Here is a 112928-nt window from a genome sequence, read left to right on the forward strand (position 1 = left end):
CGTGCGGCTGGTCAGCGTCCTGTCCGACGATCTCCAGCACGTCGGACAGGCCGCCTATGTGCGCGGGCTCGTTCAGAGCGCGGACGCGTAGCCCGGCAGGACCACGTCCTCGATCAGGGCGTTGCGCTCGTCGAACGGGACGAAGGCGCTCTTGAGGGCGTTCACCGTGACCGTGCGCAGGTCCTCGACGCTCCAGCCCGCCTGTTCGACCAGCAGGGACATCTCACGCGTCATCGTCGTGCCGGAGACGAGGCGGTTGTCGGTGTTGAGGGTGACGCGGAAGCCGAGGTCCTTGAGCGCGGTGATCGGGTGCTCGGCGATCGAGGTGGCGGCGCCGGTCTGGAGGTTGGAGGTCGGGCACATCTCCAGCGCGATCCGGCGGTCGCGCACCCAGGAGGCGAGCCGGCCGAGCTTGCCCGCCGCGAGGTCGGGGATGTCGTCGGTGATGCGCACCCCGTGGCCGATGCGCTGGGCGCCGCACACCTGGAGGGCCTGGTGGATGCTGGGCAGGCCGTGCGCCTCGCCTGCGTGGATGGTGAACGGCACGTTCTCGCGGCGCAGGTGCGCGAAGGCGTCGAGGTGGTCGGCGGGCGGGAACCCGTCCTCGGCGCCGGCGATGTCGAAGCCGACGACGCCCGCGTCCCGGAAGGCGACCGCGAGGTCGGCGGCCTCCCGGACCCGGTCGAACATCCGCATCCCGCACAGCAGGGTGCCGACGCGCACCGGCGTGCCCGCTGCCGCCGCCTTGGCCATGCCGGCCGCCAGTCCCTCCTGGACGCTCTCGACGACCTCGGCGAGGGTCAGCCCGCCGCCGGTCATCAGCTCGGGGGCGTAGCGCACCTCGCCGTAGACGACACCGTCGGCGGCGAGGTCGAGGACATACTCCTCGGCGGTGCGCAGCAGGCCCTCGCGGCTCTGCATGACGGCGAGGGTGTGCTCGAAGGTGGCGATGTAGCGCACCAGGTCACCGGAGTTGGCGGCCTCGTAGTACCAGGCGGCCAGCTCGTCGGGGTCGGTGGTGGGCAGGGTGTGGCCGACGCTCGCGGCCAGTTCCACGACGGTCGCGGGGCGCAGGCCGCCGTCGAGGTGGTCGTGGAGGACCGCCTTGGGGAGGCGGCGGAGAGTCCCGGCGTCTATGCGCGTAGATGACATGTGCGGTGGTTCCTCGGCAGGTCGGAGCACGAATGCGGGGCGGGGACGGATCAGGAGGCGGCGGGCTGGAGCAGGTCCCAGCGGTTGCCGTACAGGTCCTGGAAGACGGCGACCGAGCCGTAGGGCTCGTGCCGGGGCTCCTCCAGGAAGGTCACGCCCGCGCCGGTCATGCGGGCGTGGTCGCGGGCGAAGTCGTCGGTGTGCAGGAAGAACCCGACGCGCCCGCCCGTCTGGTCGCCGATCCGGGAGCGCTGGGCCTCGCCCTTGGCGCGGGCCAGCAGCAGCGCGGTGCCCTGCTGCCGGGCGGCGGGCTCGACGACGACCCAGCGGGAGCCGTCGGGCCGGGGCGTGTCCTCGGCGAGGCGGAAGCCGAGGGCGCCGGTGTAGAAGCGAATCGCCTCGTCGTAGTCGTCGACGACGAGGGCGACCAGGGCGATGCGTGTCATCGGCACCTTCCGGGGCGGGCGATTGACGGGAGAGGTTATACGTAAAACCCGCCGGACGCCAAGTCCCCGCTCAGAGGGCTCGGCGCCACGGCGGCGCGGGTCAGCCCGTGCGGGCCCCGTCGAGCCGTGCCAGGTCCTCCTCGGTCAGGCGCAGCGCGCCCGCGGCGACGTTCTCCGTGAGGTGACCCAGGTCGCCGGTGCCGGGGATGGCGAGGACGTGCGGGCCCTGGTGCAGGGTCCAGGCGATCCTCACCTGCGCGGGGCTCGCGCCGTGCGCCCGGGCGACCGCGCGGACCTCCTCCTCGTGGGCGGTGCCGGCGCCGCGCGGTCCGGCCTCGCCGGCGATGGCGTAGAACGGCACGAAGGCGACGCCCCGGGCGCGGCACTGGGCGAGGAGCGCGTCGGTGGCGGGGTCGTGGAAGCCGAGGCCGTACCGGTTCTGGACGCTCACCACCGGCGCGATGGCCTGGGCCTCGGTCAGGTGCCGGGGCTCCACGTCGGACAGGGCGAGGTGGCGGATCAGTCCCGCCTCGCGCAGCTCGGCCAGGGCGCCGAAGTGGTCGGCGATCGAGTCCTGCCGCATGCGGCGCAGGTACACGACGTCGAGGTGGTCGCGGCCGAGCTGGCGCAGGTTCTCCTCGACGTGGGCGCGCAGGTCCTCGGGGCGGGCCGAGGTGCCCCACTCCCCCGACCAGTCCCGGTACGGGCCGACCTTGGTGGCGACGACCAGGTCGTCGGCGTAGGGCGCCAGCGCGCTGTTGATCAGCTCGTTCGCGGAGCGCAGGGACGAGAAGTAGAAGGCGGCGGTGTCGATGTGGTTGACACCGAGTTCGACCGCCCGGCGCAGTACGGCGAGGGAGCGTTCGCGGTCGCTCGGGGTGCCGAGGTGGAAGGCGGCGCTGCCCGTCAGCCGCATCGCGCCGAAGCCGACGCGGCGGACGGGCAGGTCGCCGAGGTGCCAGGTGCCCGAGGACTCCGCGGTGATCGTTTCCGAGGTCATCGGCGGAGTTTCGCACACCCGTCGCGGGTCAGCAGTAGAGGTTGCCGCCCGGGGAGACGCCGAGCATCTGGCTGAACTGCTGGTACTTGGTGACGCGGCTCTGGACCTGGGCGGGGTTCTTGCCGTCGCACTCGACGGAGCCGTTGATGGAGCGGATGGTCTGGCCGAATCCGGCGCCGTTGACCATGGCGTTGTGCCCGGTCATGCTCCCGGGCCCGGACTGGGTGTTCCAGTACCACAGGGCGGTCTTCCAGGCGACGGCCGAGTCGTTCTGCACCAGCCAGGGGTTGCCCAGCAGGTTGATGCCGAGCGCGTCGCCCGCGGCCTTGTAGTTGTAGTTCCAGCTGAGCTGCATCGGACCGCGCCCGTAGTAGGCGTCTCCTCCGGCCGGGCAGCCGAAGGGCTGGTTCCAGTCGCAGTAGTGCGGGTAGTTGGCGGTGTTCTGCTCGACGATGTGCACCAACCCGCCGGTCTCGTGGCCGACGTTGGCGAGGAAGGCCGCGGCCTCCTGCTTCTTGGTGGTGTCGCTGCCGGTGTTCGCGAAGCCGGGGTAGGCGCTGAGCGCGGCGGTGAGGCCGCTGTAGGTGTAGAAGGAGTTTCTGCCCGGGAACATCTGGTTGAACTGGGCCTCGCTGACCACGAAGTTGCCGACCGGCGTCCCGGAGCCGCCGTCGCAGGCGTACGGGTCCCAGTACCAGGTGCTGATGAGCGGGTCGTAGCCCGGGTTGGCGTGCTCGGCGATGTAGGCCTTGCCGTCGGTGTAGCGGACGACGTCGCCGGCGTTGTAGTTCGCGTCGGCCGACCAGGCCGGGTAGCTCGAACACGCGGCGGCGGACGCCTCGGTGGCGGGCAGGAGCACGGGCACGGCGGCCGCGAGAGCGAGTGCGGTCACCACGGCGGATATACGGCGCCTCGACACAGGTCTGTCTCCTTCGGCGGAGCACGGCCGCTCCCGTACAAGGACAGAGCGGAGCAGAGCCTTGTGCGCACGTGCCGGTCGCCGGACCGGCCACGGCGTGGGGGCGGCCGTGGAGGGGGGTGTGAGGCACACTCAACCGCGTTGGTCTGTACCAGTCAAGGGTGTAGACCAGTCCAACTCGCCGGGTCGGGCGCCGGGTTGGCGTGGGCTACACGGAGACCGGCGACGGCGCCGCGTCGCGGTCGGCCGGGACACGTCCCGGGTGACGCCACAGGCCCCGGGCGGCGAGGCGCGGCAGGACGCCCTCGCCGAACCAGTACGCCTCCTCCAGGTGCGGATAGCCGGACAGGACGAACTCGTCGATGCCGAGGGCGTGGTACTCGGCGATTCGGTCCGCGACCTCGTCGTGGCTGCCGACCAGGGCGGTACCCGCGCCGCCGCGCACCAGACCGATGCCGGCCCACAGGTTGGGGTGGATCTCCAGGGCGTCGCGGGAGCCGCCGTGCAGGGCGAGCATGCGCCGCTGCCCCTCGGACTCGCTGTGGGCGAGGCCGGCCTGGACGGCCCGCACGGTGTCCGGGTCGAAGCCGTCGAGCAGCCGGTGCGCCTCGGCCCAGGCCTGCTCCGCGGTGTCCCGGGTGATGACGTGCAGCCGGATCCCGAAGCGCAGGGTACGGCCCTCCTTCGCGGCCGCCGCCCGCAGCCGGGCGATCTTGCCCGCGACCTGCTCGGGCGGCTCGCCCCAGGTGAGGTACACGTCGACGTGCCGGGCGGCGACCTCCACGGCGGCGGGCGAGGAGCCGCCGAAGTACACCTCGGGCACGGGATCGGGCACCCGGACGAGCTTCGCGTCCTCCACCCGGAGGTGCTCACCGCGCAGGTTCACCGTCCTGCTCTGCCACAACTCCCTTACGACGTGCAGGAATTCGCCGGTACGGCGGTAGCGGGCGTCCTTGTCAAGGAAGTCCCCGTAGGCCCGCTGCTCCCGGCTCTCGCCGCCCGTGACGACGTTGAGAAGGAGCCGTCCGCCGGTCTGCCGCTGGAACGTGGACGCCATCTGCGCGGCGAGCGTGGGTGAGACGAAGCCGGGGCGGAACGCGACCAGGAACTTCAGCCGCTCGGTCGCCTGGGACACCATGGCGGTGGTCAGCCACGCGTCCTCGCACCAGGCGCCGGTGGGGGTGAGCGCGGCGACGAAGCCGAGGTCCTCGGCGGCGCGGGCGATCTGGCTCAGATAGGCCACCGTCGGCGCCCGGTTGCGCCCGGAGTCGGTGGCCGGGGCACCGTGGCCGCCCCCGACGACGTCGCGGCTGTCGCCGTTGGTGGGCAGGAACCAGTGGAAGGTGAGGGTCGACACGGGGGCTCCGTTCGGGGGCGTGTACGCAGCGGGCCGGGCGGGCGGGGCCGCCGCGGGCTCACGCGGCACCCCGGGGCGCGTCGCGCGGGCTCAGCCGGCCGCGGCGAGCACGGGCGCCGCCACCCGGGCACCCAGGGCCGCCGAGAACTGGTCGACCACGTGCGCGAGGGCCTCGGCGGCCCCCGGGGCGACGGTGACCGTGCCGTCCTCGTGCGCCGTGATGTCCCGGTCCAGGGTGAACCAGCCCTGCACGATGTGCGCCGCGCCCATGGAGTTGAGCACGGGGCGGAGCGCGTAGTCGATGGCCAGGACATGGGCGGTGGAGCCGCCGGTGGCGAGCGGCAGCACCGTCTTGCCGGTGAGGGCGTACTGCGGGAGGAGGTCGAGGAGGGCCTTCAGGACACCGGAGTAGGACGCCTTGTAGACGGGGGTGCCGACGACGACGCCGTCGGCGCGGGCGAACAGTTCGGCGGCCTCGGTGATCGCGGGGTGCCTGAAGTCCGCGCCGAGCAGCGCCTCGGCGGGGACGGTGCGGACGTCGAGCGGGATCACCTCGTGGCCCTGCGCGGTCAGCCGGTCGTCGAGGTGGCGCAGCAGCCGGTTGGTGCGGGAGGCGGCGGAGGGACTCCCGGAGACGGACAGGACGGTGGCCATGGGCCCTCTTTTCGGGGAGGCGGGCGCGAGGGAATCCCCGGCGGAGTCTCCAGGCGGAGCGCGTCGACCGGGACATGGGAAGCACCGGGGCCAACAGGCCGGCGGGGCGGGGAGGGAGCGGCGGATCGGCGGGATCAGGCCGCGACGCGACAGGAGGCGCTGCAGACGCGCGCGAGGTCGACATGGCGTCGCCGCGTGAGGTCCGGTCGCGTTGTCATGCAAACGATCGTGGCAGCCGCCGCCGAGCACGGTCAAGGAGGACCGGACCGGTCTCATTCCGCGGCCCTGGAATTCACACGGGTGTGACAAACGGGCTCTGCCTCCTGCGGGGATCGCGCGACGGGAGATCCCACCCCGTCCACCTCTACACATAAGGAAGAAATAAGAGCAGAATGCACTTATGCGGCGCTACCGCACACCGCACCAGAAGCGGTCGGCCCTGCAAGTCAAAGGAGACGACTCATGGCCAACGTCTCGCACCCCCGAGGTGACATCACCAGCCACCCCGACGCTCCGGAAATGCAGGCGCGCTACGCGCGCATGCTCGGTGGTCGCGACGTGGCACTCGTGGACGGGCCGGTGTTCCTGCTCGGCCTCTACTGTGCCGTGTCCCCGTGGATACTCCACTTCACCACCAGCCAGCCCTCACTCGTGGCCCACAACCTGATCGTGGGCATCGCCATCGGTCTACTGGCCCTCGGATTCACCCGCGCCCCGGAACGCATGTACGGCCTCAGCTGGGCCATGTGCGCGATCGGCGTATGGATGATCATCTCGCCATGGATCGTCGGCTCGAGCCCGGACGCCGGCGTCATCTGGAACAACATCATCATCGGCGCGCTGGCCCTTGTGCTGGGCGTGGTCTGCGCCGGTACGGCGGCGCGGAGCGCCCCTCGCAAGCCCTAGAGACGCGGGAAGGAAGCGGCACGGGCCGGTCCGCACGCGCGGGCCGGTCCGCGCACGCTCCCTCGGTCCGCCGGCGGGCGGGGCCCGGCGGACTGGTCACGCCCACAGCGGGCAGACGTACTACTGCGGGGGTCTTGGCGAAGGCTTGGCAAAAGGGGTGGACATGGAGATCGACGGCATCATCAGTGCCATCGTCATCGGCATCGTCATCGGCGTTCTGGGGCGGCTCGTGGTTCCGGGCCGGCAGCGCATCGGCATCCTGTGGACGATCCTCGTCGGCATCGTGGCCGCGCTCATCGGATCGTGGGTCGCGTCGGCGTTCGACGTGGCCGACACCGACGGCGTCGACTGGATCGAGTGGCTCATCCAGATCGGCCTGGCCGGGGTCGGTGTGGCCGCGCTGGACCGGTCCCGCTCCCGCCCGCGCCGCTGAACGCACGCGCACCCGTCACCTGCTGCCGAGCCACGCCTCGTACCAGGTGACGGTCGACTCGACGGTGTCCGCCATCGGCGTCGAGGTCATCGCGAAGGTCCGCTCGAAGGCGGTGGAGTCCATGATCTGGGGCTCCGTGTGCTGGTAGAACATCTCCTCGTACTCGGCCATGAACCGCTCGTCGAACGGGCCGACGGCGCGGGGCCGTTCGAGGAGCACGACGTTCAGCGGACGGCCCACGCGCTTCTCGATCATCGTGTGGATCTCGCGCGTGCTGACGGCGGGCGCGGTGGGCAGGTGCCAGACGCGGCCGTCGCCCTCCTCGCGCTCACCGAGCGTCGCGAGCCCGGCCGCCACGTCCTGGATGTCGGTGTAGCTGTGCGGCAGCGTGATGTCGCCGAAGCCCAGCACCTCCCCGCCGGTGAGCGCGCCGGGGAAGACGGCCGCGCCCAGGGACGAGTTGAGGACACCGGGTCCGACGAAGTCGGCGCTGCGGCCGAGGACCACGCGGGACCGGCCCGACCGGTGGGACGCGAGGTAGCGCTCGTCCAGTTCGGCGCGCATCCGGCCCTTGCGGCTGGTCGCCTGCCAGGGGCTGTCCTCGGTCATCACCGCTCCCCCGGTCTTGCCATACGGGTAGAGCGTGTCGAGCACGACCAGGCGGGCGCCGCTCGCCTCGACGGCGGCCAGGACGGCCTCCTGGACGCGGGGCATCACCTCGACCTGGAGGTGGTAGGCGACGTTGACGCAGTGGTACACGACGGCGGCGCCGTCCATGGCGGCGCGGGCGCCCTCGGCCGTGCTCACGTCGGCGGCGAACCGCTCGACGCCCTCGATCACGGGGCCCTCGGCCCTGCGGTCCACGAGTCGGACGGGGTGGCCCCTGCGCACCAGCTCACGAGCGAGCGCGGTGCCGGCGGGGCCGGATCCCAGAACGGTGTGCGCGACGTACGGCTGCGGGGTGGCGGTGGACATGACGCTCTCCTCTTGTCTCGGTTTCCCTCCGCGTGCTGTCGACGCCAAGGGATTGGCTACTGTCATTCGCTTTAGTTAGAGACTGTAACGTGCGCGATTGGTGATAGCAAGAGACGGGCCGGTCGGGAGACATAGGCTGGACGGCGAGGACCACGTCGCGAGGAGGGCCCTACGCCATGGTCGTGAAGGACGCCGAACTGTCACACCTGCGCCGTTGTGTGGAGCTGGCGGCGGAGGCGCTGGAGGCGGGCGACGAGCCGTTCGGGTCGGTGCTGGTGGGCGGGGACGGCGCGGTGCTGGCCGAGGACCACAACCGGGTGGCCTCCGGCGACCGCACCCGTCACCCCGAGTTCGAGCTCGCCCGCTGGTCCGCCGCCCACCTGAGCCCCGAGGAGCGGGCCGCGGCCACGGTGTACACGTCCGGGGAGCACTGCCCGATGTGCGCGGCCGCCCATGCGTGGGTGGGCCTGGGCCGCATCGTGTACGTCGCGTCCTCGGAACAACTGGGCGGCTGGCTGACGGAGTTGGGCGTCCCGGCACCGCCGGTGCGGACGCTGGCGGTGCACGAGGTGGCGCCCGGCGTGACCGTGGAGGGTCCGGTGGCGCAACTCACCGAGGAGATCCACGCGTTGCACCGGCGTTTCCACCGGGGACGCGCCTGATCAGGGGTGCTGACCCCTCCGCGGGCCCCGGCCGCCCGCGGGTCAGCCCTGGGCGCCCGGTCGGAAGCGCCGGTAGAGGACGACTCCGCCCAGCACGAGTGCGGCGCCGCCGGCGAGGACGGGCAGGGTCTGGTCCGCCCCGGTGTGGGCGAGGGGCGCCGATTCCCGCGGCGCGGCGGCGTGCGGGGACGGTTCCGGCCCGGCGCGCTCCTCCTCGGGGACGGACGGCTTCGGCTCCGCGGGGGGCCGCACCGGCTCCGGGCGGTCGTCGGACGTGTTCGTCGACTCGTTGCCGACGGCCGGATTGCCGATGCCGACCACATTGACGCTGTTGCCGCTGACGTTCACCGGGAGGTGCACCGGCAACTGCACCCCGTTGCCGGAGAGCACGCCGGGCGAATCCTTTCCGCTTCCCTCGGCGACAGCACCGCCTGACGTGCCCGACGCACCGCCCGAGGACCCCGCAGCCTCCTTCTCGTGCGACGCACCCGTCGAGGCGCCCTCCTGCCCGGTGTTGGCGCAGCCGTTGCCCGCGGCCGGGTTGAGGAGCCCGACCACGTTCACGGTGTTGCCGCACACGTCGACCGGCACGTCCAGCGGGAGCTGGACGGTGTTGCCGGAGATCAGCCCGGGCGAACCGGCCGAGGAGCCGTCGGCGCCGGCACCGTCGGACGCGAACGCCGCGTACGCCGGCATGGTCACGGCCAGCGCGCCTGAGGCGGCGGCGGCGAGCACACCGTTTCGGGTAACCCTTCTCATGAGGTTCCCTGCCTTCCAGACATGGTCGCGGGCACTCGCCCGCACCGGTTAAAACGCGGGCGCACCATCCGAGTTATGGCTTATCGGCCTTTCACCCCATCGAGTGGGCGGTTCATCGAACAAGCGGTGCGGCCCCCGCACTCCCGCACCGACCCCCACCCGAGGGGCAACAGCGCCCGGAGGCGCCCGGCGCGGAGCCCGCTTATGGTGAGCGAGGGCGCCGACCACCGGTCCGCGACGGGGCGTCCTGGAGGCATCGATGCAGGCCAAGCTGTCGACTCCGCCCTCGGTCCGGCGCTGCGCGGTCACCGGAGCGCTCGGGCTGGCCCTGCTGGGTGCGGGGCTGCCCGCGGCGATCGCACGGGACACCGGGCCCGACCTGTCCCGATTTTACGACCAGAAGATCACATGGTCGGCGTGCGAGGGCATGGAGATGCCGAAGGACCTGCAGTGCGGAAAGGTCACCGTCCCCCTCGACTACGAGCGGCCCAAGGGAAAGACCCTCGACGTGGCCCTCGCCCGCTACCGGGCGACCGGCGACTCGCGGGGCTCGGTACTGCTGAACTTCGGCGGTCCCGGCGGTTCCGGTGTGGACGAACTCGCCGCCGGGGGTAAGGAGTTCATGCACCTCACCAACGGCTACGACGTGGTGACCTTCGATCCCCGGGGCGTCGGCCGCTCCTCCCCCGTCTCCTGCGGCCCGGCCACTCTGAAGATCATGGAGGCGACCGACGGGGACGAGGGGACGACCGACCCCGACGACGTGCTGAAGCGGCTGCGGGACGCGGCGGCCGAGTGCGCGAAGTACTCCGGACCGGTGCTGCCCCACATAGGCACGGTCGACGCCGCGCGCGACATGGACGTGATGCGCCGGGCCCTCGGCGACGGCCGGCTCAACTACCTGGGCTTCTCCTACGGAACCCGGCTGGGCGCGGTGTACGCCGCCCAGTTCCCGGACAAGGTCGGGCGGATGGTGCTGGACGGCGTGGACACGCTGACCGAACCGCTGACCGAGCAGGGACTGGCCGGGGCGCGGGGGCAGCAGACCGCGCTGGAGAACTTCCTCGACTGGTGCGTCGAGGACATCGCCTGCCCGTTCGGCCAGGACGCCCGGAGCGCCCGCGACCAGGTCGAGCGGCTCATCGCCTCCCTCGACTCCGACCCGGTGCCGTCGGCCTTCGGCGAGCCGTTCTCCGGGCAGGACATGGTCGGCGCCATCGGTCAGGCGCTGTACAGCCAGGAGCTGTGGCCCTCGCTGGAGCGGGCGCTCGCGCAGCTGCTCGATGACGGTGACACCCGCGGCCTCGAGGGCTTCTCGTCCGGTGGCGTCACCTTCCCCGTGCGCGAGCCGGTCGGTGGGCCGGTCCGTGAGCCGGTCCGTGAGCGGCTGCGTGCACCTGGCCGCGAGGACAAGGGCGCCGGACTGACCGACGAGGAGGACGTCCCCATGGACAACCTTCCGGCCGCCCTGATGGCGATCAACTGCGCGGACGACCCCGACCGCCCCACCGCCGCGCAGGTCACCGGGTCCCTGGACCGGCTGCGCGCACGGTACGAGGAGGCGTCGCCGGTCTTCGGCCGGTACCGGCTCACCCAGGTGCTCATGTGCTACGGCCGCCCCAAGGGCACCGACTACATCCGGGACGACGTGAAAAACCTCGACACCGCGAAGATGCTGCTCGTCGGCACCCGGGGCGACCCGGCCACGCCGTACCGCTGGACGACGGAGACGGCCGACCGGCTCGGTTCCTCCGCCGTGGTCCTGGACAACCGGGGCGAGGGACACACCGGCTACGCGTCCTCCGAGTGCGTGCACCGCAAGGTCGACGACTTCCTGCTGTACGGCTCCCTGCCGCCCGACGGCAGCTCGTGCGGCTCCGAGTCCGCCGGGGACGAGTCCGAGTGAGCGTCCGTCCATTCCGGATGCCCGATATGCCCGACATGGCCAACGGTTCTATCGTGCTGACATGGAGCACGATCTGAGTCCCGCCACCCTCGCCGAACTGCGGCGCCCCCGTCCGTATCCGGCCGTGTCCGTGCTGACGCCCACGCACCGCCGCGAACCGGACAACGCCCAGGACCGCGTCCGGCTGCGCAATGTGGTCGCCGCGGCCAAGAAACAGCTGGAGGACGATCCCGCGGTCACCCGCGAGCACCGTACGGAGGTGTCCCGCGAGCTCGACCGGGCCCTCGCCGAGGTCGACCTGACGTACGCCGAGGACGGCCTGGCGATCTTCGCCGCTCCCGGTGAGCACCAGGTCTGGACCCTCGCCCGTTCCGTGCCCGAGCGCGTGATCCTCTCGGACACCTTCCTGACCCGCAACCTCGTCGCCGCGCAGGCCGCCGAGCGGCCGTTCTGGGTCCTGTCCGTCGCCGCCGACCGCGTCAAGCTCTGGAGCGGCGGGGCCGGCCGGGTCGTCGAGGAACACCTCGGGGGCTTCCCGCTCGACCGGCCCGCGGAGGACTTCGACCCCGAACGCCAGGAACGGATCGGCGACGCGCCGAGCACCTTCCGGGACGAGGGGACCCGCAAGTTCCTGCGCGACGCCGACGCCGCGATGGGCAAGGTCCTGCGCGCGCACCCGCGGCCGCTGTACATCACCGGCCCCGAGCCCGCGCTGTCCCTGTTCGACGAGGCGGGCGCACTGGCCGCGGACGCGAGGCTCGTCCCGCACGGGGGGCTCGCGCACGGCACCGCAGAGGCGGTGTGGCAGGCGGTGCGGCCGGTGCTCGACGACGAGGCGCGCGGGTCCGTCGAGGCGCTGGCCAGGGAGCTGGACGCGGCCCGCGGACGCAAGGACTTCGCCGCCGGGGTCGACGAGCTGTGGGAGAGCGCCCGCACCGGCCGCGTCCGGCTGCTGGCCGTCGAGGAGAACTTCAAGGTGACGATGCGTGACGACGGCGACCACCTGGTCCCGGCGGACAGCGGCGACCTCGACGCCCGGGAGGACATCGTGGACGAGATCGTGGAGCAGTGCCTGGAGACCGGCGCCGAGGTCCGCTTCGTGCCGGACGGCGCGCTCGGGGAAGCGGACGGGATCGCGGGGGTGTTGCGGTACTGAGGGCCGACGCCGAACCCGGGCGCGCCCCGGGGGAACGCGCCCGGGGAGCGCTCCCCTCTTGACGAGCGTGAAAGCCTGTTCGCCGGACACGTACCCGCTGCTCGCGGGTGCGCGGCGGACGGCGAAGGAGTGGGCGGAGCGTGAGCGAACTTCTGGGTGTGGCGGTCCTGGGCGCCGGACACATGGGCGCCGACCATGTACGGCGCCTCGACCGGGTGGTGAGCGGCGCCCGGGTCGCCGCCGTGGCGGACCCGGACGCCGAGCGGGCCAAGGAGGCCGTGGGCGGGATCGGCGGGGTCGTCGTGCACACGGACGTCGAGGCCGCGCTGGACGCGCCGGGCGTCGAGGCCGTCCTGATCGCCTCGCCCGGCGAGGCCCACGAGGAGGCACTGCTCGCCACGTTCGCGCGGGGGCTCCCGGTCCTGTGCGAGAAGCCGATGGTGCCGGACTCCGCCGGCGCGCTGCGCGTGGTGGAGGCCGAGGCGCGCCTCGGCAGGAGGCTCGCGCAGATCGGGTTCATGCGGCGCTACGACGCCGAGTACCAGCGGCTGAAGTCCCTCCTGGACGGCGGGCGGCTGGGGCGCCCCCTGATGCTGCACTGCGTGCACCGCAACGTCTCCTCTCCGCCGCACTTCACCTCGGCGATGCTGGTCAACAGCTCCGTCTCGCACGAGATCGACGCGGCCCGCTGGCTGCTCGGGCAGGAGCTGTCCGCGGTGAGCGTGCTGCGGCCGCGGCCGTCGACGGGCGCGCCGACGGGCCTGCTCGATCCGCAGTTCGTGGTCTTCGAGACCGAGGGCGGCGCCCTGGTGGACGTGGAGATCTTCGTCAACTGCGGCTTCGGCTACGAGGTGCGCTGCGAGGCGGTCTGCGAGGCGGGCAGCGCCCGGATCGGCGAGGCGCACGGCGTGCTGGTGACGGCGGCGGGCGGCGCCCGGGAGGAGGTGCCGCAGGACTACCTCGTACGGTTCGCGGACGCCTACGACCGCCAGGTGCAGGCCTGGGTGGACGCCACCCGCGGGGGCCGGGTCACCGGTCCGGGCGCCTGGGACGGGTACGCCGCCTCCGCGGTCGCCGAGGCCGGGGTGCGGGCGCTGGAGACGGGCGCGCGGACACCCGTCGAACTGGCCCCTCGTCCGGCGCCGCACGACCCCGTATAGAACAAAGGTCCACCGAACACCAGGGCGACGACGCCCGCAGACCCGGTGCCCCCTCAAGTCCCGTAGGAAACCTACGACTTGCCCCGGGTACCGGGGGTGCCGAACACGTACCGGAGTCACTCCGGGAAGACTGTGGCATATGCCGGAAGCACCACCGTATCGTGTGTTGCCGAATCCCTTACGGGGCGTCGCGGGCTGTGCAACAGTCGTAACGGTCCTTCCGCCGGCCTCGGTTCCTTCCTGGTCGTACCGTCAGCACATCGGAGTGCGTCATGTCGTCCCATCTCTCCGCGGACCACCCGGCCGCCCGGCCTCCGGGGCACGGCTCGGTCGAGGCCCTCATATCGCAGACACGGCGGCTGCGGGGCGAAGTGGACGCGGTACGGCGGGACAGCCAGGACGACTCGACCGACCCCCGGGGACGCTGGCAGCGCGCTCTGTACGACCTGGCGCTGCATCAACTCACCGATCTCGACGCGCACTTGGCGCAGCTCCGGGACGGTCCCGCTCCCGCGCCCCGGCACGGTTCGCTGCTCAGCCGGGTCGGCAGCGCGGAGTGGAACCTGCTGACGGACGAGGCCGAGTGGTCCGGGGAGCTGTTCCGGATCCTGGGCCGCGACCCCGCGTCCGTCCCGCTCAGCCTCGACGAGCTCCCCTCCGTGGTGCTGACCGAGGACCGCCCGAAACTGACGTCGATGGTCACGGACTGCCTCGTCGACGCCCGTCCCATCGACGGCGAGTTCCGCGTCGTGCGCCCCGACGGCACCGTCCGCACGGTGCACATGATGGGTGAGCCGGTACTCGACGCCGACGGCAGCACCGCCTCGATGTGGGCGGTGCTGCGGGACGTCAGCGAACTGCGGCGCAGTCAGCGGGCGGTGAGCGACACCCAGGACTCGCTGCACAACCCTCCGCGGCCGGCGGACCCCGGGCAACGGCCGATGGCCGAACCGGAGGAGGCCGTGCCACCGCCCTGGCACGGCCTCCTCCGGTTCCCGCACCGGGGACGGCCGGGCCTGGACCTGGCCGCCGGGTACCTTCCGGCGGCCCCGACGGCCCCGACGATCCACGCGTCCGGGTACTTCGGCTGGTTCGACGCGTGTCCACTCGCCGACGACGAGACCCTGCTCGGCGTCGGCGACCTCCGCGATCCGGAGCCCGACGGGGCACACGGCCGAGCGGTGCTGATCGGCGCCCTGCGCGGCCTGGCCCTGGCGGGCACCCGGCCCACTCAACTCCAGGACCGGCTCACGGGGTTGCTCGAGGGCACCGCCCTGCCGCCGGTGCGCGACGCCGTGTACTGCGGTTACCGGCCGCTCACCCGGACCCTGACGTGGGCCCACGCCGGAAACCCCGTCCCGCTGCTGTTCCGCGGCGAGACGGGGCGTGCGCTGTCCGGGCAGGCCGAGCTGACCCTCGACGCCGGCGACCTGCTGCTCCTGCACACCGGCGCACTCGAACCGGCAGCGGTGGAACACCTCCTCTCACTGGCTCCCCGCCTGACCGGAGCGGGCTGCACGGCACAGGACGGCGTACGGACCGTGACGCGGCAGCTCGGTGGGTTTCCGCGGCAGGGGGATGCCTGCGTGCTGGTGGCGCGGGTGACGCCCTAGTCCTGCGGAGCGCGTCGCGCCCTAGGCCGGCGCGACGTCGCCGCCCCTTCCCTTCCCCCTGGGCGACCTGCTCTTGGGCAGCGCCAGTTTGATCTCTTCGCGCAGTTCCTGGATCTTCGGGTAGCCCGCGTACTCGGCGGTGAGCCGGTACATCTGGCGCAGCCGGTCCCAGGTCCGCTGGGAGGAGTTGGACCCCATCGACACCAGGGCCAGGCGTGCGTAGCGGTCCGCCTGTTCGGGGTCGTCGGCGATGAAACAGGCGGAGGCCATCGACAGATAGTCGAAGATCTTGGACCGCTGCCGCCCGTCGATCCTGAGTGCCAGGGCCTTGTCCGCGTAGTGCTGGGCGTGCGCGGCGGCCCCCGGTTCGAACTCGGCGAGCGTCCGGTAGGCCAGGGCCTGCATGCCGTACAGGTCCTCCTCCTTGAACGTCTGCATCCAGTCCGGCGGCGGCGCGTCGGCCTTGTCGGAGACGAAGAGGTCCTCGGCGCGTCCCAGGGTGCGGCGCATCGCCTGGCCCTTGCCCATGGAGGCCTGCGCCCAGGCCTCGATGGTGTAAAGCATGGCCTTGGTGCGCGGGAGCACCTGCTCACCGGAGCCGGACTGGGCGAGTTTCATCAGGTCCAGCGCCTCGTCGGGGCGGCCCAGGTGCACCATCTGACGGGCCGCCCGGGAGAGCGCCTCGCCCGCCCGGGGCCGGTCGCCGCCCTCGCGCGCGGCGTGGGCGGCGATGACGAAGTACTTCTGGGCCGTGGGTTCCAGGCCGACGTCGTGCGACATCCAGCCCGCGAGGACGGCCAGGTTGGCGGCGACGCCCCACAGGCGCCGCTGGAGATGGGGTGGGTGGTGGTAGGCGAGCATGCCGCCCACCTCGTTGAGCTGGCCCACCACGGCCTTGCGCTGGAGCCCGCCGCCGCGGGCGGCGTCCCAGGCGCGGAACACCTCGACCGAGCACTCCAGTTCGGCCACTTCCTCCGACCCCACGGGGGCGGCCTCGTAGCGGTCGAACCCGGCGGGGTCGGCGTGCAGGGGTTGGTGGAGGTCGGGGGCATCGGCCGCCAGGGCCGGGTCGGTGTGCAGCCAGTCGTGCATGGCGCTGCTGAGTGCGGAGCCCGCGGCGAGCGCGGCGCCCGCGCCCACCAAGCCGCGTCGGTTGAGCATGAGGTCCATTCCCGTGAATTCGGTGAGGACCGCCGCAGTCCGCTCGGGCGCCCACGGCACTCCGTCGGGATGCTCTTCGCTCCCGTCGCGTGGCCGTTTCCCCGCGCGCCCGTGCCGGACCAGACCGAGGTCCTCGATGGTCACGACACGGCCGAGACGCTCGGTGAACAGGGCAGCCAGCACCCGCGGCACCGGATCGCGCGGGATCTCTCCCATGTCGATCCACCGCCGCACCCGTGAGGTGTCGGTCGCCAGTTGGGGGTGGCCCATGGCCGCCGCCTGCCGGTTGACCAGCCTCGCGAGTTCGCCCTTGGACCAGCCGGCCAGGCCGAACAGGTCCGACAGACGGGTGTTGGGTTCTCCGCTCACGTCAAGCCCCCAGGTTCTCGGCTGAGTTGACAGTAGCCCCGTGCGGGTTGCCGGGCGACTATTCGCCACCGTTCGCCAGGGTGCGCCAGATGGTGTGCCACGGGCGGCCCGGTGTCAGGTAGACATGCGCCACCCCGACCCGGTCGCCGCGGGGGTACTCCCCAGGGTGACCCCCGGCGGCCGGTCGGGCGGCGCGACGGCTTTCGGAAGACGTGCCGCCTCCGGTCCCGAACGGACTGGACGGTCCGGCACCCCTCTTCAGACAGGCACAGCAGGCACACGAAGGGATCTGTCTCGCCCATGTACGCAGCATCGTCCTCCGTGTCCGCCCCGCAGCGCTCGCTGCACCCCCGCCCGGCGGCGGGTGGCGGCCCCTATCTCGCCCCCGCGCGTCCGGCGGCCCCGGTGCTCGGGGCCGGCAGGGCGCGGCTCGGCGCGGGGCCCGGCACACAGCCGCTCAGCGGGAGAATCGACCTGTCCGGCCCCCAGGGGGCCCAACTGCGCACGGCGATCGCCGCCGTGCACCGGATCTGCCCCGAGTTCTCCCCCGTGCAGGTACTGCGCCGCAGCGGGCGGTCCGTGCTCCTGGTCGGTACGACCGGGCGCAGTACGGCGGTGGCCAAGTGCTTAGTGGACCACTCCCCCGCCTGGGCGGAGCGGAGCCGGCACGAGATAGGGGCATACCGCTCGTTCGTCCGGCAGCGCCCTCCGGTGCGGGTGCCGAGACTGATCGCGGCGGATCCGGACAACGGCACTCTGGTCATCGAGCGGATGCCGGGACGGGTGGCGGCGCTCCAGCGGCACCCCGTGGAGGCCCCGCCGCGGGCGGACATCAGGGCGGCGCTCGGCGCGGTCTGCCGGCTGAACGCCTGGCGGCCGCCGGCCGGCACCTTCGAGGCCCCGTTGGACTACGCGGCCCGGATCTCCCGGTACCACGAGCTGGGGCTGCTCACCGACCGGGATCTCGGCGACCTGCAGAAGCTGCTGCACGGCATCGCCCACGCGGGCGGGCGCCAGGGCATGGGCCAGTTCTGTCACGGTGACGCGCTGCTGTCGAACGTCCTCATGTCCCCCTCCGGCCCGGTGCTCGTGGACTGGGAGCACGCGGGCTGGTATCTCCCGGGCTACGACCTGGCGACACTGTGGGCCGTCCTCGGCGACGCCCCGGTGGCCCGCCGCCAGATCAGCCAGATCGCCCAGTCGGCGGGCACCGCGGCGCGCGACGCGTTCCTGGTGAACCTGATGCTCGTACTGACCAGGGAGATCCGTACCTACGAAACGGCGCTGCAGCGCTCCATGCACGACACGGTCGCGGCACCGTCGGCGCCGGCCCAGCCGGGTGCCGCGCCGACCGGCGAGGAGCAGCGGCTGCTGCTGCGCCGGCTGCACGACGACTGTCAGATGGCCCGGCGGGCCGTGCGGGCGGCGGTCGGCACGCGCTGACACGAGAAGACGACGGTCCGCGGTGTGCCCCTCGGGGGGCGTGCCGCGGATTTCGTGTACTCAGGTCCGTGCAGGGGCCATTGGTGTACGCCACTGACGCCGTGCAGGCCCGTGCGCCGCCGCCGCGAAACTCGCCCGACCCCCTGCTGACGTGGGAAATCGCCGATGTGACGGCATGATTGACGGATCGTCGGACCGCCGGGTACGACTGACCCACGCCCGGCCCCGCACGCCCCGCCACGCCCGACCGTCTCAGGAGGCCGCTTTGCGAGGATCCCCCGTCGTGCCCGCCCTGGCCACCGCGGCACTGCTGCTGCCGTTGCTCGGCGCGGCACCGTCCGCCGCCGGGTCCTTGGGCGCACCGCCCGCCCCGGACCGCCTCCAGCGGGCGTTCGCCACCGCGGCGGCCGAGTACCACGTGCCGCAGAGCGTCCTGCTCGGCGTCGCCTACCTCCAGTCCCGCTGGGACGCGCACGGCGGCGCGCCGAGCGTGACCGGCGGCTACGGCCCGCTGCACCTCACCGACGCCCGCACGGCGCTGGCCGGGGCGTCGCACCACGGCGAGGGCTCCGAGGACCCGCGCGGGGACGACGCCCGCGCCCCGCTGCACCCCACGGGCACGGCCGCCGCACCGCCCGCCGAGCTGCCGGAGCGGCTGACCACGCTGCCGAAGGCCGCCGAGCTGACCGGGCTGAGCGCCGAGACGCTGCGCACCGATCCGGCCGCGAACGTGTCCGGCGGCGCCGCGCTGCTCGCCGCCGCGCAGCGGGAACTGGGCGAGCCGCTCAGTTCGGACCCGGCCGACTGGTATGCGGCGGTGGCCCGCTTCTCGGGCGCGGAGGACTCCGGGACGGCGGCGGCGTACGCGGACGACGTGTACGAGGTGATCCGCGCGGGTGAGCGGCGGACCACGGACGCCGGGCAGCGGGTCGCCCTGGCAGCCCGCCCGGGCGTGGCTCCCGACGTCTCGCAGCTCGAGGGCGCGGGCCTGCGCGCCTCCTCGGCCGCGGGCACCGAGTGCCCGAAGTCGGTGTCCTGCGAGTGGATCCCCGCGCCGTACGAGGAGTTCGGCGACGGCGACTACGGCAACCACGACCTGGCGACCAGGCCCGCCTCCCAGCGCATCCGCTACATCGTCGTGCACGACACGGAGGGCACCTGGAACGGGGTCCTCAACCTGGTCCAGGATCCCACCTACGTGTCCTGGAACTACACCCTGCGCTCCACCGACGGCCACATCGCCCAGCACGTGAAGGCGAAGGACGTCGCCTGGCACGCGGGCAACTGGTACGTCAACGCCAAGTCGATCGGCCTGGAGCACGAGGGATTCCTCGCGGAGCCCGACGCCTGGTACACGGAGGCGATGTACCGTTCGTCGGCGCGGCTGGTGAAGTACCTGGCCAAGAGGTACGACATCCCGCTGGACCGGCAGCACGTCCTCGGCCACGACAACGTCCCCGGGACCACGACGGCGACGATCCCGGGCATGCACACCGACCCGGGCCCGTACTGGGACTGGCGGCACTACTTCCAGCTGCTCGGCCGCCCCTTCCAGCCGACCGCCGGGAAGAAGTCCTCCCTGGTGACGATCCGCCCCGACTACGCCGCCAACCGCCCCGAGTACACCGGCTGCGAGACGGCGGGCGAGCCCTGTGCCACGCACGGCTCCAGCGAGGTGCGGCTGTACTCCGACCACGACGTGAACGCGCCGCTGATCAAGGACATCGGCCTCGGCACCACCCCCACGACCGGGGTGAACGACCTGTCGTCCCGGGTCTCCACGGGACAGCAGTACGCGGTGGCCGACAGGTGGGGCGACTGGACGGCCATCTGGTACCTGGGCCAGAAGGCGTGGTTCCACAACCCCGGAAAGAGCCCGGCCGCGGTACCCGCGTCGGGACGCGTGATCACTCCGAAGAAGGGCCTCGCGAGCGTCCCGGTGTACGGGCGCGCGTACCCGGAGAAGGCCGCCTACCCGGCGGACGTGCCCGCCCAGGCGGTGTCGCCGCTGCCGTACACGCTGCCCGCGGGGCAGAAGTACGTGGTCGGTGAGAAGGTGCCCGGCGAGTACTACTACGCGGTCACCTTCGACGAGGCGTCCCACCGGGTGGTGCGGGGCAAGGACCAGTACTACGAGATCCAGTACGGCCACCGGGTGGCGTACGTGCGCGCCGCCGACGTGACGGTCGCGACCGCGCGCTAGCCGCCGGGGGCGGGGGCCTCAGCCCTGCTGGAAAAGCTCCGCCGGGAGCGGCTTCAGCAGGGCGTACAGGTCGTCGGTGATGGGGCGGTCCCAGGCGGCGATGGTCACCAGGACGCCGTCGCTGCGGTCGAACTGCACGCAGGAGATCCTGCCCTCGGAGAGCTTGAGGCGCCGCACGATGAGCAGGTTGTCGCCCTGCATCACGGGGACGTCCTCGGCGCCGACGACCGTGATCTCCTCGTCGTTCTCCAGGGCGAGGAGCAGCTGGGCGACCTCGAAGGGGATCTCTCCCTCGGGGACCTCGCGGGCCGGGGAGCCGTCCGGCAGGTTGCCGATGATCATCGCGGGGCCGCGGCCGCCGAACAGGTCGTAGCGCAGGAAGACGCCCTGGCAGCTGCCGTCGGGCGCGGGCAACAGGCCGGCGCCCAGATTCCCGGGCCAGTCGCCCGGGTCCATGGCCAGGACGTCGAAGTCGGGCCCGGCGGGCGTGGCGCTGCGGCGGCGGAGGAACGACATGCCGCCATGGTACGTGGCCGAACCCCGCGAACGGCGTGCGGGCGGCCGCCCGGCCGGGCTACGCGGTCCGCTTGTGCCGCTCCTCGTGGCGGGCCACCCGGGCCCGGTTGCCGCAGGACGGTTTGCACCACTCCTGACGCGGGTGCTCCTTGAGGAAGTAGCGCACGCAGCGCGGTGCGTGGCAGGCCCGCAACCGCTGCCGGTCGGGCCCCGCGAGGAAGGCGATCACGGCGTGCGCGAGGGCTGCGGTGAGGTCGGTGCGCCCGCCGTGCGCGGGTGCGGCGCGTACGACGGGTTCGGCGGCCTCGGCCCAGGCCAGTACGGGGACCGTGGGGGTGCGGGCGGCCGCCTCGTTCAGGCGCCGCAGGGCCTCGGGGACGGGCAGCAGCCGGGCGGCGTCGGCGGGACTCGGCTCACCGGGGCGCACGGCGCGCGCGAAGAGGGCACGGGCGGCGGCCCGCACGTCCCGTACGGCGGCCAGGGCGGACGCGTCGGCGGTGAAGGCCTCGGCGTCCGGCACGGTGCCGGGGTGGGCCCGCACCCAGGCGGTGAGCCCGGCGGGGTGGGTCAGGTCGTCGGCGACCTGGCCGTGCCCGTCGTGCCGGACGGTCAGCGCGAGGTCGAGGGCGATCCGGGTGTCCCTGCTGGGCGAGTCCTGCATGGGGCCGATGATAGGCACGCCGGCCTGGGGACAGGGGTCACTCCTCCGGCGGGGCCGGTGGCACCACGGCGACCGGGGACGCCGCGTGCAGCAGGACGGCGTGGGTGACCGAGCCCATCATGCGGGCGGGGGCCAGCAGGCGCCGGCGGTGGCGGCCGACGACGACCAGTTCGGCGTCCCGGGAGGCCGCGACCAGGTGTCCGGCGGCGTCACCGGGTGCGACGTACGGCTCGGCCCGGACGTCGGGGTGGCGCTCGCGGTAGGGGGCGAGGAAGCCGTCGGCGAGGACCCGGGTCTCGCTCTCCAGGGAGACCTCGTCGATCACCGGGGGCACGATCTGGCCCGCGGCGGCCCAGGTCTGCACCGGCCACGGGTAGGCGGCGACCACCTGGAGGCGGGCGCCGCGCAGCTCGGCCTCGGTGAAGGCGAAGGTCAGCGTGGCCTCGTCGGGGCTGTCCACGTGCAGGCCGACCACCACCCGGGGGCCGGGTTCGGCCGGTGCCTGGCCGTGGACCTCGCGCCCGGGGCGGGGCACCACGACGACGGGGCACTCGGCGTCGCGGGCGGCGGCCATGCCGTTGGACCCGAGCAGCAGACCGGCGAAGCCGCCTCGGCCCCGGGAGCCGAGCACCAGCAGTTGGGCGTCGGCGCCCAGTTCCGGCAGCAGGGCGCCCGGTACGCCCTCCATGCCGACGTATTCCGTCTCCACCGCGAAGGCCCGCCCCTGGAGGTGTGCGCGGGCCTGGTCGAGGACCGGGTCCTCGCCGGTGTCGGGCGGGCCCGCGACCAGGACGTCGGTCTGCGCCCAGGCGGCGTACTGGCGCACGTGCACCACTCGCAGGGGTGCCTCGCGCCGGTGTGCGGTGTCGAGCGCCCAGTCCAGGGCGCGCAGGCCGTCGTCCGAACCGTCGACCGCCGCGATGACCGGCAGGGTGCTCATGGGTCCTCACCTCCGGAGTACGGACTTCCCCCCGGCTGCGGACGAAACACCCCGGTTCGGCCGGTCGGCTCACCCCACCCGGTGTCCTACGTGAGGTCGAACTCCCCTTCCCGCGCTCCCGACACGAACGCGCCCCATTCCGCCGGGGTGAAGATCAGGGAGTGGCTTTGTGGGCTGCCGCTGTTCCGCATGGCGATGAATCCCTCGACAAAGGCGATCTGGACATCTCCCAGGCCTCGGCTGCTGGACTGCCACTGCGCGTTGCTGAGGTCCAGCTCCGGCTTGTCCCAGCCCATGAGCGGGCGCTGTTGGGTGGTGCTCTCGGCCACGTCCGTGCTCCTCCCGATTTCGTCGTCCGCGGCCAGCCTAGCGATCGGGTCCGACCGCCGACAGGCCACGTGAGGGGTGCCTTCGGAAGAGATTCGAAGGAGATCGGTTCTGTCCGAGGAACGAGGCGACCCGCTCGGAGAACCACCGCGGCCCGTCCACCCACGGATAGTGCCCGGCACCCGGCTGAACGGCGACCTCGGCGTGCGGGAAGACGGCGGCGCAGCGGCGGGCGAGTTCCGGGCGGGGGCCGCCGTCGAGCTCACCGGCGAGGACGAGGACCCGGGCGGGGCAACGCGCGAGGGCGGCGCGGGTGGCGGCGGATCGAAGGCGCCCCGGGACAGGTAGACGTCACCGGCGTCGTCGTTGCTCTCGCTGTCGGCACGGGCGTCGTGCTCACGGGCCGCGTCGTCCCAGCGGCCGAAGAAGAACGGGGCGAACACGGGGTCGAAGGCGCCGGTCCCGTTCAGCCATGCCCGGAAGGGCCCGATGGCCTCTTCGAACCAGGGCTCGTCCTCGCGCAGGAGCGCCGCCCGGAGCCGGTCCTCGGCCGTCGCCGGCATGTCCAGTGCCCAGGGTGTGGCGGTGACCAGGACGAGCCGGGCCACGCGTGCCGGGTGGCGCGCGGCGTACAGCATGGCGAGGCTTCCCCCGGCGGAGTGCGCGAGCAGGTCCATCCGCTCGAGGCCGAGGTGCTCGCGCAGGGCCTCCACGTCGTCCACGAGCCGGTCGCAGCGGTAGGTCGCCGGGTCCGCGGGGACGGCGGATGCGCCGGTGCCGCGCAGGTCGAGGAGGATCAGCCTGCGGTGGTCCGCGAGGCCGCCGAGATCACCGAGGTAGGCGGAGGCGCGCATGGGCCCGCCCGGCAGGACGACCAGCGGGTCGCCGTCGCCCCGCACGTGGAGGGCGAGGCGGGTTCCGTCGTACGTGGTGAAGGGCTGCAGGGCGTTGATCCTCACCGGCCGCTGTCGTGCCCCGCAACGCGGTTGTCTGGTCAGGAGCCGGCGAAGCGGTCGCGCAGTTGCCTCTTGAGGATCTTCCCGCTGGCGTTGCGCGGCAGGGCGTCCACGAACAGCACCCGTTTGGGTGCTTTGAACGCGGTGAGGTTCTCGCGGGCGTGGGCGATCAGTTCGTCCTCCGTGACCTCGCCGCGCGGGACGACGACGGCCGTGACGGCCTCGATCCACCGCTCGTCGGGCAGTCCGATCACCGCCGCCTCGGCGACGGCGTCGTGGGTGTAGAGGGCGTCCTCGACCTGGCGGGAGGCGACCAGTACGCCGCCGGAGTTGATGACGTCCTTCACGCGGTCGACGATCGTGTAGTAGCCGTCCGCGTCCCGCACGGCGAGGTCGCCGGAGTGGAACCAGCCGTCGCGGAAGGCGGCTGCGGTCTCCTCGGGCTTGTCCCAGTAGCCCTCGCACAACTGCGGGGAGCGGTAGACGACTTCGCCGGGTGTGCCGTCGGGCACGTCCTTGCCGTCCTCGTCGACCACGCGCGCGTCGACGAACAGGACGGGCCGCCCGCAGGAGTCCATGCGGCCCTCGTGCTCGTCGGGGCCCAGGACGGTGGCGAGGGGGCCGATCTCGCTCTGGCCGAAGCAGTTGTAGAAGGCCAGCCCCGGCAGGCGTGCGCGCAGCCGCTCCAGGACCGGCACCGGCATGATCGACGCGCCGTAGTAGGCCTTGCGGAGGCCGCCGAGGTCGCGGGTGGCGAAGTCGGCGCGGTTCGCGAGGCCGATCCACACGGTCGGCGGGGCGAACAGGCTGTCCACGCGGCCCGCTTCGATCAGGTCGAAGAGCCGGTCGCCGTCCGGTGCGTCCAGGACGATGTTCGTCGCGCCGACGGCGAGGTAGGGCAGCAGGAAGACGTGGGTCTGCGCCGAGTGGTAGAGCGGGAGGGCGTGCACGGGGCGGTCGCCGGCGCCGAGGTCCAGGGCGGTGATGGCGCTCAGGTACTCGTGCACCAGCGCCCGGTGGGTCATCATCGCGCCCTTGGGCAGTGCGGTGGTGCCCGAGGTGTAGAGGAGCTGCACCAGGTCCTCGGCAGCGGGCGCGGGTCCGTCGTACGCGGGCGCCGCGGCGAGGCGGGCGAGGAGCGAGTCGTCGGCGTCGCGCAGCGGCAGGGTGCGGGTCCCGCCGGGGAGCCGGGCGGCGAGGTCGGGGTCGGCGAGGACCAGCGCGCTGCCGGACTGGCCGACGATGTAGGCGAGGTCGTCGCCGGTGAGGTTCTGGTTGACCGGCACGTGCACCAGGCCCGCGCGGGCGCAGGCCAGGAAGGCGATCAGGTAGGCGTCGCAGTTGTGGCCGTAGGCGCCGACCCGGTCGCCGGGGGACAGTCCCTCGGCCAGCAGGACGCTCGCCGCGCGGGAGACCGCGGTGTCGAGTTCCTCGTACGTCCAGGAGCGGTCGCGGTACTCCACCGCGACGCGTGCCGGGGTGCGTCGGGCGCTGCGCCGCAGCATCCCGTCAACGGTGCTGCCGGTACTGCCGTGTCCGGGCGTCATGACATGATCCTCGGCCGGTCGCCGGGGCGGGTCAAGCCGTGTGCGCCCGGTCCGCCGACTCCTCACGGCACTTCGCACGCCCCATTGACACAACCCGTCGCTGACAGGAAAGTTTCACTCCGCACGGCGATCAGGGAAAGATACTTTCAGCTTCGGTGGCGGGAGGCTCTTCGATGGCCGGACAGGCGACGAACGGATTCACACGGCGTCAACTGGGCGCCGGTGCCCTGGCGCTGGGCGGCGCCCTGGCCATCGCCCCGTTCGCGGCCGGGCCGGCCGAGGCGGTCGCCGACAAGGGCCGCCGCCCGACCCTCCGGCACGGCTCCGCCGAGCGCGCCGGGCTGCTCTCGGGCCATCTGCGCCAGCTCGTCACCGACGCCGAGGCGTTCCTCGGCCCGTCCCCCAAGCACCCGTGGTACGCGGGTGCCGTGCTGCTCGCCGGCCGGGGCGGCACGGTGGCGCTGCACGAGCCGATCGGCATGGCGGTGCGCTACCGGGCCTACGACGAGGCGACCGACACGGGTGTCGAGTTCCCGGCGGGGCAGCAGATCCCGATGGCCGAGGACACGGTGTTCGACCTCGCGTCGATCTCCAAGCTGTTCACCTCGATCCTCGCCGTGCAGCAGCTGGAGCGGGGCGCGCTGGAGCTGGAGACGCCGGTCGCCTCGTATCTGCCGGACTTCGGCCGGGCGGGCAAGCAAGACGTGACGGTCCGTCAGCTGCTGACGCACACCTCGGGGTTCCGGGCGTGGATCCCGCTGTACAGCGCGCCCACGTACGAGGAGAAGGTCCAGCTCGTCTACGACGAGGCGCCGGTCAGCGCTCCCGGCACGGCGTACCTGTACTCCGACCTGAACATGATCTCGCTCCAGCTGGTCCTGGAGAAGGTCACGGGCCGCGCCCTGGACGTCCTGCTGCGCGAGGAGATCACCGGACCGCTCGGCCTGGACCGCACCCGCTACAACCCGCCCGCCTCCTGGCGGCCCGGGATCGCGGCCACCGAGGACGCCCGGCTGCCCTGGTCCGGTCTGGACCGCGGTCTGGTGTGGGGCGAGGTGCACGACGAGAACGCGTTCAGTCTCGGCGGCGTCGCCGGTCACGCGGGGGTCTTCTCCACCGCGTGGGACCTCGCCGTACTCGGCCGCACACTGCTCAACGGCGGCTCCTACGGCCGCTCCCGCATCCTGCGGCCGGAGTCGGTGGAGCTGATGTTCACCGACTTCAACACCGACTTCCCGGGCGACGAGCACGGCCTGGGCTTCGAGCTGTACCAGCACTGGTACATGGGCGCGATGGCCACGCCGCGCACGGCCGGGCACACCGGCTTCACGGGTACCTCGCTGGTGCTCGACCCGACGACCGACTCGTTCCTCGTCGTCCTCGGCAACTCCGTCCATCCGGTGCGCGGTTGGCGTTCCGGCTCGGCGCCCCGGGTGGCGGCCGGCACCCAGCTGGCGCGGGCCGTGCCGGTCCGGCCCGCGCACGGGCGCACCGCGTGGTTCTCCGGGACGGCGAGTGCGGCCACGGCCACGCTGACTCTGCCCGCGCTGGACACCTCGGCCGGCCGGGCACGACTGCGCTGCGCGCTGTGGTGGGACACGGAACCCGGTTCGGACACCCTCGTCCTGGAGGCCACGACCGACGGCGGCGGCTCATGGCAGCCCGTCCCGTTCACCACCGTGCGGCGCGGCGAGGCGCCCCGGGAGCACCCGGCGGGCTCGGCCACCGGCTGGTCGGGACGCGTCTGGCACCGGCTCACGGCCGACCTACCGGCGACGCGCGGGCTCACCCTGCGTTGGCGGTACACGACCGACCAGCTCTACGTGGGCCGCGGGGCGTACGTCGACGGGCTGCGTGCGGAGGCGGCCGGCGACGTCCTGTTCCACGACGCGCGCCCGGCGGACGCGGCGCGCGTCGAGACGGCGGGGTGGACGGCGTCGGCGGACTAGAGCCCGGAGCCGTGCGGGTCAGCCGCCCGTCCGCTCCAGCACCGCCATCGCCGCGTTGTGTCCCGGCACCCCGCTCACCCCTCCCCCGCGCACGGCGCCCGCGCCGCACAGCAGGACGTTCGCCTGGCCGGTCTCCACGCCCCAGTGGCCGGTGTTCTCCTGCGCGTGGGGCCAGGACAGCTCGCGGTGGAAGATGTTCCCGCCGGGCAGGCGCAGATCGCGTTCGAGGTCGAGCGGCGACCTGGCCTCGATGCAGGGCCGCCCGTCGGCGTCGGTCGCCAGACACTGGGCGAGGGGCTCGGCCAGGTGGGCGTCGAGCTGGGCGAGGGTCGACTTCAGCAGTTCCTCGCGTACGGCGTCGTTGTTCCGGGCGAAGAGGCGGGCGGGCGTGTGCAGGCCGAACAGGGTGAGCGTGTGCATGCCCTTCGCGGCGAGGTCGGGGCCGAGGATCGTGGGGTCGGTCAGCGAGTGGCAGTAGATCTCGGAGGGCGGCGCGGCGGGCAGTTCACCGGCGGCCGCCGTGGTGTGCGCGGCGGCCAGTTGCTCGTAGCCCTCGGCGATGTGGAAGGTTCCGGCGAAGGCCTCGCGGGGGTCGGCCTCCGCATCGCGCAGCCGCGGGAGCCGGGTCAGCAGCATGTTCACCTTGAGCTGGGCTCCCTCCGCGGGCGGCGGGGGCGCCTCACCCGTGAGCGCCGCCAGTTCCCGCGGGGAGGCGTTCACCAGGACGTGGCGTGCGGCGGCGACGCCCTCGCCGTCGGCCGAACGGTAGGTGACCTCGGCCGTCCGCCCGTCCGCGTCGACGCGCAGCGCCTCGTGTCCGGTGGCGAGCACGGCGCCCGCGGCGCGGGCCGCGCCGGCCAGGGCGTCGGTGAGGGCGCCCATGCCGCCGACCGGTACGTCCCAGGCGCCGGTGCCGCCGCCGATCACGTGGTAGAGGAAGCAGCGGTTCTGGACCAGGGAGGGGTCGTGGGCGTCGGCGAAGGTGCCGATCAGCGCGTCGGTGAGGGCCACGCCCCGCACCAGGTCGTCGGCGAAGTGCTCCTCGATGGCGACGCCGACCGGTTCCTCGAACAGGGCCCGCCAGGCCGCCTCGTCGTCGACCCTGCGGCGCAGTTCCTCCCGGGTGGGCAGCGGTTCGGTGAGGGTCGGGAAGACCCGCTCGGCCACGTGGCCGGTCATGGCGTAGAAGCGCTGCCAGGCGGCGTACTCCCGCTCCGAGCCGGTGAGCCGGGCGAACGACTCCCGGGTCCGCCGCTCGCCCCCTCCGACGAGGAGCCCGGTGGGCCGCCCGTCCCGCTCGACGGGGGTGTACGAGGAGACGGTGCGGCCGCGTACCCGGAAGTCCAGGCCGAGGTCCCGCACGATCTTCTTGGGCAGCAGGCTGACCAGGTACGAGTAGCGCGACAGCCGTGCGTCGACCCCGGCGAACGGCCGCGTGGACACGGCCGCGCCGCCGGTGTGGTCCAGCCGTTCCAGCACCAGCACGGAGCGGCCGGCCCGGGCCAGGTAGGCGGCGGCGACCAGGCCGTTGTGGCCGCCGCCGACAATGACGGCGTCGTAGGTGCGCGAGGTGCTGGGCGGGGTCGTCATGGCTCTTGGTAACACGGCCCGTTCGGGGACGGCCAGCCCACCGACGGGCACCGTCGTCGGCGTGATCGGGCTGCGGTTGCCGAGCTCGACGCACCGAGCCGCCGGCGGGACGGCCGTCGTCGACGCAGCGACGGGACACGGCCGCCACCCCGCGACCCCGGCACGCACCCTGCCGCCCTCCTCGGGCACCGGCGGCCCGGCGCCCGTCCGGCGGGAGGCCACTCGCAGCCGGCGCCCGACTTCGGCGCGGTCGCCGGCGGGACGGCCGTCGTCGACGCAGCGACGGGACACGGCCGCCACCCCGCGACCCCGGCACTCACCCTGCCGCCCTCCTCGGGCACGGGCGGCCCGGCGCCCGTCCGGCGGGAGGCCACTCGCAGCCGGCGCCCGACTTCGGCGCGGTCGCCGGCGGGACGGCCGTCGTCGACGCAGTGACGGGACACGGCCGCCACCCCGCGACCCCGGCACTCACCCTGCCGACGTCCTCGGGAACCGACGGCCGGCGATCCACCGGCGGGAGGCCGCTCGCAGCCGGGGCCCGGCTTCGGCGCGGGCCTCACGGGCAGCGTGCCGCCGCCCCGCGCAGGGCCGCGACCCTGCGGTACAGCGCCGCGGCCTCGGCGGAGCGGCCGAGCTGTTCCAGGCAGTGGGCCTCGTCGTCGCGGCCTGCGAGGGTGTCGGGATGGTCGGGGCCCAGCACGCGTTCGCGGGCGGCGGCGACCCGGCGGTACTCGGTGAGGGCGGCGGACCAGCGGCCCAGCCAGCCCAGGGCGACGGCGACCTCGCGGCGGCTGGCCAGGGTGTCCGGGTGGTCGGGGCCCAGGACGCGTTCACGGACCGCGCACACCTCGTGGGCCTCGGCGAGGGCCTCGCCCCAGCGGCCCAGCCTGCCGAGGTTGACGCCCAGGCCGTGCCGGGCGCGCAGGGTCTCGGGGTGCTCGGGGCCCTGGGCGCGGGCACGGTCCTCGATCAGCTCCTCGTACACGGTCAGCGCCTCCGCGCAGCGGCCGAGGCGGCCCAGGCCGATGCCGATCTCGTAGCGGGCGGCGAGGGTGTCGGGATGGTCCGGGCCGAGCGCTCTGCCGCGGGCCGCGGCGACCTCCCGGTAGGTCGCCAGGGCTTCCTGCCAGCGGCCCAGCCGCCCGAGTTCGTAGGCGACCTCGTAGCGGGTGACGAGTGTGTCTGGGTGGTCGGGGCCGAGCACGCGGGCACGGGCGGCGGCCACCTCGCGGGCCATCCGGTGGGCGTCCTCGGTGCGGCCGAGCCGGCCGAGGTTGAAGGCGAGGTTGTGCCGGCAGCGCAGCGTGTCGGGATGGTCGGCGCCCATGGTGCGCTCGCGGGCGGTGAGGACCGCCGTGTAAACCTGGTGGGCGTCGGCGTGCCGGCCCAGCCGGCCCAGGGTGTAGGCCATCTCCTGGCGGACGGCGAGGGTGTCGGGGTGATCGGCGCCCAGCACCCGGATCCTGGCCTGGGCGACGTTCTTGTACGCGCGCAGCGCGTCGGCGGGGTGTCCGGCGCGGCCGAGGGTGATCGCGGCCTCGAAGCGGCTGGCGAGGGTGTCGGGGTGGTCGGGCCCGAGCAGGCGCCCGCGCTCGGCGGCCACCGCGCGGTGGATCTCGCCGGCCTCCTCCCAGCGGCCGAGCCGGCCCAGGCTCAGGCCCGCGTTGTGCCGTGCGGCCAGCCCGAGGAGCGCTTCGGGCGCCGGGTCGGACGGCCGTTCGCCCGGGCCGGGCGGGGCGACGGTCTGGTCGGCGGCGGTCTGGTCGGTGGCGGACCGGTCAGCCGCGGTCCGGTCGGCCGCCGTCCGGTCGGCGGCGGGACGCGGGATCCACTCGCCGGACAGACCCGCCGCGGGGTCCGGGGGCGTGGAGCGCAGGCCGGTGCCGGTCGCCTTGTGACCCGTGGTCATGCCGTGGGTCCAGGACGGCAGCGCGGCCCGGACCCCGGCCGGCCGGGGCGGCCGCGTCGGGGTCGGGATCGGGATCGGGGCCGCGACCAGGGCCGGCACATGCGCCGGCGCCGTACGCCCCGCGGTGATCCGGCGGCCCAGTTCACGGGCGTCGTCCGGGCGCTCCTCGGGCCGTTTGGCCAGCAGGTCCAGGATGATCCGGTTGAGGTATCCGGGCAGTTCGGCGCGGTGGGAGCGGGGTGGCTCGGGTGCGGTGTCACGGTGGCCGACGAGGATCGCCCAGGCGTCGTCGAGGTCGAACGGCGGGACGCCGGTGGCGATCTCGTAGAGCACGCAGCCCAGCGAGTACAGGTCGCTGCGCAGGTCGACCTCGTCGCCGCCGATCTGCTCCGGCGACATGTAGTGCGGGGTGCCCATGGCGATGCCGGTGCCGGTCAGGCGCGCGGTGAAGCCGACGTCGTGACCGAGGCGGGCGATGCCGAAGTCGCAGATCTTCACGGTGCCGTCGGCGGTCCGCACGATGTTGGCGGGCTTCAGGTCGCGGTGGACGATGCCCTGTTCGTGGGTGTACGCGAGCGCGGAGGCGACCTGTTCGGCGATGTCGACGACGTCGGGGACCGGCAGCGGATGGTGCTTGTTGGCCTCCAGGAGCCGGCTCAGGTCGCGCCCCTCCAACAGCTCCATGACCAGGAAGAGCACGCCGTCCCACTCGCCGAAGTCGTGCACGACGGTCACCCCGCGGTGCTGGAGCGCGGCGGCCACCCGGGCCTCGCGCCGGAATCTCTCCCGCAGGACGCGGGTGAAGGAGTGGTCGTGCTGCGTGCCCAGCGGTTTGAGGCACTTGACGGCGACGCGACGGCCCAGTGACTCGTCCTTCGCCCGCCACACCTCGCCCATGCCGCCGCGCCCGATCCTCTCGAGCAGCCGGTATCGGCCCTGGATCAGCGTGCTGTCCCCCATGACTTCGCCCCGCCCCCGTGGTTCAGTCCGCCCCGCCCTCCCCTGGCCGGTCCAGTATGGCGGCTTGTGCCCCGAGTTTGTATGGGGCCGGGCGGGCGGCCGGCCCGAGCCGTGCCACGGCGCGCAGGATGTGTTTGGGCGGCAGCTGCCAGCGCAGACGTGCGGGAACCGCGCGCAGCAGGGTGCCCGTGGCGCGCAGGCGCCGGGTGACGGTGGCGGGCGCGGGCGCCGGCCTGCCGTAGAGCTCGTGCGCGTACGGCGGTAGTGAGTCGTACGCAAGACGGGCGACCCGCCGCCACAGCAGCTCGCGCGCCGGGACCAGGAGGGGGTGCGTGGGCGGGCGGAGCAGGAAGTCGTCGACCTCGTGCGCCTCGTCCCCCGCGGCCAGCTCGGGCCGTACCCGGGCGAAGTAGGCGGCCAGCTCGGCCCGGTTCGCGGGTACGGAGCCGGCGTCGAGACCGACGAGGCGGGCGCTGTGCCGGTGCTCGGCCAGATAGCGGTCGGCGTGGGCGTTCGTGAGCGGGAAGCCGGAGCGGCGCAGGACGTGCAGGTAGGAGTCGATCTCGGCGCAGTGCACCCACAGCAGCAGCGCGGGTTCGTCGACGCCGTAGCGTTCCCCCGTGTCGGGGTCGGTCGCGCCGAGCATGCGGTGGATCTTCCGTACCCGGGCGCCGGCCCGCTCGGCGGCGTCGGTGGTGCCGTACGTCGTGGTGCCGACGAAGCTCGCGGTGCGCATCAGCCTCCCCCAGGCGTCGCGCCGGAAGTCGCTGTTCTGCATCACGCCGCGCACGGCGCGGGGGTGCAGGGCCTGGAGGTAGAGGGCGCGGACGCCGGCCACCCACATCATCGGGTCGCCATGAGCCTGCCAGGTCACGGAACCCGGGCCGAACAGCCCCGGATCACCGTCCGTCCGCGTCGCCGCCATAGGGGCAGGCTAACCCCGCTCGGGACCCGCTCCCAGGGCCTCAGCGCAGGGTGGCCAGGAACTCTCCGCAGGCGCGGGCGCAGTCGCGGCACGCCTTCGCGCTCTCCTCGGCGCCCGGGTGGTCGTCGAAGACGTGCGCGCTCTCCAGGCACACCTGGCGGCACCACTCCAGCTGGGCGCCGATGGAGGCCTCGTCCACCTGGTTCTGCTCGGACAGCACCCGACAGGTGGCGTCGCAGACCTCCGCGCACATGATGCCCCTGCGTCGTACGAGTTCCTGGTTCTCGGTCCCGTCCGGGTCCACGAGGCTCGCCCGCAGGGCGCAGGCCCGAGCGCACTCGGTGCACGCCTGTGCGCACGCGAAGCGGTCCTCGAGGAAGCGGAACAGTTCCTGCTGGGAAGTCGTCGTCGATGTCACACCGGTCGGGTTGCCGCTGGGGGCGGCCGCAAACCGCCGGCCCCGGCGTCTCCAGGGGTTCCGGGCGGCTTTCCCGTGCCGTTCTCCGGCAGGTTGGTGACGTGGGCCGGGGGTACCCGCGCTCCATGAACAACGCATGGATGGACCTGGCAGCGGGTTCCGGCGCACTCGGCGTCTGGCTGATCGTGGCGGCCGTCGTGGTGGTGGCCGTGCTGATCGGGGCGTTCGCGTTCGGCAGCCGGCAAAAGCGCCGTGAGCTGCCGCCGCCGCGTCCCGAGGAGCAGCCCCGCATGCCCGACGAGGGGCCCGTCGGCGAGGTTCGCGAGCAGCGGGAGCCCGACGAGATGCCCAAGAGCGACGACCGCACGCTGCCGCACGACCTCGGGCACCAGGGCAGCCGCACCGCCTCCGGGCAGGACCGGCCCCGCTGGGACGAGGGCAGCAGCGGCTCCTTCGGCAGCGGCGGGCCGGGCGGACGCTGACCCGGCCCGTGACACCCTGCCGATGCCCGGGCGCGGGGCAAGCCGAAGGGTGACCGTACCGGGGCGGAGAGTAGTTTCCGGCCCGGGCGGCGGGGAACCCATGCGCCGTGCTGTTGCAGAGGAGAAGGGCCCGCGCGGGTGCGCGGGCCCGCCACGCGGCCGAACACACCGTCAACTGGGCCGACGGGCGGCTCCCCGTCTCCGAGGGCGGGGGGCTGCTGCGCAAGGCCTTCCCCGAGCACTGGTCGTTCCTCCTGGGCGAGATCGCCCTGTACAGCTTCGTCGTGCTGCTGCTGACCGGGGTCTGGCTGACGCTGTTCTTCAAGCCCTCGATGACGGAGGTCGTCTACAACGGCTCGTACGAGCCCCTGCTGGGCGTGAGCATGTCGGAGGCCTACCGCTCGACGCTGGACATCAGTTTCGACGTGCGCGGCGGGCTGATGATCCGGCAGGTGCACCACTGGGCGTCCCTGGTGTTCCTTTCCGCCATCGGAGTGCATCTGCTGCGGATTTTCTTCACCGGGGCGTTCCGCCGACCGCGTGAGGTCAACTGGCTGATCGGTGTCACGCTGTTCGTGCTGGCCCTCGCCGAGGGCTTCGCCGGCTACTCGCTCCCCGACGACCTGCTGTCCGGGACGGGGCTGCGCATCGCGCAGGGGATCATGCTGTCCATCCCGGTCGTGGGGACGTACATCAGCATGTTCGTGTTCGGCGGGGAGTATCCCGGCGAAGACATCGTGCCGCGGCTGTACTCGCTGCACATCCTGCTGCTGCCCGGCCTGCTGCTGGCGCTGGTCACGCTCCATCTGATCCTGGTGTTCTACCTCAAGCACACCCAGTGGGCGGGCCGCGGCCGCACCAACCGCAACGCGGTGGGCAAGCCGCTGTTCCCGCAGTTCATGACGAACTCCACGGGCCTGTTCTTCATGGTCTTCGGCGTCTTGGCGGTGCTCGCGGCGGTGGCGCAGATCAACCCGATCTGGGCGTACGGCCCCTACCGTCCCGACGTCGTCTCCACGGGCTCGCAGCCGGACTGGTACGTCGGCTTCCTGGAGGGTTCGCTGCGGCTGATGCCCCCGTTCGAGACGGCGGTGGCGGGCCACACCGTCATGTGGAACGTGCTGCTGCCCGCCGTGGTGCTGCCGGGCGCGCTGTTCGCGGTGCTGTACGCCTACCCGTTCTTCGAGCGGTGGGTGACGGGCGACCACGAGGAACACCATCTGTGCGACCGGCCCCGGGACAAGCCCGTGCGGACCGGTTTCGGCGTCGCCGCGATCTGGTTCTACGGGGTGCTGCTGCTGGCCGGCGGCAACGACATCCTCGCCCACACCTTCCACGTGTCGCTGAACCTGCTCACGTGGGTGTTCCGGGTCTTGCTGGTGGCAGCGCCGCCGATCGCCTTCGCCGCGACCAAGCGGATCTGCCTGGCGCTCCAGGAGCGCGACCGCGAGCGCCTCACCGAGGGCGAGGAGACGGGCGAGGTGCGGCAGACCCTGGCGGGCGGCTATGCCGAGAGCCACGGGCCCCTCGACCCGGAGGAGCGGTACGTGCTGCTGGCCCGCAGGGAGCCCGAGCCGCTCGCGACCACCGCGAAGGAGGGCGACGCACCGCACGTGGGACGGCTGCGGGCGACGCTCAGCGAGTGGTACTACGGCGACCGGGTCGACGTCGAGGAGCCGGAGCCGGAGCCGGAGTCGACGCCGGAATTGCCGTCGACGTCGAAACCCGGGGCCTACTCGGGCGAGCCGGAGCGCTGAGTGCCCCGGTCGGCGTACTGGAAGACCAGGCCGCAGACTCCCATGGCCAGCAGGCCGAAGCCGATCAGTGCCAGCCACAGGCCGAAGACGATGCCGAACGCGAGTACCACGGCGGCCAGCGCGATGGTGATCGGCCAGGGGCTGTGCGGCGAGAAGAAGTCGAGCGGACCGGCGGTGTCGATGATCTCGCCGTCGCCGCGGTCCTGCGCCCGCAGGCCGCGCCTGCGGTACTGCACGCGCAGGAAGAACGCGACGAGCGAGGCCATGAGGAAGGCGATGGTGAGGGCGGCGGTGCCGGCGGGCTCACCCGACCACCAGCCGTAGAGAGCCGCCTCCGTGCCGAAGAAGACCGCCACACCGGTGAACAGACGGGATTCGGTCCTCACTGCACATGCCTCTGATCGTGTCGGCTGACGTCGGGATGGTGCAGGTCGAACGCCGGTGACTCGGAGCGGATCCGGGGCAGCGACGTGAAGTTGTGGCGCGGCGGCGGGCAACTGGTGGCCCATTCCAGGGAACGGCCGTAGCCCCAGGGGTCGTCCTGCTCGACCTTCTTCCCGTAGTGGTGGGTGTGCCACACGTTGTAGAGGAACGGCAGTGTGGACAGACCGAGCAGGAAGGCGCCGATGGAGCTGATGGTGTTGAGCGTGGTGAAGCCGTCCGCGGCCAGGTAGTCGGCGTAGCGCCGCGGCATGCCCTGCTCGCCGAGCCAGTGCTGGACGAGGAACGTGGTCTGGAAGCCGACGAAGAGCGTCCAGAAGTGGATCTTCCCGATGCGTTCGTCGAGCATCTTCCCGGTGAGCTTCGGCCACCAGAAGTAGAAGCCGGCGAACATCGCGAAGACGACCGTGCCGAACACCACGTAGTGCAGATGCGCGACGATGAAGTAGGAGTCCGTCAGGTGGAAGTCCAGCGGCGGGGAGGCGAGCAGGACCCCACTCAGGCCGCCGAGCAGGAACGTGACCAGGAAGCCGCACGACCACAGCATGGGAGTCTCGAAGGACAGCGAGCCGTGCAGCATCGTGCCGGTCCAGTTGAAGAACTTCACTCCCGTCGGTACGGCGATGAGGAACGACATGACGGAGAAGAAGGGGAGGAGTACGGCGCCCGTGGCGAACATGTGATGGGCCCACACCACCGCGGAGAGCATGGTGATGGCGATGGTGGCGCCGACCAGGCTGACGTAGCCGAAGACCGGTTTGCGGCTGAAGACCGGGATGATCTCGGTGACGATGCCGAAGAACGGCAGCGCGATGATGTACACCTCGGGATGGCCGAAGAACCAGAACAGGTGCTGCCACAGCAGCGCTCCGCCGTTCGCGGCGTCGAAGACATGCGCGCCGAACTTCCGGTCGGCCTCCAGCGCCAGCAGCGCGGCGGTGAGCACGGGGAAGGCGGGCAGCACCAGGATCGAGGTGAACAGCACGTTCCAGGTGAAGATCGGCATCCGGAACATGGTCATGCCGGGGGCGCGCAGGCACAGGACGGTGGTGATGAAGTTGACGGCGCTGAGCGTGGTCGACACGCCACTCAGCACCAGGCCCATGATCCACAGGTCACCGCCCGGGCCGGGGCTGAAGACCGCGCTGTTCAGGGGGGCGTAGGCGAACCAGCCGAACGAGGCCGCTCCGCCGGGGGTCAGGAAGCCCGCCGCCACCGTCAGACCGCCGAACAGGTACAACCAGTACGAGAGCGCGTTGAGCCGCGGGAACGCCAGGTCCGGGGCACCGATCTGCAACGGCATGACGGCGTTGGTGAACCCGGCGAACAGCGGGGTCGCGAACAGCAGCAGCATGATCGCGCCGTGCATGGTGAACAGCTGGTTGTACTGCTCGTTGCTGAACAACTGCAGCCCCGGGCGGGCGAGTTCACTGCGCATCAGTATGGCGAGGATGCCGCCGAAGAGGAAGAAGCCGAACGACGTCGCCAGGTAGAGATGCCCGATCACCTTGTGATCCGTCGTCGTGGCCCACCGCACCAGCGCCCGCCCCAGCGTGCGGTTGGTCCGCTGCCGGGCCGGCGTCCGGCCCTGCGGCTCGGTTCTTCTGTCCACCGCCATGCGGCGGAGGGTACCCAGGCGCCGACGGCTCGGGCGTACGGCCACGCCGGGGCCGGCGCCGTGCGGACGGCCGACTGGGCCACCTGGCGCACGCGGATGCGGACCGGACGGTGCCGGCCGCGCACCCGCGTGCGGGGCGTGCGGGGTTCGGGGTTACGGGGCGTCGAGCACGGTGCCGGTCAGCACCGGGCCCTGGGGCTCGCCCTCGTCGTCCAGGCTCCGCAGTCCGAGGTACTCGGTGGGTTCCGCGACCTCGTCGCCGATCGTGGGCACCGTCACCTCGGCGTCGGACATGCCGGGCGGGACGGTCGCCCCCAGCCAGAAGTAGTCCAGCCGGGAGAGCGGGACCTCCCCGTCGGGGACCTCCCCCGCGGTCTCCAGCAGCCAGTCGCGGTCGACGTCCATGGTGGACAGCTCGGGACGGGCGTCGTCGGGCACCACCACCAGCGTCGTGCCCAGCTCCACGTCGGCGGGCTCCGACAGTGAGACGCGCCAGCGCAGCGGCTGCCCCTCGGTGACCTCGTCGGCGACGGGCGTCACGCTGATCCGGGGCATCGGATCGTCGTTCTCGACCGTCACGCCGCCCAGGTAGGAGCCGACGACCGAGCCGTGCACCGCCTTCACCAGCACGTCGTGGGAGATGTCCCAGGCGTACCGCTCGTTGCCCGTCACCTTGACGGACACGTCGATGCCGGGGCTGCCGGGACCGACGGTGACCAGGCGGGTCTCGGCGTCCCCGGTGGCCGGGTCCGTGACGTACGTCCGGACCGTGCCGCTCTTCTTGCCAAAGACACGCACCGGCACGTGGTACGTGCGTACGCCCGAGTCGCCCTCCTTGACCGTCGCCCGGCCGACGTCGACACGGGTCAGCGGGGCCGGCCGCACCTCGGGCGTACCCGCCTGCCATGCGTAGGCGTCCATCAGCCATGCCTTGCCGGCGCGGGAACGCGGCGTCAGTTCCAGCGAAGCGACGCGGCGCAGGTCGACTCCGGCGCGGGCGGCGGCGGTGAGCGGTACGCGCAGCTCCTGCGCCCAGTAGGAGGCCGTGCGATCGCTGCCCGGCAGTCCGTCGGCGTGGACGGCGCCGAGGGTGGCACGCCTGCCGGCGGCGTCGGTGACGGAGACGTCGAGCCGGGTGCCGGTGCTGCCGGGCGGCACGATGACGCGCAGGGCGAGACTGCGCGCGCCCTTCAGGGAAACGGGTGCGCCGGGACGGACGCGGATCGCGGTGCCCGGTGCGGACCAGTCCAGGGCGATCGCGCTGCGGCCGGCCTCGCGTTCCGGTCCCCAGTACGCGAAGTGCGGTGAGGAACCGCGCGCGTCCTCGCCGAGGCAGGCGGTATCCGGGTCGGGGTCGATCGCGGAGCACAGGCGTCCGCCGGTCACCTTCACCCCGCCGTCGGGCAGGAGACCGGCGCCGCGGCCGGCGCCGACCGCGTGCGTCAGCACCCGGGCCGGGTCGGCCGAGGGGGCGCGCCGGCCCGTGCCGTCGATCAGCTCGCGCACCCGGTCGTCACCGGCGACGAACAGCCGGGCGGCGGCGGCGATGTAGGTCGCGCCGGCCCGGTGCTGCTGCCCGGCGGTGAGCCGGGTCGGGCTGCCCACGGAGCAGACCGGGTCGGGGTCCTCGGGGTCCTCCCAGAAGTCGTCGGAGGCGGGTGCCTGCGCGAGGCCCGGCGTCCACTCGCTGTTGAAGTAGTTGTGGTTCGCGCCCGTGACGTGGACCGCGCTGTGCAGCGCCCGGCCCCGGCTCACGCCGCGGGTGCCGTCGACGTACAACTGCCCCTGGAGGTCGGCGACATCGCCGTCACAGCCCGGCAGGATCGTCAGTGACGGCACGTCGGGCACCGGGTTCTGGCCGAAGGCGGTGGGGCCGACGAGCACGGTGCCGCGGATGTTCCAGCGGGTCCGCCCCTGGTGGCCGTCCTGGCTCGCGGGCGGTGGGTAAAGGCTGTCCATGGCTGCCCGGGCGACACCTTCGCCGCCGCGGGAGTGGCCGACGAGCAGGACGCGCGACGGATCGGCCTTCGGGCCCCGGCGTACGGCGGCCGGGGCGGTGGAGGTGCCGGCGGCCCAGTCGGCCCAGCGGGCCAGGTGTGCGCGCACCAGTGTGGAGCGGGCCTGGGCACCGCCGTCCTCCAGGGCACCGTCCTGGCCGTTGATGCCGTTGGCGGAGATCGAGACGGTCACGTAGCCCTGGGAGGCCAGCAGCTTCTGGTCCTGGAGGTAGCCGCGGTGGCTGGGTATGGGCCGGGCGTCGTCGGCGCAGGGCCAGTCGATCGTGACGGCCTCCTCGCCCTGGCCGGGCACGTAGCAGGTGGCGTGGCGGCCGTGCAGGAAGAGCGCGAGGGGGCGTTTGCCGCTCGCCCCCTTCGGCGCGACGACCACGCCGCGCATCTCGACCGGGGCGGACAGGCCGGGCAGCCGGACCGGGTCGAGCGTGTACTCGCCGGTGGACGTGGCGAACCGGCCGGGTCTGCCCGGGTCGACGGCGCCGGCGGGGAGTTGGGGCGGGAGTTTCGCCGGGGGCGCGTCGGAGGGGCGGCGCTGCCGGGCGGTGTCACCCGGCTTCTCGTCCAGCCGGCGGCCGGCGGCACGGACCTGGAGGTCCGTCAGCCCGTCCGGTGCGGGCGGTGCGGCGGCGTCCAGGGGTAAGCGGAAGGTTCGACCGTCCCCGTCCGGTTCCGGGACGCCGAGGAGGCGGCCCTCGGCGTGGAACTCCACCCGTGCGTCGCCGGGCCGGACGACCCGCGGGGAGCGCCACTCCAGGGATCTCGCCGCACCGGTGCCGGTGATCCGCCAGCCGGACGGGAGGTCGGCGGTGCCGTCCGGTACCGCCCGGACGGACGCGGCGCCGGGCGGCTGCGGCCCGGCGTGAGCCGCGGGGGCGGCCCCCAGCAATGTCAGCACCGCTGTCGCGGCGGCCCATGTCGTTCGAGCACGTATCAAGAATCCGCTCCTCAATACCTCGGTTCGGGGCTCCGCCCTTGCGGACGCCCCTTGTTGGAGGAGGGGAGGGAGTTCCTTCGGGTTGCCTGTGGGTCGCCGGCCGTAAGCCGTCAGCGGCCGCCGGTGCCGCCTGTCCCGCCCGTCGCGCCCGTCCCGCCCGTCCCGCCCGTCCCACCGACGCTCCCGCCGGTCCCGGAGGTCGCGGCGGTCTCGGGAGCCTCGTGGGTCTCCGGGGTCTTGCGGGCGGCGCCCGTCGGACAGTCGTCGCTGGAGCGGCCGGCCAGCCTGCCGCCGGGCTGCTCGACGGTCACCTGCGCGCTGCCCAGTGCCGGGTCCTGCCGCAGCCGGGCGACGGCGACCGTGCAGGCCAGCTGGTCGACGGCGGTGTCGCTGAGGCTGTCCTCGCCTCGTGGAAGCCGGACGTTGACCACCGTCCCGTCGGTGCGGATGGTGGGAGCCGCGGCGGCCGGCGGCAGTTCGGTCGTCAGCCCCTCCCCCCGCTCACGGGCGTCGGGCCCGTCGAACAGCATGAGTACGGTGCTGCCGAGGTCGGTCGTGCCGGGCACCGTGCGGGGAACCGCCACCAGGTCGCCGTCCTCGACGAAGTAGAGCGGGACCGTGATGACGGGAACCGCCGCAGGTTCGGCCTCCGACGGCGTGGCGGTGACGCCCGGCTCCAGGACGCCGGTCGCCGGTTCGCCCGCCTCGACCACGCCGGTCTCGGGGATGCCGCAGGCGGAGAGCGGGAGCAGCGCCCCCACGAGCAGCAGCGGGAGCGCGCGCCGGGTCCTTCGGCCGACGCGCCCGCCGACCGGTTTCGTACGGCGCGGGGGCGTCGCGGCCGCCCGCGGTGGCGCCGGTGGGGTCATGTCCGGTCCTCCTTCGCCGAGTGCGCCGTACGGTGCGCCGCGTCGTCCGGCGGCAGTGGCAGGACGACCGTGAAGACGGCGCCGCCGTCCGGATGGTTGGCCGCCCGGACGGTGCCGCCGTGCAGGCGTACGTTCTCCGTGGTGATGGCCAGTCCGAGGCCGCTGCCCTCGCTCCGGGCACGGGCGTCGGCCGACTTGTAGAAGCGGTCGAAGACGTGGGGCAGCACGCCCTCGGGGATGCCGTCCCCGCCGTCGCGGACCGTGATGACGGCCTGCCTCACGGCACGCGGGTCGTCCTGCGCGTGGAGGTCCAGGCGGACCGGGGGCGCGCCGTGCCTCAGGGCGTTGGCGACGAGGTTCGCCACGACCACGTCGAGGCGGCGCGGATCGACCCGGCCGCGCAGCTCGCCCGGTTCCGGCAGGCCGGTCCCCACGGTGTCCTGCCAGCCGCGCGACGCCAGCGTGCGCCGTACGGACTCGGCGAGATCGATCTCGTCCAGGTGCAGGGCGGCCGCCCCGGCGTCGAACCGGGAGATCTCCATCAGGTCGTCCACGAGTCCGGCCAGCTTGGTGGTCTCCTCGCTGATGAGGCGTACGGCCGTCGCGGTGTCGTCGTCCAGGCCGGCCGCGTCCTCGTCCAGTACGTCCGTCACCGCCGACATCGCGGCCAGCGGGGTGCGCAGTTCGTGCGAGACGTCCGCGGCGAAGCGGCGGGCGCCGGCCTCCATGCGCCGCAGTTCCGCCACCGAGGCCTCCAGCGCCGCCGCGGTGTCGTTGAAGGTGCGGGAGAGTTCGGCGAGTTCGTCGGAACCCTGCACCGCGAGCCGGGTGTCCAGGCGGCCCTGGGCGATGCTCCGGGTCGCCCGGCGCAGCGCCCGCACCGGACGCAACACCCCGCGAGCGGCCAGCAGCGCGACCAGGACGGCCAGGACCAGGGCCGGCACGGTGGCGCGTTCGATGGCGGTGACCAGCGCGTCGACGTAGCCCTGCTCGTCCTGCTGCGGGACGGTGAGGTAGACCTCGAGGCCGGAGGCGCGCCGCTCGGTGCTGTGGCGGCCGGAGAAGGTCACGGGCATGCCGACGACCAGCGAGGAGTGGCCGTCGCTCGACACCCGCTGGAACACGGTGGCCCGGCGGGAGCGCACGGACTCCCGCATCGACGAGGACAGTTCCCGAAACGGGTCCCCGGGCGCGGACGTCGCGCTCGCCTCCCGGTAGGCGACCAGCACACGCCAGTTCTGGGACCGCCCGCCCCGCGACACGTCGCCGGCGAACGACTGCAGGTCGGCCGCGTCGGGCGGGAACCGGTAGTTGGGGACCAGGGTGTTGACGCGGTGCCGGAAATCCTCGATCACCGTGTCCTGGCTCTGCTGCAGAACCCCGGTCCGGGCCTCACGGAAGGTCAGCGCGCCGGTGGTCACCGTGGCCACGACGGCGACGAGGGTGAAGGCCACCACCAGCCGCACGCGCAGCCCGTTCAGCGCGCGCGGCACCCGCGGAACCCTCACCGGGTCCCGAACCGGTAGCCGAAGCCGCGCACGGTGTGGACGTAACGCGGCCGGCCCGCGGGCTCACCGATCTTGGCCCGCAGTCGTTTGACGCAGGCGTCCACGAGCCGCGCGTCCCCGTGGTAGCTGTGCTCCCACACGGCTTCCAGGAGTTGCTGGCGGCTGAACACCTGCCCGGCCGAGGCGGACAGGGTGAGCAGCAGCCGCAGTTCGGAGGGGCCGAGGGCGACGAGCCGTCCCTGGTGGGTGACGGTCAGTCCGGCCCGGTCGATGACCAGGTCACCGTGGTGTTCGGTGCGCGGCGTGCCCGGGTCGTCCGCCGCGCCGCCCACCCGGCGCAGCACGGCGCGGATGCGTGCGTCCAGCACCCGGGCGCGCACCGGTTTGACCACGTAGTCGTCGGCTCCGGACTCCAGACCGACAACGATGTCCGTGTCGTCGCCGCGAGCGGTGGCCATGATGATCGGCACCTGGTCGTGGGCGCGTATTCGGCGGCACACCTCGAGGCCGGACATGCCCGGCAGCATGAGGTCGAGGACCACGGCCTCGGGCCGGAACGACCTGAGCTGTTCCAGTCCGTCCTCGCCCGTCGCGGCCGCGGCGACCTCGTGTCCCTGCCGGCGCAGCGCCAAGCGAACGCCCTCCCGGACGGCGCGGTCGTCTTCGATGATCAGGACCCGTGGCATGGACCTCAGTATGCGCGCGGACGGGCGGGGGTCCGCGTGCGGGTGACGGCTGTTACACAGCGGTCCAGAAGCCGTCCACGGACGATCACACGCCCGGGGCACGCTTTGTGATCATGAATGAGCACCGACCGACCCCTTCGTCGTCCTCCGGCGTGGACCGCCGGCTCCGCCGCAGCCGCGGCGGCGGGGCCCGCCGGAGACGGGGCGGCCGGTCCCGCCTGCTGTGGCCGGGACTCGCGGCCGGGGCCGTGCTGGTGCTCGCCGCCGGTCTGGCCCTCAAGGGGGGTACGGACCCCGCCGGCCCCGACGCGACGGGCGCGTCCTCGGCGTCCGGGCGACCCGAGTCGCACGGGGTCGTCGAGACGGAGGAGGCGCGGACGGCCGAGCCCACGCCCCAGGAGGAGCAGGAGAAGGGCGAAGAGAAGGAGCAGGAGGACGGAAAGGGGAAGGGGGAGGGACGCGACCCCGGTTCGATTCCGTCGTCCGGGCCCGGGACGTTCGCCACCGCGGACGGCGGCGGTGACCGGGTCGGCGGGAGCGGGCGGACGCTGACCTACGTGGTGCAGGTCGAGGACGGCATCGGGATCGCGGCGAAGGACGTGGCGGCCGAGGTCGAGCGCATCCTCGCCGACGAGCGGGGCTGGACGGCCGACGGCGAGGTGGGATTCAGGCGGGTGTCCGGCGGCACCTCCGACTTCCGGGTACGGCTCGCCACGGCGGCGACGGTGGACGACATCTGCGGCCAGTACGGTCTGGACACCGGTGGCGAGGTCAACTGCAACGTGGGCCAGGACGTCATGGTCAACCTCAAGCGGTGGCTGCTGGCCACGCAGTACTACGCGGACGACGTGACGTCGTACCGGGCGCTGATCATCAATCACGAGGTCGGGCACTTCCTCGGCCACGGTCACGAGGGGTGCCCCGGCGCGGGGCGCCCGGCACCGGTGATGATGCAGCAGATCAAGGGGCTGCACGGCTGCCGGACCAACGTCTGGCCCTACGACGCGGAGGGCCGGCCGATCACCGGGCCCGCCCTCGGCTGAGGGTGGAACAACACTCACGGCATCGTTCACGAATGTTCATGCTCATGAATACGAATCATATACCGGACCGTTGACGCGTTCACGGCAAGCCTCTATGGTCCCACGGGAAAGCGCTTTCTCCAGCCGATCCTCCCACCGAGTCCTGGTCGGACCCAACCCCCTGGAGACACGATGCAAGCGAGACCCGTCATCGCGAGCGTCGGCCTGCTGGCCGGCACGCTCGTCGCCCTGTCCGGCACCTCGGCGCAGGCCGCCTCCGCCCGTTACGAGGCCGAGAACACCTCCGCGGTCTGCACCGGCACCATCGACTCCGACTGGTCGGGCTACTCCGGCAGCGGGTTCTGCAACGGCACCAACGCGACCGGCGCCTACGCCGAGTTCTCCGTGAGCGCCCCCGCCGCGGGCACCGCGACGCTGAGCGTCCGCTTCGCGAACGGCACCGGTGACGCACGGGCCGCGAACATCATGGTGAACGGCGCGAGCGTCGCGTCGGCCTCCTTCGAGGTCACCGGCGCATGGTCCACGTGGGTGACGAAGACCTTCACGGTGCCGGTGCGGGCGGGGGACAACACCGTCCGCCTCAGCCCCACCTCGTCGGCCGGCCTGCCGAACATCGACTACGTCGACGCCGTGACGGACGGCGACGACACGACGACGCCGCCGGCCGGCTCCGCGCTGTACGTGTCGCCCGACGGCAGCGACGGCGCTTCCGGGACGGAGGTCGACCCGACCACCCTCACCTCGGCGATCGGCCGGGTCTCCCCCGGCGGCACGATCTATCTGCGCGGCGGCACCTACCGCTACGCGCAGACGGTCACCGTCCCGCAGGGCAACGACGGCACCTCGGGCGACCGCACCGAACTGTCCGCCTACCCGGGCGAGACGCCGGTGCTCAACTTCGCCGCCCAGTCGGAGAGTTCCTCGAACCGGGGGCTCGCGGTCAACGGGTCGTACTGGCACGTCAAGGGGATCGTCGTCGAACACGCCGGGGACAACGGCATCTTCGTCGGCGGCAGCAACAACGTGTTCGAGCGCACGGTCACACGCTTCAACCGCGACACCGGGCTGCAACTGTCCCGGGCGACCTCCGACACGCCCCGCGACCAGTGGCCGTCCAACAACCTGATCCTGAGCGCGGAGTCGCACGACAACGCCGATTCCGACGGCGAGGACGCCGACGGCTTCGCCGCCAAACTCACCTCCGGCCCCGGCAACGTCTTCCGCGACGCCGTGTCCCACAACAACATCGACGACGGCTGGGACCTCTACACCAAGGACGAGACGGGCGCGATCGGCGCGGTCGCCATCGAGGACTCCCTGGCCTACGAGAACGGCACCCTCTCCGACGGCACCCAGAACTCCAGCGGCGACCGCAACGGCTACAAGCTCGGCGGCGAGGACATCGAGGTCGACCACGTGGTGCGCCGCAGCATCGCCTACCGCAACGGCAAGCACGGGTTCACCTACAACTCGAACCCGGGCACGATGACGATCTCGGACAACGTGAGCATCGACAACGCCGAGCGCAACTTCTCCTTCGACAAGGGCAGTTCGGTGTTCCGGAACAACACCTCGTGCCGCGACGACGACGGGTCGAACGACAAGACCGTGGGCGACGCGGACGGTTCGAACCAGTTCTGGACCGGCTCGAACGGATCCCGGTGCTCCGCCTACGCGGGCGCCCTGGACTGGTCCTTCGCCTCGGACGGCACCCTCGTGGTGACCTTCGGCGGCAACCGGGTCACCCCGTAGTCACCCGTAGTCACCCGTAGTCACCCGTAGTCACCCCTGGTGGTCGCGTGCCTCGCACCGCGGCCCCCGCCCGGGGTCCGGGTTCTCACCGGTCCTCGGGCGGGCGGGCGCGCAGCGCCTCGGGTGTCACGCCGTTGGCCCTGGCCGCGTCGGCGAGTGCCTGGGCGGCGGCCTCCGCGGCCTGCGCGGTGTCGCTGGCGGCCTGGGCGGCCCCCTCGTCCGACGACGGGGTCTCGCGGGTCGCGGGTGACTGCGGGAGCGCCTCGGTGAAGGCGCGGGACACTCCCTGGAGCGCGGAGGTGACCTCGCTGGGGATGACCCAGAAGGTGCTGCCCGAGCCCTGCGCCAGTTGCGGCAGCACCTGGAGGTACTGGTAGGCGAGGAGCTTGGGGTCGGGGTCGTTGCGGTGCACGGCCTGGAAGACCTCGTCGATGGCCCGGGACTGTCCCTCAGCCTTGAGGATCTCGGCGGTGCGGTTGCCCTCGGCACGCAGGACGGCGGCCTGCTTGTCGCCCTCGGCGGTGAGGATCTGCGACTGGCGCTGGCCTTCCGCGCCGAGGATCGCGGCCCGCTTGTCCCGCTCGGCCCGCATCTGCTTCTGCATCGCGTCCTTGATGGACTGCGGCGGATCGATGGCCTTGATCTCCACCCTGTTCACCCGAAGCCCCCATTTGCCGGTGGCCTCGTCCAGTACGCCGCGCAGCTGGCTGTTGATGGTGTCGCGCGAGGTCAGGGTCTTCTCCAGGTCCATGGACCCCACGACGTTGCGCAGTGTCGTGACGGTGAGCTGCTCGACCGCCTGGAGGAAACTCGCGATCTCGTAGAAGGCCGCGCGCGGATCCGTGACCTGGAAATACAGCACGGTGTCGATCTCGACGACCAGATTGTCCTCGGTGATGACCGGCTGCGGTTTGAAGGAGACCACCTGCTCCCGCAGGTCGATCACCGGATAGACGCGGTCGATGTACGGGATGACCAGGCTGAGTCCGGGTTTCAGCGTGCGGTGGTATCGGCCGAGCCGTTCGACGTTTCGGGCCCGGGCCTGCGGCACGATGCGCACCGCCCGCACCACGGTGAAAACCGCGAGAAGCGCGACGATCACACCGGCGATGAGGAACGCCGAAGCTTCCATGGTCACTCCCGGGGATAGACGAATGCGGTGGTACCGCTGATCTCCATGACGTCGACGGTCGCACCCCGGGGAATCACCAGCGTCTCGTCGTAGGAACGGGCCGTCCATTCCTCACCGCCGATGCGGACCCTCCCCTCCATCCCGGTCACCTCGGAGACGACGTAGGCGGCTTTGCCGACCAGTGCGTCCACCCCGAATCGCTCGGTCTGGGGCTGGATGACATGGCGGAGCGCTATGGGGCGCAGGAAGAACAGAGTGACCGTGGAGACGACAGTGAACACCAGGAATTGAAAGGGCGTCGAAAGGCCGACCGCCGCGGTTCCGGCCGTGATCAGCGCGGCCCCGCCCAGCATTCCCAGCGCGGCGGTCAGGGTGAAGATCTCCGCCACGATCAGGACCGCCGAGACGATCAACCAGATCAGCCACGGATCCATTGCGACCCCCTTTCGGCTTTGAGTTTATTTTACCGGCTTTCAGGAAAAGCGGACCCGTCCGTCACCGGCGGGCACGCCGTGAGGGACCCTTGCGGGGTGCGGCCCCGATGCAGTGGGCTGTCCGTCATGAACAGACGACGCATCGCCACACTGACCGCCGCCCTGGTCACGACTACCCTCCTGGCCGGTGCCCCCGCCCGTGCGGCGCGGTCCGCCGATCCCGGTGCGGGCGGCTCGGTGCCCTCCGCGGGCTCGTCCCTCCCGCGGGGAGTGGATCTCGACACGGTGACGATCCCGGAATTACAGGCGCGCATGAAGCGCGGTGCGCTGACCTCGTCGGCTCTGACCCTGGCGTATCTGCGCCGGATCGAGGCCGTCGATCCGCGGATCAACGCCGTGCTGCGCACCAGCCCGACCGCCCTGCGCCAGGCCGCCGCCAGCGACGCCAGGCATCGCCGGGGCGCGGTCCGCGGGCCGCTCGACGGCATTCCGGTCCTGCTCAAGGACAATGTGAACACCCACGACATGCCGACGACGGCCGGTTCGTCGGCGCTGGCCACAGCCGCACCGGACTCGGACGCGGACCTGGTCGGGAGGCTGCGGGCGGCGGGCGCGGTGATCCTCGGCAAGGCCAACATGTCCGAGTGGGCCAACTTCCGCGCGGCCAGGCCGACGTCGGGGTGGTCGGCGGTGGGCGGGCAGACGAACAACCCGTACGTCCTGGACCGGAACCCCTGCGGATCGTCCTCCGGTTCGGCCGCGGCGCTCGCGGCGTCGCTGACGCAGGTGGCGGTCGGCACCGAGACCGACGGCTCCATCGTGTGCCCGGCCGGCATGAACGGCGTGGTCGGCCACAAACCGAGCCTCGGGCTGGTGAGCCAGTCGGGGATCGTGCCGATCTCGGCCGAGCAGGACACCGCCGGTCCCATGGCACGCAACGTGATCGATGCGGCGCTCACCCTTTCCGTGCTCAGCGGACACGACGTCGTACGGGCGGACGGCACCGCCGGCCTCGCGGACGGGGCCACCCGGCCCGGCACCCTGCGCGGCAAGCGGATCGGCCTGTGGCGGCTGCCCTCGCTCGGCGAGGAGGTGGACGCCCTGATGACCCGCACGGCGGGGCGCCTGCGTGCCGCGGGCGCCGAGGTCGTCGAGGTGACCCCGCCGTATCAGGACCGGCTGGCCGAACTCGAGTTCCCGGCGCTGCTGAGCGAGTTCCACCGGGACATCGACGCCTACCTCGCCACGCGCCACGGGCCCCGCAATCTCGCCGAGCTGATCGAGTTCAACCGCACGCACCCCGCCGAGCAGGCGTGTTTTGCCGGCCAGGAGCTGTTCGAGCAGGCGCTGGTCGCGCCGTCGACCACCGACCCGCGCTACCGGGCCATGCGTGCCGAGTTGACGGATCTCTCCCGGCGCTCCATCGACGAGACCATGGCCGAGCACGACCTGGACGCCATCGCCTCGCCGGCGAATCCGCCCGCGTGGACGACCGACTGCGCGCGGGGCGACAACGACGTGATCCCGTCCTCCACTCCGGCCGCCGTCGCCGGATACCCCTCCTTGTCGGTGCCCGCCGGCTCCGTGAACGAGCTGCCGGTCGGCCTGCTTCTGATGGCCGGCGACCGTCAGGACGCCGAGCTGCTGTCGCTCGGGGCGGCGGTGGAGCACCGGCTGGACGCCTGGCGGGCACCGCGGTACCTGCCCACCCTGCCGAGCGGCGGCTGAGCGGACGCGCCCCTGCCGGGCAGCGGCGCGTGCGGCACGCTGCCCGGCAGGGGCGCTCATCGGGTGCGGTCGCTCAGCGACCGCTCACTGGGTGTCCCCGTCGGGCAGCGGGTAGGGGAAGTCGGCGGTGACTCCGATCTTGTCGTACTCCATCTTGGAGGCGTCGTAGCCGTCCTCCCAGTTGGCGTTCTCGACGTCGTTGCACTGGTAGCTCTGGTACGACTGGTCGGTGGTCCTGCCCACCTCGATGTCCTCGAAGGTGAAGCCGCAGCCGCCGGCGTCCATGTGGATGCCGCGGGTGCCGCTGTCGGGCATCGACTCGTCCGGGATCACGTCGCCGATGACCATCTGGCGTACGTGGTTGTCCATCGGGTACGGCTCGACGTTGTTGACGCCGTACGTGTAGAAGGCGCCCATGTCGCCGCTGTCGAGACCGGCCTCGTCGATGCGGAGGTACTCGAAGGTGTTGTCGCGGGCGTAGTTGTCGCCGATGGCCACTTCCGGCCGCACCTCGAGGCTGATGCCGTAGCGGGCGCTGTGCTTGACGTGGCTGTGGCTGACCGTGTTGTGCCCGGTGTTCATCAGCTCGATGCCGGAGGCGTCGCCGGGGTTCAGTTCGCCGTAGTGGGTGATGTAGTTGTTGGTCAGCAGATGGCCGTTCGAGGTGTTTCCCTCGCCCGGGTAGGGACCCTCGACCTTGATGCCGTCGGCGCCGATGTTCGCCAGCAGGCTGTCGCGGACCGTCAGCCCGTCGTTGGCGGCGAGGGCGTAGACGGCGTGGTATCCCGTGTCGGAGATCTTCAGCCGGGACAGGGTGATGTCCTTGCTGTTGGTGAGCAGGACGGCGCCGAAGCGGTTGCGCGGCATCTCGATCTGGCGGTCGTACTCCGGGTACTTGTGCACCTCGCCGCTGTCGCCGTCGCTGATCCACCCGTTGCGGTACCAGTCGACGAAGTCGGTGTACTGCAGGGCGAGTCCGTCCAGGGTGATGTCCCGCACCCGCCGGTCCGGGTCGGCGCCGGCCAGGTCGAACAGTGTCTTCACCGTGGGGCGCAGCACGGTGACGCCGTCGATGTCACCACGGGGCTTGTAGTACAGCTGGCCCTTCTTGAAGTCCAGGTAGTACTCGCCCGCCTGGTCCAGGAAGTCGAGCGAGTTCTGGAGGAAGTAGCGTGAACCGCCGCCGGAGTTGTTGAGCGCGTAGCGGGTCCAGTACTTCAGCGTCATCTGGTTCTTGGCGGGGTTCCAGTCCCGGATCGGGACCGTGTCGGTGAACCAGCTCCAGCTGCCGCCGGACCAGACCACCGCCTGGGCGTTGGTGAGGTCCCAGTCCGCGTCCCAGTCACCCGGGTTGGAGTACAGCCACTGGTGCACGGCCTCCTTCTCCGGCTCCGGCAGCGTGGAGGTCAGGTACGGGGCCCACTCGTCGTCTGACTTGCGGTTGGGGTAGCGGGCCGTGGTGGCGCGCTTGCCGTCCTCGAAGAGGGTGTAGAAGGGGTTGTCGGTGCCGACGTCCGCGCGGTAGATGCCGTCCTTGTACTCCTCCCAGCCGGTGACGGGCTCGGCGCCCATCACCCGGGCCTTGCCTGGGCCGTCGTAGGAGCGGTAGACGACCCGGTGACCGCCGCTGCCGGAGTCCCGGTCGTCGAGTTCGACGGCGCGGTCCACCGAGTAGTCGCCGGCGCGCAGGTTGACGTTGATGTCGCAGTGCATGCGGCCGGGGCGGTTCAGGCCCTTGTCGCGGATGTGGTCGCGCGCTTTTTCGATGGTCTTGAAGGGCTTGCTCTCGGTGCCCTTGGCCCTGTCGTTCCCGTCGGGGGACACGAAGAGCTCGGTGGCCCTGCAGCCGGCCGCCTTGGCGCTCGCCTCCGGTGTGTCCAGTGTCGCCCCGGCGACCAGCAGGGCGCCGGCCGCGAGCAGCAGCGGAAGTCTTGTCCTTCGTCGTACGGGTCGCACTGTTCGTACGGGTCTTACTGGTCGTACCTGGAGGGTTGGCACGAGTTCTCCTTGCCGCGTGGAGTTCAGTGTCGTTGTCGGGATCGTCGTGGTCGGGATCCGTGCACCGGCCGGCGTCGCGTGCCGTCAATTCGCGGGGGCCCACCACGCCGGCTCGCGGTCCTGGTGCGGGAGTCCGGCCCGGGGCACTGATCCCGGCAGCGGGCCTTGCGGCACCGCGCACACGATCTAGTGGGTCACTGATCGAGCAACGATAGTTAATATGTTCGTGCCGAGGTCCCGTCAATACGCTGGCCCGAACCTGAAATTGATGACCGTGGGGGCGACGGATTCACGGCGCCCGAGTCATAAGTTCATGCATCCCAGGAAGCGCGGTGCCATGACCGATCCCGACCTGCCGTCGTTTCCGCAGCTGAGCGCGGAGGACCGGACGGCCCTGGCGGAGTTCTCCGAGCAGTCTCCCGGAGCGCTCCGGTCGCGCAGCCGCATCGTGCTGGCCTGTGCCGAGGGATTGACCAACGGGGAGATCGCGCAGCGGCTCCGGGTCAGCCCCGCCACGGTGGCCAAGTGGCGGGAGCGCTATCTGCGCCGGGGCGTCGCCGGGCTGCGGGACGCCCCGCGCCCGGGGCGACCGCGCAGCGAGATCCGGCAGGAGGCGGAGGCCCGGGTGGCCGCGGTGCTCGAACAGGCCCGAAGCGGCGCCCCGGTGCCCTCGACCCGGGCCCTTTCCGACACCACGGGCCTGTCGCAGTCCACGATCGCCCGGATCTGGCGGGAGCAGCAGACCGCACTGCCCGACCCGCCGGCGCCGGTCCACCGCGGGCCCCGTGAGGGGGCCGGCGCCAGCGGCGGCGGGCCCGTGCCGGGCGCGGCGCGCGTGCCGCGGCAGTTGCTCTCCGACCAGGTGTACTCGCTGCTGCGCGACTGGATCGTCAGTGGCCGGCTCGCCCCCGGGGAGCGTTTGGTGGAGTCGGAGATCGCGCGTGGTTTCGGCACGAGTCAGGCGCCGCCCCGTGAGGCGATCAAGCGGCTGGCCTACGAGGGCCTGGTCATCTCGCAGCCGCACCGCGGCACCTACGTCGCGCGGGTCTCCGAACGGCAGGCGCAGGACGTCCGGGACATCCGGGTGATGTTCGAGGAGTACGCGGCCCGCCGGGTGACCGGGCGGCTGGACGCCGAGCACACGCGGCTGCTGACCGAGGACGTGGCCCAGCTGCGTCGGGCGGCCGCCAAGGACGACATCGGCGCCTTCCGCGACGCCGACATGGCGTTTCACCGTCACGTGTGCGAGTCCGCCCGCAACGCGGCGATGATCCGTCTGTGGCGCATGATCGAGTCCAGCCTGTGGGATCTGCACGTGCTGGGCGACCCGCGCTACGCCGGCGGCTGGGGCGCGATGGCCGAGCACCACGCCGAACTCCTGGAGGTCCTGCGCTCGGGCGACCCCGACGTCGCCGGTCCGATGTTCGCCTCCCACGCCGCGGGGGAGGTGTCCCGCTACCTTTCCGGCCCTCCCGAACCCGGTGCCGAGCCCGATGCTGAGTCCGATGCCGAGCCCGGACGGTGAGGCGATGGCGCCGCGTCCGCCCGGGTCGCGTCGGGGCCCCGGTCAGCCCCGTCCGCCCATCCTCCCCACGACGCCCCTGATGAGCTCGGCTACGGCCGCCACCCGGGCGGGCGTGGCCTGGGACTTGAGCAACGACGAGCTGACGGCGAAGGGCTGGCCGGCCGCCGGCGGTCCGGGCACCGCCATCGCGACGCACACGATCCCGTCGGCGGTCTCCTGGTCGTCGATCGCGTAGCCCGCCGAGCGCGCGTCCCGGAGTTCGGCGAGCAGCGGACCGAGTGCCGTGATCGACCAGGGCGTACGGGCCTCGAACGGTTCGCGTCCGGCCAGCAGTTCGCGCACCTCGGCGTCGTCCAGGCCGGCCAGCATGACCTTGCCCAACGCCGTGCACGTGACCGGCAGCCGGGCGCCCGCCCGGCCGGTGAGGCGCATCAGGACGGTGCCCTCGTGCACCGCCAGGTAGACGACGTCCGCGCCGTCCATGGTGGCCAGTTGCAGCGTCTCCTCCCGGTCGCCCAGCCGGCCCACCTGTTCCCTGAAGGCGCGCACGGGGTCGAGTGCGTCGAGGTAGGACTGGGACAGTCGCAGCAGACCGGGGCCGAGCGCGAAGCCGCCGTCCACGGCCCGGACCAGTTCGCGCTCGTGCAGGGCCGCGCAGATGTTGACGACGGACGCGCGCGGTATGCCCCCTGCGGCGGCGGCCAGTTGGGCGGGCGACAGCGCACGGCCGCGGGCGTCCGCCAGCGCGTCGAGGATCGCTCCCGCCCTGAGCACCGCCGGCGCGGGTGCGGCACTGGCCCATACCGATCCATCCCGAGTACCCATGCGGCTCACCCTAGCCGTCAACCTGTTGACAGAACAGCAGTCCATTGACAACAACTGGGGCCATACACCGATACTGAGCCCGGAATTCCAGGGTGCGGCACGACACTCCCGGACGGCGCGGACGCCGCACGCACCCGGGAAGCGGCACCGCCGTGTCACGGCGACGGCCACCCCTGCCCCGCGCACCTCCACCCGGCCGCAGACAGACGTGTCCGGCACGACCGACAGCCGGCCGAAGTCGGCCATCGACAAAGGAAAACGGCACATGAAGCTCGTACGGCTCGGAGAACCCGGGCAGGAACGCCCCGCAGTCATCGACGACCGGGGCATCACCCGGGACCTGTCCCCCCTGACCCGCGACATCGACGGGCCCTTCCTCGCGGCGGACGGTGTCGCCCGTACCCGCCGCGCACTGGCCGAGGGCACCCTTCCCGCACTGGAGGCCGAGGGCCTGCGGTTCGGGCCCCCCGTCGCGCGGCCGGGCGCGGTCATCTGCGTCGGACAGAACTACGCGGCCCACGCGGCCGAGTCCGGCAGCGAACCGCCCACACGACCGGTGGTCTTCTTCAAGCATCCGAACACGGTCGTCGGCGCGCACGACGAGGTGGAGATCCCGCGCGGCTCGGCGAAGACGGACTGGGAGGTCGAGCTCGCCGTCGTCGTCGGGCGGACCGCGAGGTACCTGGACTCCCCCGAGCAGGCCCTCGAGCACGTGGCCGGCTACGCCGTCTCGAACGACGTGTCCGAGCGCGACTTCCAGCTGGAGCACTCCGGCGGACAGTGGTCCAAGGGAAAGTGCTGCGCCACGTTCAACCCGCTCGGCCCCTTCCTGGTCCCGGCCGGCGAAGTGCCCGACGTCCAGGGGCTGCGGCTGCGGTCCTTCGTGAACGGTGAGCCCCGGCAGGACTCGCGGACGGCGGACATGATCTTCTCCGTCGCGCAGATCGTGTACGACCTGAGCCAGTACCTCGTCCTGGATCCCGGGGACGTCATCAACACCGGGACTCCCGAGGGGGTCGCCCTGTCCGGGCGCTTCCCCTACCTGAAGCCGGGCGACGAGATGGAGATCGAGATCGAGGGACTGGGGCGCCAGCGCCAGCGGCTCGGCACGGCCTAGCCTCCGCCGGAACCGGTGGCCGCCGACCCCTTTCCAGTCATCACTTGTATGATACGTTACGACTTGATGAGGGCACGGTTACGGGGGCTTCCCCCGGCGGCCGCACAGCGCCCGTTCCCCAGGTCCGACGGCACGCTCCCCCACCTCCCGCGCCCCCGTGGTTCTTCCCTGGCGCGGGGTGGGTGGGCCGGCGGACGGGACGGCGAAGAGCACGAAGAGGGGGAGCAGTTGAAGATCACCGGATACCGGACCCTGCGGACGGTGCACCGCTGGGGCCGCCCGGTCGGAGACGCGAACGGCTTCGTCGCGGCGGGCGTCACCGAGGTCCCGCTGCTGCTGGTCGAGACCGACGGCGGTCTCACCGGGGTGGGCCTGGGCGCCCACGCCGACGCGCACCGGATCTTTCCCGCCCTCGACGGCCAGGATCCACGCGCCGTCACCGCGCTCTACGACCGGATGCTGGCCCACACGTTCAAGAGCGGCCACGCCGGCACGACCTTCGGCACCATCGGCGCCTTCGACATGGCGCTGTGGGACCTGAAGGCGAAAATGGCCGGCGAGCCGCTGTGGCGCACCCTCGGCGCGGCGGACCGCTTCGTGCCCGGCTACGCCTCCGGCCTCGACATCGCCCTGGACGACGAGGAACTGGTGGCGCTGTACTCGGGCTGGGCCGAACGCGGCTTCAGCGGCGCCAAGCTCAAGGGCGGCCTGGACACCGAGCGCGACATCGGCAGGCTGCACGCGGTCGCCGAGGTGCTGCGCGCGAACACCCACTCCCCCGCCCTGATGCTCGACGTCAACGAGAGCTGGGGCCGGCACCAGGCGGTGCGGCTGCTCGCCCGGATCGAGGAGCGCGTCGAACTCGCCTGGATCGAGGAGCCGGTCCGCCGCTGGGACGTCAAGGGCAACCGGGCCGTGGGCCGTGCGGCCCGCACCGCCGTCGCCAGCGGCGAGAACCTCACCGGGCTCGAACAGTTCCGCCCACTGCTGGCGGCCGACGCCCTTCAGGTGGTGCAGAGCGCGGGTGTCTGGGGCATCACCCACTTCCTGCGCGTCGCCGGTCTCGCCCACGGCCACGACCTGCCGGTCAGTCCGGTCGGCTACCACGCCAACCCGTTGGCGCACGCCGCCGCCGCGGTCCCCAACCACCTGGTCACCGAGGTGCAGGACACGGCCGCCCCGGTGGGGCTGACGGTCGACCAGGTGATCGCGGACGGCGGCATCGTCCTCGGCGACGCCCCCGGTCTGGGCATCACGGTCGACGAGGCGGCCGTCGCCGGCCCGGACGAGGACGGCGGCTGGACCCACCCCGGCGGTCCGCACGTACGGCCGCGGGGGGCCGGTCTGCGGCTCGTTCCGGAGCCCGGTCCCCCGGGCCGCGCCGCCGGCGCACCCGTCGACGGAACCGCCCCGGCCGTTCCCGGGCCCGTCCACCGTCCCGCTAGCAGCGAGCGCACCGAGAGGGAGAGCACGTCGTGACGCGACCACGCGCCGTCTTCGCCATGAATCCCCGGCTGGTTCCCGCCCTGTTCGACGAGGACGCCCTGGCCCGGCTGCGCCGCGCCGCCGACATCGACACCGAAGTCGTCGTCGGCGAACTGGACTCCGCCCGCTCGCGTCAGGCACTGGCCGGCGCCGAGATCCTCGTCGCGGGCTGGGAGGCACCCGTCGTCCGGGCCGCCCATCTGCCGTACACCGAGCGGCTGCGGGCGGTCGTCTACGCGGGCGGGGTCGCCGCGACCTGCCTGGAGGACCCGGCCGCGTTCGCCGACCGCGGGGTGGTGGCGGCCAACGCCCGCGCCGCCAACTCCGGGCCCGTGGCCGAGTACACGCTGGCGATGATCCTCCTCGCGAACAAGCGGGTTCTTCCCGGCGAGCGCCGCTACCGCGCGTCCAGGGCCCTCCCGGACCACGTGGCCACCCACGCGGGGCAGGGCAACTACCGGCAGACCGTGGGCATCGTCGGCGCCTCCACGGTGGGCCGCGCGGTACTCGCCCTGCTGCGCCCCTTCGACCTGGACGTGCTGCTGTACGACCCGACACTCACCCCGGAACAGGCCGCCGGCCTCGGTGCGCGCCCGGTGCCGCTCGACGAGCTGATGGCGAGCAGCCGGGTGGTTTCCCTGCACCAACCGCTGACCGACGCGACCCGCGGACAGATCGACGCGGGACGGCTCGCGCTGCTGCCGGACGGCGCGACGCTCGTGAACACCGCGCGAGGCGCCGTCGTCGACCAGGACGCCCTGATCGCAGAGCTGCGCACCGGCCGCATCGACGCCGTGCTCGACGTCACCGACCCAGAGCCGCCGGCGCCCGACAGTGAGTTGTGGACGCTGGAGAACGTGGTGCTCACCCCGCATCTGGCCGGTTCCCTCGGCGGTGAGCTGCACCGCATCGGCGATGCCGTCACCGACGAGGTGGAACGGTTCGCGGAGGGGCGGCCGTTCGCCCACCCGGAGGACCTGGCGGCCTCCGCGCGCACGAGGGTGCGGTGAGGCCGATGCGCTCCCGTACCCCCGCACGCGGCCCCGGGCTGACCGAACTGGGCCTCGGAGCCGCTCAGTTGGGCAACCTCGCCCGGACGACCAGCGACGAGGACGCCCTGGGCGCCGTCGACGCGGCCTGGGACGCCGGCGTGCGCTACTTCGACACGGCTCCGCACTACGGACTGGGGCTGTCGGAACGCCGGCTGGGCGCCGCCCTCGCCCGGCGTCCGCGGGCCGAGTACACCGTGTCCACCAAGGTGGGCCGGCTGCTGGTGCCCAGTCCCGAGACCGCGCACCGGCAGGACGACGGCGGATTCGCGGTGCCGGCCGAGTTCCGTCGCAGCTGGGACTTCGGCCGGGACGGGATCCTGCGCTCGCTGGAGGGCAGTCTGGAGCGCCTCGGCCTCGACCATGTCGACGTCGTCTACCTCCACGACCCCGACGACCACTGGCAGCAGGCCTCCACCACCGGCGTCGACACCCTCGTCGAACTGCGCGAGCAGGGCGTGGTGAAGGCGGTGGGCGCCGGCATGAACCAGGCCGCGATGCTCGCCGAGTTCGTCCGCCGCTGCGACGTCGACCTCGTCATGGTGGCGGGCCGCCACACCCTGCTGGACCACAGCGCGCAGGACGAGTTGCTGCCGCTCGCCCAGGAGCGCGGGGTCGGCGTCGTCGCCGCCGCGGTCTACAACTCCGGACTGCTCGCCTCGGACCGCCCGCCGGCCGACGCCACCTACGACTACCTGCCCGCCTCCCGCGAACTGACCGCGCGCGCCGCCGCGCTCGCGGACGTCTGCGAACGCCACGGCGTCACCCTTCCGCAGGCCGCCCTCGCCCACCCGCTGCGCCACCCCGCGGTCGTGTCGGTGGTGCTCGGCGCCCGCGACGCCGAGCAGTCCCGCACGAACGCGCGCCGCCTGTCGGCCCACGTACCCGAGGCCCTGTGGACCGAACTGGCGGACCTCGGCCTGCTCCCCACCGGCCGCGACGACGCGCCCGCCGCCTCGCGCGCCCGAGGAGGGCGGCCATGACCGTCATAGACGCCCACCAGCACGTCTGGGACCCCGCGCGCGCCCCCTACGACTGGCTGGGGCCCGCGATGGCCCCGCTCGACCGCGCCATGCTGCTGCGCGACGCCCGCCCGGCACTGCGCGCGTCCGGGGTCACCGCGACCGTCCTGGTACAGGCCGCCGACCACGACGCGGACACCGACCACATGCTGGCCACCGCCGCCACGCACCCCGAGGTCGTCGGCGTCGTCGCCTGGGTCCCGCTGGACGACCCGGACCGGGCCCGGGACCGGCTCGCCGTACTGCGCCGGGACCCGCACGTGGTGGGTGTGCGCGCCCTGATCCACGAGCGCTCCGACCCGGACTGGATACTCCGCCCCGACGTCGGCGAGGGGCTCGCCCTGCTCGCCGAGGCCGGGCTCGCCTTCGACCATGTCACCTCCTCGCCCGAGGCCCTGGCCCACATACCGGAGCTGACGGCACGTCACCCCACCCTGCGGCTGGTCGTCGACCATCTCGGCAAGCCGCCGGTCGGCGGCGGACCGGGCGAGCGGGCACGGTGGCGGCGACTGATCGCCGCCGCCGCACGGCAGCCCCGGGTCCACGCCAAACTCTCCGGGCTCTACCCGGCCTCCGGCCCCCTCGACGCGTGGACCGCCGACGAGGTGCGCCCGTTCGTCGAGGACGCCCTCGACCTGTTCGGACCGGGGCGGCTGATGTACGGCGGCGACTGGCCCCTCTCGCTCCTGGCCGGAGGCTACGAGCGGACCTGGGCGTCCTTTCGGGAACTGCTCGCCCCGCTCGCCCCCGCCGACCGCGCCGACGTGCTCGGCGGCACCGCCGCCCGCTTCTACCGCATCGACGCCGCCCTGCTGAACGCCGCACGCGACGCGGCCGTGTGAACCGCTCCGGAAGGAACGCCATGGAACACCACACCACCACGCCGGACACGGCCGCGCTGGCCGGCTGGCTGCACAGTTGGGTGACGGACGAAGGGGCGATCAACGGCTTCCACAACCACAGTGTGTGGGGCACCAACCCCGCCACCTTCCTGGACTTCACCAGCGGGCACACCACCTTCGCGGGACCCGCGGTCGGCGCCTGGGCCCAGGCGCTGGCCGCCCAGCCCGACGAGCGGGGCGTCCGCCTGCTGCGCCGGCTGCTGCGCCACCAGTCCACCGAGCTGCAACCGGACGGGCAGTACCGCCACATCGGCTTCCAGGTCGGCGAGTCGGCGACCAACGGCCTCATCCACAACGCCGTCGCGAGCCTCGGCATGCTGCTCGCGGTGCGGCACGCCGGGCATCTGCTGCCCGCCGACGAGGTGGCCGGCGTACTCGCCGCCGTACGGCGCAATCTGGACGCCTGCGAGATGTACGGCGGCGGACGTCCCGGCGAGGACGGCACCTGCAACCAGGAGTACGCCCGGGTCTGGGTCAAGCAGCTGTACACCGAGCTGAGCGACGACAAGGCCTACGCGGACGAGATCCCCGAGGACCTCGCCGAGCTGGTCCGGCTCTTCCACCACCGGGGCGTGCCCGACCCGCAGAGCAGCGGCACGTTCCGCACCGTGCGGGACCGCGCCGAGGGCGGCATCCTGGAGCCCGCCGAGTACTACGGGCTCATGATCGTGCCTCTGGTGCTCGGCTACCGCGCGGGAGGCGACGCGGAACTGCTCGCCGAGGCCCGCCGGTTGTGCCGGCACGTGGCCCGTTCGGCCTGGACCGACGAGAGTGGCGCCACCCGCTACCACCGCTACTGGTACGTGCGGGGCGAGCGGGCCCTCAAGACGGACACACCCATGCTGATCGCGGGCATGGGACTGACCCTGTACGGCATCCACGAGGTACTGGCCGAGGGCCCGGACGCCGAGTTGGAGGCCTTCACCGAGGCCTGCCTCGCCACCTATGCCCGCTACCAGACGCCGGCCGGCTACTTCGCCTCCGCGAGCGGCTGGCACAACGAGGCCGACATCGCGCCCAGCACCGCCTGGCACGCCCACGACCTGCTGTTCCTGATGGCCAGGTGCGGTCCGGGCGACGGGTTCTGGGACCGGGTGTCCGCCCCGCGTCACCGGCAGTCGGTGCTGGTCAGCGATCGCGCCCACTGGGCCGAGTCCGGTGTCCACTGGGCCGTGCGCAGTCCGCTGACCGCGGGCGACCTGCACCTGTACGGCCGCAAGGACCGGGCCGTCTTCGCCCGCGAGTTCTTCGCCTGGACGGACCGCGAGCCCCTGCCCGAGGAGCTGCGCTACCCGGACGTCCCCGAGTTCTTCGTCGCCGACGACGGGATCTACCGCGTCGACCGCGGCGAAACCCCCACCGACATCACGGCCGTCGGCCCCCTGCCCTACCGGGGGCGGCTGTGACGACCGCGCGTACCGCCGGCTTTCCCCATCGAGGAAAAGAGAGATGACAATGATGTCAACCAACCGAGGGAGCAGGGCGCGCGGTGCCGCGCTCGCCGCCGTGGTTCCGCTGCTCCTCGTCGCGGCCTGTTCGTCGGGCTCCGGCTCGTCGGGGGGCGAGGACGGCGAGATCCGGATGATGGTCAACCTCACGGACAACCTCGACCAGGCCTACTGGGAGAAGCTGGTCAAGCCGTTCGAGGACAAGACCGGTCTGAAGGTGAAGATCGAGGGCCCGACCGGCAAGTCCGTCGCCGAGTCCTTCCCGCAGCAACTGGCCGCCGGCACGGCCCCCGACGTCATCCAGTCGATCTTCCCCGACGACGACACGGCGCCCGAGCTGATCGACCTCGGTGACGAGGCCTGGGCCAAGGGCACGCCGATGTTCGACGAGTACGCCATGGGTGACGAGCACTACGCGGTCGGGGTCGGCACCCAGACGCAGTCGCTGGTCTACTACAACAAGTCGGCGTTCGAGAAGGCCGGGATCACCGAGCCTCCCACCACCTGGGACGAGCTGACCAAGGACCTCGCCGACCTGAAGAAGGCCGGCTACACGCCGATGCAGACGGCCGGCGACTTCCAGACCGGCCTCCAGCTCCAGCAGATCTACCACCCCGCGCTGAACCAGCTGCACCCGAAGTGGCAGACCGCGGTCTCGGAGGAGAAGCTCTCGGTCGGCGAGGCCTACAAGCCCGCCTTCCAGCTGTACGCGGACTGGATCGACGCGGGCTACATCACCAAGAGCGACGTCGGCCTCAGCCCCTCCCAGGCGGACGGCAACTTCACCGCGGGCAAGGTCGGCCTCTACACCAACGGCAGCTGGTTCGCGGCCACCCTGAACAAGGCCAAGGACCTCCCCTTCGAGGTGGGCGTCTTCTCCCCGCCGGCGGCGGACGGCAAGGCCTACCCGGGCCCGCAGGGTGCCACCATGGCCAACCCCTACATGATCCGCAAGGGCATCGGGGACGAGGACGGCGCCAAGCAGCTGGTGGAGTTCCTGGTCACCGACGCGAAGGCCATCGAGGCGCAGCTCGGCTCCGACGGGGTGTTCCGCAAGGACTCCGGTCTGCAGCAGACCGCGGTCGACGCGCAGATCCAGAGCATCCTCGACAAGGCCCCCGCACTGGTCGCCGTCGGCGAGGGACAGGGCAACGTCCGGCTGCCCGTCACCGGCTTCAACCCGAAGTTCACCGAGGTCGCGCAGAGCCTGTACACCGGTGCGAGCCCGGCGGACGCCGCCAAGAGCATCGACCAGTGGGTCGACGAGAACCGCTGACCCATGGAACGCACATCTGCTTCGAAGCGGCGGGGATGGCGCGACCTGGGCGCCCGCGTCAGCATGGTCGTCCCCGCGGTCCTCGTCTACGTCGCTCTGCTGGTCGTACCGGTGATCTACGCGTTCTACTACAGCTTCACCGAGTACAACGGATTCCCCCACCGCGTCCCGGAGTTCGTCGGCCTGGACAACTACAGGACCGTATTCGGCTCCGACGACATGACCGGCACCATGGTGGTCACCGCCGTGGTGGCCGTGGTGGGCGCGGTCGCGGTCAACCTCGCCGCGCTGGGGCTGGCGCTGCTGCTGCAGCGCACCAACCGGTTCAACACCTTCGGCCGGGTGGTCATGTTCTACCCGCACGTGCTGAGCGCGCTGGTGGTGGGCTTCCTGTGGCAGGCCATCCTCGGCCCGCAGGGGGTGGTCAACACGATGCTGAAGAAGGTCGGCACCGACGGCCTGCCCTTCCTCAGCGACCCCGACTGGGCCCTGTGGTCGATGATCCTGGTCATCGCCTGGTCGCTCTTCGGCGTCCAGCTGATCCTCTACCTGGCGGGCCTCCAGGCGGTGCCGGCGGACCTGCTGGAGGCGGCGCGGATCGACGGGGCGAGCAGGTGGCAGACCTTCCGTGCCGTCACCTGGCCGTCCCTGGCGTCCACCGTCACGGTCGCCGTCATCACCTCGGGCATCTCCCTGCTGAAGACGTACGACGTGGTCGTGTCGCTCACCGGGGGCGGCCCCGCGGGATCCACCAAGACACTCGCCTACTCGATCCTCGCAGTCTCCTTCCCGCAGCGGAACATCGGCGTCGCCTCGGCCCAGGCCGTGCTGCTGATCCTCGCGGCTGCGGTCCTGGCCATCACAGTCCTCGTCCTGCGCAGGCGCGCGGAGAACGACGCGGAGTCCATCGGATGAAGAAAACACTCACCTCGGCCGCCACCGTCCGGGTGGCGTTCATCTGCCTCGTGTCCCTCGGCATGCTCGTGCCGATGTACATCCTGGTGATCAACACCTTCAAGAGCCAGCAGGAGATCCTCGCCAACCCGTTCACCCTGGACTTCGGCACGGCGACCTTCCAGTACCTCTCGGACGCCTGGAACAACCCCGACTTCAGCATTCTGAAGGGCTACGGCGTCACCATCGCGCTGGTGCTCTGCGTGAACGCCATCGCCATGGGGGTGTGCGCGCCCGCGGCCTACGTGCTGGCCCGTACCCCGACGCTGATCTCGCGGCTGTTGCTGTTCTTCTTCATCGCGGGCATGTTCATCCCGACCCAGGTGATCCTGGTGCCGGTCATCTTCGTGCTGCGCGCGATCGGTCTGATGGGCACGCTGCCGGGGCTCATCCTGTTCATGACGGCCACCACCATCCCGTTCACGCTGTTCGTGTTCTTCGGCTACGTCCGGGTGCTGCCCAGGTCGCTGGACGAGGCGGCGGCCATCGACGGGGCCGGCAGGTACTACACGCTGTGGCGGATCATCCTGCCGCTGATGCGGCCCATCATCGCCACGGTGTTCATCCTGAACTCGCTGAGCGTCTGGAACGACTTCGCCAGCCCGCAGATGATCCTGGGCCCCGGCAGCGACGTCTACACCGTCACCACCGGTGTGTACGCGGCGGTCGGCCAGTACTCCACCGACTACACCAAGGTGTTCCCGACCCTGCTGCTCGCGGTGATCCCGATCCTGGTGATCTTCATCGTGATGCAGCGTCACATCATGAGCGGCCTCGCAGCCGGGGCGGTCAAGGGTTAGCCCCCGCGCCGCGCGAGGCCCGGCCCCACGAAGGAGCGCCCAGCCATGCCCGCACCCCGCACACCCCTCCGGGTCGCGTCCGTGATCCGGCTGCGTCCCGAACACGCCGAAGAGTACCGGGAGTTGCACCGTGCCGTACCGCAACCGGTGCTGGGCACCCTCTCGCGCGCCCATGTCACCAACTACTCCATCTTCCTGCGCGAGGACACCCTCTTCGCCTACTTCGAGTACACCGGCGACGACTACGAGGCCGACATGGCCGCCGTCGCCGCCGACCCGGACACCCAGCACTGGTGGACGCTGACCGACCCCTGCCAGCAGCCCCTGGACTCGGCGCAGCCCGGGGAGCGGTGGGTGACCGGCGAGGAACTCTTCCACCTGGACTGACCGCCACCCATGCGAAGGAACACCGTCATGCCGCACCTCCCCACTCCCCCGTCGCCCGAACTCGACGGTCTCGTGGCCGCCGTCACGGGCGGCGCGTCGGGGATCGGGCTCGCCACCGCCCTGCTCCTGGCCCGCCGCGGCGCCCGGGTCGCCGTCCTCGACCTCGCCCCGGACACCCTGCCGGCCGCCGGCCGCGAGGCCCTGCTCCCCGTACGGTGCGACGTCACGGACGACGCCTCGGTCCGTGCCGGGGTCGCCCGGGCGGCGGACCGGCTGGGCGGCCTGGACATCCTGGTGAACAACGCGGGCATCGGCGCACAGGGGACGGTCGCGGACAACGACGACGAGGAGTGGCGACGCGTCCTGGACGTCAACGTCCTCGGGATCGTGCGGACCACCCGGGCCGCGCTGCCCCACCTGCGCGCCTCCCGGCACGCGGCGGTGGTCAACACCTGCTCGGTCGCGGCGACCGCGGGCCTGCCCCAGCGGGCGCTGTACAGCGCGAGCAAGGGCGCCGTGCAGTCCCTGACCCTCGCCATGGCCGCCGACCACATCCGTGAGGGCATCCGGGTGAACTGCGTCAACCCCGGTACGGCGGACACACCGTGGATAGACCGTCTGCTGTCGGGCGCCGACGACCCGGCGGCCGAGCGCACCGCGCTCAACGCCCGCCAGCCGACCGGCCGTCTGGTGTCCGCCGAGGAGGTCGCGGCGGCCATCGCGTACCTGGCGTCGCCCGCGGCGACGTCCGTCACGGGCACGGCCCTCGCCGTCGACGGCGGCATGCAGGGCCTGCGGCTGCGCCCCGAGGGCGGCTGACCCGGGACGTCGCGCACCACCCACGTCAGTCACATGAGAACCGACGAAAGGGCACCTCCATGCTGAGAACCCGGCGACGACCGGCACGGACCCTGCCGGCCGCACTCGCACTGGCGCTGACGGCGGGCGTCGGCGGACCGGCGGCCGGGGCCGCGGCGGCGACCCCCGCCCCGGCCGTGGCCGGCGGACCGACGGTCTACGTCTCGGCCACCGACGGCGACGACGCCAACAGCGGCGGCAGGAAGGACCCGTTGCGCACCATCACCGCCGCACGGGACGCACTGGCCGGCCACACGTCCGCCAAGGCGCGCGGCACGGTGTACATCCGGGGCGGGACCTACGTCCTCGACGACACCATCGAGCTGAAGGGTGCCGCGAACTCCTGGGTCACCTACACCGCGTACCGCGACGAGAAGGTGACGATCACCGGGTCGCACGAGCTGCCCGCCGAGGGGTGGAAGAGGCTCACCGATCTGTCGGCGGACACCCTCGCCCAGCCGCAGTACTCCTCGAACTCCCGCCTGGACACACCCGAGTTGCGGGACGGTGTGTGGGTCTACGACCTCGGCGCCCAGGGCATCGACCCGGGCACGCTGTACAAGAACGGCTTCAACTGGGTGCAGCAGCCCTTCGCTCCTGAACTCGTCGTGGGCGGCGAAACCCAGGTGCTCGCCGAGTACCCCAACGGGAACTCCTGCGCCACGACGGAGACCGGGTGCCACCTGTGGGGGACGGGTGACAAGTGGGATGCCGAGGGGCCCCGGGACCTCATGAACGTGGACCTCGACGGCCGCTTCGGCCCGCAGGACGACTGGAACTTCTCCGGTACGACTCCGCGGGCGCAGTTCGAGGACAAGAAGCAGCTCCTCGCGGACCCGGCGCAGCGCGACACCTGGTCGCCGCAGGAGATGCGGCGCATGACACCCCAGATCTTCACGGTCGGCGGCCGTGCGCTCTTGGGGGCCCGCTACCAGCGCTGGGCGCCGGAGGCCGTGCCGACGGTGGACGACCTGGGCACCCGTGGCTTCGGCGACCACACGGACGTGCCGGTGCAGCTCGATCCGCGGTGGGTCGAGGGCATCGACAACACGAAGGCGGAGACCGAGGGCTGGCTGTCCGGCTACTTCGGCAACAACTACGCGAACGACATGGTGCGGCTGCTGTCGTGGAGCGGGGACCGGCTCTTCACCAAGTACCCGTCGATGTACATCCCGCAGGACGCGTGGACCAAGGTCAAGGTCCTCAACGTCCTCTCCGAGATGGACACGGCCGGTGAGTACTACATCGACCGGTACGACGGCAACGACGTGCTCTACTACCGGCCCGAGGGCGGGACCGTCGAGGGCAAGGACACCACGCTCCAGACCTTCGACAAGAACTTCTTCCTGCTCGACGGCACCAACGGTGTGACACTGCGCGGCCTGGCCATGACCGGATCGCTCGTCAGCGGCGTGCAGTTGCTGGACGCCGTGGGGACCCTCGTCGACGGGGTCGACATCTCCAACGTGAGCATGGACGCCATCCGTATCGGCCGGACGACCGACACGATCACCAGCATGCCCGACTACGAGACCCTCCAGGGCGGGCACGACAACGTCGTGCGCAACTCCTACCTGCACGACCTGGGCGGCGGCGGGGTCCTGCTCGGCGGCGGCGACCGTGCGACCCTGCGACGGGGGAACAACGTAGCCCGGCACAACGAGATCGCCCGCTTCTCGAAACTCGCGACGTACACCCCGGCCGGCTACCTGTACGGGGTCGGGAACTCCTTCGAGTACAACTACGTCCACGACGCCCCGCACATGGCGGTGCAGATCATGGGCAACGACATGCGGGTCAACCACAACCATTTCTACGACGTGGTGAAGAACGCCGGGGACATGGGTGCCGTCTACGCGGGCCGTGACTTCACCTACCTCGGCAACGAGATCGCCTACAACCACTTCGAGAAGATCGGCGGTTCGAACGACGCGCTCTACATGGACGACGGCGCGTCCGGCGTGCGGTTCCACCACAACGTGGTGAACGGTTCGAACTCCGGGGTCAATCTCAACTCCGGGCACGGCAACACCGCGAACGACAACGTGTTCATCGGCGTGAAGCACGTGGGCCACGGCGGGATCTACCACAAGAAGGGCGAGACGAAGCTCCCGCTGGACAACAGCTGGGTGCTGCAGAGCCGCTTCAACTCCTTCCTCGACGTACGCGAGGGCGAGAAGTACAGCGCGAGTCCCGAGACCGTGGCGGCCTGGCACGAGCACTACACGAGCGGGAAGCCCAAGTACTCCGACGGGATCGCGATCTCGTACCCGCAGGTCGCCCGGTGGTACGTGCCGCGGGTGACGGCGACGGGCGGGGACTGCACGGCCGCCGACTACTCGACGTCGGGAACGAACGGATGCAGCCGGGCGACGGTGTGGGAGAACGCGGACTCGGTGTATGTGCCGTCCGGTGTGGAGATCGACCACGCGGTGGTCGTCGGCGGCGGCTCGGGGTTCGTCGAAACGACCGCGAGCTTCACGCAGCCGCCGGCGGAGTACAACGTGTCGCGGTGGAGCGACAAGGTCAACACCCGTGTTCTGGCGGCCGCTTCGGTGTCGGAGACGGGTCTGAACCTCGACACTCTGAAGTTCGCGGGCTCCGGCGCGGCGGCCGAGGCCTACGGCTCCGCGTGGGTCGCCGAGTGGAACCGGCACGTGAGTGCCAAGGGGATCGGACGGCCGTGAGCGGGTAGCCGCCGCGTTCGTCGCGGCCGGGGCGTCCGTCGTGCGAGGGACGCCCCGGCCGCTTCGGCGCGGCCGCCTACGCCTCGGGCACGTCGGCCGGCCGGCGGCGTGCCCACGACGACGTGATGTGCTCGCGCATCGCGTCGGCGGCGCCGTCGCCGTCCCGGGCCAGCACCGCGGCCGCGACCCGGGCGTGTGCCTCGTGCGTCAGCTCGATGTCCTCACGGGTCGGATCCCCGCTGTACTGCGGTGAACGCACCGCCTTGCCCTGGATGCTGGAGACGATGGCCCGTCCGAACGCGTCCCGGGAGGCGCGGTGGATGATCTCGTGGAACTCGATGTCCGCGCGGGAGTAGGCCTCGGGATCGTCGATCAGGCCCGCGAGTTCGTCGAGCTTGGCCGAGAGCGCCGCCGCCTGCGCGTCGTCGATGTGCCCGGCGGCGCGGGCGGCCATGGCGCACTCCAGGGTCGTCCTGATCTCGATCAGGTTGTCCAGGTAGACCAGGCGGTCCTTGCGCTGGAACAGCGCGTCCAGGATCAGCGGATCGAGCAGGCTCCACTGCTCCTGGTCGAGTACAACGGTCCCCCAGCCCTGCCGCGTTGCCACCAGCCCCTTCTCGGCGAGTGTGGTCGTCGCCTCCCGGATCACGGTCCGGCTCACCTCGTACGCGTCGCAGAGCTCACCCGCCGACGGAAGCGCGGTGCCCGGCGGGTACTCACCGAGCACGATGGCCGTCGCGAGGCTCTGGACGACGGCCGCGGCGAGCGGTGGCCGGCGCCGTTGAGGGCGGGACACGGCGGTGGTGTCCGCGGATGGCTTACTCATCTGGTCGAAGACTCCCAATGTACGTGCAGGATGGCCGGCCCCCGCTGTCCAAGGACCCAAGGTTAGCCGAACATGCTAAGGTCATCACTCGTATCACAAGTTATGACTTGGCCGTGGGTCGCGCCGCCAACGCGCGGGCGCGGCGCGGGCGACGCGCAGACCGAGGAGAAGCGCGATGCGAATCACCGGATACCGGTCCCTTGCCACGGTGCACGAGTGGGGGCGACCGGTGGGTGACGTGAACGGTGTCATCGCCGGCGGTGTCACCGAGGTGCCCGTCGTGCTCCTGGAGACGGACGAGGGCCTGACCGGCGTGGGCCTCGGCGGCCACGCCGACGTGCACCGGGTGTTCCCCGCCCTCGAGGGCCAGGACCCGCGGGCCGTCACCTCGCTCTACGACCGGATGCTCTCCCACGTCTTCAAGTCCGGGCACGGCGGACACGTGTTCGGGACCATCGGCGCCCTCGACATGGCGCTGTGGGACCTCAAGGCGAAGATCGCCGGGGAGCCGCTGTGGCGGACGCTGGGAGCCGCCGACCGCTTCGTCCCCGGCTACGCCTCCGGCCTCGACTACCCGCTCGACGACGACGAACTCGTCGCGTTCCACGAACGGTGGGCGCGACGCGGTTTCACGGGCGCGAAGGTCAAGGGCGGCCTCGACGTCGACCGGGACGTGCGGCGCCTGGCCGCCGTCCGCGACGTGCTGCGGGTCAACAGCGACCGCCCGGCGCTCATGTACGACGTCAACGAGTCCTGGGGACCACATCAGGCGGTGCGCCTGGCCCGGCAGGTCGAGGAGCGGATCGACCTCACCTGGATCGAGGAACCGGTGCGGCGCTGGGACGTCGAGGGACACCGTGCCGTGGCCGCCGGCATCCGCGCCGCCGTCGCGACCGGGGAGAACCTGACGGGTCTCGAGCACTTCAGGGCGCTGCTGGGCGCGGACGCGGTGGGCGTCGTGCAGACCGGGAGCGTGTGGGGCATCACGCACTTCCTGCGGGTCTCGACGCTCGCGTTCGGGCACGGCCTGCCGGTGAGCCCGGTGGGCTACAACGCCAACCCGGTCGCGCACGCGGCGGCGGCCGTGCCCAACCACCTGGTGACCGAGGTGCAGGACCTGTCCTTCCCGGTCGGACTGCGCGTGGACCAGGAGATCGCCGACGGCGGGATCGTCCTCGGCGACAGCCCCGGGCTCGGCATCGAGGTCGACGAGGAGGGGATCTCCGCGGGGGCGGGGTCGGCGCGGTGGTCCGTCCCGGCCGGGCCGCACGTCCGCCCGGCCGACGCCGGTCTGCGGCTCGCGCCCCGGACGCGGCGGGGAGGGAGCCCCGTATGAGGACGCGAAGGGCCCTGGTCGTCCGCGGCGGGTGGGAGGGGCACGATCCGGTCGGCTGCACCGAGGTGTTCACGCCCGGTCTGCGGCGCGCCGGGTTCGAGGTCTCGGTCAGCGAGGACCCGGCGGTCTACGACGACGCCGAACGGCTCGCCGCCACCGATCTCGTCGTGCACTCCTGGTCGGGAGGCGGGCTGAGCCCGCGTCAGGAGGCCAACCTCGTCGCGGCCGTGGAGGCGGGCACGGGCTTCGCCGGCTGGCACGGCGGTGTCATCGGCACCAATGTCGGCAACGCGCGCTACCTGCGGATGGTCGGGGGCCGGTTCCTGTGGCACCCGGACGGCTTCCAGGAGTTCACGGTGCGCGTCGCGGCCGGGCCGGACCGGGACGGGGAGATCACCGAGGGCGTCTCCGACTACGACGTCGTCACCGAGCACTACTGGGTGCTGTCGGACTCCCTGAACACGGTGCTGGCCACGTCCGTACTCGCCCCGGGCGACGGTGACCCGTGGGACGTCCCCGTCGAGTTCCCCGTGGTGTGGACGCGCCGCTGGGGTGCGGGACGCGTGTTCGTCTGCACCCTGGGCCACCGCGTCGCCGACCTCCAGGTGCCGCAGACGGCGACGCTGGTGGCCCGGGGGCTCGCGTGGGCGGCGCGGTCGTGAGGTGCGGGGGCCCGGCGCGTCAGGTGCTCTCGCGGACGACGACCCGGTACCCCACGTCCCGGTGCGGTGCGTCCACCGGGGCGCCGCGCATCCGCGTCAGCAGCAGCTCGGCCGCCAACTGCCCGATGCGGGCGCTGGGGACGGCCACCGTGGTCAGCGCGGGCACGAGGTGCCGGGCCAGCTCGAAGTCGCCGAAGCCCGCGAGGGCGAGGGTGCCGGGCACGTCGACGCCCCGGCGGACACAGGCCTGCAGTGCGCCGGCGGCGAAGACGTCGCTGGAGAACATCACGGCGTCGGAGTCCGGATACCGCTCGAGCGCCAGGTCCAGCAGGGCGACGCCGGTGTCCATGGTGACCGGCTCCGGGCCGGCGTCCACCGTGCGCGGGTCGCTCCCCAGCAGGTCGCGGACCGCGCCGGTGTACCCGTCGAGGCGTTCCGCGGCCCTGGAGTCGCCGGAGGTGTGCCGGCCGGCGAACGTGATCCTTCGCCGGCCGCGCTCGACGAGGTGCGCGACCATGGCGGCGGCCGCGGCCGCGTTGGAGAAGCCGACCAGCAGGTCCACCGGGTCGACCGACCAGCCCCAGGTCTCCACCGCCGGCACTCCGGCCGCCCGGAGCAGCGTCAGGGTCCCCGGCGTGTGGCGCGTGCCCACCATGAGCAGCCCGTCCGGCCGCCGGCCCAGGAAGCTGCGGAGCACCTCCTCCTCGTGCTCGGGGCGGTAGTCGGTCGTTCCCACGAAGATCTGGTAGCCGTGGGCCGCCAGCGCCGTCGAGAAGGCGTGCACGGTGTCCGCGAAGACCGACGCGTTGATCTGCGGCACCAGGGCGGCGACCGTGCGGCTGCGGTTCGACGCCAGGTTGCTGGCGGCGAGGTTGGGCACGTAGCCGGTCGCCGCGACGGCCTCCTCGACCCGGACCCGTGTCTCGTCCGGCACCGACAGGGGGTCGCGGACGACGCGGGAGACCGTCTGGGCCGACACGCCCGCGGCCGCGGCCACGTCCGACAGGGTCACCGAACGGGTCGCGGAGCGTTTGCGCGGGCGGCGGGGCAGCGGCGGGGTCACGCCGGAAACGATATCGGGCGTCACAGTGCTCCCCGCGCGGCCAGCGACCGCATCAGGTCGGCGATGCCGAAGGTCCACGGCGCGCAGGCGTCGCTCGCCCGGATCCGGTTGACAAGCGCCCCGAGCCGCGGGGTGGCGATGCGGACGAGGTCGCCGTCGTGGTGGGTGAACCCCTGCCCCGGCGCGTCCCGGTCCTCGACGGGGGCGAACATCGTGCCGAGGTAGAGCACCGCGCCGTCGGGATACTGGTGGTGCGGTCCGACCAGTTGGGCGACCAGGTCCAGGGGGTCGCGGCTGATGGCGGTCATGGTGGACTCCGCGTCGAGCCGGAATCCGTCGGTGCCCTCGACGGTCAGGGTCACCGTCGCCCGCCGTACGTCGTCGATGCCGAAGCCGGGCTCGAACAGCCGCAGGAAGGGTCCGAGGGCCGCCGAGGCGTTGTTGTCCTTGGCCTGGGGCAGCAGCAGCGCGGAACGGCCCTCCACGTCACGGAGGTTGACGTCGTTGCCGAGCGTCGCGCCCACGGCGTTCCCGGCGGAGGAGACGGCGAGCACCACCTCCGGCTCCGGGTTGTTCCACCGTGACGCGGGATGGATCCCGGCGTCGGCCGCGCTGCCGACGGCGGCCAGCACGGGGGCCTTGGTGAAGATCTCGGCGTCGGGTCCGATGCCGACCTCCAGGTACTGACTCCACGCCCCCTGGGCGACCAGGATCTCCTTGAGCGCGGCGGCCTCCTCGGAGCCGGGGCGCAGGGAGGCGACGTCGTCCCCGACGAGCCGCCGGATCCGCTCGCGCATCCCGGCGGCCCCGGCGGCGTCGCCGCGGACGCGTTCCTCGATGACCCGCTCCAGCATCGACACCACGAAGGTGACCCCGGCGGCCTTGACGGCCTGGAGGTCAACGGGCGCGAGCAGGTACGGCCGGCGCGGATCCCGAGTGTCGGCAGGTGTGTTGGCCAGCACCTCGTCGAGCGCGGCGACCCGCTCGCCGTGGGCCGCGCGCAACCGCCCCGCCGGGTCCGGGGTTTCGCACAGGTCGCGCACGGTCGCGAAGGCGGCGGTCACGTCGTACACGCCGCTCTCGCGGACGGCGACGACTGAGGGTCCGAGGCCCGGGCGCCAGACCCGGCCGACGAGTGCTCCCCCGGTACCGTCGGACGGCAGGGTGGTGGTGGCGTCCGGCCACTGGTTCATGTCGTTCCTCTCAGCGCTTGCGGAAGACGGGGGTGCGCTTCTCGGCGAAGGCCCGACGGCCCTCCGCGGCGTCCTCGGTGGCGAAGCAGATGGTCTGCAGGTCGCGTTCGTAGGCGAGCGCCTGGTCCTCGGGCAGGTTGCCGGCCGCCCGCAGGTTGATCTTCGCGGTCTCGGCGGCCACGGGTGCCCGGGAGGCGATCAGGGCCGCGAGGGCGTGGGCCCGGGCGGGCAGTTCGGCGCGGGGCACCACCTCGCTCACCAGGTGCCAGTCCAACGCCCTCGCGGCGTCGACCCGTTCGCCGGTGAGCAGCATCAGAGCGGCGTTGCTGGGACCGGCCGCGCGGTTGAGGAAAGCGGCCATGCCGCCGCCCCCGATCCAGCCGAGGGTGATCTCCGGTGCGCCGAAGGACGCGGTGTCCGCGGCGAGGCGGATGTCGCAGGACAGGGCGGTCTCCAGCCCGCCGCCCAGCGCGTAGCCGCCGACCGCGGCGATGGTGGGGGTGCGGGCGGCGCGGATGGCGTCGCAGTAGTCGACGCGGTTGCGGAAGTCCCACGGTGTGGCGTAGCGGTCGAGTTCGGTGATGTCCGAGCCGACGCTGAAGGAGCGCTCGCCGGCGCCGGTGACGACCACGGCACGGACGTCGTCGGTGGTGTCGCACCATTCGACGGCCCGCACCAGGGCGCGGGCCATCTCGGGGGTGACGGCGTTGAGCTTCTCGGGCCGGTTCAGGGTCACGGTGGCCACCCGGCCGCTCACGTCGAGCAGCACGTGCTCGGTGTCGAGGCGGGGCGGGACGGGGCGGGTGTCGGTCATGCGCGTCGTTCCTCGGGTGTCCGGCTCGTCCGGTAGAGCGTGCCCATCCGGTCGAGTGTTTCGCGGTGGTCGCTCCCGCCGGCGAGCGCGGCCCGTACGGCGGCCGACGCGGCGGTCTGGAAGCCGATGTAGCCGGCGTGCCGGGGCCGGACCCAGGCCTGCTCGCAGGTGGCGGCGGTCCGCCGGTAGAAGTCGGCGGCGACGGTGTCGGGGTCGGTCCAGGCGGCGCGCGCGCTGGGCTGGCCGTTGTGCCGCGGCAGGAAGTCCCGCTGGGCCTCGGGAGACATCAGCCAGCGCACGTGGTCGAGGAGTTCGGTGGACGGGGCGCAGCGGGTGCTGAGGGCCAGTCCGGTGCCGCCGAGCGTGGAGCCGGGGCGTCCGCCCGGTGTGACGGTGGGGGCGTCGGTGAACGTCAGGCGGTCGGCGTAGGTGACGTAGCCGTAGACCAGCGGGCAGTGCGCCAGGCGGTCGGTGCCGGCCATCAGCTCCAGCAGCCCGATCGGGTTGAGCGTGCGGGTCTCGGGCGGGGCGAGCGCGTCGAGGGCGGCCATCAGGTCGAGGACCGCGAGTCCCGTCTCGCGGCTGATCAGCCGGTCCGGGTCGGTGGCCGGCTCCTCCCCCATGGCGAGGGCGATCGAGGCGAAGGTGAGGAAGGCGTGCGGCCCGGCCAGCGAGAGCGCCACCGGGGCCCGTCGGGCGAGCCGGTGGACCTCGTCCCAGGTGGTGGGCGCCTCGCCGCCGAGGTCGGTCCGGGTGGCGGCGACCTGGGTGGCGGCGTCCAGCGGCAGTGCCCACTGCCGGCCGTCGAGCGCGTACGAACGCATGGTCGGGCCGATGGCCCCGGCGCCCCAACGGGCCAGTTCCTCCTGGGGGAACAGGTCGTCCAGCGGCCGCAGGCAGCCCGCCCTGACGGCCTCGCCGAGGTGGGGGTGGTCGAGGACGACGAGGTCGTAGCGGGCGCACAGCTCGTCGACCGGGTGGGACTCGAAGCCCTCCAGCGGTTGTACGTCCCAGTGCACGAGGCCGCCCGCCGACGCGGCGAGGGCGTCGTGGCCGCGGGGGTGGTCCCAGGTCAGTCCGGCGTACGTCATGAGGTCTCCGCCACGGCGCCGGAGGCGAGCAGTTCCTCGATCTCCCCGTCGTCCAGGCCCGCTTCGGCCAGGATCTCGCGGGTGTGCTGGCCGGTGAGCGGGGCGCCGCGGTCGACGCGGGGCGGGGTCGCGGAGAACCTGTAGGGGAAACCGGGCGTCGTCACGCGGCCCTCGGTGGGGTGGTCGTAGGTGACGAAGGTGCCGTTGTGGCGGATCTGGGGGTCCTGGACCAGGTCCTCGTAGCCGTAGACCGGGCCGGCCCAGATGCCGGCGGCTTCGAAGGCGTCGAGCCAGTGCCGCGAGGACCGCGTCAGCAGCCGGGCGGCGGTGCGGGCGAAGATCTCGTCGCGGCGGGTCCAGCCGTGCTCCTCGTCCCGCATGGACAAGAAGCTGTCCTCGCCGAGGATCTCGCCGAGCCTCTTCAGGGGCGGGAAGGCGAGGACGAGGTAGCCGTCGGCGGTCTGGAAGGCGCCGTAGGGCGAGCGGATGTAGACGTGCGCGTGTGGTTCGGCGGAGCGGGTCTGCGGCAGCCCGCCGACGGTGTGGACCGACAGTTCCTGCATCTGGAGGGTGGTGACGGCGTCGAGCATGTTCACCGTCACCAGCTGGCCCTCGCCGGTGCGTTCGCGGTGCAGCAGCGCGGCGAGGACGCCCTCGAAGGCCGTGGACGCGGTGACGGCGTCCACGAGGTACTGGCCGGCGGCCCGCGGCGCCTCGCCCGCCCGGCCGGTGGAGAGCATGGCCCCGGACATCGCCTGGAGCAGCAGGTCCTGGCCGGGGCGCTGGGCGTAGGGGCCGTCCTCGCCGTAGCCGGAGATGGAGACGTAGACGAGGGAGGGGTTGATGGCGGCCAGGGATGCGTGGTCGACGCCGAGGCGGTCGGCGACGCCGGGGCGGTAGTTCTGGAGGAAGACGTCGGCGTCGGCGACGAGACGGCGCAGGATCTCCTTGCCCGCCGGGTCCTTGAGGTCGACGGCGAGGGAGCGCTTGTTGCGGTTCAGGGAGAGGAAGGAGACGTTGATCCGGTTGCCGCCCGCCCCGCCCGCCGCGGCGTGGCGCTGCCACTCCCCGGTGACCGGTTCGACCTTGACGACGTCCGCGCCGAGGTCGCCGAGGCGCTGCGCGGCGAACGGGCCGGCCATGGCGATGGAACAGTCGAGGACCCGGTACCCGGCGAGTACGCCGGGCTTGTCGCGCGTGGTCATGGGGGCTCCTTCAGGGGCGGCACCGACATGGGCCGACAGGGGTGCGGGAGTCGCGGCCGACGGGGGTGCGGGAGTCGCGTGCGCCATTGCCGCGTTCGTCGTCCACACCCTGTTGTTAGCGCTATCGGTAGCGCTAACATGCACGCTAGGCGGGCAGCGCTCGCCGTGTCAACGCCCCAAACCGTGCCCTCGGCGCCCGGTCGGCACCGGGAAGATGGGATCCACCGATGAAACAACCGCAAGTCGCACTCGTGACCGGCGCCGGCGGCGCCCTCGGCCGGGCCACGGCCGCCCGCCTGGCCGCCGACGGGCACGATGTGGCCGTACTCGACCGTGACGCGGAGTCCCTGGAGCAGACCGCCGCGCAGGTGGAGAAGGCCGGCGCCCGCGTGCTGGCGCTCACCGCCGATCTGCGCGACGCGGCGGCGATCGAGGAGGCGGTCGAGCGGACGGTGGCCGAACTGGGCGCGCTGCGCGTCCTGGTGAACAACGCCGCCGTGTACCCGAGCCGTCCCTTCCTCGACGTGCCGCTGGCCGAGTACGAGGAGGTGGTGGCGGTCAACCAGCGCGCCTACTGGGTCGCCGCCCAGGCCGCCGCACGGCACCTGACCGCCACGGGCGGCGGGGCGATCGTCAACGTCGCGTCGATCACCATGCACGGCGGCTGGGACTCACTGGCCGCCTACGTCTCGACCAAGGGAGCGGCGGTGGCGCTCACCCGCGCCCTCGCCCGCGAGCTGGGTCCCGCGGAGATCCGCGTCAACTGCGTCTCCCCCGGCGCCTTTCCCACCGCGGCCGAGGAGATCCACGAGGACCCGGGGGGATACCGGCGGCACGTGCTCGACCACCAGGCCCTGAAGCGGCGCGGGCGCCCCGAGGAACTGGCCTCGGTGGTCTCCTTCCTGGCCGGCCCCGACGCGTCCTTCGTCACCGGCCAGTGCGTCGAGGTCAACGGAGGGTGGGTGATGGCGTGAAGCTGTACGGACGTTCCCACGACCGGCAGTCCCTGGCCCGGCACGCGGGCGATCTGAGCGCGGCCGGCGGCGTGCGTTCCGTCGTCCTGGACGACGGCTCCGAACGCGGCATCCGCACCCTGGAGTTCCGTACCGGCGCCGGGCTCTGCTTCGACGTCCTCGTGGACCGGGCCATGGACCTGGGCGGCGCCGAGTTCGAGGGGCGCGGCTTCGGCTGGCGCTCGGCGACCGGGTTCCGGCATCCCGGTCTGCACGAGTACCGCGACGACGACGGCCTGTCGATGATGCGCAGCTTCTCGGGACTGCTCCTCACCGCCGGTCTCGACCACACGCTCTTCGGCGCCGAGGTGGACGCCTCGCAGTACCGCTATCCCCCGCGGCGCACGGCCGTCCACGCCCTGCACGGGCGGGTCGCCAACCTTCCGGCCCGGCTCACCGGGTACGGAGAGCGGTGGCAGGACGACGGCGGCTGCGTGCTGTGGGCCGAGGGCGAGGTGCGGCAGGCCGCGATCTTCGGCGAGCACCTGCGGCTCACCCGCCGCGTCGAGGCCGACCTCGGCGGTACGGAGATCCGGCTGATCGACCGGGTGCGCAACGCGGGTTTCGACCCGACGCCGCACATGTACCTGTACCACGTCAACGTCGGCTGGCCCTTCCTGGACGAGGGCGCGCGCTACGAGTTGCCGCCGCACCGGACGACGTGGCGGAGCGACAGCGTCGACGAGCAGGGTGTCTCCCACACGGAGATGCCGGGTCCGTTGCCGGGGTTCGTCGAGCAGGTCTACGAGCACGAACTGGAACCGGACGCGAACGGGCTGGTCCGGCCCCGGCTGGTCAACGAACGGCTCGGCGTCTACTTCGAGTTGGAGTTCGACACGGCCCAGTTCCCGTCCTTCTTCCAGTGGTTGCACCTGCGCGAGGGTGCCTACGCGGTGGGCTTCGAGCCGTCCACGCACCGTGTCCAGGGCGAGAGCACGGCCCGGGAGGACGGTTCCATGACGTTCCTGGCTCCCGGCGAGGAGCGCGCGTACACGACCACGTTCCGGGTGGGCCGCCTGGACTGACGGGCGGCCGGGCGGGGTTGGCGGGGCTACTGGGACCTGGTGAACATGTCGATCAGGCCGTGGGGCGCGTCGTCGCCGAACATCAGCGCGTGGAGCTGTAGGGCGTCGGCGGCCTCCGCGGCGCTGCGGGGGAACAGGTCCCGCTCGTACGCGGTGAGCGCGGCCTCCGGGTCACCCGGGTGCGCGGCGAGGGCCGTGCCGAGTTCGGCGCCGTCGTACATGGCCAGGTTGGCACCCTCGCCGGACGGGGGCATGAGGTGGGCGGCGTCGCCGAGCAGGGTCACGCCCGGCACGCGCTCCCACCGGTGCGCGGCGGGGAGGGTGTGCAGGGGGCGCAGGACCGGCGCGGTCCCGGCGTCGGTGATCAGCGCGGTCAGCTCCGGCGCCCAGCCGTCGAACTCCCCCACCAGGCGAGCGGTGGCCGCCGGTCCGGCGAGGTCGATGCCGGCGAACCATTCCCGCGGCTTGCGCAGCGCCACGTAGGCGTGGAGCGTCCCGCCGCTCTCCCGGTGGGCCTGGATCGCCTTGCCCGGCGCGAGCGCGAACATCGCACCGGCGCCGACCGCCTTCGCGGTGGCCGGGTGCCGGGTGTCGGCGTCGTACAGGTAGGTCTCGACGAACGACATGCCCACGTACTCGGGTGTGGCGTCGGAGAGCAGCGGCCGGACCCGCGACCACGCGCCGTCCGCGCCGACCAGCAGGCTCGTGACGACGGTGCCGCCGTCGGCGAAGGCCACCTCGTGACGGCCCCCGCCGAGGGCACGGACGGCACGGACCTTGTGGCCCCAGCGGACGGTGCCGGCCGGGAGTGAGTCGAGCAGCGTCCGCCGCAGTTCGCCGCGCATCACCTCGGGGCGCCCGCCCGTGCCGTCGTCGCCCTCCTCGAACAGGACCGTCCCGTCCGGGGCGAGGGCCCGTGAGGCCTGGCGGCCCTCCAGGACGAGGCCGCGGAACTCCTCGGTCAGACCGGCGGCGCGGAGGGCCGGTTGGCCGTTGTGGTCGTGGATGTCCAGCATGCCGCCCTGGGCGCGTGCCGACGGGGAGGACTCGGCCTCGTAGACGGTGGCCGGGATTCCGTGGACGTGCAGGACACGGGCGAGCGTGAGGCCGCCGAGTCCGGCCCCGACGATCGTGACGTGCGTGGTCATGGCACTTCCCTTCTGATCGCGGACCGCCGGAGAAACCCGGCGGGGCAGGACTGGAACACCGTTCCAGCACGTCCAGAGTGGAACGGCGTTCCATCGCTTGTCAAGCTGGAACGACGTTCCAGAAGGTCTAGGCTGGAGGCATGACACCCAGGTCGCGCCGTCCGGAACGGCGGCAGGAACCCCTCTCACGGGAGCGCATCGTCGGCGCCGCCGTCGAACTCCTCGACACGGTGGGAGAGCGCGGCCTCACCTTCCGCGCGCTGGCCGAGCGTCTCGCGACCGGCCCCGGAGCGATCTACTGGCACATCACGGGCAAGGCCGAACTCCTCACCGCCGCCACGGACGCCGTCGTCACCGCCGCCGTGACCGTCGAGCCCACCGGCTCCACCGACTCCCCGCGGGACGCCATCCGCGCCGTCGCGCTCGGCCTGTTCGACGCGACCGAGACACACCCGTGGCTGGCCACGCAGCTCGCGACGCAGCTTTCCCGCACCCCCTGGGGGTCGGTGGCGCCGCGGATCTTCGAAAGCCTCGGCCGGCAGGTCCGCGCGCTCGGCGTGCCCGAGGACAGCTGGTTCACGGCGTCCTCGGCACTGATGCACTACATCCTCGGAGCCGCCGGCCAGAACGCCGCGAACACCGCGGGCGCCGACACCCTCGGTCCCGACGTGGACCGCGACGAGTTCCTGGACACCGCGGCGACGGCTTGGGAGGGGCTCGACCCCGACGACTACCCGTTCACCCGCGCCGTCGCGGACCAGGTGCGCGGCCATGACGACCGCGAGCAGTTCCTCGCCGGGATCACTCTCGTCCTCGCCGGGATCACCACGCTCCACCCGCCCGAGAGGTAGAACGGGGCCGGCGGCTGGAACAGGGCCGGCCGGGGGAACAGGCTCGGTGCGCAGAACAGGCTCGGTGCGCAGAACAGGCCCGGTGGGCGGAACAGGCCCGGTGGGCGGAACAGGCCCGGTGGGCGGAACAGGCCCGGTGGGCGGAACAGGCCCGGTGGGCGGAACAGGCCCGGTGGGCGGAACAGGCCCGGTGGGCGGAACAGGCCCGGTGGGCGGAACAGGCCCGGTGGGCGGAACAGGCCCGGTGGGCGGAACAGGCCCGGTGGGCGGAACAGGCCCGGTGGGCGGAACAGGCCCGGTGGGGGGGGACCGACCCGGTGGGGGGGACCGACCCGGTGGAGGAACAGGCCGGGTGGTGAAACGGCGCCGGTTCACCGGATGTCGGCGCCCGCCGAACGGCGACATGGCGGACGCCGCCGGATACGGTGGCCCGATGACCACGGTCAACGCCAACGGGGTCGCCCTGGGCATCGAGTCCTTCGGCGACGACGACGCGCCCCTCGTCCTGCTCGCGGGCGGGACGACCATGCTCTCCTGGCCCGACGCGCTCTGCGAGCGCCTCGCCGCCGGCGGGCGGCGCGTGGTGCGCTACGACCTGCGCGACAGCGGCGAGTCGACGACGGCGGACCCGCAGGCGCTCGCCTACACCCTGCGCGACCTCGCCGCCGACGCGGCGGCCCTGGCCGGCACGCTCGGCGGTTCTCCCGCACACCTCGCGGGGATCGGCGTCGGCGGGATGGTCGCCCAGGTGGCCGCGCTCGACCATCCCGACGCGTTCTCCGCGCTCACCCTGGCCGGCACCCGCGCGGTCGCCCCCGGCCCGCCGGACGACGACCTCCCCGACCACGACCGGGCGACGATGAACCGGCTGTTCGCGCGTCCGATGCCCGACTGGAGCGACCGCGAGGCGGTGGCCGGGTTCGCGGCCGCCGGGGCGGAGGTCCTCGGCAACGACCCAGTCGCCGCGCGCTCGGTCGCCGCCCGCGTCTGGGACCGCACGCCCGCCACCGCGCCCGAGGTCCAGATGGCCAACCAGCTGGGCCTGGTGTTCTCCCGGCTCGACTGCGCGCCCCGCTGGCGCGAGCGACTGCCGGGGATCGGACTGCCCACGCTGGTCGTCCACGGTCGCCGCGACATGTTCTTCCCCGTCGGCAACGGCATGGCGATCGCGCGCGAGATCCCCGGGGCGCGACTGCTGGTCCTCGAGGAGGCCGCCGGCGCGATTCCATCGACAGCGGCCGGTCAGGTCGCCGAGGCGATGCTCGCGCTCGGGTAGTCCTGCGGCGGTGTGCGCCGTCTCACGCATCCCAGGTCTGCCCAAGTTGCCTGGGTCACAGCGGAAATGCCCCTTTCGCGTCCATGCTCGAAACGAGAGCCGACGTCCGAAGTAGCGCGTGCCGGCATCGATTTGGTCGCGAAGTGCTGAAGTGAGCCATGCCACAGCGCTTGTGACGTCTCCCCCCGCCCGCCGTAGAAAGGTGCCGATCGTGGCCGCATACCTGTGCCCGCCTGCCGTGATACACGGTGAGCACTCCGTGAAGACCCGAGAGATCGTGGCGGAAGTGCAGGGCCGGCATCCACACGCGGCCTGGGCGCCGCGGGTCGACGGCATCGCGGCCAGTACGGGCATCGAGACCCGCGGGTGGATGCTGCCCCTGGAGACCGCGGTCGCGCCCGGCAGCGGAGGCGGCCTGCCGGCCGCCGGCGTCGGGCCCGCCCGGGAGGCGCTGGTCCGCGACGGGTTCGCCGAGCAGGACGTGGACCGCGCGATCGCCGCCCTCGAGGCGATACCCGCGCCGCAGACCGTCCAGGAGCGCACCGCCCCGGCCTGGGAGGCCGTGCAGTCCTACGGGGAGCGTGCGGCGCGCGGGGCACTGCAGATCGCCGGACTGGACGCCTCGGACGTCGACTGCCTCATCACCAGCAATTCCACCACCCCGGCGCTGCCGGGACTGGACGTCGCCCTGGCCAACAGGCTTCCGCTGCGCGGCGACGCGATGCTGCTGCCGGCCGCGCAGTGGGCCTGTGTGGCCGGGACCCGCTCCCTGGCGCTGGCGGCGGACCTCGTGGCGGCCGACCCCGACCGGGTGGTGCTGGTCGTGATCTCCGAGGCGCTCAGTACGACCTACCAGCCCGGGGACGACACCCTGGAGTCCTTGATCGTGCGGCTGCTGTTCGCGGACACCGCGGTCGCCGCGGTGGTCACGGGCCGGCCGCGGGCCGAGTCGGTGCTGCGGCTGGACTCCGCCTGGCACCACACCCTGCCCGGCACCCAGGACCTGCACCGCCTGGAGACGCGGGCGGACGGCACCCACTTCGTGATGGACCGGCGCGGGCCGCGCGCCGTGCAGGAGACGGTCACCGCGATGTGGGAATGGCTCCGCGTCCGCTTCGAGGACGACCCCGACGCGTGGCACCCCGACGTACTGCTCGCGCACCCCGGCGGGACCCGGGTGCTGGAGTACATGGAGCAGACGATGCCCGAGGAGTGGCCGTCGGGGCTGCTGGAGTACAGCCGGGAGAGCTACACCAGCGGCAACCGCGGCGGCGCCGCCGTGTTCGACATCCTGCGCAGGGCGCACGACGCCGGGCAGCGGGCGGGAAGCCGGGCCGTCCTGTACGCGGCGGCGCCGGGCCTCACGGCCACCGCCCTGGAAGGGGAGTGGCTGTAGCGCGGGCTCTCGCCGCGGCCGCCGGTCCCGCCGCGCCGTCCGCGTGGGACGGCGCGGCGGCCGCGTCACCTCGCGACCTCCGCCCAGACCACCTTGCCGGTGTCCGTCCAGCGCACTCCCCACCGGGCGGTGAGCCGGTGTACGACGTGCAGGCCCCGGCCGCCGTCGTCGAGGAGCCCGCCCCGGCCCAGCCGCGGCCTGCCGTTGCCGGTGTCGCCCACCTCGCAGAGCAGGCCGTGACCGCTCCTGATCAGCCGCACCGTGATGGGTCCGCCCGCGAAGCGGACCGCGTTGGTGACCAGCTCGCTGACCAGGAGCAGCACCTTTTCACGGGTGGCGTCCCGGGTGCTCCACTGCCGCAGCAGCGCGGAGACGAGCGCGCGGGCGCGGGCCGCCGCGTCGTCGCGGGCGGGCAGCCGCCAGGTCGCGGTGTCCCCCTTGCGGTAGCCGATCATGCGCGCGAGCAGCAGGGTCACGTCGTCGCGCTGGCCCGTCGGCACCAGCGCGGAGACCACCCGCCGTGCGGCCTGCTGCAGGGTGTCCCAGGGGTGCACCGTGGACACGACGTCGGCCAGCCTGCCGATGCCCTCGTCGATCGGCACGGCAGGGTCCTCGACCAGGCCGTCGGTGTAGAGGGCGAGCAGCGAGCCCGGTGGTGCGACGAACGTGTGCACCTCGAACGGTTCCCGCAGCGCGAACTCGGCGCCCAGGCCGGGGTGCGGTCGGACCGCGAGGGGCCCGGCGCGTCCGTCCGGGGACATCAGGATCGGCGGGAGGTGGCCCGCGCTGGACAGGGCCACGCGGTGGGTGACCGGGTCGTAGACGGCGATGCAGCAGGTCGACCCGAGGGCGCTGTAGCCCGCCGCCAGCCCGGACTCCGCATCGTCCAGCAGCGTCACGGTCTCGTCCAGGTGCTCCAGCACCTCGTCGGGCGCCAGCCCCGCGGACAGCAGCGCGCGGGCCTCCATGCTCAGCTGGCCCATGGTCGCCGCGGCTCCCAGGCCGTGCCCCACGACATCACCGACCACGAGCGCGGTGCGGCCGTCCGGCAGCGGGAAGCTGTTCACCCAGTCGCCGCCGACGCCCGCGCTGTCGGGGGTGGCGGGCTGGTAGACGCTGGCCGTCTGGACGGTGCCGCCGCCGGACCGGGGAAGCAGCCGGCGCTGCAACGCCAGCACCTGCGTGTGCTCGCGCTGATGCTGACGGGCCAGGTCCACGTGGTGGGAGGTCCTGGCGACCAGTTCCTGAAGGTCGAGCAGCTCGCTGTCGGCGAAGGGGCGGTCCGCCCGCCGCCAGACCTCCGCGACCCCCAGTACGACGGGTGGATCGCCCTCCAGGACGAGCGGTATGCACGCCACGCCCGCCGACCGGTCCCCGGGCACCAGGGCGCGTACCAGCCGCGGGCTCCCGAGCACCCGCTCGATCGCCTCCCGGTCGGGGATGACGATGGACTGCGGGGCGTCGGCACGCCGTATCGCCTGGGACAGCAGGCGGCTCGCGTCGCTGGGCAGGTCGTCGCCCAGGGTCACGTAGCCCTCGGGCCACGCCCGCTCCGGCACCAGGGCCGCCCGCCGCAGCCGGCTGCGGCCCTGCGCCCGCTCCGTGACGCCCTCGCCCGTCCACACGGCGAAGTCGAGGTCGATGGCCGCCACCTCTCCCCAGGCCAGCAGGGACTCCGCCAGCGACTGCGCGGTCTCGCCGATGTCCAGCGAAGTGCCGATCGCGGTCTCGGCGGCGTACAGGTGCAGCCTCCTGGCCATGGCGATCACGGAGACGATCAGGCCCTCCTGGGGCGCCGCGGCGGGCAGGATGCTCATCGAGACCACCAGCTCCGACCCGTCGCCGCGCCGCAGGCGCTGGACCCGGGCGACGTGCGCCTCACCGGTCTCCAGGACCTGCCGCAGCCGCCGCAGGACCGTCGGTACGTCCCCCTGCGGCAGAAGATCGACGAACGGGCTCCCGGTCGTGACGTCCAGCTCCGCGAAGGCGGGGGCATCGAGATTGGAGCGGGTGATCCTCAGCTCCCGGTCCAGGTTGACCGCCCCGAGGATCTGCTCCTGACGCCCGTCCGTCGGGTCGCCGGCTGCCGCCGCCGCCCCGCCCCGCGGGATGTACTGCCCCAAGGCGCTGCTGACCAGGTCGAACGGCGACGAGGACGACGGGGAGGGTGTGGAGTCCATGCGGCTCCCTCAGCTCGCTCGCCAACCCCGGCACGGCGCCGGGGCCGTACCCGAACCCGTGCGGCAGAGCCCCGAGATTCCCGGCCGCACTCACTTCATTCAATAACACCCCGGGACGCTTCGCCCACATCAGTGGATCGCGCCCGCGGCAGGGGCGGGCGGAGGTCGCGGAAGAACTCGGTGATGTCGTCGGCCAGCAGGCCCGGCTCCTCGTGGGCGGGGGCCGGCACGACGCGGCTCGCCCTGGTCCACCCCTGCGTCGGTGCGCGCAGGCCGCGGTCTCGCAGCGCCGCCAGCCGCAGTTCGAAGCCGAGGACCGCGCTGCGGCGCCGGGACGGTCCTCCCTGGACGAGGTCCACCAGGACGTCCACCAGATCCTCGGGCGTCTCCGCCTCGGTGAAGAGCGCCTCGTACTCGACGGTCCGCTGTTCACGTCGAGCGCAAGAACAGATGTTCGCATGGAACCTCTCAGATGATCCCGTTCACCACATCATCGATGTCGAGGCGACCGGTGAGGACCATGAGCCAGAAGACGGTGACCACAGCATCGAGCAGGAGCCCCACCGTCAGCCCCGTCATCGGCATGCCCTGCACGGGCCTGCGCGCCAGGCCGACGACGGCGAGCACGACACCGACCGCGGCCGAGAACATACTGAGAGTCGGCCACACATACTCCTCGCCCGCGAACCCCGGGACCAACAACACCACGTAGAGCAGCAGAATGCTCTGAGGCAGTCCGAGCCAGCTGACCCACCACACGGAGGGCCGTCGGGCGGACTCCCGAAGATCCGGCTGCGGTACGAACAGGGGCACGTATCCAGGCAGAGCCGGGTACTGCTGAGCCGCCGGCCGGGTGACGGCCGGCGGGAGTCCCCGTGGTGGAGTCGGAGCAACGCTCGGCCGGGGTGGCGCGGAGGTGGCGGCGCCGAGTGCCCGGGCGCCCAACGCCCGTACCAGCGCGTCCCTCAGCTGCGACGCGAACGCGGCGTCCGTGTCCACGGCTTGCGCCAGGACCATGCGTGCCACGGACTCCGAGTCTTCGCCGGGGCTGCTCTCGAGCCGGGCCAGCGCAAGGGTCCCCAGCTCACTGCCGGCGAGCTGCCGGGCCACCAACCGGCGTAACCCGGCTCGTTCCTCACTGTCCTCGTCCTTCGGCCCCGCCAGCTGTCCGAGTGCGGCTCTCGCCAGTTCCGTCCCCTGCATGTCGCCTCTCGGCTCGTCTCGGGCAGCGAGTCGCTGCCGCTCCACTGTGCCGAAGGTTGACGGTCCGGTCCTCAGCGAGGAGCGCAGTCGTCCTTGTCGTGCGGTGCGGTGCGCACTTCGCTCGGGGAGACGCCGTAGGCCTCCCGGAAGGTGCGGCTGAAGGTGGCGGGGTTGCGGAAACCCCATCGGCCGGCGATGTCACCGATCGTCCGGTGCCGCAGGCGCGGATCGCCGAGATCGGTCCTGCTGCGTTCGAGCCTGCGCCGACGGATCGTGGCGCCGACCGTTTCGGGCTCCTCCTGGAAGAGGGCGTGCAGGAGTCGTACCGAGATGTGGTGGTGCGCGGCTATCGTCGCCGGGGTGAGGTCCGGCTCGGACAGGTTGTGATCGATGAAGGCGTTGATACGGGCGAGCAGCACCCGTTGGCGGCTTTCGGCCGGGAAGGCCGGAGCACTGTCGGTGTGGGCGGCGAGAAAGGTGACCGCGAGTTCGAGCGCCATGGCACCCAGGCGTCGCAGCTCCGTCGGATTGCAGTGCGCGGCGTGCTCGCGCAGACCCGCCAGGTAGGCGGTGAGCAGTGCGCCCGAGCCGGTGCGTGCGGGCAGCGGCGTGGCCACCAGGCGGTCCGTTGTACGACTGGGCAACGGCACGGCGGTTCGGGGCAGCCGCAGCATGGTCACACGCGAGGAGCGGCCATGGTCCTGGAACTCGCAGGCAAGGGGTTGGGAGGTGCCGAAGAGAGCCATGTCCCCTGCTTGGAGGAGGGTGTTGTTGCGGCTCTGCTCCAGCCCGATGGGGCTGCCCTGGACGAGGAAGAGGTAGTAGTTCTCCGCGTCGGCTCTTCGGATGTGTTCCGGTGTCCGCCGAGCCGACATCGGCGAGAAGGAGAAGGCCGAGATCTCGGTGTGCACGAGCTCCAGCGTCGTCGCCCTGCCCTTGAAGTGGTCGGAGTGTTCGCTGGCCAACGACACCGGCATCACCGCCCGGCCGACCATGTCCCCCCACCAGCCGAATCCTTCGGGTCCGCTGACGCTGTCCGTGGAAACGACCACCGAGGCCGTCCTGCCGGTCTTCTCCACTGCCGTCTCCCCCTCCATGTGCTCCACCCCCGCCACGGTCGAAGCCACGCGTCTCGGCATTCTCCTCTGCCGTCGGTGTCCCGTGGAAGCACTCGGCCGGTCGGTTCGCGGCGGTGCACCGGGCGTCAAGGAAGTCTGCACGCTCGGCGAAGTGCGAAGAAGATCGACCCACGCCGACATCCCCGAGACCGACCACGGCCGGCCCGCAGGACCGGGCCGGGAGGGCCGACCGCTTGGAGGCGTGGTGCGAGCCGTGACCACCGCGGAGGTCGCCGGCGGTGCGGCTAGGCGACGGTGATGCGGACCGGGCCTCCCGTGTGGGAGATCCCCTTGAGGACGCTCGACGGGATACGGAAGACGCGGCCGGGGGCCACGGGCCAGGCGAGGATGCGGCGGTTGATGAGTCGCTCGTCCTGACGGACGGTCACCTTGGGGAAGCGGATGTATGCGTCGGACCACAGCAGGAGTCGACCGCGGGCCGGGGCGGGGTCGTCGGGGCGCAGGATCTGCGGAGCGATCCAGCGGAACGGGGCGCCGACGGTCAGGCGGACACCTTCGGACGGCTGTTGCCGGCCACTCAGGTGGTCGATGACCTGCTGGGCGACGTGCTTGCCGTCGAGTGCTGCGACGTCGGCGGTGTCGACCGGGTGCAGCATGTTGCCTACGGCGAAGACGCCCGGGCGGCTGGTGCGCAGGGCGGTGTCGGTGAGGGGGCCGAGGGTGCCTTCGTCGAGGGCGATGCCGGCGGCGCGGACGAGTTCGTGGTCGGGGATCCAGTCACCGGTGAAGACGACGGTGTCGCACTCGACGGTGGTGCGCCTGCCGGTGTCGAGGTGTTCGATCTCCACGGCCCGGCAGCGGCCCTTGCCCAGGACCCGGGTGACGCGGCTGCGGGTGGCGACGGGCACGCGCAGCACGGTGCGGCCGGCCGCGTTGAAGGCGCCGTAGGACTCCGCCTTCGGGTAGCGGCTGATCATGAGGGCGGGGGTGCAGCCCGCTTCGCGCAGGCTGACGGCCGCGGACCAGCTGACCAGTTCACCTCCGACGATGACGGCTCGCTTGCCGACGGGCTGGTCGTGGAGGTGGACGAGATTCTGCAACTGACCGGTGGTGTAGACGCCGTGGGGGCGGTCGCCGGGGACGCGACGTGCGGTGCGGGGGCGTTCGCGGGCGCCGGTGGCCAGCACGAGGGCCCGGGGGCGGATCCGGTAGCGGCCGTCGGGGCTGGTGACGTCGAGTGTGTTCTCGTCGGCCCAGCCGGTGACCATGGTGTTCGTGCGGATTTCGGCCCCGGCCCGGGTGGCCCGGTCGACGAGGTGGCGCGCGTAGGCGGGGCCGGTCATGACCCGGCGCAGGTCACGCAGGCCGTAGCCGGTGTGGTCGCTGTGCCGGGGGATGCCGCCGGCCGTGTTCTCCCGGTCGACGACCACGATGTGTCCGGCGGATCGGTCGGCGAGTTCGGCCGCTGCGGTGAGTCCTGCGGGTCCGCCTCCGATGATGAGGACGTCGGGCTCGGTCAGGGGCGGCTGGTGGGTCATCGGTTGTCCTTGTGCTGGCTGCTGCAGCCGTCGTGGGTGTGGTGCTGTGTGCGCAGGGCGGCGACGGCCGCGCCGCAGTAGAAGCCCTGGCAGCGGCCGTTCATGGCCCGCGTGCGGCGGCGCAGTCCTTCCAGGCTGCGCGCGGGTACGGGGGCGTGGCAGGCGTCGCGGATCTCGCCCTCGGTGACGCGCTCGCAGAAGCAGACGACGGTGCCGTAGGCGGGGTCCGCGGCGATGCGTTCGGCGTCCTGGTAGGGGCGGGTGGCGGCTTCGCCGATGTTGGGCATGCGCGGCGGGTCGGGCAGGTCGCCGCGGTCGCGCAGGGCGAGGCCGGCCTCCTCCAGGAGGGTGCGGGCGTGTTCGGCGATGGCGATGCCGGCGGTGAGGCCGGTGGAGCGGATGCCGCCGACGAGGAGGTAGCGCTGGGCGGGGGTGGCCTCGATGAGGTAGTCGGGGTGGTCGATGGCGGCACGCAGTCCGGCGTAGGCGGCGGTGACCTCCTCGGCCAGCAGGCGCGGCATGAGGCGTTCGCCCTTGGTGAGGAGGAAGTCGTAGCCGTCCTCGGAGGTCGAGGTGTCGGTGCGGTCGGTGAGGTCCTCGGCGGTGGGGCCGAGCATGACGTTGCCGTAGATGGTCGGGGAGATCAGTACGCCCTTGCCGCGGAAGGAGGGGACGGGCAGGACGATCCTGTCGACCATGGGGCGCGCGAGCTTGTCGAAGACGAACAGTTCGCCGCGGCGGGGCGTGACGGTGAAGCGGTCGTGGCCGAAGAGCCGGTCGATGCGGTCGGCGCCGAGGCCGGCGGCGTTGACGACCCAGCGGGCGCGCACCTCGCCGCCCGCGGTGTGCAGGGTGGTCAGGTCGTCGCCCGCGTCGACGGCGGTCACGGCGTGCCGGAGCAGGATCGTGGTGCCGCGCTGCTGGGCGTCGGTGGCCAGGGCGAGGTTGGTGGTCCAGGTGCAGATGATGGACTCGTCCGGGACGGTGAGGCCGCCCAGTGCTCCGTCGCCGAGGTCGGGCAGGGAGCGGTAGACCTCGTCGGCGCCGACGAGCCGGCAGTGCTCGTAGCCGTTGGCCTCGGCCTTCTCCTTCAGGCCGGGCAGCGCGTCGAGTTCCTCCTGGTTCCAGGCCACCAGTACGGCACCGGTGTGCTCGACGGGGATGCCGGTGGCCTTGGCGTAGGCGCTCAGCAGGTGGTATCCGCGGGCGACCAGGCGGGATTCGAGGGTGCCGGGTTTGGCGTCGAACCCGGTGTGCAGGATGGCGGTGTTGGCCTTGCTGGTGCCGTCGCCGACGTCGTCGCGCGCTTCGAGCAGCGCCACCGACACGTCGCAGCCGGACAGTTCGCGCGCGATCGCCGCGCCGACGATGCCTCCTCCGATCACCGCGACGTCGAAGACGCCGTCGTCCTGACGGTGGGGGGTGGCGGTCATGAGTGTTCTCCCTCGGCGGCGCGGGCTGTTGCGGCCCGTGCCCATGTGGTGCGGAATTGCTGGGCCCGGTCGGCGGACCATCGGGGTTCGTACGCGGTGCTGGGTTCCCAGTCTCCGACGGCGTCTTCGAGACTCAGCGCGGGGTCGAGCGCGCAGCGCGCGAGGGCGGCGGCCCCGAGCGGGGTGGCGTGCGCGTTGGGGTAGATGTCGACGGGGATCTGGGCGATGTCGGCCTGGGCCTGCATGAGCGCGGCCGAGTTGGTCAGTCCGCCGTCGGCGCGCAGTCGGGTCAGGGGACGGCCGAGGTCGTGGCCGACCAGAGCGGTCAGCTCGGTGACCTGTGCCGCGATGCCTTGCAACAGGGCCAGGACGAGGTGTTCGCGCCGGGTGGCCAGGGTCATGCCGGTGAAGGAGGCGGTGGCGTCCGGCGTCCACCAGGGGGCGGCGAGCCCGGCGAAGGCGGGCACGCACAGGACGCCTTCGCTGTCCGCCGCGACGAGTTGGTCGAGTTCGGTCGGGGACTGGACGAGGCCGAGGTCCTGGAGCCAGCGCACGGCGGAGGCGACGGTGTAGACCTGGCCGTCCACGCAGTACAGGGTCCGGCCCGCAGCCTGCCAGGCCACCGACGTCGTCAGGCCGGCGCTGGACCGCACCGGCTTCGAGCCGGTGTTGGCCAGCAGGAACGCACCGGTGCCGTAGGTGCACTTGGCGCTCCCCTCTTCCAGGCACGCCTCCGCGACCAGGGCCGCCTGCTGGTCGACGATCAGCCCGGCGACCGGCGCTTCCCGGCCGAAGACGCGGGTCGTTCCCACGATCTCGTCGCAGGCGGCGATACGGGGCATACGTTCGCCGCCGAGTCCGAAGAGGTCGGCGAGCTCGCCGTCCCAGCCCGCGCCGTCCAGGTCGAAGACGAGGGAGCGGCTGGCGGTGGAGGCGTCGGTGACGAACTCACCCGTCAGGTGGTGCACCAGCCAGGTGTCGGTAGTGGTCACCACTCCGTCACGGGTGAGGTTCCGGCGCAGCCAGGCCATCTTGGGGGCGGAGAAGTACGGGTCGAGGACGAGCCCGGTACGCGTGGCGATCGTGGCAGCGTGCTCGGCCAGGTCCTGGCAGATGCCTTCGGAGCGCCGGTCCTGCCACACGATCGCCGGGGACAGAGGGGTCCCGGTGGCCGGGTCCCAGGCGAGGACGGTCTCCCCCTGGTTGGCGAGCGCCACGGCGGCGATCGGGCGGCCGGCCGTGCTCACCGCGCGGCGGCCGGCCGTCAGGACGGAGTCGAGCAGCTCATGGGGGTTCTGTTCGACGCCCCCGCCGGGCAGGTAGGTGGGGCGGACGGTCTCCTCGGCGATGGCGACGGTTCCCTCGTCGGCGTCGACGACGATGGCCTTGGTACCCGAGGTGCCCTGGTCGATGGCGAGGATCGCGGTCACAGGGAGGTCCTTTCGGCAGCGGCCGCGGCGGGCGACGTGTCGGCGGTGTCCAGGGCCCGGTCGACATCGGCCATGTCGGGCATCGTCAGACCGGCGCGGCCGCGGCGGACGATCAGAGCCACAAGGTAGACGGCACCGATCCCGCACAGCACGAGGACGTAGGTCCAGGGGGCGCGGAAGGAGGCGTCCCGGAAGATGAGGAGTTCGTAGACCAGCCAGACGGCGGCGAGCACCAGGACCGGGACCTCCCAGCGGCCCAGCGAGAAGCCCTTCGACGGCGGCAGGGAGTGGCGCTTGGCCGCGTACATGGCCACGGTGCCGGCGTAGATGACCGCGGGCAGCAGGGTGGCCGCCGAGAACAGCTGGAAGAGGGCGTCCGTGGAACGGGAGAAGACCGCGAGGACGATCTGCGCGATCAGCATCATGAAGACGGTGGCGTTCAGCGGTGTCGCGGTGCGCCGGTCGATGCGCTTGAGCAGACGCCAGCCGGGGAAGCGCTCGTCCCGGGACATCGCGTAGACGAGTCGGGTACCGCTGAGGGTGATGACCAGTCCGCAGGAGAAGATCGAGATCACGACCAGGACCAGCAGGATCTTGCCGACGACCGAGCCGAGTACGGCGGTGATCACGGTGGCGACGGGGGTGGCCGACGCGTCGACGCCGTCGATGCGGCCGGCCGCGGCGGTGATCGCGATCAGGAACAGGAAGCCGAGCACGCCGAGGGAGAGCACTGCCTGAACCATCGCCCTGGGAATGACCCGGGCGGGGTTCTTGGTCTCCTCGGCCAGATTGGCCGCGGACTCGAAGCCGACGATGGTGAAGGCGCCCAACAGGAAGGCCAGGGCGAACGGGCCGGCTTCGTTCATAGCGCCCAGAGCGTAGTAGCCGTCGGCGGGTACGGTTCCGGTCTCGAAGAGGTGCGCGAAGTCCAGCTTCCCGGTGAAGGCTCCCACCGCGAACAGCAGCACGGTCAGCGCGATCATGCCGATGAGCTGCATGGTCACGGCCGCGTTGTTGACCTTGTGAGTGGTCCGCGTGGAGATCGCCACCAGCAGTGCCTGGAGCAGCACCACACCGGCCGTGATCACCCAGGCGTTCTGTGTGGTGCCGACGTAGCGGAAGAGCTCGGGGAGGATCGTGGAGGCGATGGTGTAGTCCACCGCGACCACGACCACCCCCAGGAACGCGAACGAGATCCATCCCATGATCCAGCCCCACACGGGACCGACGATCCGCGACACCCACTGGTACGAGTAGCCGCTGATCGGTATGCGGGCCGCGAGGGCGCCGAAGACCAGGGCGATGGACAGCTGGCCGATCACCGAGATCGGCCAGGCCCAGATGCCGCGCGGCCCGGAGGTGGCGAGCACCGCTCCGTACGTGGTGAAGATGCCGGTCGCGATGGACACGAATCCGAACGCCACGGAGAACGAGGCGTACCACCCCAGCTCCCGGGCCATCTCCTGCCGGGTCTCGGGCTCCGCGCCGGTCCGTCCGGCTGTTCCGGCCCCGTGGGGGCCGTTCTCTGCTTGTGCCATGATTCGCTTCCCTGTCTCAGGGTGGAGGCGAACGTCCGGGACCCGCCCACCGGTGACCGTTTCTATGGTTTCTTGACCGCGAATTACTGAGAGTGTGGACTGATGCCCGCCAGCCGTCAAGACTTCGCACGGGCGGAAGGGGGCGCGCGAGGCCGCTGCGCTTACGATGCAGTCACAGATCCACAAGAACAGTCACCAATGAGGGGGTGTGTCGTGCTCCCCGTCGAGCGCCACCGCAGGATCGTCGCCGAACTCGCCCGGCTCAGGTTCGTCACCACCGACGACCTCACCGCGCTGCTTGGCGTCTCCCACGAGACGGTCCGCAGGGATCTCGCCCAACTGGAACAGCGCGGCGAGCTGACCCGCGTACACGGCGGCGCGACCATTCCCGACACCCCGGTCGGCGAAGAGGCTTCCTTCAGCGAGCGCAGTGGCGCCATGGCCAGGGAGAAGCAAGCCATCGGCCGGATCGCCGCCGCACTCGTCGAGCCCGGCCAGACCGTCGTCATCGACGTCGGCACCACGGCGCTCGAAGTGGCGCGCGCCCTGCCCGCCGACCACGCCGGCGTCATCGCCACACCGTCGCTGCTCGTCGCCGCCGAAGTGAGTACCCGCCCCCGCGTCGAGGTCCTGGTCAGCGGAGGGCGGCTGCGAGCGGGCGACCTGGCCTGCTCCAACGCGCAAGCGGTGGACTTCTTCGCGGACCTGCGAGCCGACGCCGTCTTCGTGGGGTCCGGCGGGATCGCCCCCTACGGCCTCACCGACTTCCACCTCGACGAGGTGGCGACCAAGCGAGCCATGCTGGCCAACGCCTCCCACCGCTACGTGCTGGCCGATTCCAGCAAGTTCGGACGTACCGCCGCACACCGCGTCTGCGACCTCAGCGGATTCGACACCCTGCTCACGGACCAGTCGTGCCCGCAGGATCTGCGTACCGCCATCAGCCGCACCGGAGGCACAGTCGTCGTGGCTTGAGGATGGCGAGTTCCAGAGCACCGGCCCGCGTGGTCACGGTCTTCTCGGGGTGCCGATATCCGGCAGAGACCGGCGCCGGTTTCTTGGCCTTCCGGATGACGTGCCGGGGCCCGTTCCGGGCACGCGGACAGCGGGGTACCGCGGACTGGGCCCCGCAGCGGAAAGAGGTGTTTCGTGTTCGAGGAGTTCGCTACCAGGACGGTGCGCACCGGTGACGCGTCCGTCTTCGTTCGGTACGGGGGCGAGGGCCCGCCTCTCCTGTTGTTGCACGGCCACCCCCGCACATCGGCGACCTGGCACCGGGTCGCGCCCGTCCTGGTGCGGCGCGGTTTCACCGTCGTCTGCCCCGACCTGCGCGGTTACGGGCGCTCCCGCGGCCCGGCACCCGCTTCTGATCATGTCCCGCACTCAAAGCGTGCCGTGGCCGAGGACATGGTCGAGGTCATGCAGGCGTTCGGGCACCAGCGCTTCGGACTCGTCGGTCACGACCGCGGGGCCGCCGTGGCGCTCCGGCTGGTGCTGGACCACCCCTCCGCGGTGACCCGGGTGGCGTTCCTGGACGGCCTGCCTCTGAGCGAGCACCTGGTCCGCGCCGACGCCCGGTTCGCCACCGCGTGGTGGCACTGGTTCTTCTTCGCCCAGCCGAAGATCCCCGAAAGCGTGATCAACGCCGACCCCGACGCCTGGTACCGCGGCGACCCCGAGGCCATGGGGCAGGAGAATCACGACGAGTGGCGGACCGCCACCAGGAATCCGGACGTCGTCCGCGCCATGCTGGAGGACTACCGTGCCGGGCTCACCGTGGACCGCCGACACGAGGAGGCGGACCGAGCCCGGGGCGCACGGATCGACTGCCCTGTCCTGGTTCTGTGGTCGCTGCGGGACGACCTGGAGGACCTGTACGGCGACCCGCGCACCATCTGGCGCGACTGGGCTGACGACGTCCGGGGCCACGGCATCGACGCCGGCCATCATGTGGCCGAGGAAGCCCCCGGCCCGCTCTCCGCCGCGCTGGGCGACTTCTTCACCGACTGAGCACCACAGTTGGTCCGGGCCGGCAGGTTGCACCGCGGTGTCACGCCCGGAGTTCGTGCCCGGGCCCACACCAGGTGAGTCTGCTGTGTCGAGAGCCCGGGAAGCTGATCACCTTCGTCGGCGGTGACGGGGCCGGCAAGTCCACCCTCGCCGCCCGCCTGCACCAGGCCCTCAACGACGCCGGCCACACGGCAGTCCTCATCGGGAAGCACAGCACCGACGTCCCCAAGGACTCGGAGCTGTCCGCCTACCTCGACCGCCTCAAAGAGCTGGTCTACCGGCGCGACGTCCGCGTCGCCCAGGCATGCGGCGACCACTCCTGGCGCCTGGCACTGGCCTCCTGGTACACGCTGCAGGACCGGCTCGTCGTCCAGCCGACCCTCGCCGCGGGCACCTACGTGATCCTCGACAACGCACACCACAAGATCCTCGCCCGGTACGCGGTCAACCCCGAAGTCTCTCCCCGCCTGTGCGACCAGGTCTTCGCGCATCTGACGGGTCCCGCCTGCATATCGCGGACACCACCAACGACCTCGTGCGGCACAGCGCCGCAGGGCGGGCTCGCGCGGCAGGAGGAGCGCCGAGCTTCGCCGCATGGCAATGCCTGATCAGGGAGGCACGGGAGGAAGCCGGGCTGCACATCGAGCGCCAGAACGTCGAACTCGTTCACGTCATTCACCACATCGACCGCGCCGGGGGCCGGCCCCGTATGGGCCTGTTCTTCCGCGCCCGTGCCTGGAGCGGCGAGCCGGAACTGCGCTAGCCGGACAAGTGCACGCAATGGGGATTCTGGGACCCCGCCGCGCTCCCCGACGACCTCGTCCCCTACACCCGCCAAGCCATCGCGAAGATCCAGAACGGGGAGCTGTACAGCGAGACGGGATGGTCCGCATGACCAGCACTTCGAGTGACGCACACCGTCGTGTATTCACGGCAACTGCGACCGGCCGACAGGACACCCGCCTGGGGCTGCGAGATCACTACGGCCGCGGTATCGCGATCGTGGGCCAGGACGTGATCCGCCGGAACGTGCTCCGGGAACACGACACCGCGCGCGGCGCCCACATCGCCCTGTTGGGCAAGATCGCGCGCGAAGCCCTGGACGCCGGATTTCACGTGGTGCTCGAAGGCATCTTGTATGCCGACCGCTACGGCCACATGATCACGTCTGCCCGGCACGCATCGAAAGCGGATGCCGCGTACCTGGCCCAGGTCACCGACAGCCACCTCACCTCGTGGTACCGCAAGTTGGACCTGCTGCCCGGCGGCCTGGAAACCGTGGTCCCTGCCGACAGCACACTGCAGGCCACCATCGCGCGCATCCTGCGCGAAACCGACCTGGCCCCCGTCTACCCCATCCCGCCGCAGTACAGGCCGTCACAGGGAGACGCGATGAACCCTCTGGTGTCGACTTCACCGACGTCCGAGCCTCCTCAGACGGCCAGGCCGAGGTTACGCAGGGTCTCAACGGAACTGCTGATCGCCCTGGAACATCATCCGCTGGATCGCATCTCCCTCTCAAGGAGGGCTCGGAAGGTGCGCGGGGGCCGACCGGTGAGGCGCTGGACGGTGTCGGTGATGCGGTCCTCCGCCCCTTCGGCGATGGCACGGTCCATGCCGGCCAGCATTGCGGCGAACTCCACCGGCACCTGCGTCGTGAGGCGGTCGCGCATCTGCTCGTAGGACTGACGGCGGTGGACCACGGGCCGACCGGTGACCTCGGTGACGACCGCGGCGATGTCGTCGTGGCTGAGTGCCTCGGGTCCGGTGAGGACGAGATCGGTGTTGGGGGCTTGCTCGTCGGTCAGAGCGCGCACGGCGACGGCCGCGATGTCCTCGGCGTCGACGAAGCCGACCCGACCGCTCGCAGCGGCGGTCCAGATGATGCCCTCGCCCCGGATGGTGCGGGCGTGCACGTGCGTGCCGGTGAAGTTCTGCATGAACCACGAGGGCCGCAGTACCGCCCACTGTCCGAAGAGATCGGGCAGGGACTGGTGCACCGTTCCCACCGCCGGGCCGCCCTCGGGGATGGCCGAGGAGCTCAGCAGCACCGCGCGGTGTACGCCGGCGGTGCGGGCCTGATGGAGGAACGGCAGCATGGTCGCCGCGGGGTCGGAGTCGCCCAGGGGCGGTATGAGGTAGGCGCGGTCGACGCCATCGAGGGCGGCCGCGTGGGTGGCGGGGTCGTACCAGTCGAAGGGGACCGGCTCGGCGCCGGCGACCGGGGTGGTCCGGCGGCTGGCGGCTTTGACGCGGTGACCCGCGGCCGTCAGCTGTGCGGCGGTGCGGCTTCCGGTCGTGCCGGTGGCGCCGATGACCAGAGTGGTGCCGGCGGTGGTCATCGGCTGCTCCCGGTGAAGTCGGTGCCGGGTTCCTGGACGGCGAGGGGGTTCCAGTAGTCGCGGTAGGAGGTGACGTGCCCGTCTCGAACGGTCACAACGGCGATGTAGGTCATGTCGAAGGGAGCGTCGCTCTCCACCAGGCGGCCGACGCCGCGCATCTCGACCACGATGGTCTGTGGATCGGTGGTCTGGTGGATCCGCAGGTCGGGGAATTCGTGCAGGTCGATGTGGTCGGGGTAGTGGCGCATGTAGGCGGCGATGGCCTCCTTGCCCTCCAGACGCCGGGGCCAGCCGTCGGGGGCGAACGGGAACTCCATGAGGCCGTCCTCGGCCCACAGGGCGACCCACGCGGCAATGTCCTTGTCGAGCAGCAGTCGCAGGCTGTGGCGGTATAGATCAGCAGGGGAGGTCTGTGCGGACATGGGTATCCTCCAGTCATAGAATACGGACCCTCGGTCCGCTTCGACGATATGGACCACGGGTCCGTTTTGCAAATGGAAGGAGTGTCATGCCCGAACGCCAGTCGTCTCGCAAGGACGCCATCCGCAACCGGGAGGCCGTGCTCGCGGCTGCCGACGCCCTCTTCACTCGCCGCGAGATTCCCGAGGACGTCACCATGGCCGACGTCGCGGCAGCGGCCGGCGTCGGCAAGGGCACGCTCTTCCGGGCCTTCGGCGATCGCGCCGGGCTGCTCCGCGCGCTGTACGAGGCACGACTCGAACCGATCAGGCAGGCCGTCGAGACCGGCCCACCACCCGTGGGGCCCGCGACCCCACCGCGGGATCGCGTACCCGCCCTGCTCGATGCCATCCTGTGCTTCAAACTCGACAACCGGCGCCTCGCGCTGGCTTTGGAGGAAGGCGGGAGCAGCAGCCCGTACCAGGCGGAGCACTACGAGCGGTGGCACAGCCTGCTCCGAGCCGTACTGGAGCAGATCCCCGGCCTGACCGACAGCGACTTCACCACCCACGCCCTGCTCGCCGCCACACGAGCCGACCTCGTCGAGCACCTGGCCGGAGAAGGGCGCATTCCGCGGGAAAGAATGCGGGCACAGTTGGCGAACTTCGCCACCAGAGTCCTGGCCTCCGGTCCACTGCAGGGGTTGACCGCCGAGGAGTGATCGAGGATCGGGCGAGTCCTTGATCAGCGAAGCCTCGCAAACGACCGACAGATTTGCCTACCCCCTGGTCACCGAGGCGCGGGGCGAGAAGGCCGAATGGGACGGGACGGCAATTTTGGCGTTCACGCGGTCCCACTCGGCTCTGGCCGTCAGCCGATGGCTGCTGAGATCGGTGATGCCGGGCGAACAGGCGACGGCCCGGCAGCCGGTCATGAGCCGGGTGATCACCTCGCAGGCAAGCACGGCCGCCAGGCCATGCCCGCGCACGGTCTCGTACAGTTCCTCCGACCCGACCCGACCGCGCCTGAAGTCGAACCGTCTCAGCCGGCCGCCACAACACCGTCCGGTGACCGTCCTTCACCAGACTTTGCTGTGCCTCATGAGACAGCGGGGCGATCTCCCTCCCGGCACTCGTATCGCGTTGGGGTACTGGCCAGTTCAACGCACGGCATGGGGCGGTGATGGCGCCTGGTGCGCAGATGGAAGACGAGCGCGGCCAGGGTGCTGGTGGCGGTGAACCAGGTGAGGGCACGCGCTGAACAGGCCAGAGAAGGGGTGGGGGTGAACGCGGAGGCAAGAGCTGCTTGGGCGGGGCCGTACAGCGGCAGGGCGTTCAACCCGGCCTGGTCTCCCGCAGGGTTGGAGACGGGGCTTTGCATGCCGACGTCGATCAGCGTGGTCATGACCACGACGAAGAAGCCTTCCAGTTCGCCCCGCAGCAGGAAGCCGGCCACAAGGCCCAGCCCGCCGTACGCCAGGATCGCCGCTGCCAGGGCGGCGGCGACCGCCCACGGCTGGGTCAGCGGCCAGGACAGGAGCAGCAGGCCGGTGGAGTAGCAGGTCAGTGCCGCGGTGATCAGGAGCAGGGCGACGAGCTTGGCGGCGAGCAGGTGGGCGCGGGGGTAGCCGGCGAGGACCAGACGCTGGTCCATGTCCCGGGCGCTGAAGGTGGCCATGAACGTCATGAAGCCGGCGATGACGGTGACTGCGTGCAGCGCGCTGGAGATCTGGATCGTGCGGTTCATCGAGGCGGTCACCTCGGTGCCGAGTGCGCTGGTGTGGAAGGTGATGCTCTTGTCCAGGGCGGTCGCGCGGACCACGTAGATCCAGGTGGGGATGAAGAATGCGGTCATGCCCATGGCCAGGCGGTTGCGCAGGTGGCCCGTCAGGGTGAAGCCGAGAGCGACGGTGAATGCGGTCCAGTGGTGCTTCATCGCGTCACGGCCCCCGCATGCAGTCGACCCTCGCGCAGGTGGTGGACGGTGTCGAAATGCTGGAGGTCGTGCAGGAGGTGCGAGACCACGACCACGGCCTGGCCCCGGCTGCGGAGCCTTCCTGCCAGGTGCCAGAAGCGCTGGTGGGTGTCCCAGTCGAAGCCCTGGTAGGGCTCGTCGAGTACCAGCAGCGGCGGGTCGTGCATGAGCGCCAGGGCCAGGTTGAGTTTCTGGCGGGTCCCGCCGCTGAGTTCTCCCGCTCGGGTGCGTCGTTCGGCGTGGAAGCCGAGCAGGTCCACCAGTTCCCAGGCGTAGTGAAGGTCCGGTAGCCGGTGGGCGACCTGGAACAGCCGCAGATGCTGGGCGACGGTCAGCGTGTCGTTGATGACCGACTTCTGCGGGCAGTAGCCGAGCGTGCCGGAGCGTCGGACCGTTCCGCGGTCGGGCGCCAGCATGCCGACGGCGATGCGGAGCAGTGTGCTCTTCCCGGACCCGTTCTCTCCCACCACTCCGGCGAGCATGCCTGCCGCCACGGTGAAGTCGGTGCCGCGGAGCACGGAGCGCCGGCCGTACGCCTTGTGTACGGCGTCGATGTGCAGGCGGGTGGCTGGTCCCATGCCGTTTCTCCTCCCAGAAGGCCAACGTGTGTACGGCCCAACGGCGGGAGGCCGCGCGGGGGTATGCCCGGCTGTGCAACTTCGCTGCGAATCGCTCGTTCTCCGGTCGTGCTGATGATCACTGTGGAATACGACCGGACGTGGTGGGCGCGGCTGCTGAGCACGTGCTTCACTCCGCCACTGCTGCCGGTGGTCGCCGCCGCCGCGGTCGGCTGGCACCTCATCCGGCCGAGTCACTACGGGCTGCTGTGGGGGCTGGGGGGAAGCGGAAGCTGGGCACTGCTGTGTGCCGCTCTCGCTGTCGCGGGCGCCCGCCTGGGGTGGTGGCCGAGTCCCGTGCCCTCTCAGCGCGGGCCACGGCTGGTGCTGCTGGGGGTGAGTGTCATCGCTGCGGCTGCCGTGTGGCTGGTCTGCGGACGCCTGGGCGCACCCCCGACTCTGCTGGCATTCGGCCTTACCGCCCTGCTCCTGACCGCTCTGGTGCTGGCTTGCACCTGGGCCAGCAACATCTCCCTGCACACCAGCTCGGCCGCCGCCAGCATCACTCTCGTAACGCTCCTGGTGGACGTGCGGGGGTCCGTGCTGTATCTGCTCGTCGCAGCGATCGCCTGGTCCCGCCTGCACCTGCGCGTCCACACACCTGCACAGGTTCTGCTGGGAGCCGGTCTGGGGACCGCGGTGTGCACGGCCACCGTGTACCTGCGGCTGTGAGCCGGTCCGTTCCACACACAGCCGGCTGCCGCGATCCAATCCATCGCCGGCGTCTCCCGCCCGCCCGGACCCGCGGCACCACTTCCGGTGGCGACCGTCGTTGCATCTGGCATGACTGACGATCAGCAGACCCGGCCCGGGGCTGATGCCCCGTCCGGACTCGGTCCTTCTGTGCTTCCTCCGCCGTGGCGGCGCTGGGCCCGCCCACGGGGCGGGTGGTCGCTGTCCGAGGTTCCCGACCTGTCCGGGCGGACCGCCGTGGTCACCGGCGCCGGCCGGGGCATCGGACTGGCGGCCGCCGAACATCTGGCCCGCCACGGGGCTCACGTCATCACGCTCTGCACCACCGCAGAGGAGGAAGGGCACACGGCGGCGACGATCTCGCGGCAGCGAGCGTGGGGCAACCGCATGGACAACGTCCCGTGCGACTTGGCCCGTCTGGCGCAGGTGCGCCGAGCTGCCTCGGACATCCTCGGCCTGGCCGGCGGGCGGGTGGACATCCTGGTCAACAACGCCGGGGTCGCCGCCCTGCCACCCACCCGCAGCGCGGACGGCCACGAAGCCCACTTCGCCATCAACCATCTCGGCCACTTCGCCCTCACCGGACATCTGCTGCCGGCGCTGCTCAACGCGCCCCAGCCACGGGTGGTGAACGTGACCTCGGTGCTCCACTGGCTCGGCCGCTTCCGCCCCGACCAGGCGGCGACGCCACGCCGCTACCACCGATGGACGGCGTACTTCGACTCGAAGCTGGCGAACCTGCTGTTCACCCACGGCCTCCACACTTTCGCCGACACCCGCGACCTGCCGCTGCGATCCATCGCCGCCCACCCCGGCCTGGTCAACACCACCCTGGGCGCCCGCGGCCTGCGCGCAGACGCACGCCACCTGGAGGCACGCGCTCTGGAATGGGTGCAAGCGCGCCGGCACTCTCCCGAACAGGGAGCGCTGTCACTGCTGCGAGCCGCCACCGACCCGCACGTCGGCGGCGGGGACCTTCTCGGCCCCGGTGGCCGGTGGGAGTGCTCCGGGTCACCCGTTCCCGCCCGCGCAGCGCGACGCGCCACCGATCCACGCGCCGCCGAACGCCTGTGGCAACTGTCGCAACACTTGACCGGCCACCCCTTCCCCACCGACGGCCGCAAGCCGACCCGTGACCGTGGAGAGAACCTGTGACCCAGCACCGCAGCCCGGCCGCCCAAGCCGCAGCGCGTCTTCACCGAAGCCTCCTGACGGGGGTGGGCAACAGCCGGATCCTGCGGCGCTGGGGGCCCCGCCTGCTCCCACCGCTGGACCTGTTGACCCACCGCCTCACCAAGAACCGGTGGATGCCCAGCCGCATGCTGTCTCCCACCGCCGTCCTGCGGACGACCCGCCACGACGGCACACCCCACCTCACCCCCCTGATCGCCGACCAGGACACCTCGGGCAGCTTCCTGGTCATGGCGACGAACTTCGGCCGGCGCCACCACCCGGCCTGGTCCTGCCACCTCCTGCGCGACCCCCATGCCGTGATCGACTGGAAGGGCACGTCCATCCCCGTCCACGCCCACCTGCTCACCCCCCGCCAGCAGGACGAGGCCCGATACCGCATCCTCAAAGTCATGCCCGTCTTCGACGACTACGTCAGACACAGCCACCGCCACGTCCGCGTCTTCTCCCTCACACCCGTCGCCGACCCAGGTGACCAGTAACGGAGCCAGGCCGACATCGCGGACGGCGGAACGGCTGTGTCAGGGGAGAGGCATACGCGATCGGTCAGACGCAGCGGTTCTTCACCCGACCAGCGGAAGGACGATGCGGTCGTACTCCCGCACGGTGCTGATGCCTACTCCAGCAAGGCGCAGTGTTCCAGAGCGGATCGGAGCTGCAACCTCGTACCACCAGCGCGACCCGGTCGGCAGCTGCGGCACCAGCTCGGCCAGGGCGACGTCGACAGGGAACTCCACCCCGCCACCCTCAAACGCCGCCCGGGCCGCCCGCGCACCGGACCACTCCAACAGGCCCAGCCGCGTGTCCGGCCGCCTGCTCCACGACGTAGCGGAGCTTGCCCAAACCCTTGATGGTCGGGCCCCCTGGGGGAGATCACCGGCAGGATCCGCCGCTTGCGCATCCCATCAGGACCCCAACAAGTCTGCATCACACGGGGTGTACATGGCGATCGCTGTGCGAACCGGACCAAAATGTTTGGAGTATGGAGTCCGGCGAGGTGAAGAGCCTTGTCGGAGTCGGCGGCAAGGCCACGCCATTGCTACAGCTTGTTGATGCCGACGCTCGACCGTGTCTCACTGCTTGTATGCGTCGCGGTCGAAGGCGGCGGCCTGCAAGTGCATCCGCGATGACTACGCCGATGCCACGCCTGTGCTTGCGGTCGTATCTGCCAGGTCAGTGTTTCCCGGCCTCTACGGACGTCGCCTCACGTGACCTTGGCAGTCGCAAGGCCGATACTGAGTCAGCATCAACTCGGCATCAGTACCGCCGGAACCCGCTTGTGGCCGCCACGCACCGCCAAGATCCAAAAACTACCCACGACCACTCTGACCAGCTAAGACACAGGTCAAAGAGCTAGCTGACAATCTGCCTAGGAGATACCCGTGAAGATGCTCATCAACGTCCCCGAGACCGTGGTCGCGGACGCGCTGCGCGGTATGGCGGCCGCCCATCCGGAGTTGACCGTGGACGTCGAGAACAGGGTGATCGTGCGGCGGGACGCTCCCGTGGCCGGGCAGGTCGCCCTGGTGTCGGGGGGTGGTTCCGGGCACGAGCCGCTGCACGGCGGGTTCGTGGGTCCCGGGATGCTGTCGGCCGCCTGTCCGGGTGAGGTGTTCACCTCGCCGGTGCCGGACCAGATGGTGCGGGCGGCGGCGGCCGTGGACAGCGGGGCCGGGGTGCTGTTCGTCGTCAAGAACTACACCGGTGACGTGCTCAACTTCGACATGGCCGCAGAACTGGCCGAGGACGAGGGCATCCGGGTCGCGAAGGTACTGGTCAACGACGATGTGGCGGTGACGGACAGCCTCTACACGGCCGGCCGGCGGGGCACGGGGGCGACACTGTTCGTGGAGAAGATCGCCGGGGCCGCGGCGCGGGAGGGCCGGCCGTTGGAGCAGGTGGAGGCGATCGCCCGCCGGGTCAACGACAGCTCCCGCAGTTTCGGCGTGGCGCTCAGCGCCGTCACCACGCCGGCCAAGGGCAGCCCCACCTTCGACCTCCCCGCCGGTGAACTGGAACTGGGCATCGGCATCCACGGTGAGCCCGGCCGGGAGCGGCGCCCGATGATGACCTCGGGCGAGATCGCCGAGGCCGCCGTGGACGCGGTCCTGACCGACCTCGGCCCGCGCAACCCCGTCCTGGTCCTGGTCAACGGCATGGGCGCGACGCCGCTGCTTGAGCTGTACGGCTTCAACGCCGAGGTGCAGCGGGTGCTCGGCGAGCGCGGTGTCGCCGTCGCCCACACCCTCGTCGGCAACTACGTCACCTCCCTGGACATGGCCGGCGCCTCGGTCACGCTGTGCGAGATCGACGAGGAACTGCTCGGACTGTGGGAGGCGCCGGTCAGTACCCCGGGTCTGAGGTGGGGCATGTGACGGTGGGCGGGGAAGGGATCGCGACGTACCTACCAGGCAAGGAGATCCTGTGCTCGACGCCGACTTCTTCCGCCGTTGGATGACGGCGACCGCCGCGCTGGTGGACCGAGAGGCGGAACGGCTCACCGCCCTCGACTCACCCATCGGCGACGCCGACCACGGCAGCAACCTCCAGCGCGGGTTCACCGCCGTGGCGGCCACGCTGGAGAAGGAGACGGCAGACACCCCCGGCGCCGTCCTGATCCTCGCCGGGCGGCAGCTCATCTCCACGGTCGGCGGTGCCTCGGGGCCGCTGTACGGGACGCTGCTGCGCCGTACCGGCAAGGCGCTCGGGGACTCCGCCGAGGTGAGCGCGGAGCAGCTGGCCGAGGCGTTGCGGACGGGAGTGGACGCCGTGCGGACGCTCGGCGGCGCCGCGCCGGGTGACAAGACCATGGTGGACGCCCTGATGCCCGCCGTGGACGCGCTGGGAGACTCGTTCGCCGCGGCCCGTACGGCGGCCGAGGAGGGAGCCGAGGCCACCACGCCGTTGCAGGCCCGCAAGGGCAGGGCGAGCTATCTCGGCGAGCGCAGCATCGGGCACCAGGACCCGGGGGCGACCTCGGCCGCGCTGCTCTTCGAGGCGCTGAAGGAGACGGCCGGTGAGTGACGAGAAGCTGGTGGGCATCGTGCTGGTGTCGCACAGCGCCGAGGTCGCCGCGTCGGTGGCGGAGCTGGCGAAGGCCCTGTCGGGCGGTGCCGGGGCAGTGCCGATCGCCCCGGCGGGCGGTACCGCGTCCGGCGAGTTCGGCACCAGCTCCGAACTGGTGGCGGCCGCCGCCGCGTCCGTGGACCGGGGTGCGGGCGTCGCCGTCCTCACCGACCTCGGCAGTGCGGTGCTCACCGTCAAGGCGCTGCTCGCCGAGGGCGACGAACTCCCGGACAACACCCGTCTGGTGGACGCGCCCTTCGTCGAGGGCGCGGTGGCGGCCGTCGTCACGGCCTCGACCGGCGCCGACCTCGCGGCCGTGGAGGCGGCGGCCGCGGAGGCGTACTCCTACCGGAAGGTCTGACCGGACGGCGGCCGGACCCGCCCGGGGGTCCGGCCGCCGTCGGTCCGGTGAGCCCGACGGCGCGGTCCTGCGCACCGCCCTCGGGGCCGCGCCGCCGGCCGCATCAGTCCCCGTCCACGAACTCCCGTGCCAGCCGCTCCCCCGCCTTCTCGGCGGCGGCCGTGTCGTCGATGGGGTCGACCTCGCTGTGCTTGAAGACGATGTACGTCACGCCGGAGGCTACGCCGCCGCCCTGCGGATCGGCCGGGATGCCGAGGGACCGCGCGGCGGCGTAGGAGGCCTCGCCGATGAGGTCGCGGGGGCCGACGTCGCCGACGACCGCGTACCGCACCCGGTCCCCGTGGACGACGGCCGCGAGCGATCCGCCGCGGACGTCGTCCTCGCGGTGGTCCCAGGTGTCGCTGGGCTCGGGCACGACGACGTAGGGCAGGCGTTCGGCGTCCAGCGGGCGGCCGTCGGACCCGGTGTACGCGGTGGCGGGGCTGAACTGCGGGTCGGTGCGGCTGTTGCACCGGTCACCGGGGCGGCCGTCGCAGTCGATGTCCAGGTCGGCCTTCCAGTACACGGCGTCCCGTGTGCCGCAGACCGGGATGTCCGCCGGAGTGCCGGCGTCGCCGCGGTAGCGCCCGCGCGACACGGGTTCGCAGTCCCGCACCTTGGCCAGCAGTTCGGCGGCGCGGACGGGTCCCTCACCCGCGCTCCGCTTCGGCCGGACCCGCGAGGGGCGTACCGGCCCGGGCGCGGAGCGCGGAACGGGGCCGAACCGGACTCCGGCCCTGTCCGCGCGCGGAGGCCCGGACCGGTCCCGGCCCTGGTCCGGATCCCGGTCCCGGTCCTGGTCGCCGGTCAGAACCGGCGCCGGGAGGCCGGGGAGGGGCGTGGGTGGAGCGGCGGGGAACGTCGTGGGGGCGAGCAGGGCGGCGCTGGCCGCGACCAGTGTCAGCGACTGGACACGCACGATGTGGCCTCTCCTGGGGGACATGGGCGGACACTCGGCCCCATCTGTCCCCGAAACGCTCGCGTGACCACCTTTCGCAGGGCCAGACGGTGCACATGACGCCGCACACCGCGTGCCCACGCCGTGCGTCGGGTGCGCGCGACTGGGGGCGGGCGGGCCGGTCCTGATCCGGCTCCAGCCCACCCGGCCGCCCTCGCCGGCGCGGGATCAGCGACGACAGCGGTCCGCGCCACCGGCCCGAACTCCCGGGAAGACCCGGGGCCTTCGGCCGTGAGGTGACTCAGCATACGTAACCCTTCCGGGTGACCGTCACCTGCGGCCCTCTTGATGTGGCCGCGTCATCGGCGTCATATTGGTCCGGACCATTACCGTCGAAGTCGGCGCCGTACTGGAGGCAGAGCCGTGCGCGACGTTCCCGCTCCCGCCGTCCCGCGTCGGTACCGGTGTGCCCTGCTCTGCGGTGCGCTCGTCCTGCTCACGTCCTGCGGCTGGGGCGCGGGCGGGGACGGTGCGGAGGGCGGGCTGCCCGGGGTGCCCACCGGCGTCACCGCGGCGGCGGGCAGCGCGACGACCGTGCACGTGATGTGGAACGCGGTGGACGGTGTCGGGACGTACGAGGTGTATCGCGGCGGCACGGTGGTCAAGGAGGTGCCGGCGTCCGAGCGCATGGTGGACGTCACCCGGCTGCGCCCCTCGACGGCGTACGCCTTCACCGTGCGGGCGCGTGACGCGGAGGGGCGGCTCGGGCCGCGCAGCCGGGAGGTGCGGGCGACCACTCCCGCCGCGGTGAACGACGGCTCCGCGCCGACGAGCCCGGGTGACGTCCGCGGCCGGGCGGCGGGCAGCCGGGCGGTCCAGCTCACCTGGTCCGCCGCGAAGGACGACCGCGGGGTGGTGTCGTACGACGTCTACCAGGGCGGTACGAAGGTCCACAGTGTCGGCGGCAATCAGAGGGCGGCCGTGGTCACGGGGCTGCGGGCGGGCACCCGCTACTCCTTCACGGTCCGGGCCCGGGACGCGGCCGACAACCTCTCCCCTGCCGGCGCCGCCGTCCGGCTCACCACCCCGGGCTCCGACGACGGTCGTGCCACCGCGCCCACCGGCCTGCGTGCCGCCTCCCACCTGGCCGACGGCGCGTACTACCTCGACCTCACGTGGGTCCCGCCGCGCATCGACGGCACGGTCACCGAGTACCAGATCCACCTGGACGGCCGTGCGGCGACCTCGCTGGTCTACGGCGCCGACGCGCCGCGCGACCGCGCCGAGTACAGCTTCTACGCGGGACGCGAGGCCGGTGTCACGCACCGGGTGCGGATCCGGGCGCGGCTCGCCGACGGAACCTGGGGCGGCTTCTCGGCGGAGCGGAAGGTGACGTTGGGCGCGGGCCCCTGACGTACGTCCGGCTCGGGCCGGGCGAGTTCAGAAGGCCTTCACAAGCCCGGCCCGCCGGAAGCTTGCGGACCTCCGGCGGGGTGGACGCTCAGGAGCCCACGCGCACATATGACATCCCGTCACGAAAAGCACCCGGGCTGGTGCTGACATGTGAACGCGTGCCCTCCGGTTGTGTCGAGAACGTGCGCTGCCACGTCACTGCCGCGAACAGCTTCCTCGACTGGCTCACCGGCGAGGGGCTCACGCTGGGAACCTGCACCCAGACGGACCTGGAACGCTGGACTGACGCCCGCCATCGTCACGGACCGCAGGGCATCCCGGATCGAGCGGTTGAAGGCCCAGGTTGCAATGTGCGGCGTCTGCCTGCTGCCCGCCCCGGCACGGCCCCCTCCGGATCATGCAGGTGAGGCCGTACGCGGCCCCCTGGCTGGAGTATCTCCGCAGGTGGCGAGGCCGAGACGAGAGCCCTGGGCCGGGACTGTGACGTCACGGTCCCGAGGTCGAGTCCGATGTGAGGCCGTTCCTTTTGGTGTCGGTGGTCGGGGGCCTTGAGTTCTCCGTTCAGTCGGCGGAGCTCTCGTTGAGGAGTGCGGCAAGGCCGTCGAGGAGGCGCTGGAGGCCGAACTCGAAGAGGGCGTCGAGGTCGAAGTCGTAACCGGCCGCGGCGAGGTGTGAGAGCGCGGGGAACCGGCCGGTGGCCAGAATCGCCAGGAGCGCGGGCTCCTGAGTGTCCATCCACTCCTCGCTGTCCAGGCCGCTGTGCGCCTCGGCCTCCCGCTCCGACTCCAGGTGGACTGCGACGCCACGGGCGTAATTGAGCAGCATGAGGTGCGCGGTGAAGGCGGACTGCAGGTCGAGACCGCGGGCGTGCAGGGTGGCAAGCATCCACTCGCTGTACGGCAGCGCCGAGGTGATCATCTGAGGGCGGGTCACCGACAGGGCCGGTGCGAACCACGGGTGGCGCCGGAACAGGTCCCACAGCTGCCGAGCCGCCAGCTCGATCGCCGCGCGCCAGCCGTCCGGCGGGTCGGCGGGCAACGGGTACTCCGCGATGACCGTGTCCATCATCCGCGTCAGCAGATCGTCCTTGTCTGCGACGTGCCGGTACAGCGACATGGTCGCCACCCCGAGCTCGGCGGCCACCCGACGCATCGAGACCGCGGCCAGCCCCTCCGTGTCGGCGACCGTGACGGCGGCACGGACGATCCGTCCGAGCGTGAGCGCCGTCTGGACCGATGACGTATCAGACGCATCAGACGGCCCGCCCGGGCGTGCGACGGCCGCAGGGCGGGCGGCCCGCACCGGGCGGCTCGGGGACGCCACAACTGTCCCGACGCCGGGGACGGCGCGGACCATCCCCTCGTGGCGCAGCTCGGTGAGCACCTTGGTCGCGGTCGCCATCGCGACGCCCCACTGCCGGGTGATCTCGCGGGTCGAGGGCACGCGATCGCCCGGCGCCAGTTCACCCGTCTCGATCCGCCGCCGCAGTTCACCGACGATCTGGCTGTAGCGCGGTATCGCCTGTCCGCCCATCGACACCCCTTGCACTAGTGCACCTCGATGAGTGTCATCCTAGCCGTCGACGCCGGGCGATCCCCGTGCGCGAGCACCTTCCCTGCTTCTCAGCACTAGTACAGTGCTACTCGACATCTCGCCCTGAAAAGGGATTTCATGCTTGCGCACTATCTTGCGTACGGCGTACGTTCAGGTCATGCCGAACAACGAGATACTCATCTGCGGGGCTGGCATCGCCGGGCCCGCGCTGGCGTACTGGCTACGCAAGGGAGGCTTCAGGGTCACGGTCGTGGAACGCACGCCGGAGCCCCGGCCGGGCGGGCAGACCGTGGATCTGCGCGGCGCCGGCCGCACCGTGATCGAGCGGATGGGTCTGATGGACCGGGCCAGGGCGGAGAGCGTGGACCAACGCGGCCTCGCACTCGTCGACGCCTCCGGCCGGACCACGGCGCGGGTGCCCGCCGACAGCTTCGGCGGCGAGGGGATCGTCTCCGAGATCGAGATCCTCCGCGGCGATCTCGCTCACCTGCTGTACGAGGCCACCCTGCCGGACACGGAGTACCTGTTCGACGACACCATCACCGGCATCGATCAGGACACTGACGCGGTCACCGTCACCTTCGAGAAGGCGGCGCCGCGCCGGTTCGGGCTGGTCGTCGGCGCGGACGGACCGCACTCCGTGGTACGCGCGCTGGCCTTCGGCCCGGAGCGGGAGTTCGTCCACCCGCTCGGCCTCTACACGGCCTGGTTCACCGCCACCGACGACCTGGAACTCGACGGCTGGTACCTGATGCACAACGCGCCCGGCGGACTGGTCGCCTCCGCGCGGCCCGGCCGTCTCCCCGGCGAGATCAAGGCCGGCCTCAGCTTCCGCTCGGCACCGATCGCCTACGACCGCCGCGACACCGCCGCCCAGCAGGAACTCGTGGCCCAGCACTTCGCAAGGGTCGGCTGGGAGACCCCACGCCTGCTGCGGGCCATGCGCACCGCCCCGGACTTCTTCTTCGACTCCATGGGCCAGGTCCGCCTCGACCGCTGGTCGCGCGGCCGTGTGGCGCTGCTGGGCGACGCCGGATACTGCGCGACCCCGCTGACCGGCCTGGGGACCAGCCTGGCTCTGGTCGGCGCCTACGTGCTGGCCGGTGAACTCGCTGCCGCCGGGGGCGACCACCGCATCGCCTTCCGCCGCTACGACGAGGTGATGCGCCCGTACGTGAGCCAGGCCCAGCAGCTCCCGCCGGCCGGCGCCTCGGGATTCGCGCCTTCGGGCCGGCTCGGCATCCGCCTCCGGGACATCTCCATGCGCCAGATGACCCGCTGGCCGATGCGGAACCTGCTCGCCGCGCAGTTCGCCAAGGCCGGGGACATCGCACTGCCGGAATACCGTCTCGCCGCGGACATACGGTGAGCGGTCCCGGCCACGGGTCAGCGAACGTTCATGAGCTTGCCGAGGAGACCGGCACCCCTGCCGACCCCGTCATCCCGGTGGGCGACGGCACCCGCCACTTCGGCATCCAGCCCATCAACCGACAGGCCATCAGGAGTGACCTTCGTCACCCGATACGGTGCTTCGTTGCCATGGAAAGCGACACGACCTGTATGGGACACGGTCTCTGCGGCGACAACCGCCGATGAATTGGACGCTCGCCACTCCGAGCGCGGTGGCCTCGTCGATGAGGCGCCGCCAGTCGTCGCCGGTCATGCTGCCGTGTCCCTTGGTCGGGCCGGCCTCGGCGCAGCAATGCGAGGAGCACGACAGTTGACACCTGCCGGTGATCTCCAGTTCGAGGAAGGTGATCCTCCGGCGCGGTGTTGGTCGGGGGTTCGAGTACAGCGGTCATGTGGTGCTGCCTCCACACGAGCAGGCCGCCGATCGCCTTCACGACCGCATCGCCTGTACGAGCAGGACCCGGGCCAGGATGCGGACGGCAGCCGGGTCGGGCTCCACCAGGTCGGCGTGCGCGCGGTGCGCCCAGACGTTCCAGCCGGGCCCTGAGTTGCCGCTCTCGTGGGCGACCAGGACGGCGTCGTCGGGGTCAGGAATCGACTCGTCGCAGTACCGGCACACGTGCAGCGCGGCGGTCACCGGTGCTCGCCGCCCACGGTCTGGTAGTGGTCGCACAGGGCGTTCACGGACCGGGCGAGGCGCTGCGCGTGGGCGATGGGGGCGGGGAGGCTTCCGTCCCGGGGCTCCAGCCGCAACCCGATGCGGGCCTCGCCGATGCAGGCGAGCGCGCAGGCGCGCGGCACGTCGTCCTCGGGCCACGTGAGCGCGGCCGTCTCGACTTCGGGGATGGCGAGCATCATGTAGCCGCGCAGCCGGAGCGTCAGCGTCTCCAGTTCCTTGGGCGAGGGCGGCTCGGCATCCTGTGCAAGGAGGCGGCGCGCGGTGGTTCTCATCGCCGTAATGTCGAGGGGAAGTCGTGGTGACGGGAGGCCGGAACTATCAGTCCTCACTGATAGCTCCGGCCAGAACTTGGACGAAGTGTCGCACCCCCAGCCACGCCCCATAGTTGGAGATCCTCGGTCCGGGGCAGGCCGATGCGCCGGCCGATCCACTCGTTGGCGTCGTGCTCCCACGTGGTCGCCCATACGAGGTCGAACGGCAGGGCCTGGAGCGCGGGCCCGTGGGCGGGGTCGAGCCACACGCGGAGCGGCTTGACCCGGTGCTCGGGCAGGCCACCGTGCTGGGCGATCCACGAGTCGGGCTTCAGCCGGTGCGTCTTGTATCCGGCCGGGCGCCGGTGCGGTGGCGCGCCGAACGGGTGCAGCGGCCGTCCACGTCCCAAAGGAGCAAGGGCTTCGGTCCCATGAGGTCAGTCCTCGCCTTCCTCGAACTGGGTCCCGCCGCACACCGACGGCACGGTCACCGAGTACCAGATCCACCTGGACGGCCGTGCGGCGACCTCGCTGGTCTACGGCGCCGGCGCGGCTCGCCGACGGAACCTGGGGCGGCTTCTCGGCGGAGCGGAAGGTGACGACCGGCGCGAAAGGGTGACGCCGGGTGCGGCGTGCGGGGCGCGTCACCTGGGCGGTCGCGCTCCGCATGCGGGCACGGCCCCCGCCCTGTTGGCTGCCAGAGGGGGCACGGGCGTTCCCGATCCCGGCGGCGCAAGGATGTACCGCCGACCGTGCCGCCGGAGGGCAGTCCACATGCGCATCTCATCGCCACTTCTCCGCTCCGGCCTGACCGTGGCAGCGGCCGCCGCGCTGCCCGTCGCCCTGGCCGCCGGACCGGCGTCCGCGGGACCGGGGATCTCCGTGAGCACCACCGGCACCACGGTGTCGGTCACGACCACGGCCTGCGCGCAGCTCAACGGCGCCTGGGGCACCGCCTCGCTGCTCACCAGCAGTCAGCGGGACTTCGCCGAGGGGCGTCAAGTGGCGCTGTCCGGCAGTGCTTCAA

102 protein-coding genes and 2 pseudogenes (2 of these 104 running past the window's edge) are annotated in these 112928 nt (G+C 72.1%); 50 read left to right on the top strand and 54 right to left on the bottom strand.

What is annotated here, in order from left to right; all coding sequences use genetic code 11:
• Positions 1-91 carry the end of a DinB family protein gene (locus tag ACGH7X_RS03650; RefSeq protein WP_399881525.1) on the top strand. Its footprint begins 425 nt before the window's first position, so 91 of the gene's 516 nt are visible here — the last part of the coding sequence; its start codon lies beyond the left edge, outside the window; the stop codon is at positions 89-91.
• On the opposite strand, the gene ACGH7X_RS03655 is transcribed toward ACGH7X_RS03650, so the two are convergent.
• The 6 genes from ACGH7X_RS03655 to ssuE form a co-directional block, all read right to left on the bottom strand.
• Positions 73-1152, bottom strand: a complete 1080-nt coding sequence (locus ACGH7X_RS03655) for an adenosine deaminase (RefSeq protein ID WP_399881527.1) — start codon at positions 1150-1152, stop codon at positions 73-75. The genes ACGH7X_RS03650 and ACGH7X_RS03655 overlap by 19 nt on opposite strands.
• 50 nt (positions 1153-1202) lie before the next feature.
• Complete coding sequence (locus ACGH7X_RS03660) at positions 1203-1598, bottom strand: VOC family protein (RefSeq protein ID WP_399881529.1); 396 nt, start codon at positions 1596-1598, stop codon at positions 1203-1205.
• 100 nt (positions 1599-1698) lie between these two features.
• Entirely contained in the window at positions 1699-2598 is a 900-nt protein-coding gene (locus ACGH7X_RS03665) for an aldo/keto reductase (RefSeq protein WP_399881531.1), read from the bottom strand.
• 28 nt (positions 2599-2626) lie between these two features.
• Positions 2627-3517, bottom strand: a complete 891-nt coding sequence (locus tag ACGH7X_RS03670; RefSeq protein ID WP_399881533.1) for a glycoside hydrolase family 19 protein — start codon at positions 3515-3517, stop codon at positions 2627-2629.
• Between the two features lie 208 nt (positions 3518-3725).
• Positions 3726-4874, bottom strand: a complete 1149-nt coding sequence (locus tag ACGH7X_RS03675) for an LLM class flavin-dependent oxidoreductase (RefSeq protein ID WP_399881535.1) — start codon at positions 4872-4874, stop codon at positions 3726-3728.
• Between the two features lie 90 nt (positions 4875-4964).
• The gene (gene ssuE, locus ACGH7X_RS03680; RefSeq protein ID WP_399881537.1) at positions 4965-5528 is read right to left on the bottom strand and encodes an NADPH-dependent FMN reductase; all 564 of its coding nucleotides are present in this window, start codon (positions 5526-5528) and stop codon (positions 4965-4967) included.
• A 462-nt stretch (positions 5529-5990) separates the two neighbouring features.
• Here ssuE and ACGH7X_RS03685 point away from each other — a divergent pair, with 462 nt between their 5' ends.
• Positions 5991-6434 (top strand): SPW repeat protein, encoded by a 444-nt coding sequence (locus ACGH7X_RS03685; RefSeq protein WP_399881539.1) that lies wholly within the window; start codon positions 5991-5993, stop codon positions 6432-6434.
• 163 nt (positions 6435-6597) lie between these two features.
• On the top strand, positions 6598-6867 hold the full coding sequence (locus tag ACGH7X_RS03690) for a GlsB/YeaQ/YmgE family stress response membrane protein (protein ID WP_399881541.1): 270 nt from the start codon (positions 6598-6600) through the stop codon (positions 6865-6867).
• A gap of 15 nt (positions 6868-6882) precedes the next feature.
• Here ACGH7X_RS03690 and ACGH7X_RS03695 read toward each other — a convergent pair whose 3' ends face one another.
• Entirely contained in the window at positions 6883-7842 is a 960-nt protein-coding gene (locus tag ACGH7X_RS03695) for an NAD-dependent epimerase/dehydratase family protein (RefSeq protein ID WP_399881543.1), read from the bottom strand.
• Between the two features lie 176 nt (positions 7843-8018).
• Between ACGH7X_RS03695 and ACGH7X_RS03700 the strand changes: the two genes are divergently transcribed.
• Complete coding sequence (locus tag ACGH7X_RS03700; protein ID WP_399881545.1) at positions 8019-8504, top strand: nucleoside deaminase; 486 nt, start codon at positions 8019-8021, stop codon at positions 8502-8504.
• A gap of 42 nt (positions 8505-8546) precedes the next feature.
• On the opposite strand, the gene ACGH7X_RS03705 is transcribed toward ACGH7X_RS03700, so the two are convergent.
• Positions 8547-9263 carry a chaplin family protein gene (locus ACGH7X_RS03705; protein ID WP_399881547.1) on the bottom strand — a complete coding sequence of 239 codons (717 nt, stop codon included), beginning with the start codon at positions 9261-9263 and terminating at the stop codon, positions 8547-8549.
• A 259-nt stretch (positions 9264-9522) separates the two neighbouring features.
• Here ACGH7X_RS03705 and ACGH7X_RS03710 point away from each other — a divergent pair, with 259 nt between their 5' ends.
• The 4 genes from ACGH7X_RS03710 to ACGH7X_RS03725 all read left to right on the top strand — a co-directional run bounded on the left by ACGH7X_RS03710 (position 9523) and on the right by ACGH7X_RS03725 (position 15098).
• Entirely contained in the window at positions 9523-11169 is a 1647-nt protein-coding gene (locus ACGH7X_RS03710) for an alpha/beta hydrolase (RefSeq protein ID WP_399881549.1), read from the top strand.
• A 61-nt stretch (positions 11170-11230) separates the two neighbouring features.
• Positions 11231-12325 (top strand): chemotaxis protein, encoded by a 1095-nt coding sequence (locus ACGH7X_RS03715; RefSeq protein WP_399881550.1) that lies wholly within the window; start codon positions 11231-11233, stop codon positions 12323-12325.
• Between the two features lie 140 nt (positions 12326-12465).
• Complete coding sequence (locus tag ACGH7X_RS03720) at positions 12466-13485, top strand: Gfo/Idh/MocA family protein (protein ID WP_399881552.1); 1020 nt, start codon at positions 12466-12468, stop codon at positions 13483-13485.
• Between the two features lie 272 nt (positions 13486-13757).
• Positions 13758-15098 (top strand): SpoIIE family protein phosphatase, encoded by a 1341-nt coding sequence (locus ACGH7X_RS03725; protein WP_399881554.1) that lies wholly within the window; start codon positions 13758-13760, stop codon positions 15096-15098.
• Positions 15099-15119: 21 nt separating this feature from the next.
• Here ACGH7X_RS03725 and ACGH7X_RS03730 read toward each other — a convergent pair whose 3' ends face one another.
• Positions 15120-16628 (bottom strand): hypothetical protein, encoded by a 1509-nt coding sequence (locus ACGH7X_RS03730; protein ID WP_399881556.1) that lies wholly within the window; start codon positions 16626-16628, stop codon positions 15120-15122.
• A 300-nt stretch (positions 16629-16928) separates the two neighbouring features.
• Between ACGH7X_RS03730 and ACGH7X_RS03735 the strand changes: the two genes are divergently transcribed.
• Both ACGH7X_RS03735 and ACGH7X_RS03740 read left to right on the top strand, forming a co-directional pair.
• The gene (locus ACGH7X_RS03735; protein WP_399881558.1) at positions 16929-18071 is read left to right on the top strand and encodes an aminoglycoside phosphotransferase family protein; all 1143 of its coding nucleotides are present in this window, start codon (positions 16929-16931) and stop codon (positions 18069-18071) included.
• Between the two features lie 175 nt (positions 18072-18246).
• On the top strand, positions 18247-20274 hold the full coding sequence (locus ACGH7X_RS03740) for an N-acetylmuramoyl-L-alanine amidase (RefSeq protein WP_399881560.1): 2028 nt from the start codon (positions 18247-18249) through the stop codon (positions 20272-20274).
• 18 nt (positions 20275-20292) lie between these two features.
• Here ACGH7X_RS03740 and ACGH7X_RS03745 read toward each other — a convergent pair whose 3' ends face one another.
• The 6 genes and pseudogenes from ACGH7X_RS03745 to ACGH7X_RS03770 form a co-directional block, all read right to left on the bottom strand.
• Positions 20293-20790: a hypothetical protein gene (locus tag ACGH7X_RS03745; RefSeq protein ID WP_104631361.1), complete on the bottom strand. Its 498-nt coding sequence runs from the start codon at positions 20788-20790 to the stop codon at positions 20293-20295.
• 58 nt (positions 20791-20848) lie between these two features.
• Complete coding sequence (locus tag ACGH7X_RS03750) at positions 20849-21451, bottom strand: CGNR zinc finger domain-containing protein (protein WP_399881562.1); 603 nt, start codon at positions 21449-21451, stop codon at positions 20849-20851.
• A 37-nt stretch (positions 21452-21488) separates the two neighbouring features.
• Positions 21489-22391, bottom strand: a complete 903-nt coding sequence (locus ACGH7X_RS03755; RefSeq protein ID WP_399881564.1) for a universal stress protein — start codon at positions 22389-22391, stop codon at positions 21489-21491.
• An 86-nt stretch (positions 22392-22477) separates the two neighbouring features.
• Positions 22478-22687: a DUF397 domain-containing protein gene (locus tag ACGH7X_RS03760; RefSeq protein ID WP_399896771.1), complete on the bottom strand. Its 210-nt coding sequence runs from the start codon at positions 22685-22687 to the stop codon at positions 22478-22480.
• Positions 22688-22757: 70 nt separating this feature from the next.
• A pseudogene (locus tag ACGH7X_RS03765) lies at positions 22758-23662 on the bottom strand (alpha/beta fold hydrolase).
• A gap of 50 nt (positions 23663-23712) precedes the next feature.
• Positions 23713-25221 carry an acyl-CoA synthetase gene (locus ACGH7X_RS03770; RefSeq protein ID WP_399881566.1) on the bottom strand — a complete coding sequence of 503 codons (1509 nt, stop codon included), beginning with the start codon at positions 25219-25221 and terminating at the stop codon, positions 23713-23715.
• A 173-nt stretch (positions 25222-25394) separates the two neighbouring features.
• Between ACGH7X_RS03770 and ACGH7X_RS03775 the strand changes: the two genes are divergently transcribed.
• The gene (locus ACGH7X_RS03775; protein WP_399881568.1) at positions 25395-27170 is read left to right on the top strand and encodes a serine hydrolase; all 1776 of its coding nucleotides are present in this window, start codon (positions 25395-25397) and stop codon (positions 27168-27170) included.
• A gap of 18 nt (positions 27171-27188) precedes the next feature.
• Here ACGH7X_RS03775 and ACGH7X_RS03780 read toward each other — a convergent pair whose 3' ends face one another.
• The 4 genes from ACGH7X_RS03780 to ACGH7X_RS03795 all read right to left on the bottom strand — a co-directional run bounded on the left by ACGH7X_RS03780 (position 27189) and on the right by ACGH7X_RS03795 (position 32972).
• Complete coding sequence (locus ACGH7X_RS03780; RefSeq protein WP_399881570.1) at positions 27189-28760, bottom strand: phytoene desaturase family protein; 1572 nt, start codon at positions 28758-28760, stop codon at positions 27189-27191.
• Positions 28761-29316: 556 nt separating this feature from the next.
• On the bottom strand, positions 29317-31629 hold the full coding sequence (locus ACGH7X_RS03785) for a tetratricopeptide repeat protein (RefSeq protein ID WP_399881572.1): 2313 nt from the start codon (positions 31627-31629) through the stop codon (positions 29317-29319).
• Positions 31630-31651: 22 nt separating this feature from the next.
• Positions 31652-32554 carry an oxygenase MpaB family protein gene (locus ACGH7X_RS03790; RefSeq protein ID WP_399881574.1) on the bottom strand — a complete coding sequence of 301 codons (903 nt, stop codon included), beginning with the start codon at positions 32552-32554 and terminating at the stop codon, positions 31652-31654.
• A 40-nt stretch (positions 32555-32594) separates the two neighbouring features.
• Positions 32595-32972 (bottom strand): four-helix bundle copper-binding protein, encoded by a 378-nt coding sequence (locus ACGH7X_RS03795; protein WP_399881576.1) that lies wholly within the window; start codon positions 32970-32972, stop codon positions 32595-32597.
• A gap of 125 nt (positions 32973-33097) precedes the next feature.
• Between ACGH7X_RS03795 and ACGH7X_RS03800 the strand changes: the two genes are divergently transcribed.
• Together ACGH7X_RS03800 and ACGH7X_RS03805 are read left to right on the top strand one after the other, a co-directional pair.
• Positions 33098-33454: a DUF6479 family protein gene (locus ACGH7X_RS03800; protein WP_399881578.1), complete on the top strand. Its 357-nt coding sequence runs from the start codon at positions 33098-33100 to the stop codon at positions 33452-33454.
• Between the two features lie 107 nt (positions 33455-33561).
• Positions 33562-35211: a cytochrome bc complex cytochrome b subunit gene (locus tag ACGH7X_RS03805; protein ID WP_399881580.1), complete on the top strand. Its 1650-nt coding sequence runs from the start codon at positions 33562-33564 to the stop codon at positions 35209-35211.
• Here ACGH7X_RS03805 and ACGH7X_RS03810 read toward each other — a convergent pair.
• The 6 genes from ACGH7X_RS03810 to ACGH7X_RS03835 all read right to left on the bottom strand — a co-directional run bounded on the left by ACGH7X_RS03810 (position 35187) and on the right by ACGH7X_RS03835 (position 43282).
• Entirely contained in the window at positions 35187-35597 is a 411-nt protein-coding gene (locus tag ACGH7X_RS03810; RefSeq protein ID WP_399881582.1) for a cytochrome c oxidase subunit 4, read from the bottom strand. The two genes, ACGH7X_RS03805 and ACGH7X_RS03810, sit on opposite strands and share 25 nt — an antisense overlap.
• Positions 35594-37270 carry a cytochrome c oxidase subunit I gene (ctaD, locus tag ACGH7X_RS03815; RefSeq protein ID WP_399881584.1) on the bottom strand — a complete coding sequence of 559 codons (1677 nt, stop codon included), beginning with the start codon at positions 37268-37270 and terminating at the stop codon, positions 35594-35596. Before ctaD ends, ACGH7X_RS03810 begins: the two co-directional genes overlap by 4 nt.
• A 153-nt stretch (positions 37271-37423) precedes the next feature.
• The gene (locus tag ACGH7X_RS03820; protein ID WP_399881586.1) at positions 37424-40219 is read right to left on the bottom strand and encodes an alpha/beta hydrolase family protein; all 2796 of its coding nucleotides are present in this window, start codon (positions 40217-40219) and stop codon (positions 37424-37426) included.
• 110 nt (positions 40220-40329) lie between these two features.
• On the bottom strand, positions 40330-41088 hold the full coding sequence (locus tag ACGH7X_RS03825; RefSeq protein WP_399881588.1) for a hypothetical protein: 759 nt from the start codon (positions 41086-41088) through the stop codon (positions 40330-40332).
• Positions 41085-42581, bottom strand: coding sequence for an ATP-binding protein (locus ACGH7X_RS03830; RefSeq protein ID WP_399881590.1), 1497 nt, complete (start codon positions 42579-42581; stop codon positions 41085-41087). The genes ACGH7X_RS03825 and ACGH7X_RS03830 overlap by 4 nt, the downstream gene beginning before the upstream one ends.
• Before the next feature lie 11 nt (positions 42582-42592).
• Positions 42593-43282, bottom strand: coding sequence for a response regulator (locus ACGH7X_RS03835; protein ID WP_399881592.1), 690 nt, complete (start codon positions 43280-43282; stop codon positions 42593-42595).
• Between the two features lie 113 nt (positions 43283-43395).
• Here ACGH7X_RS03835 and ACGH7X_RS03840 point away from each other — a divergent pair, with 113 nt between their 5' ends.
• Entirely contained in the window at positions 43396-44325 is a 930-nt protein-coding gene (locus ACGH7X_RS03840; protein WP_399881594.1) for a DUF3152 domain-containing protein, read from the top strand.
• Between the two features lie 171 nt (positions 44326-44496).
• Positions 44497-46077: a carbohydrate-binding protein gene (locus ACGH7X_RS03845; RefSeq protein WP_399881596.1), complete on the top strand. Its 1581-nt coding sequence runs from the start codon at positions 44497-44499 to the stop codon at positions 46075-46077.
• A gap of 85 nt (positions 46078-46162) precedes the next feature.
• Here the strand turns inward: ACGH7X_RS03845 and ACGH7X_RS03850 are convergent, their stop codons facing one another.
• Complete coding sequence (locus ACGH7X_RS03850; protein ID WP_399881598.1) at positions 46163-47209, bottom strand: SPFH domain-containing protein; 1047 nt, start codon at positions 47207-47209, stop codon at positions 46163-46165.
• A gap of 2 nt (positions 47210-47211) precedes the next feature.
• A complete protein-coding gene (locus ACGH7X_RS03855; protein WP_399881600.1) occupies positions 47212-47643 on the bottom strand; it encodes an NfeD family protein in 432 nt (143 codons plus the stop codon).
• A 126-nt stretch (positions 47644-47769) separates the two neighbouring features.
• Here ACGH7X_RS03855 and ACGH7X_RS03860 point away from each other — a divergent pair, with 126 nt between their 5' ends.
• Complete coding sequence (locus ACGH7X_RS03860; protein ID WP_399881602.1) at positions 47770-49371, top strand: amidase family protein; 1602 nt, start codon at positions 47770-47772, stop codon at positions 49369-49371.
• A gap of 84 nt (positions 49372-49455) precedes the next feature.
• Here the strand turns inward: ACGH7X_RS03860 and ACGH7X_RS03865 are convergent, their stop codons facing one another.
• A complete protein-coding gene (locus tag ACGH7X_RS03865; protein ID WP_399881604.1) occupies positions 49456-51327 on the bottom strand; it encodes a right-handed parallel beta-helix repeat-containing protein in 1872 nt (623 codons plus the stop codon).
• Positions 51328-51706: 379 nt separating this feature from the next.
• Between ACGH7X_RS03865 and ACGH7X_RS03870 the strand changes: the two genes are divergently transcribed.
• The gene (locus ACGH7X_RS03870) at positions 51707-52894 is read left to right on the top strand and encodes a GntR family transcriptional regulator (RefSeq protein ID WP_399881606.1); all 1188 of its coding nucleotides are present in this window, start codon (positions 51707-51709) and stop codon (positions 52892-52894) included.
• 42 nt (positions 52895-52936) lie between these two features.
• Here the strand turns inward: ACGH7X_RS03870 and ACGH7X_RS03875 are convergent, their stop codons facing one another.
• The gene (locus ACGH7X_RS03875; RefSeq protein ID WP_399881608.1) at positions 52937-53719 is read right to left on the bottom strand and encodes an IclR family transcriptional regulator; all 783 of its coding nucleotides are present in this window, start codon (positions 53717-53719) and stop codon (positions 52937-52939) included.
• 265 nt (positions 53720-53984) lie between these two features.
• Between ACGH7X_RS03875 and ACGH7X_RS03880 the strand changes: the two genes are divergently transcribed.
• The 12 genes from ACGH7X_RS03880 to ACGH7X_RS03935 all read left to right on the top strand — a co-directional run bounded on the left by ACGH7X_RS03880 (position 53985) and on the right by ACGH7X_RS03935 (position 67704).
• Complete coding sequence (locus tag ACGH7X_RS03880; protein ID WP_399881610.1) at positions 53985-54836, top strand: fumarylacetoacetate hydrolase family protein; 852 nt, start codon at positions 53985-53987, stop codon at positions 54834-54836.
• 228 nt (positions 54837-55064) lie between these two features.
• Positions 55065-56315 (top strand): mandelate racemase/muconate lactonizing enzyme family protein, encoded by a 1251-nt coding sequence (locus ACGH7X_RS03885; RefSeq protein WP_399881612.1) that lies wholly within the window; start codon positions 55065-55067, stop codon positions 56313-56315.
• Positions 56312-57331, top strand: coding sequence for a hydroxyacid dehydrogenase (locus ACGH7X_RS03890; RefSeq protein ID WP_399881614.1), 1020 nt, complete (start codon positions 56312-56314; stop codon positions 57329-57331). Before ACGH7X_RS03885 ends, ACGH7X_RS03890 begins: the two co-directional genes overlap by 4 nt.
• Before the next feature lie 5 nt (positions 57332-57336).
• Positions 57337-58353, top strand: coding sequence for an aldo/keto reductase (locus tag ACGH7X_RS03895; RefSeq protein ID WP_399881616.1), 1017 nt, complete (start codon positions 57337-57339; stop codon positions 58351-58353).
• Positions 58350-59234 (top strand): amidohydrolase family protein, encoded by an 885-nt coding sequence (locus tag ACGH7X_RS03900; protein ID WP_399881618.1) that lies wholly within the window; start codon positions 58350-58352, stop codon positions 59232-59234. Before ACGH7X_RS03895 ends, ACGH7X_RS03900 begins: the two co-directional genes overlap by 4 nt.
• A 20-nt stretch (positions 59235-59254) precedes the next feature.
• A complete protein-coding gene (locus tag ACGH7X_RS03905; RefSeq protein ID WP_399881620.1) occupies positions 59255-60700 on the top strand; it encodes a hypothetical protein in 1446 nt (481 codons plus the stop codon).
• Positions 60701-60743: 43 nt separating this feature from the next.
• The gene (locus ACGH7X_RS03910) at positions 60744-62018 is read left to right on the top strand and encodes an ABC transporter substrate-binding protein (protein WP_399881622.1); all 1275 of its coding nucleotides are present in this window, start codon (positions 60744-60746) and stop codon (positions 62016-62018) included.
• Between the two features lie 3 nt (positions 62019-62021).
• The gene (locus ACGH7X_RS03915) at positions 62022-62933 is read left to right on the top strand and encodes a carbohydrate ABC transporter permease (RefSeq protein WP_399881624.1); all 912 of its coding nucleotides are present in this window, start codon (positions 62022-62024) and stop codon (positions 62931-62933) included.
• Positions 62930-63772, top strand: a complete 843-nt coding sequence (locus ACGH7X_RS03920; RefSeq protein ID WP_399881626.1) for a carbohydrate ABC transporter permease — start codon at positions 62930-62932, stop codon at positions 63770-63772. Before ACGH7X_RS03915 ends, ACGH7X_RS03920 begins: the two co-directional genes overlap by 4 nt.
• 45 nt (positions 63773-63817) lie before the next feature.
• Positions 63818-64159 (top strand): L-rhamnose mutarotase, encoded by a 342-nt coding sequence (locus tag ACGH7X_RS03925; RefSeq protein ID WP_399881628.1) that lies wholly within the window; start codon positions 63818-63820, stop codon positions 64157-64159.
• 27 nt (positions 64160-64186) lie between these two features.
• Complete coding sequence (locus ACGH7X_RS03930) at positions 64187-64978, top strand: SDR family NAD(P)-dependent oxidoreductase (RefSeq protein ID WP_399881630.1); 792 nt, start codon at positions 64187-64189, stop codon at positions 64976-64978.
• A gap of 59 nt (positions 64979-65037) precedes the next feature.
• Positions 65038-67704: a hypothetical protein gene (locus ACGH7X_RS03935; protein ID WP_399881632.1), complete on the top strand. Its 2667-nt coding sequence runs from the start codon at positions 65038-65040 to the stop codon at positions 67702-67704.
• Positions 67705-67780: 76 nt separating this feature from the next.
• Here the strand turns inward: ACGH7X_RS03935 and ACGH7X_RS03940 are convergent, their stop codons facing one another.
• The gene (locus ACGH7X_RS03940) at positions 67781-68530 is read right to left on the bottom strand and encodes a FadR/GntR family transcriptional regulator (RefSeq protein WP_399881634.1); all 750 of its coding nucleotides are present in this window, start codon (positions 68528-68530) and stop codon (positions 67781-67783) included.
• 175 nt (positions 68531-68705) lie between these two features.
• Here ACGH7X_RS03940 and ACGH7X_RS03945 point away from each other — a divergent pair, with 175 nt between their 5' ends.
• Positions 68706-69866: a mandelate racemase/muconate lactonizing enzyme family protein gene (locus ACGH7X_RS03945; protein WP_399881636.1), complete on the top strand. Its 1161-nt coding sequence runs from the start codon at positions 68706-68708 to the stop codon at positions 69864-69866.
• Positions 69863-70528: a ThuA domain-containing protein gene (locus tag ACGH7X_RS03950; protein ID WP_399881638.1), complete on the top strand. Its 666-nt coding sequence runs from the start codon at positions 69863-69865 to the stop codon at positions 70526-70528. The genes ACGH7X_RS03945 and ACGH7X_RS03950 overlap by 4 nt, the downstream gene beginning before the upstream one ends.
• Before the next feature lie 19 nt (positions 70529-70547).
• Here ACGH7X_RS03950 and ACGH7X_RS03955 read toward each other — a convergent pair whose 3' ends face one another.
• From ACGH7X_RS03955 to ACGH7X_RS03975, 5 genes are read right to left on the bottom strand one after another with little or no spacing between them, the layout of a single operon-like run.
• Complete coding sequence (locus ACGH7X_RS03955) at positions 70548-71591, bottom strand: LacI family DNA-binding transcriptional regulator (RefSeq protein ID WP_399881640.1); 1044 nt, start codon at positions 71589-71591, stop codon at positions 70548-70550.
• 20 nt (positions 71592-71611) lie between these two features.
• On the bottom strand, positions 71612-72784 hold the full coding sequence (locus ACGH7X_RS03960; protein WP_399881642.1) for a fumarylacetoacetate hydrolase family protein: 1173 nt from the start codon (positions 72782-72784) through the stop codon (positions 71612-71614).
• A gap of 10 nt (positions 72785-72794) precedes the next feature.
• Positions 72795-73598: an enoyl-CoA hydratase/isomerase family protein gene (locus ACGH7X_RS03965; RefSeq protein WP_399881644.1), complete on the bottom strand. Its 804-nt coding sequence runs from the start codon at positions 73596-73598 to the stop codon at positions 72795-72797.
• Entirely contained in the window at positions 73595-74689 is a 1095-nt protein-coding gene (locus ACGH7X_RS03970; RefSeq protein WP_399881646.1) for an ABC transporter substrate-binding protein, read from the bottom strand. Before ACGH7X_RS03970 ends, ACGH7X_RS03965 begins: the two co-directional genes overlap by 4 nt.
• Positions 74686-75894 carry a CaiB/BaiF CoA transferase family protein gene (locus ACGH7X_RS03975; RefSeq protein ID WP_399881648.1) on the bottom strand — a complete coding sequence of 403 codons (1209 nt, stop codon included), beginning with the start codon at positions 75892-75894 and terminating at the stop codon, positions 74686-74688. The genes ACGH7X_RS03970 and ACGH7X_RS03975 overlap by 4 nt, the downstream gene beginning before the upstream one ends.
• A gap of 227 nt (positions 75895-76121) precedes the next feature.
• On the opposite strand from ACGH7X_RS03975, the gene ACGH7X_RS03980 reads away from it, so the two are divergent.
• Positions 76122-76868, top strand: coding sequence for an SDR family NAD(P)-dependent oxidoreductase (locus ACGH7X_RS03980; RefSeq protein WP_399881650.1), 747 nt, complete (start codon positions 76122-76124; stop codon positions 76866-76868).
• On the top strand, positions 76865-77932 hold the full coding sequence (locus ACGH7X_RS03985; RefSeq protein WP_399881652.1) for an aldose 1-epimerase family protein: 1068 nt from the start codon (positions 76865-76867) through the stop codon (positions 77930-77932). Before ACGH7X_RS03980 ends, ACGH7X_RS03985 begins: the two co-directional genes overlap by 4 nt.
• A 26-nt stretch (positions 77933-77958) precedes the next feature.
• Here the strand turns inward: ACGH7X_RS03985 and ACGH7X_RS03990 are convergent, their stop codons facing one another.
• On the bottom strand, positions 77959-79080 hold the full coding sequence (locus tag ACGH7X_RS03990) for an FAD-dependent oxidoreductase (RefSeq protein WP_399881654.1): 1122 nt from the start codon (positions 79078-79080) through the stop codon (positions 77959-77961).
• A gap of 140 nt (positions 79081-79220) precedes the next feature.
• Between ACGH7X_RS03990 and ACGH7X_RS03995 the strand changes: the two genes are divergently transcribed.
• From ACGH7X_RS03995 to ACGH7X_RS04005, 3 genes are all read left to right on the top strand, one after another.
• The gene (locus tag ACGH7X_RS03995; protein ID WP_399881656.1) at positions 79221-79931 is read left to right on the top strand and encodes a TetR/AcrR family transcriptional regulator; all 711 of its coding nucleotides are present in this window, start codon (positions 79221-79223) and stop codon (positions 79929-79931) included.
• A 433-nt stretch (positions 79932-80364) separates the two neighbouring features.
• Entirely contained in the window at positions 80365-81207 is an 843-nt protein-coding gene (locus ACGH7X_RS04000) for an alpha/beta fold hydrolase (protein ID WP_399881657.1), read from the top strand.
• A 211-nt stretch (positions 81208-81418) separates the two neighbouring features.
• A complete protein-coding gene (locus tag ACGH7X_RS04005) occupies positions 81419-82603 on the top strand; it encodes a type III polyketide synthase (RefSeq protein ID WP_399881659.1) in 1185 nt (394 codons plus the stop codon).
• A gap of 65 nt (positions 82604-82668) precedes the next feature.
• Here the strand turns inward: ACGH7X_RS04005 and ACGH7X_RS04010 are convergent, their stop codons facing one another.
• The 8 genes from ACGH7X_RS04010 to ACGH7X_RS04045 form a co-directional block, all read right to left on the bottom strand.
• On the bottom strand, positions 82669-84783 hold the full coding sequence (locus ACGH7X_RS04010; RefSeq protein WP_399881661.1) for a SpoIIE family protein phosphatase: 2115 nt from the start codon (positions 84781-84783) through the stop codon (positions 82669-82671).
• A 95-nt stretch (positions 84784-84878) separates the two neighbouring features.
• Positions 84879-85154 carry a hypothetical protein gene (locus ACGH7X_RS04015; protein ID WP_399881663.1) on the bottom strand — a complete coding sequence of 92 codons (276 nt, stop codon included), beginning with the start codon at positions 85152-85154 and terminating at the stop codon, positions 84879-84881.
• A gap of 97 nt (positions 85155-85251) precedes the next feature.
• The gene (locus tag ACGH7X_RS04020) at positions 85252-85986 is read right to left on the bottom strand and encodes a hypothetical protein (RefSeq protein ID WP_399881665.1); all 735 of its coding nucleotides are present in this window, start codon (positions 85984-85986) and stop codon (positions 85252-85254) included.
• A 71-nt stretch (positions 85987-86057) separates the two neighbouring features.
• The gene (locus ACGH7X_RS04025; protein WP_399881667.1) at positions 86058-87113 is read right to left on the bottom strand and encodes a helix-turn-helix domain-containing protein; all 1056 of its coding nucleotides are present in this window, start codon (positions 87111-87113) and stop codon (positions 86058-86060) included.
• 236 nt (positions 87114-87349) lie between these two features.
• A complete protein-coding gene (locus ACGH7X_RS04030; RefSeq protein WP_399881669.1) occupies positions 87350-88603 on the bottom strand; it encodes an NAD(P)/FAD-dependent oxidoreductase in 1254 nt (417 codons plus the stop codon).
• Complete coding sequence (locus ACGH7X_RS04035) at positions 88600-90036, bottom strand: NAD(P)/FAD-dependent oxidoreductase (RefSeq protein WP_399881671.1); 1437 nt, start codon at positions 90034-90036, stop codon at positions 88600-88602. The genes ACGH7X_RS04030 and ACGH7X_RS04035 overlap by 4 nt, the downstream gene beginning before the upstream one ends.
• Positions 90033-91466 (bottom strand): FGGY family carbohydrate kinase, encoded by a 1434-nt coding sequence (locus ACGH7X_RS04040; RefSeq protein WP_399881673.1) that lies wholly within the window; start codon positions 91464-91466, stop codon positions 90033-90035. The genes ACGH7X_RS04035 and ACGH7X_RS04040 overlap by 4 nt, the downstream gene beginning before the upstream one ends.
• Positions 91463-93004 (bottom strand): APC family permease, encoded by a 1542-nt coding sequence (locus ACGH7X_RS04045; protein WP_399881675.1) that lies wholly within the window; start codon positions 93002-93004, stop codon positions 91463-91465. The genes ACGH7X_RS04040 and ACGH7X_RS04045 overlap by 4 nt, the downstream gene beginning before the upstream one ends.
• A 213-nt stretch (positions 93005-93217) precedes the next feature.
• Between ACGH7X_RS04045 and ACGH7X_RS04050 the strand changes: the two genes are divergently transcribed.
• From ACGH7X_RS04050 to ACGH7X_RS04060, 3 genes are all read left to right on the top strand, one after another.
• Positions 93218-93979, top strand: coding sequence for a DeoR/GlpR family DNA-binding transcription regulator (locus ACGH7X_RS04050; RefSeq protein WP_399881677.1), 762 nt, complete (start codon positions 93218-93220; stop codon positions 93977-93979).
• A 174-nt stretch (positions 93980-94153) separates the two neighbouring features.
• Complete coding sequence (locus tag ACGH7X_RS04055; protein ID WP_399881679.1) at positions 94154-95014, top strand: alpha/beta fold hydrolase; 861 nt, start codon at positions 94154-94156, stop codon at positions 95012-95014.
• A gap of 74 nt (positions 95015-95088) precedes the next feature.
• Positions 95089-95622 carry a dTMP kinase gene (locus ACGH7X_RS04060; protein ID WP_399881681.1) on the top strand — a complete coding sequence of 178 codons (534 nt, stop codon included), beginning with the start codon at positions 95089-95091 and terminating at the stop codon, positions 95620-95622.
• Positions 95623-95839: 217 nt separating this feature from the next.
• On the opposite strand, the gene ACGH7X_RS04065 is transcribed toward ACGH7X_RS04060, so the two are convergent.
• The 3 genes from ACGH7X_RS04065 to ACGH7X_RS04075 all read right to left on the bottom strand — a co-directional run bounded on the left by ACGH7X_RS04065 (position 95840) and on the right by ACGH7X_RS04075 (position 97778).
• On the bottom strand, positions 95840-96241 hold the full coding sequence (locus ACGH7X_RS04065) for a hypothetical protein (RefSeq protein WP_399881683.1): 402 nt from the start codon (positions 96239-96241) through the stop codon (positions 95840-95842).
• 266 nt (positions 96242-96507) lie between these two features.
• Positions 96508-97356 carry an NmrA family NAD(P)-binding protein gene (locus ACGH7X_RS04070; RefSeq protein WP_399881685.1) on the bottom strand — a complete coding sequence of 283 codons (849 nt, stop codon included), beginning with the start codon at positions 97354-97356 and terminating at the stop codon, positions 96508-96510.
• Positions 97353-97778, bottom strand: a complete 426-nt coding sequence (locus ACGH7X_RS04075; RefSeq protein WP_399881687.1) for a nuclear transport factor 2 family protein — start codon at positions 97776-97778, stop codon at positions 97353-97355. The genes ACGH7X_RS04070 and ACGH7X_RS04075 overlap by 4 nt, the downstream gene beginning before the upstream one ends.
• Before the next feature lie 86 nt (positions 97779-97864).
• Here ACGH7X_RS04075 and ACGH7X_RS04080 point away from each other — a divergent pair, with 86 nt between their 5' ends.
• The gene (locus ACGH7X_RS04080) at positions 97865-98476 is read left to right on the top strand and encodes a TetR/AcrR family transcriptional regulator (RefSeq protein WP_399881689.1); all 612 of its coding nucleotides are present in this window, start codon (positions 97865-97867) and stop codon (positions 98474-98476) included.
• Positions 98477-98853: 377 nt separating this feature from the next.
• Here ACGH7X_RS04080 and ACGH7X_RS04085 read toward each other — a convergent pair whose 3' ends face one another.
• Positions 98854-99690 carry a hypothetical protein gene (locus ACGH7X_RS04085; RefSeq protein WP_399881691.1) on the bottom strand — a complete coding sequence of 279 codons (837 nt, stop codon included), beginning with the start codon at positions 99688-99690 and terminating at the stop codon, positions 98854-98856.
• Positions 99687-100307: an ATP-binding cassette domain-containing protein gene (locus ACGH7X_RS04090; protein ID WP_399881693.1), complete on the bottom strand. Its 621-nt coding sequence runs from the start codon at positions 100305-100307 to the stop codon at positions 99687-99689. The genes ACGH7X_RS04085 and ACGH7X_RS04090 overlap by 4 nt, the downstream gene beginning before the upstream one ends.
• A 114-nt stretch (positions 100308-100421) precedes the next feature.
• On the opposite strand from ACGH7X_RS04090, the gene ACGH7X_RS04095 reads away from it, so the two are divergent.
• The 3 genes from ACGH7X_RS04095 to ACGH7X_RS04105 all read left to right on the top strand — a co-directional run bounded on the left by ACGH7X_RS04095 (position 100422) and on the right by ACGH7X_RS04105 (position 102712).
• Positions 100422-101018, top strand: a complete 597-nt coding sequence (locus ACGH7X_RS04095; protein WP_399881695.1) for a phosphatase PAP2 family protein — start codon at positions 100422-100424, stop codon at positions 101016-101018.
• Positions 101019-101129: 111 nt separating this feature from the next.
• Positions 101130-102194 carry an SDR family NAD(P)-dependent oxidoreductase gene (locus ACGH7X_RS04100; RefSeq protein ID WP_399881697.1) on the top strand — a complete coding sequence of 355 codons (1065 nt, stop codon included), beginning with the start codon at positions 101130-101132 and terminating at the stop codon, positions 102192-102194.
• 62 nt (positions 102195-102256) lie between these two features.
• Positions 102257-102712: a nitroreductase/quinone reductase family protein gene (locus tag ACGH7X_RS04105; RefSeq protein WP_399881699.1), complete on the top strand. Its 456-nt coding sequence runs from the start codon at positions 102257-102259 to the stop codon at positions 102710-102712.
• Between the two features lie 81 nt (positions 102713-102793).
• Here the strand turns inward: ACGH7X_RS04105 and ACGH7X_RS04110 are convergent, their stop codons facing one another.
• Positions 102794-102967 carry a hypothetical protein gene (locus ACGH7X_RS04110; RefSeq protein WP_399881701.1) on the bottom strand — a complete coding sequence of 58 codons (174 nt, stop codon included), beginning with the start codon at positions 102965-102967 and terminating at the stop codon, positions 102794-102796.
• 645 nt (positions 102968-103612) lie between these two features.
• Here ACGH7X_RS04110 and dhaK point away from each other — a divergent pair.
• The 3 genes from dhaK to ACGH7X_RS04125 are packed head-to-tail and all read left to right on the top strand — an operon-like array spanning position 103613 to position 105657.
• On the top strand, positions 103613-104605 hold the full coding sequence (gene dhaK, locus ACGH7X_RS04115; protein WP_399881703.1) for a dihydroxyacetone kinase subunit DhaK: 993 nt from the start codon (positions 103613-103615) through the stop codon (positions 104603-104605).
• 49 nt (positions 104606-104654) lie between these two features.
• On the top strand, positions 104655-105254 hold the full coding sequence (gene dhaL / locus ACGH7X_RS04120; protein WP_399881705.1) for a dihydroxyacetone kinase subunit DhaL: 600 nt from the start codon (positions 104655-104657) through the stop codon (positions 105252-105254).
• Positions 105247-105657 (top strand): PTS-dependent dihydroxyacetone kinase phosphotransferase subunit DhaM, encoded by a 411-nt coding sequence (locus ACGH7X_RS04125; protein WP_399881707.1) that lies wholly within the window; start codon positions 105247-105249, stop codon positions 105655-105657. The genes dhaL and ACGH7X_RS04125 overlap by 8 nt, the downstream gene beginning before the upstream one ends.
• A 103-nt stretch (positions 105658-105760) precedes the next feature.
• On the opposite strand, the gene ACGH7X_RS04130 is transcribed toward ACGH7X_RS04125, so the two are convergent.
• The gene (locus ACGH7X_RS04130; protein ID WP_399881709.1) at positions 105761-106639 is read right to left on the bottom strand and encodes a glycoside hydrolase family 75 protein; all 879 of its coding nucleotides are present in this window, start codon (positions 106637-106639) and stop codon (positions 105761-105763) included.
• 378 nt (positions 106640-107017) lie between these two features.
• Here ACGH7X_RS04130 and ACGH7X_RS04135 point away from each other — a divergent pair, with 378 nt between their 5' ends.
• Positions 107018-108007 (top strand): fibronectin type III domain-containing protein, encoded by a 990-nt coding sequence (locus ACGH7X_RS04135; RefSeq protein WP_399881711.1) that lies wholly within the window; start codon positions 107018-107020, stop codon positions 108005-108007.
• Positions 108008-108568: 561 nt separating this feature from the next.
• On the opposite strand, the gene ACGH7X_RS04140 is transcribed toward ACGH7X_RS04135, so the two are convergent.
• A complete protein-coding gene (locus tag ACGH7X_RS04140; RefSeq protein WP_399881713.1) occupies positions 108569-109540 on the bottom strand; it encodes a TetR/AcrR family transcriptional regulator C-terminal domain-containing protein in 972 nt (323 codons plus the stop codon).
• 178 nt (positions 109541-109718) lie between these two features.
• Between ACGH7X_RS04140 and ACGH7X_RS04145 the strand changes: the two genes are divergently transcribed.
• On the top strand, positions 109719-110930 hold the full coding sequence (locus tag ACGH7X_RS04145; RefSeq protein ID WP_399881715.1) for an FAD-dependent monooxygenase: 1212 nt from the start codon (positions 109719-109721) through the stop codon (positions 110928-110930).
• A 471-nt stretch (positions 110931-111401) separates the two neighbouring features.
• Here ACGH7X_RS04145 and ACGH7X_RS04150 read toward each other — a convergent pair whose 3' ends face one another.
• Both ACGH7X_RS04150 and ACGH7X_RS04155 read right to left on the bottom strand, forming a co-directional pair.
• Positions 111402-111608 carry a hypothetical protein gene (locus ACGH7X_RS04150; RefSeq protein ID WP_399881717.1) on the bottom strand — a complete coding sequence of 69 codons (207 nt, stop codon included), beginning with the start codon at positions 111606-111608 and terminating at the stop codon, positions 111402-111404.
• Positions 111605-111922 carry a DUF6415 family natural product biosynthesis protein gene (locus ACGH7X_RS04155; RefSeq protein ID WP_399881719.1) on the bottom strand — a complete coding sequence of 106 codons (318 nt, stop codon included), beginning with the start codon at positions 111920-111922 and terminating at the stop codon, positions 111605-111607. The genes ACGH7X_RS04150 and ACGH7X_RS04155 overlap by 4 nt, the downstream gene beginning before the upstream one ends.
• 435 nt (positions 111923-112357) lie before the next feature.
• Between ACGH7X_RS04155 and ACGH7X_RS04160 the strand changes: the two are divergent.
• Both ACGH7X_RS04160 and ACGH7X_RS04165 read left to right on the top strand, forming a co-directional pair.
• Positions 112358-112520 (top strand): annotated as a pseudogene (locus tag ACGH7X_RS04160) (hydrolase); the annotation flags it as partial.
• 155 nt (positions 112521-112675) lie between these two features.
• Positions 112676-112928, top strand: partial view of a hypothetical protein gene (locus ACGH7X_RS04165; protein ID WP_399881720.1) — the start only. The gene runs 305 nt beyond the window's last position; only the first 253 of its 558 coding nucleotides appear in the window; it begins with the start codon at positions 112676-112678; its stop codon lies off the right edge, out of view.

The organism is Streptomyces sp. BBFR51 (assembly GCF_044591655.1).
Lineage (GTDB): Bacteria > Actinomycetota > Actinomycetes > Streptomycetales > Streptomycetaceae > Streptomyces.

Coding starts and splice junctions, on each gene's coding strand:
- ACGH7X_RS03655 (WP_399881527.1), bottom strand. CDS start 1,152: ATGTCATCTACGCGCATAGACGCCGGGACTCTCCGCCGCCTCCCCAAG.
- ACGH7X_RS03660 (WP_399881529.1), bottom strand. CDS start 1,598: ATGACACGCATCGCCCTGGTCGCCCTCGTCGTCGACGACTACGACGAG.
- ACGH7X_RS03665 (WP_399881531.1), bottom strand. CDS start 2,598: ATGACCTCGGAAACGATCACCGCGGAGTCCTCGGGCACCTGGCACCTC.
- ssuE (WP_399881537.1), bottom strand. CDS start 5,528: ATGGCCACCGTCCTGTCCGTCTCCGGGAGTCCCTCCGCCGCCTCCCGC.
- ACGH7X_RS03685 (WP_399881539.1), top strand. CDS start 5,991: ATGGCCAACGTCTCGCACCCCCGAGGTGACATCACCAGCCACCCCGAC.
- ACGH7X_RS03690 (WP_399881541.1), top strand. CDS start 6,598: ATGGAGATCGACGGCATCATCAGTGCCATCGTCATCGGCATCGTCATC.
- ACGH7X_RS03695 (WP_399881543.1), bottom strand. CDS start 7,842: ATGTCCACCGCCACCCCGCAGCCGTACGTCGCGCACACCGTTCTGGGA.
- ACGH7X_RS03700 (WP_399881545.1), top strand. CDS start 8,019: ATGGTCGTGAAGGACGCCGAACTGTCACACCTGCGCCGTTGTGTGGAG.
- ACGH7X_RS03705 (WP_399881547.1), bottom strand. CDS start 9,263: ATGAGAAGGGTTACCCGAAACGGTGTGCTCGCCGCCGCCGCCTCAGGC.
- ACGH7X_RS03710 (WP_399881549.1), top strand. CDS start 9,523: ATGCAGGCCAAGCTGTCGACTCCGCCCTCGGTCCGGCGCTGCGCGGTC.
- ACGH7X_RS03715 (WP_399881550.1), top strand. CDS start 11,231: ATGGAGCACGATCTGAGTCCCGCCACCCTCGCCGAACTGCGGCGCCCC.
- ACGH7X_RS03725 (WP_399881554.1), top strand. CDS start 13,758: ATGTCGTCCCATCTCTCCGCGGACCACCCGGCCGCCCGGCCTCCGGGG.
- ACGH7X_RS03735 (WP_399881558.1), top strand. CDS start 16,929: ATGTACGCAGCATCGTCCTCCGTGTCCGCCCCGCAGCGCTCGCTGCAC.
- ACGH7X_RS03740 (WP_399881560.1), top strand. CDS start 18,247: ATGATTGACGGATCGTCGGACCGCCGGGTACGACTGACCCACGCCCGG.
- ACGH7X_RS03745 (WP_104631361.1), bottom strand. CDS start 20,790: ATGTCGTTCCTCCGCCGCCGCAGCGCCACGCCCGCCGGGCCCGACTTC.
- ACGH7X_RS03750 (WP_399881562.1), bottom strand. CDS start 21,451: ATGCAGGACTCGCCCAGCAGGGACACCCGGATCGCCCTCGACCTCGCG.
- ACGH7X_RS03755 (WP_399881564.1), bottom strand. CDS start 22,391: ATGAGCACCCTGCCGGTCATCGCGGCGGTCGACGGTTCGGACGACGGC.
- ACGH7X_RS03760 (WP_399896771.1), bottom strand. CDS start 22,687: ATGGGCTGGGACAAGCCGGAGCTGGACCTCAGCAACGCGCAGTGGCAG.
- ACGH7X_RS03770 (WP_399881566.1), bottom strand. CDS start 25,221: ATGACGCCCGGACACGGCAGTACCGGCAGCACCGTTGACGGGATGCTG.
- ACGH7X_RS03775 (WP_399881568.1), top strand. CDS start 25,395: ATGGCCGGACAGGCGACGAACGGATTCACACGGCGTCAACTGGGCGCC.
- ACGH7X_RS03780 (WP_399881570.1), bottom strand. CDS start 28,760: ATGACGACCCCGCCCAGCACCTCGCGCACCTACGACGCCGTCATTGTC.
- ACGH7X_RS03785 (WP_399881572.1), bottom strand. CDS start 31,629: ATGGGGGACAGCACGCTGATCCAGGGCCGATACCGGCTGCTCGAGAGG.
- ACGH7X_RS03790 (WP_399881574.1), bottom strand. CDS start 32,554: ATGGCGGCGACGCGGACGGACGGTGATCCGGGGCTGTTCGGCCCGGGT.
- ACGH7X_RS03800 (WP_399881578.1), top strand. CDS start 33,098: ATGAACAACGCATGGATGGACCTGGCAGCGGGTTCCGGCGCACTCGGC.
- ctaD (WP_399881584.1), bottom strand. CDS start 37,270: ATGGCGGTGGACAGAAGAACCGAGCCGCAGGGCCGGACGCCGGCCCGG.
- ACGH7X_RS03825 (WP_399881588.1), bottom strand. CDS start 41,088: ATGACCCCACCGGCGCCACCGCGGGCGGCCGCGACGCCCCCGCGCCGT.
- ACGH7X_RS03835 (WP_399881592.1), bottom strand. CDS start 43,282: ATGCCACGGGTCCTGATCATCGAAGACGACCGCGCCGTCCGGGAGGGC.
- ACGH7X_RS03840 (WP_399881594.1), top strand. CDS start 43,396: ATGAATGAGCACCGACCGACCCCTTCGTCGTCCTCCGGCGTGGACCGC.
- ACGH7X_RS03845 (WP_399881596.1), top strand. CDS start 44,497: ATGCAAGCGAGACCCGTCATCGCGAGCGTCGGCCTGCTGGCCGGCACG.
- ACGH7X_RS03850 (WP_399881598.1), bottom strand. CDS start 47,209: ATGGAAGCTTCGGCGTTCCTCATCGCCGGTGTGATCGTCGCGCTTCTC.
- ACGH7X_RS03855 (WP_399881600.1), bottom strand. CDS start 47,643: ATGGATCCGTGGCTGATCTGGTTGATCGTCTCGGCGGTCCTGATCGTG.
- ACGH7X_RS03860 (WP_399881602.1), top strand. CDS start 47,770: ATGAACAGACGACGCATCGCCACACTGACCGCCGCCCTGGTCACGACT.
- ACGH7X_RS03870 (WP_399881606.1), top strand. CDS start 51,707: ATGACCGATCCCGACCTGCCGTCGTTTCCGCAGCTGAGCGCGGAGGAC.
- ACGH7X_RS03875 (WP_399881608.1), bottom strand. CDS start 53,719: ATGGGTACTCGGGATGGATCGGTATGGGCCAGTGCCGCACCCGCGCCG.
- ACGH7X_RS03880 (WP_399881610.1), top strand. CDS start 53,985: ATGAAGCTCGTACGGCTCGGAGAACCCGGGCAGGAACGCCCCGCAGTC.
- ACGH7X_RS03895 (WP_399881616.1), top strand. CDS start 57,337: ATGCGCTCCCGTACCCCCGCACGCGGCCCCGGGCTGACCGAACTGGGC.
- ACGH7X_RS03900 (WP_399881618.1), top strand. CDS start 58,350: ATGACCGTCATAGACGCCCACCAGCACGTCTGGGACCCCGCGCGCGCC.
- ACGH7X_RS03905 (WP_399881620.1), top strand. CDS start 59,255: ATGGAACACCACACCACCACGCCGGACACGGCCGCGCTGGCCGGCTGG.
- ACGH7X_RS03910 (WP_399881622.1), top strand. CDS start 60,744: ATGACAATGATGTCAACCAACCGAGGGAGCAGGGCGCGCGGTGCCGCG.
- ACGH7X_RS03915 (WP_399881624.1), top strand. CDS start 62,022: ATGGAACGCACATCTGCTTCGAAGCGGCGGGGATGGCGCGACCTGGGC.
- ACGH7X_RS03920 (WP_399881626.1), top strand. CDS start 62,930: ATGAAGAAAACACTCACCTCGGCCGCCACCGTCCGGGTGGCGTTCATC.
- ACGH7X_RS03925 (WP_399881628.1), top strand. CDS start 63,818: ATGCCCGCACCCCGCACACCCCTCCGGGTCGCGTCCGTGATCCGGCTG.
- ACGH7X_RS03930 (WP_399881630.1), top strand. CDS start 64,187: ATGCCGCACCTCCCCACTCCCCCGTCGCCCGAACTCGACGGTCTCGTG.
- ACGH7X_RS03935 (WP_399881632.1), top strand. CDS start 65,038: ATGCTGAGAACCCGGCGACGACCGGCACGGACCCTGCCGGCCGCACTC.
- ACGH7X_RS03940 (WP_399881634.1), bottom strand. CDS start 68,530: ATGAGTAAGCCATCCGCGGACACCACCGCCGTGTCCCGCCCTCAACGG.
- ACGH7X_RS03945 (WP_399881636.1), top strand. CDS start 68,706: ATGCGAATCACCGGATACCGGTCCCTTGCCACGGTGCACGAGTGGGGG.
- ACGH7X_RS03950 (WP_399881638.1), top strand. CDS start 69,863: ATGAGGACGCGAAGGGCCCTGGTCGTCCGCGGCGGGTGGGAGGGGCAC.
- ACGH7X_RS03960 (WP_399881642.1), bottom strand. CDS start 72,784: ATGAACCAGTGGCCGGACGCCACCACCACCCTGCCGTCCGACGGTACC.
- ACGH7X_RS03965 (WP_399881644.1), bottom strand. CDS start 73,598: ATGACCGACACCCGCCCCGTCCCGCCCCGCCTCGACACCGAGCACGTG.
- ACGH7X_RS03970 (WP_399881646.1), bottom strand. CDS start 74,689: ATGACGTACGCCGGACTGACCTGGGACCACCCCCGCGGCCACGACGCC.
- ACGH7X_RS03975 (WP_399881648.1), bottom strand. CDS start 75,894: ATGACCACGCGCGACAAGCCCGGCGTACTCGCCGGGTACCGGGTCCTC.
- ACGH7X_RS03980 (WP_399881650.1), top strand. CDS start 76,122: ATGAAACAACCGCAAGTCGCACTCGTGACCGGCGCCGGCGGCGCCCTC.
- ACGH7X_RS03990 (WP_399881654.1), bottom strand. CDS start 79,080: ATGACCACGCACGTCACGATCGTCGGGGCCGGACTCGGCGGCCTCACG.
- ACGH7X_RS03995 (WP_399881656.1), top strand. CDS start 79,221: ATGACACCCAGGTCGCGCCGTCCGGAACGGCGGCAGGAACCCCTCTCA.
- ACGH7X_RS04000 (WP_399881657.1), top strand. CDS start 80,365: ATGACCACGGTCAACGCCAACGGGGTCGCCCTGGGCATCGAGTCCTTC.
- ACGH7X_RS04010 (WP_399881661.1), bottom strand. CDS start 84,783: ATGGACTCCACACCCTCCCCGTCGTCCTCGTCGCCGTTCGACCTGGTC.
- ACGH7X_RS04020 (WP_399881665.1), bottom strand. CDS start 85,986: ATGCAGGGGACGGAACTGGCGAGAGCCGCACTCGGACAGCTGGCGGGG.
- ACGH7X_RS04030 (WP_399881669.1), bottom strand. CDS start 88,603: ATGACCCACCAGCCGCCCCTGACCGAGCCCGACGTCCTCATCATCGGA.
- ACGH7X_RS04035 (WP_399881671.1), bottom strand. CDS start 90,036: ATGACCGCCACCCCCCACCGTCAGGACGACGGCGTCTTCGACGTCGCG.
- ACGH7X_RS04045 (WP_399881675.1), bottom strand. CDS start 93,004: ATGGCACAAGCAGAGAACGGCCCCCACGGGGCCGGAACAGCCGGACGG.
- ACGH7X_RS04070 (WP_399881685.1), bottom strand. CDS start 97,356: ATGACCACCGCCGGCACCACTCTGGTCATCGGCGCCACCGGCACGACC.
- ACGH7X_RS04075 (WP_399881687.1), bottom strand. CDS start 97,778: ATGTCCGCACAGACCTCCCCTGCTGATCTATACCGCCACAGCCTGCGA.
- ACGH7X_RS04080 (WP_399881689.1), top strand. CDS start 97,865: ATGCCCGAACGCCAGTCGTCTCGCAAGGACGCCATCCGCAACCGGGAG.
- ACGH7X_RS04085 (WP_399881691.1), bottom strand. CDS start 99,690: ATGAAGCACCACTGGACCGCATTCACCGTCGCTCTCGGCTTCACCCTG.
- ACGH7X_RS04090 (WP_399881693.1), bottom strand. CDS start 100,307: ATGGGACCAGCCACCCGCCTGCACATCGACGCCGTACACAAGGCGTAC.
- ACGH7X_RS04095 (WP_399881695.1), top strand. CDS start 100,422: ATGATCACTGTGGAATACGACCGGACGTGGTGGGCGCGGCTGCTGAGC.
- ACGH7X_RS04100 (WP_399881697.1), top strand. CDS start 101,130: ATGACTGACGATCAGCAGACCCGGCCCGGGGCTGATGCCCCGTCCGGA.
- ACGH7X_RS04130 (WP_399881709.1), bottom strand. CDS start 106,639: ATGTCCCCCAGGAGAGGCCACATCGTGCGTGTCCAGTCGCTGACACTG.
- ACGH7X_RS04140 (WP_399881713.1), bottom strand. CDS start 109,540: ATGGGCGGACAGGCGATACCGCGCTACAGCCAGATCGTCGGTGAACTG.
- ACGH7X_RS04145 (WP_399881715.1), top strand. CDS start 109,719: ATGCCGAACAACGAGATACTCATCTGCGGGGCTGGCATCGCCGGGCCC.
- ACGH7X_RS04155 (WP_399881719.1), bottom strand. CDS start 111,922: ATGAGAACCACCGCGCGCCGCCTCCTTGCACAGGATGCCGAGCCGCCC.